The sequence below is a fragment of the Gramella sp. KN1008 genome (assembly GCF_004332155.1).
Taxonomy (GTDB): Bacteria; Bacteroidota; Bacteroidia; order Flavobacteriales; family Flavobacteriaceae; genus Christiangramia.
In genome coordinates, this window is record NZ_SJDV01000005.1 from 131,580 (window position 1) to 246,922 (window position 115,343).

Annotated in this window: 107 protein-coding genes and 2 tRNA genes (2 of these 109 cut by a window edge); 61 read left to right on the plus strand and 48 right to left on the minus strand. The window is 40.3% G+C overall.

The window, feature by feature from the left end; translation table 11 throughout:
• The 10 genes from rpsD to ctlX all read left to right on the plus strand — a co-directional run.
• A protein-coding gene (gene rpsD / locus EZJ28_RS10830; RefSeq protein WP_131397734.1) for a 30S ribosomal protein S4 crosses the window boundary here: on the plus strand, nucleotides 1–191 show its end. Its footprint begins 415 nt before the window's first position; the window shows 191 of its 606 coding nt (coding positions 416–606); the start codon falls outside the window, past its left edge; the stop codon is at nucleotides 189–191.
• Nucleotides 192–213: 22 nt separating this feature from the next.
• Nucleotides 214–1,206, plus strand: coding sequence for a DNA-directed RNA polymerase subunit alpha (locus EZJ28_RS10835; RefSeq protein ID WP_131397736.1), 993 nt, complete (start codon nucleotides 214–216; stop codon nucleotides 1,204–1,206).
• Nucleotides 1,207–1,308: 102 nt separating this feature from the next.
• Nucleotides 1,309–1,851: a 50S ribosomal protein L17 gene (gene rplQ, locus EZJ28_RS10840; protein WP_131397738.1), complete on the plus strand. Its 543-nt coding sequence runs from the start codon at nucleotides 1,309–1,311 to the stop codon at nucleotides 1,849–1,851.
• A gap of 111 nt (nucleotides 1,852–1,962) precedes the next feature.
• Nucleotides 1,963–3,075 (plus strand): glutamine-hydrolyzing carbamoyl-phosphate synthase small subunit, encoded by a 1,113-nt coding sequence (gene carA / locus EZJ28_RS10845; RefSeq protein ID WP_131397740.1) that lies wholly within the window; start codon nucleotides 1,963–1,965, stop codon nucleotides 3,073–3,075.
• Nucleotides 3,076–3,203: 128 nt separating this feature from the next.
• Complete coding sequence (locus EZJ28_RS10850) at nucleotides 3,204–3,734, plus strand: hypothetical protein (RefSeq protein ID WP_131397742.1); 531 nt, start codon at nucleotides 3,204–3,206, stop codon at nucleotides 3,732–3,734.
• A gap of 335 nt (nucleotides 3,735–4,069) precedes the next feature.
• On the plus strand, nucleotides 4,070–5,359 hold the full coding sequence (eno, locus tag EZJ28_RS10855) for a phosphopyruvate hydratase (RefSeq protein ID WP_131397744.1): 1,290 nt from the start codon (nucleotides 4,070–4,072) through the stop codon (nucleotides 5,357–5,359).
• A gap of 157 nt (nucleotides 5,360–5,516) precedes the next feature.
• Nucleotides 5,517–7,070 carry a glycogen synthase gene (locus EZJ28_RS10860; protein ID WP_131397746.1) on the plus strand — a complete coding sequence of 518 codons (1,554 nt, stop codon included), beginning with the start codon at nucleotides 5,517–5,519 and terminating at the stop codon, nucleotides 7,068–7,070.
• 255 nt (nucleotides 7,071–7,325) lie between these two features.
• Entirely contained in the window at nucleotides 7,326–8,609 is a 1,284-nt protein-coding gene (locus EZJ28_RS10865; RefSeq protein WP_131397748.1) for a citrate synthase, read from the plus strand.
• 84 nt (nucleotides 8,610–8,693) lie between these two features.
• Nucleotides 8,694–9,605, plus strand: coding sequence for a dimethylarginine dimethylaminohydrolase family protein (locus tag EZJ28_RS10870; protein ID WP_131397750.1), 912 nt, complete (start codon nucleotides 8,694–8,696; stop codon nucleotides 9,603–9,605).
• Between the two features lie 11 nt (nucleotides 9,606–9,616).
• Nucleotides 9,617–10,543 carry a citrulline utilization hydrolase CtlX gene (ctlX, locus tag EZJ28_RS10875; RefSeq protein WP_131397751.1) on the plus strand — a complete coding sequence of 309 codons (927 nt, stop codon included), beginning with the start codon at nucleotides 9,617–9,619 and terminating at the stop codon, nucleotides 10,541–10,543.
• Here the strand turns inward: ctlX and EZJ28_RS10880 are convergent.
• Both EZJ28_RS10880 and EZJ28_RS10885 read right to left on the minus strand, forming a co-directional pair.
• Nucleotides 10,540–12,033 carry a BCCT family transporter gene (locus tag EZJ28_RS10880; protein ID WP_131397753.1) on the minus strand — a complete coding sequence of 498 codons (1,494 nt, stop codon included), beginning with the start codon at nucleotides 12,031–12,033 and terminating at the stop codon, nucleotides 10,540–10,542. The genes ctlX and EZJ28_RS10880 overlap by 4 nt on opposite strands.
• A 26-nt stretch (nucleotides 12,034–12,059) precedes the next feature.
• Nucleotides 12,060–13,496 carry an SDR family oxidoreductase gene (locus tag EZJ28_RS10885; RefSeq protein WP_131397755.1) on the minus strand — a complete coding sequence of 479 codons (1,437 nt, stop codon included), beginning with the start codon at nucleotides 13,494–13,496 and terminating at the stop codon, nucleotides 12,060–12,062.
• Nucleotides 13,497–13,566: 70 nt separating this feature from the next.
• On the opposite strand from EZJ28_RS10885, the gene EZJ28_RS10890 reads away from it, so the two are divergent.
• Entirely contained in the window at nucleotides 13,567–13,770 is a 204-nt protein-coding gene (locus EZJ28_RS10890) for a hypothetical protein (protein ID WP_131397757.1), read from the plus strand.
• Between the two features lie 18 nt (nucleotides 13,771–13,788).
• Here the strand turns inward: EZJ28_RS10890 and EZJ28_RS10895 are convergent, their stop codons facing one another.
• Nucleotides 13,789–14,214 (minus strand): hypothetical protein, encoded by a 426-nt coding sequence (locus EZJ28_RS10895; RefSeq protein WP_131397759.1) that lies wholly within the window; start codon nucleotides 14,212–14,214, stop codon nucleotides 13,789–13,791.
• A 111-nt stretch (nucleotides 14,215–14,325) separates the two neighbouring features.
• Between EZJ28_RS10895 and argS the strand changes: the two genes are divergently transcribed.
• A complete protein-coding gene (gene argS, locus EZJ28_RS10900; RefSeq protein WP_131397761.1) occupies nucleotides 14,326–16,104 on the plus strand; it encodes an arginine--tRNA ligase in 1,779 nt (592 codons plus the stop codon).
• Nucleotides 16,105–16,164: 60 nt separating this feature from the next.
• Here argS and EZJ28_RS10905 read toward each other — a convergent pair whose 3' ends face one another.
• Complete coding sequence (locus EZJ28_RS10905; protein ID WP_131397763.1) at nucleotides 16,165–17,958, minus strand: hypothetical protein; 1,794 nt, start codon at nucleotides 17,956–17,958, stop codon at nucleotides 16,165–16,167.
• 221 nt (nucleotides 17,959–18,179) lie between these two features.
• On the opposite strand from EZJ28_RS10905, the gene ffh reads away from it, so the two are divergent.
• Both ffh and EZJ28_RS10915 read left to right on the plus strand, forming a co-directional pair.
• On the plus strand, nucleotides 18,180–19,508 hold the full coding sequence (gene ffh / locus EZJ28_RS10910) for a signal recognition particle protein (protein WP_131397765.1): 1,329 nt from the start codon (nucleotides 18,180–18,182) through the stop codon (nucleotides 19,506–19,508).
• A gap of 44 nt (nucleotides 19,509–19,552) precedes the next feature.
• A complete protein-coding gene (locus EZJ28_RS10915; RefSeq protein WP_131397767.1) occupies nucleotides 19,553–20,455 on the plus strand; it encodes a bifunctional 5,10-methylenetetrahydrofolate dehydrogenase/5,10-methenyltetrahydrofolate cyclohydrolase in 903 nt (300 codons plus the stop codon).
• Nucleotides 20,456–20,494: 39 nt separating this feature from the next.
• On the opposite strand, the gene EZJ28_RS10920 is transcribed toward EZJ28_RS10915, so the two are convergent.
• From EZJ28_RS10920 to rluF, 4 genes are all read right to left on the minus strand, one after another.
• The gene (locus EZJ28_RS10920; protein ID WP_131397769.1) at nucleotides 20,495–20,908 is read right to left on the minus strand and encodes a YkvA family protein; all 414 of its coding nucleotides are present in this window, start codon (nucleotides 20,906–20,908) and stop codon (nucleotides 20,495–20,497) included.
• Between the two features lie 19 nt (nucleotides 20,909–20,927).
• Complete coding sequence (locus EZJ28_RS10925; protein ID WP_131397771.1) at nucleotides 20,928–21,947, minus strand: AI-2E family transporter; 1,020 nt, start codon at nucleotides 21,945–21,947, stop codon at nucleotides 20,928–20,930.
• Between the two features lie 25 nt (nucleotides 21,948–21,972).
• The gene (locus EZJ28_RS10930; protein ID WP_131397773.1) at nucleotides 21,973–22,395 is read right to left on the minus strand and encodes a VOC family protein; all 423 of its coding nucleotides are present in this window, start codon (nucleotides 22,393–22,395) and stop codon (nucleotides 21,973–21,975) included.
• A 112-nt stretch (nucleotides 22,396–22,507) separates the two neighbouring features.
• Nucleotides 22,508–23,308 (minus strand): 23S rRNA pseudouridine(2604) synthase RluF, encoded by an 801-nt coding sequence (gene rluF, locus EZJ28_RS10935; protein ID WP_131397775.1) that lies wholly within the window; start codon nucleotides 23,306–23,308, stop codon nucleotides 22,508–22,510.
• Nucleotides 23,309–23,443: 135 nt separating this feature from the next.
• Between rluF and EZJ28_RS10940 the strand changes: the two genes are divergently transcribed.
• From EZJ28_RS10940 to dnaG, 4 genes are all read left to right on the plus strand, one after another.
• A complete protein-coding gene (locus EZJ28_RS10940) occupies nucleotides 23,444–24,010 on the plus strand; it encodes an RNA polymerase sigma factor (protein WP_131397777.1) in 567 nt (188 codons plus the stop codon).
• Nucleotides 23,997–24,764: a hypothetical protein gene (locus EZJ28_RS10945; protein ID WP_131397779.1), complete on the plus strand. Its 768-nt coding sequence runs from the start codon at nucleotides 23,997–23,999 to the stop codon at nucleotides 24,762–24,764. Before EZJ28_RS10940 ends, EZJ28_RS10945 begins: the two co-directional genes overlap by 14 nt.
• A gap of 111 nt (nucleotides 24,765–24,875) precedes the next feature.
• Nucleotides 24,876–25,907: a hypothetical protein gene (locus EZJ28_RS10950; RefSeq protein WP_131397781.1), complete on the plus strand. Its 1,032-nt coding sequence runs from the start codon at nucleotides 24,876–24,878 to the stop codon at nucleotides 25,905–25,907.
• A gap of 107 nt (nucleotides 25,908–26,014) precedes the next feature.
• Nucleotides 26,015–27,973, plus strand: coding sequence for a DNA primase (gene dnaG, locus EZJ28_RS10955; protein ID WP_131397783.1), 1,959 nt, complete (start codon nucleotides 26,015–26,017; stop codon nucleotides 27,971–27,973).
• Here dnaG and EZJ28_RS10960 read toward each other — a convergent pair.
• Entirely contained in the window at nucleotides 27,966–28,604 is a 639-nt protein-coding gene (locus EZJ28_RS10960) for a response regulator transcription factor (RefSeq protein WP_131397785.1), read from the minus strand. The two genes, dnaG and EZJ28_RS10960, sit on opposite strands and share 8 nt — an antisense overlap.
• A gap of 114 nt (nucleotides 28,605–28,718) precedes the next feature.
• Entirely contained in the window at nucleotides 28,719–29,510 is a 792-nt protein-coding gene (nadE, locus tag EZJ28_RS10965) for an NAD(+) synthase (RefSeq protein WP_131397787.1), read from the minus strand.
• 106 nt (nucleotides 29,511–29,616) lie between these two features.
• Between nadE and gldB the strand changes: the two genes are divergently transcribed.
• Genes gldB through EZJ28_RS10980 form a run of 3 tightly spaced genes read left to right on the plus strand, consistent with a single transcriptional unit; the run spans nucleotide 29,617 to nucleotide 31,283 of the window.
• Nucleotides 29,617–30,576: a gliding motility lipoprotein GldB gene (gldB, locus tag EZJ28_RS10970; RefSeq protein ID WP_131397789.1), complete on the plus strand. Its 960-nt coding sequence runs from the start codon at nucleotides 29,617–29,619 to the stop codon at nucleotides 30,574–30,576.
• On the plus strand, nucleotides 30,576–30,914 hold the full coding sequence (gene gldC, locus EZJ28_RS10975; RefSeq protein WP_131397791.1) for a gliding motility protein GldC: 339 nt from the start codon (nucleotides 30,576–30,578) through the stop codon (nucleotides 30,912–30,914). Before gldB ends, gldC begins: the two co-directional genes overlap by 1 nt.
• Complete coding sequence (locus tag EZJ28_RS10980) at nucleotides 30,915–31,283, plus strand: GTPase (RefSeq protein ID WP_131397793.1); 369 nt, start codon at nucleotides 30,915–30,917, stop codon at nucleotides 31,281–31,283.
• On the opposite strand, the gene yihA is transcribed toward EZJ28_RS10980, so the two are convergent.
• Both yihA and EZJ28_RS10990 read right to left on the minus strand, forming a co-directional pair.
• Nucleotides 31,280–31,885 (minus strand): ribosome biogenesis GTP-binding protein YihA/YsxC, encoded by a 606-nt coding sequence (gene yihA / locus EZJ28_RS10985; RefSeq protein WP_131397795.1) that lies wholly within the window; start codon nucleotides 31,883–31,885, stop codon nucleotides 31,280–31,282. The two genes, EZJ28_RS10980 and yihA, sit on opposite strands and share 4 nt — an antisense overlap.
• 11 nt (nucleotides 31,886–31,896) lie before the next feature.
• The gene (locus tag EZJ28_RS10990) at nucleotides 31,897–32,661 is read right to left on the minus strand and encodes an alpha/beta fold hydrolase (RefSeq protein WP_131397797.1); all 765 of its coding nucleotides are present in this window, start codon (nucleotides 32,659–32,661) and stop codon (nucleotides 31,897–31,899) included.
• 290 nt (nucleotides 32,662–32,951) lie between these two features.
• On the opposite strand from EZJ28_RS10990, the gene mraZ reads away from it, so the two are divergent.
• The 13 genes from mraZ (at nucleotide 32,952) to ftsZ (ending at nucleotide 48,528) form a co-directional block, all read left to right on the plus strand.
• Nucleotides 32,952–33,419: a division/cell wall cluster transcriptional repressor MraZ gene (gene mraZ, locus EZJ28_RS10995; RefSeq protein ID WP_131397799.1), complete on the plus strand. Its 468-nt coding sequence runs from the start codon at nucleotides 32,952–32,954 to the stop codon at nucleotides 33,417–33,419.
• The gene (gene rsmH / locus EZJ28_RS11000) at nucleotides 33,406–34,302 is read left to right on the plus strand and encodes a 16S rRNA (cytosine(1402)-N(4))-methyltransferase RsmH (RefSeq protein WP_131397801.1); all 897 of its coding nucleotides are present in this window, start codon (nucleotides 33,406–33,408) and stop codon (nucleotides 34,300–34,302) included. The genes mraZ and rsmH overlap by 14 nt, the downstream gene beginning before the upstream one ends.
• A 6-nt stretch (nucleotides 34,303–34,308) precedes the next feature.
• Nucleotides 34,309–34,626 (plus strand): FtsL-like putative cell division protein, encoded by a 318-nt coding sequence (locus EZJ28_RS11005; protein ID WP_131397803.1) that lies wholly within the window; start codon nucleotides 34,309–34,311, stop codon nucleotides 34,624–34,626.
• A 6-nt stretch (nucleotides 34,627–34,632) separates the two neighbouring features.
• Nucleotides 34,633–36,624 carry a penicillin-binding protein gene (locus EZJ28_RS11010; RefSeq protein WP_131397805.1) on the plus strand — a complete coding sequence of 664 codons (1,992 nt, stop codon included), beginning with the start codon at nucleotides 34,633–34,635 and terminating at the stop codon, nucleotides 36,622–36,624.
• On the plus strand, nucleotides 36,624–38,090 hold the full coding sequence (locus EZJ28_RS11015) for a UDP-N-acetylmuramoyl-L-alanyl-D-glutamate--2,6-diaminopimelate ligase (RefSeq protein WP_131397807.1): 1,467 nt from the start codon (nucleotides 36,624–36,626) through the stop codon (nucleotides 38,088–38,090). Before EZJ28_RS11010 ends, EZJ28_RS11015 begins: the two co-directional genes overlap by 1 nt.
• Nucleotides 38,090–39,322, plus strand: a complete 1,233-nt coding sequence (mraY, locus tag EZJ28_RS11020) for a phospho-N-acetylmuramoyl-pentapeptide-transferase (RefSeq protein ID WP_131397809.1) — start codon at nucleotides 38,090–38,092, stop codon at nucleotides 39,320–39,322. Before EZJ28_RS11015 ends, mraY begins: the two co-directional genes overlap by 1 nt.
• A 12-nt stretch (nucleotides 39,323–39,334) precedes the next feature.
• Nucleotides 39,335–40,672, plus strand: coding sequence for a UDP-N-acetylmuramoyl-L-alanine--D-glutamate ligase (murD, locus tag EZJ28_RS11025; protein WP_131397811.1), 1,338 nt, complete (start codon nucleotides 39,335–39,337; stop codon nucleotides 40,670–40,672).
• Nucleotides 40,673–40,766: 94 nt separating this feature from the next.
• A complete protein-coding gene (locus EZJ28_RS11030; protein ID WP_131397813.1) occupies nucleotides 40,767–41,975 on the plus strand; it encodes an FtsW/RodA/SpoVE family cell cycle protein in 1,209 nt (402 codons plus the stop codon).
• A complete protein-coding gene (gene murG / locus EZJ28_RS11035; protein ID WP_131397815.1) occupies nucleotides 41,972–43,072 on the plus strand; it encodes an undecaprenyldiphospho-muramoylpentapeptide beta-N-acetylglucosaminyltransferase in 1,101 nt (366 codons plus the stop codon). The genes EZJ28_RS11030 and murG overlap by 4 nt, the downstream gene beginning before the upstream one ends.
• On the plus strand, nucleotides 43,073–44,437 hold the full coding sequence (gene murC / locus EZJ28_RS11040; RefSeq protein ID WP_131397817.1) for a UDP-N-acetylmuramate--L-alanine ligase: 1,365 nt from the start codon (nucleotides 43,073–43,075) through the stop codon (nucleotides 44,435–44,437). It begins immediately after the preceding gene.
• On the plus strand, nucleotides 44,427–45,143 hold the full coding sequence (locus EZJ28_RS11045) for a cell division protein FtsQ/DivIB (RefSeq protein ID WP_131397819.1): 717 nt from the start codon (nucleotides 44,427–44,429) through the stop codon (nucleotides 45,141–45,143). Before murC ends, EZJ28_RS11045 begins: the two co-directional genes overlap by 11 nt.
• 3 nt (nucleotides 45,144–45,146) lie before the next feature.
• Nucleotides 45,147–46,499, plus strand: coding sequence for a cell division protein FtsA (gene ftsA / locus EZJ28_RS11050; protein WP_131397821.1), 1,353 nt, complete (start codon nucleotides 45,147–45,149; stop codon nucleotides 46,497–46,499).
• 28 nt (nucleotides 46,500–46,527) lie between these two features.
• Entirely contained in the window at nucleotides 46,528–48,528 is a 2,001-nt protein-coding gene (gene ftsZ, locus EZJ28_RS11055; RefSeq protein WP_131397823.1) for a cell division protein FtsZ, read from the plus strand.
• 64 nt (nucleotides 48,529–48,592) lie between these two features.
• Here ftsZ and EZJ28_RS11060 read toward each other — a convergent pair whose 3' ends face one another.
• The 3 genes from EZJ28_RS11060 to EZJ28_RS11070 all read right to left on the minus strand — a co-directional run bounded on the left by EZJ28_RS11060 (nucleotide 48,593) and on the right by EZJ28_RS11070 (nucleotide 51,173).
• On the minus strand, nucleotides 48,593–48,796 hold the full coding sequence (locus EZJ28_RS11060; RefSeq protein WP_131397824.1) for a hypothetical protein: 204 nt from the start codon (nucleotides 48,794–48,796) through the stop codon (nucleotides 48,593–48,595).
• A gap of 288 nt (nucleotides 48,797–49,084) precedes the next feature.
• The gene (locus tag EZJ28_RS11065; protein WP_131397825.1) at nucleotides 49,085–49,642 is read right to left on the minus strand and encodes a hypothetical protein; all 558 of its coding nucleotides are present in this window, start codon (nucleotides 49,640–49,642) and stop codon (nucleotides 49,085–49,087) included.
• 16 nt (nucleotides 49,643–49,658) lie between these two features.
• Entirely contained in the window at nucleotides 49,659–51,173 is a 1,515-nt protein-coding gene (locus EZJ28_RS11070; protein WP_131397826.1) for a helicase HerA-like domain-containing protein, read from the minus strand.
• Nucleotides 51,174–51,303: 130 nt separating this feature from the next.
• Here EZJ28_RS11070 and EZJ28_RS11075 point away from each other — a divergent pair, with 130 nt between their 5' ends.
• Nucleotides 51,304–52,446, plus strand: coding sequence for a serine hydrolase (locus EZJ28_RS11075; protein ID WP_131397827.1), 1,143 nt, complete (start codon nucleotides 51,304–51,306; stop codon nucleotides 52,444–52,446).
• A gap of 7 nt (nucleotides 52,447–52,453) precedes the next feature.
• Here EZJ28_RS11075 and EZJ28_RS11080 read toward each other — a convergent pair whose 3' ends face one another.
• The gene (locus EZJ28_RS11080) at nucleotides 52,454–53,515 is read right to left on the minus strand and encodes an LD-carboxypeptidase (RefSeq protein ID WP_131397828.1); all 1,062 of its coding nucleotides are present in this window, start codon (nucleotides 53,513–53,515) and stop codon (nucleotides 52,454–52,456) included.
• 24 nt (nucleotides 53,516–53,539) lie between these two features.
• Entirely contained in the window at nucleotides 53,540–54,754 is a 1,215-nt protein-coding gene (dacB, locus tag EZJ28_RS11085) for a D-alanyl-D-alanine carboxypeptidase/D-alanyl-D-alanine-endopeptidase (protein WP_242670109.1), read from the minus strand.
• Nucleotides 54,755–55,022: 268 nt separating this feature from the next.
• Between dacB and EZJ28_RS11090 the strand changes: the two genes are divergently transcribed.
• The 5 genes from EZJ28_RS11090 (at nucleotide 55,023) to EZJ28_RS11110 (ending at nucleotide 62,417) form a co-directional block, all read left to right on the plus strand.
• A complete protein-coding gene (locus EZJ28_RS11090) occupies nucleotides 55,023–58,106 on the plus strand; it encodes a SusC/RagA family TonB-linked outer membrane protein (protein WP_131397829.1) in 3,084 nt (1,027 codons plus the stop codon).
• Between the two features lie 13 nt (nucleotides 58,107–58,119).
• Nucleotides 58,120–59,532, plus strand: coding sequence for a SusD/RagB family nutrient-binding outer membrane lipoprotein (locus tag EZJ28_RS11095; protein WP_131397830.1), 1,413 nt, complete (start codon nucleotides 58,120–58,122; stop codon nucleotides 59,530–59,532).
• 58 nt (nucleotides 59,533–59,590) lie between these two features.
• Entirely contained in the window at nucleotides 59,591–60,238 is a 648-nt protein-coding gene (locus tag EZJ28_RS11100) for an N-acetylmuramoyl-L-alanine amidase (protein ID WP_131397831.1), read from the plus strand.
• Complete coding sequence (locus EZJ28_RS11105) at nucleotides 60,239–61,717, plus strand: M14 metallopeptidase family protein (protein ID WP_242670110.1); 1,479 nt, start codon at nucleotides 60,239–60,241, stop codon at nucleotides 61,715–61,717. It begins immediately after the preceding gene.
• 67 nt (nucleotides 61,718–61,784) lie between these two features.
• On the plus strand, nucleotides 61,785–62,417 hold the full coding sequence (locus EZJ28_RS11110; protein ID WP_131397832.1) for a 7-carboxy-7-deazaguanine synthase QueE: 633 nt from the start codon (nucleotides 61,785–61,787) through the stop codon (nucleotides 62,415–62,417).
• A 50-nt stretch (nucleotides 62,418–62,467) separates the two neighbouring features.
• On the opposite strand, the gene EZJ28_RS11115 is transcribed toward EZJ28_RS11110, so the two are convergent.
• Nucleotides 62,468–63,025, minus strand: a complete 558-nt coding sequence (locus EZJ28_RS11115) for a DUF2911 domain-containing protein (RefSeq protein ID WP_131397833.1) — start codon at nucleotides 63,023–63,025, stop codon at nucleotides 62,468–62,470.
• Nucleotides 63,026–63,285: 260 nt separating this feature from the next.
• Here EZJ28_RS11115 and asnB point away from each other — a divergent pair, with 260 nt between their 5' ends.
• The 5 genes from asnB to secDF all read left to right on the plus strand — a co-directional run bounded on the left by asnB (nucleotide 63,286) and on the right by secDF (nucleotide 72,301).
• Nucleotides 63,286–64,896, plus strand: coding sequence for an asparagine synthase B (asnB, locus tag EZJ28_RS11120; protein ID WP_131397835.1), 1,611 nt, complete (start codon nucleotides 63,286–63,288; stop codon nucleotides 64,894–64,896).
• 177 nt (nucleotides 64,897–65,073) lie between these two features.
• Nucleotides 65,074–67,014 (plus strand): DNA topoisomerase (ATP-hydrolyzing) subunit B, encoded by a 1,941-nt coding sequence (gene gyrB / locus EZJ28_RS11125; protein WP_131397837.1) that lies wholly within the window; start codon nucleotides 65,074–65,076, stop codon nucleotides 67,012–67,014.
• Nucleotides 67,015–67,133: 119 nt separating this feature from the next.
• Nucleotides 67,134–68,108, plus strand: coding sequence for a DUF6588 family protein (locus EZJ28_RS11130; RefSeq protein WP_347562593.1), 975 nt, complete (start codon nucleotides 67,134–67,136; stop codon nucleotides 68,106–68,108).
• Nucleotides 68,109–68,202: 94 nt separating this feature from the next.
• The gene (gene mdh, locus EZJ28_RS11135; RefSeq protein ID WP_131397841.1) at nucleotides 68,203–69,129 is read left to right on the plus strand and encodes a malate dehydrogenase; all 927 of its coding nucleotides are present in this window, start codon (nucleotides 68,203–68,205) and stop codon (nucleotides 69,127–69,129) included.
• 169 nt (nucleotides 69,130–69,298) lie between these two features.
• The gene (gene secDF, locus EZJ28_RS11140; protein WP_131397843.1) at nucleotides 69,299–72,301 is read left to right on the plus strand and encodes a protein translocase subunit SecDF; all 3,003 of its coding nucleotides are present in this window, start codon (nucleotides 69,299–69,301) and stop codon (nucleotides 72,299–72,301) included.
• A gap of 76 nt (nucleotides 72,302–72,377) precedes the next feature.
• Here the strand turns inward: secDF and EZJ28_RS11145 are convergent, their stop codons facing one another.
• From EZJ28_RS11145 to folE, 5 genes are read right to left on the minus strand one after another with little or no spacing between them, the layout of a single operon-like run.
• Nucleotides 72,378–72,887, minus strand: coding sequence for a DUF192 domain-containing protein (locus EZJ28_RS11145; RefSeq protein ID WP_131397845.1), 510 nt, complete (start codon nucleotides 72,885–72,887; stop codon nucleotides 72,378–72,380).
• On the minus strand, nucleotides 72,884–73,705 hold the full coding sequence (gene lgt / locus EZJ28_RS11150; protein ID WP_131397847.1) for a prolipoprotein diacylglyceryl transferase: 822 nt from the start codon (nucleotides 73,703–73,705) through the stop codon (nucleotides 72,884–72,886). The genes EZJ28_RS11145 and lgt overlap by 4 nt, the downstream gene beginning before the upstream one ends.
• A gap of 45 nt (nucleotides 73,706–73,750) precedes the next feature.
• Entirely contained in the window at nucleotides 73,751–73,999 is a 249-nt protein-coding gene (yidD, locus tag EZJ28_RS11155; RefSeq protein ID WP_131397849.1) for a membrane protein insertion efficiency factor YidD, read from the minus strand.
• 10 nt (nucleotides 74,000–74,009) lie between these two features.
• Nucleotides 74,010–75,494, minus strand: coding sequence for a cysteine--tRNA ligase (cysS, locus tag EZJ28_RS11160; RefSeq protein WP_131397851.1), 1,485 nt, complete (start codon nucleotides 75,492–75,494; stop codon nucleotides 74,010–74,012).
• Between the two features lie 22 nt (nucleotides 75,495–75,516).
• Nucleotides 75,517–76,194, minus strand: a complete 678-nt coding sequence (folE, locus tag EZJ28_RS11165) for a GTP cyclohydrolase I FolE (protein WP_131397853.1) — start codon at nucleotides 76,192–76,194, stop codon at nucleotides 75,517–75,519.
• Between the two features lie 149 nt (nucleotides 76,195–76,343).
• Between folE and EZJ28_RS11170 the strand changes: the two genes are divergently transcribed.
• Entirely contained in the window at nucleotides 76,344–78,185 is a 1,842-nt protein-coding gene (locus tag EZJ28_RS11170; protein WP_131397855.1) for a T9SS type B sorting domain-containing protein, read from the plus strand.
• A 75-nt stretch (nucleotides 78,186–78,260) separates the two neighbouring features.
• Here EZJ28_RS11170 and EZJ28_RS11175 read toward each other — a convergent pair whose 3' ends face one another.
• Nucleotides 78,261–79,766, minus strand: a complete 1,506-nt coding sequence (locus EZJ28_RS11175) for an OmpP1/FadL family transporter (RefSeq protein ID WP_131397857.1) — start codon at nucleotides 79,764–79,766, stop codon at nucleotides 78,261–78,263.
• A 75-nt stretch (nucleotides 79,767–79,841) separates the two neighbouring features.
• Complete coding sequence (locus EZJ28_RS11180) at nucleotides 79,842–80,945, minus strand: hypothetical protein (protein WP_131397859.1); 1,104 nt, start codon at nucleotides 80,943–80,945, stop codon at nucleotides 79,842–79,844.
• Between the two features lie 106 nt (nucleotides 80,946–81,051).
• Here EZJ28_RS11180 and proS point away from each other — a divergent pair, with 106 nt between their 5' ends.
• The 4 genes from proS (at nucleotide 81,052) to rpsT (ending at nucleotide 83,101) form a co-directional block, all read left to right on the plus strand.
• Nucleotides 81,052–82,530 carry a proline--tRNA ligase gene (proS, locus tag EZJ28_RS11185; protein ID WP_131397861.1) on the plus strand — a complete coding sequence of 493 codons (1,479 nt, stop codon included), beginning with the start codon at nucleotides 81,052–81,054 and terminating at the stop codon, nucleotides 82,528–82,530.
• Nucleotides 82,531–82,608: 78 nt separating this feature from the next.
• Nucleotides 82,609–82,680, plus strand: a tRNA-Glu gene (locus tag EZJ28_RS11190).
• Between the two features lie 69 nt (nucleotides 82,681–82,749).
• Nucleotides 82,750–82,821, plus strand: a tRNA-Glu gene (locus EZJ28_RS11195).
• 31 nt (nucleotides 82,822–82,852) lie between these two features.
• Entirely contained in the window at nucleotides 82,853–83,101 is a 249-nt protein-coding gene (gene rpsT, locus EZJ28_RS11200; RefSeq protein WP_131397863.1) for a 30S ribosomal protein S20, read from the plus strand.
• A 71-nt stretch (nucleotides 83,102–83,172) separates the two neighbouring features.
• Here rpsT and EZJ28_RS11205 read toward each other — a convergent pair whose 3' ends face one another.
• Nucleotides 83,173–84,087, minus strand: a complete 915-nt coding sequence (locus EZJ28_RS11205; protein WP_131397865.1) for a glutaminase — start codon at nucleotides 84,085–84,087, stop codon at nucleotides 83,173–83,175.
• A 1-nt stretch (nucleotide 84,088) separates the two neighbouring features.
• Nucleotides 84,089–84,796, minus strand: coding sequence for a dipeptidase PepE (gene pepE, locus EZJ28_RS11210; protein ID WP_131397867.1), 708 nt, complete (start codon nucleotides 84,794–84,796; stop codon nucleotides 84,089–84,091).
• Between the two features lie 114 nt (nucleotides 84,797–84,910).
• Between pepE and EZJ28_RS11215 the strand changes: the two genes are divergently transcribed.
• From EZJ28_RS11215 to EZJ28_RS11240, 6 genes are all read left to right on the plus strand, one after another.
• The gene (locus EZJ28_RS11215) at nucleotides 84,911–85,690 is read left to right on the plus strand and encodes a hypothetical protein (protein ID WP_131397869.1); all 780 of its coding nucleotides are present in this window, start codon (nucleotides 84,911–84,913) and stop codon (nucleotides 85,688–85,690) included.
• A gap of 27 nt (nucleotides 85,691–85,717) precedes the next feature.
• Nucleotides 85,718–86,542 (plus strand): carboxypeptidase-like regulatory domain-containing protein, encoded by an 825-nt coding sequence (locus EZJ28_RS11220; protein ID WP_131397871.1) that lies wholly within the window; start codon nucleotides 85,718–85,720, stop codon nucleotides 86,540–86,542.
• Between the two features lie 110 nt (nucleotides 86,543–86,652).
• A complete protein-coding gene (locus EZJ28_RS11225) occupies nucleotides 86,653–87,153 on the plus strand; it encodes a DUF6702 family protein (protein WP_131397873.1) in 501 nt (166 codons plus the stop codon).
• Between the two features lie 64 nt (nucleotides 87,154–87,217).
• Nucleotides 87,218–89,521 carry a M1 family metallopeptidase gene (locus EZJ28_RS11230; RefSeq protein ID WP_131397875.1) on the plus strand — a complete coding sequence of 768 codons (2,304 nt, stop codon included), beginning with the start codon at nucleotides 87,218–87,220 and terminating at the stop codon, nucleotides 89,519–89,521.
• Nucleotides 89,522–89,601: 80 nt separating this feature from the next.
• Nucleotides 89,602–89,883: a twin-arginine translocase TatA/TatE family subunit gene (locus EZJ28_RS11235; RefSeq protein ID WP_131397877.1), complete on the plus strand. Its 282-nt coding sequence runs from the start codon at nucleotides 89,602–89,604 to the stop codon at nucleotides 89,881–89,883.
• A gap of 11 nt (nucleotides 89,884–89,894) precedes the next feature.
• Nucleotides 89,895–90,452 (plus strand): phosphatase PAP2 family protein, encoded by a 558-nt coding sequence (locus EZJ28_RS11240; RefSeq protein WP_131397879.1) that lies wholly within the window; start codon nucleotides 89,895–89,897, stop codon nucleotides 90,450–90,452.
• A gap of 5 nt (nucleotides 90,453–90,457) precedes the next feature.
• Here the strand turns inward: EZJ28_RS11240 and EZJ28_RS11245 are convergent, their stop codons facing one another.
• A complete protein-coding gene (locus EZJ28_RS11245; RefSeq protein WP_131397881.1) occupies nucleotides 90,458–91,099 on the minus strand; it encodes an O-methyltransferase in 642 nt (213 codons plus the stop codon).
• Between the two features lie 95 nt (nucleotides 91,100–91,194).
• Between EZJ28_RS11245 and kynU the strand changes: the two genes are divergently transcribed.
• The gene (gene kynU / locus EZJ28_RS11250) at nucleotides 91,195–92,472 is read left to right on the plus strand and encodes a kynureninase (protein WP_131397883.1); all 1,278 of its coding nucleotides are present in this window, start codon (nucleotides 91,195–91,197) and stop codon (nucleotides 92,470–92,472) included.
• A 22-nt stretch (nucleotides 92,473–92,494) separates the two neighbouring features.
• Entirely contained in the window at nucleotides 92,495–93,427 is a 933-nt protein-coding gene (locus EZJ28_RS11255; RefSeq protein ID WP_131397885.1) for a serine hydrolase, read from the plus strand.
• A 71-nt stretch (nucleotides 93,428–93,498) separates the two neighbouring features.
• Here EZJ28_RS11255 and EZJ28_RS11260 read toward each other — a convergent pair whose 3' ends face one another.
• The 8 genes from EZJ28_RS11260 to EZJ28_RS11295 form a co-directional block, all read right to left on the minus strand.
• Complete coding sequence (locus EZJ28_RS11260) at nucleotides 93,499–94,167, minus strand: hypothetical protein (protein WP_131397887.1); 669 nt, start codon at nucleotides 94,165–94,167, stop codon at nucleotides 93,499–93,501.
• Between the two features lie 24 nt (nucleotides 94,168–94,191).
• Nucleotides 94,192–94,950: an SDR family oxidoreductase gene (locus tag EZJ28_RS11265; RefSeq protein ID WP_131397889.1), complete on the minus strand. Its 759-nt coding sequence runs from the start codon at nucleotides 94,948–94,950 to the stop codon at nucleotides 94,192–94,194.
• Nucleotides 94,951–95,030: 80 nt separating this feature from the next.
• On the minus strand, nucleotides 95,031–95,186 hold the full coding sequence (locus EZJ28_RS11270; protein ID WP_131397891.1) for a lmo0937 family membrane protein: 156 nt from the start codon (nucleotides 95,184–95,186) through the stop codon (nucleotides 95,031–95,033).
• 148 nt (nucleotides 95,187–95,334) lie between these two features.
• The gene (locus tag EZJ28_RS11275) at nucleotides 95,335–96,882 is read right to left on the minus strand and encodes a cryptochrome/photolyase family protein (RefSeq protein WP_131397893.1); all 1,548 of its coding nucleotides are present in this window, start codon (nucleotides 96,880–96,882) and stop codon (nucleotides 95,335–95,337) included.
• The gene (locus tag EZJ28_RS11280) at nucleotides 96,867–98,156 is read right to left on the minus strand and encodes a DASH family cryptochrome (RefSeq protein WP_131397894.1); all 1,290 of its coding nucleotides are present in this window, start codon (nucleotides 98,154–98,156) and stop codon (nucleotides 96,867–96,869) included. The genes EZJ28_RS11275 and EZJ28_RS11280 overlap by 16 nt, the downstream gene beginning before the upstream one ends.
• A gap of 6 nt (nucleotides 98,157–98,162) precedes the next feature.
• Nucleotides 98,163–98,813, minus strand: coding sequence for a flavin reductase family protein (locus EZJ28_RS11285; RefSeq protein ID WP_131397896.1), 651 nt, complete (start codon nucleotides 98,811–98,813; stop codon nucleotides 98,163–98,165).
• A 76-nt stretch (nucleotides 98,814–98,889) separates the two neighbouring features.
• A complete protein-coding gene (locus EZJ28_RS11290; RefSeq protein ID WP_131397898.1) occupies nucleotides 98,890–99,135 on the minus strand; it encodes a hypothetical protein in 246 nt (81 codons plus the stop codon).
• Nucleotides 99,136–99,224: 89 nt separating this feature from the next.
• A complete protein-coding gene (locus EZJ28_RS11295; protein ID WP_131397900.1) occupies nucleotides 99,225–100,334 on the minus strand; it encodes an alkene reductase in 1,110 nt (369 codons plus the stop codon).
• Between the two features lie 211 nt (nucleotides 100,335–100,545).
• On the opposite strand from EZJ28_RS11295, the gene EZJ28_RS11300 reads away from it, so the two are divergent.
• A complete protein-coding gene (locus EZJ28_RS11300) occupies nucleotides 100,546–101,901 on the plus strand; it encodes an NAD(P)/FAD-dependent oxidoreductase (protein ID WP_131397902.1) in 1,356 nt (451 codons plus the stop codon).
• Between the two features lie 13 nt (nucleotides 101,902–101,914).
• On the opposite strand, the gene msrA is transcribed toward EZJ28_RS11300, so the two are convergent.
• The 4 genes from msrA to EZJ28_RS11320 all read right to left on the minus strand — a co-directional run bounded on the left by msrA (nucleotide 101,915) and on the right by EZJ28_RS11320 (nucleotide 105,230).
• On the minus strand, nucleotides 101,915–102,577 hold the full coding sequence (gene msrA / locus EZJ28_RS11305; RefSeq protein ID WP_131397904.1) for a peptide-methionine (S)-S-oxide reductase MsrA: 663 nt from the start codon (nucleotides 102,575–102,577) through the stop codon (nucleotides 101,915–101,917).
• A gap of 1 nt (nucleotide 102,578) precedes the next feature.
• A complete protein-coding gene (locus tag EZJ28_RS11310; RefSeq protein WP_131397906.1) occupies nucleotides 102,579–103,166 on the minus strand; it encodes a hypothetical protein in 588 nt (195 codons plus the stop codon).
• A 188-nt stretch (nucleotides 103,167–103,354) separates the two neighbouring features.
• Complete coding sequence (locus tag EZJ28_RS11315; RefSeq protein ID WP_131397908.1) at nucleotides 103,355–104,134, minus strand: zinc ribbon domain-containing protein; 780 nt, start codon at nucleotides 104,132–104,134, stop codon at nucleotides 103,355–103,357.
• A gap of 1 nt (nucleotide 104,135) precedes the next feature.
• Nucleotides 104,136–105,230, minus strand: coding sequence for a Nif3-like dinuclear metal center hexameric protein (locus EZJ28_RS11320; protein ID WP_131397910.1), 1,095 nt, complete (start codon nucleotides 105,228–105,230; stop codon nucleotides 104,136–104,138).
• A gap of 121 nt (nucleotides 105,231–105,351) precedes the next feature.
• Here EZJ28_RS11320 and lpxK point away from each other — a divergent pair, with 121 nt between their 5' ends.
• Nucleotides 105,352–106,362, plus strand: a complete 1,011-nt coding sequence (gene lpxK / locus EZJ28_RS11325; RefSeq protein ID WP_131397912.1) for a tetraacyldisaccharide 4'-kinase — start codon at nucleotides 105,352–105,354, stop codon at nucleotides 106,360–106,362.
• Nucleotides 106,363–106,469: 107 nt separating this feature from the next.
• On the opposite strand, the gene EZJ28_RS11330 is transcribed toward lpxK, so the two are convergent.
• The 6 genes from EZJ28_RS11330 to EZJ28_RS11355 form a co-directional block, all read right to left on the minus strand.
• Nucleotides 106,470–108,698, minus strand: a complete 2,229-nt coding sequence (locus EZJ28_RS11330; protein ID WP_131397914.1) for an ATP-binding protein — start codon at nucleotides 108,696–108,698, stop codon at nucleotides 106,470–106,472.
• 42 nt (nucleotides 108,699–108,740) lie between these two features.
• The gene (gene gap, locus EZJ28_RS11335) at nucleotides 108,741–109,748 is read right to left on the minus strand and encodes a type I glyceraldehyde-3-phosphate dehydrogenase (protein WP_131397916.1); all 1,008 of its coding nucleotides are present in this window, start codon (nucleotides 109,746–109,748) and stop codon (nucleotides 108,741–108,743) included.
• 7 nt (nucleotides 109,749–109,755) lie between these two features.
• A complete protein-coding gene (lipA, locus tag EZJ28_RS11340) occupies nucleotides 109,756–110,637 on the minus strand; it encodes a lipoyl synthase (RefSeq protein ID WP_131397918.1) in 882 nt (293 codons plus the stop codon).
• A 73-nt stretch (nucleotides 110,638–110,710) separates the two neighbouring features.
• On the minus strand, nucleotides 110,711–111,283 hold the full coding sequence (locus tag EZJ28_RS11345) for an RNA polymerase sigma factor (RefSeq protein ID WP_131397920.1): 573 nt from the start codon (nucleotides 111,281–111,283) through the stop codon (nucleotides 110,711–110,713).
• Nucleotides 111,274–112,377, minus strand: coding sequence for a glycosyltransferase (locus tag EZJ28_RS11350; RefSeq protein WP_131397922.1), 1,104 nt, complete (start codon nucleotides 112,375–112,377; stop codon nucleotides 111,274–111,276). Before EZJ28_RS11350 ends, EZJ28_RS11345 begins: the two co-directional genes overlap by 10 nt.
• Nucleotides 112,378–112,382: 5 nt before the next feature.
• Nucleotides 112,383–112,589, minus strand: a complete 207-nt coding sequence (locus EZJ28_RS11355) for a membrane or secreted protein (RefSeq protein WP_131397924.1) — start codon at nucleotides 112,587–112,589, stop codon at nucleotides 112,383–112,385.
• Nucleotides 112,590–112,757: 168 nt separating this feature from the next.
• Between EZJ28_RS11355 and EZJ28_RS11360 the strand changes: the two genes are divergently transcribed.
• Complete coding sequence (locus EZJ28_RS11360) at nucleotides 112,758–113,366, plus strand: fasciclin domain-containing protein (protein WP_131397926.1); 609 nt, start codon at nucleotides 112,758–112,760, stop codon at nucleotides 113,364–113,366.
• A gap of 49 nt (nucleotides 113,367–113,415) precedes the next feature.
• Here the strand turns inward: EZJ28_RS11360 and murB are convergent, their stop codons facing one another.
• Together murB and EZJ28_RS11370 are read right to left on the minus strand one after the other, a co-directional pair.
• On the minus strand, nucleotides 113,416–114,429 hold the full coding sequence (gene murB, locus EZJ28_RS11365; RefSeq protein ID WP_131397928.1) for a UDP-N-acetylmuramate dehydrogenase: 1,014 nt from the start codon (nucleotides 114,427–114,429) through the stop codon (nucleotides 113,416–113,418).
• On the minus strand, nucleotides 114,429–115,343 hold the 3' portion of the coding sequence (locus tag EZJ28_RS11370) for a pyridoxal phosphate-dependent aminotransferase (RefSeq protein ID WP_131397930.1). It continues 282 nt past the right edge of the window; only the last 915 of its 1,197 coding nucleotides appear in the window; its start codon lies beyond the right edge, outside the window; its stop codon occupies nucleotides 114,429–114,431. Before EZJ28_RS11370 ends, murB begins: the two co-directional genes overlap by 1 nt.

Sequence of the window (115,343 nt, forward strand, 5' to 3'; positions counted from 1 at the left end):
TTGTTGGAGTTAGAGAAAAATCTAAATCACTTGCTGTGATTCAGGAATCCTTATCAAATAACAGCAGTGTTTATGAGTGGATCTCCTGGAATTCAGAAAAGAAAGAAGGAACTTTCGTTTCAGTACCTGGAAGAGTCCAGATTCCTGAAAATATTAACGAACAATTTATAGTCGAATTATATTCGAAATAATAATTCACACAGAAGTCGAAATATGGCAATACTAAATTTTCAGAAGCCCGATAAAGTTATAATGATTGATTCAACAGATTTCGAGGGGAAATTTGAATTTCGCCCCTTGGAACCTGGATATGGGTTAACCGTTGGTAACGCTTTAAGACGAGTGCTTTTATCTTCTTTAGAAGGTTTCGCGATCACTTCGGTTCGTATCGAAGGTGTAGATCACGAATTCTCTACTATTGAAGGAGTGGTGGAAGACGTAACTGAGATCATTCTTAACCTGAAACAGATCAGGTTCAAGAGACAAATCGATGAGATCGATAATGAGTCTGTTACTATTTCAGTTTCCGGAGAAGAGCAATTAACTGCCGGTCACTTCCAGAAGTTCATCTCAGGATTCCAAATCCTTAATCCAGATCAGGTGATCTGTAATATGGATAAGAAAGTGAGCCTGAATATGGAGATTACCATCGAAAAAGGTAGAGGTTATGTTCCGGCGGAAGAAAACAAGAAAGCCAATGCTCCATTAGGTACAATTTTCACCGATTCTATCTATACTCCAATTAAGAATGTGAAGTATAGCATCGAAAACTATCGTGTGGAGCAGAAGACCGACTATGAAAAACTTGTATTCGAAATCATAAGTGACGGATCTATTCATCCAAAAGATGCATTAACCGAAGCTGCCAAGACTCTTATTCATCATTTCATGTTATTCTCTGATGAGAGAATAACTCTTGAAGCCGATGAGATCGCTCAAACTGAGACCTATGATGAGGAGTCACTTCATATGAGACAGTTGCTTAAGACTAAATTGGTAGATCTTGATCTTTCAGTAAGAGCTCTTAACTGTCTTAAGGCTGCTGAAGTTGATACTTTAGGGGATCTTGTTTCTTACAATAAGAACGATTTGATGAAGTTCAGAAACTTCGGTAAAAAATCACTTACTGAACTTGAAGAGCTTGTAAGCAACAAGGGTCTTAACTTTGGAATGGATCTTTCAAAATATAAATTAGATAAAGACTAGTTCAGTAGTAAATTAGAATTTACACTGATAGTTAAAATATAAATCCCGTCATAATTTGCTCCTCAAAGTGGGTCGCAGCAAGATGACGAAATAAAAAATGTCATGAGACACGGAAAAAAAGGAAATCATTTAGGTAGAAAAACTGCACACCGCAGGGCTATGCTTGCGAACATGGCTTGTTCCCTAATTGAACATAAACGAATCAACACTACGGTTGCTAAAGCAAAAGCTCTTAAAGTATTTGTAGAACCTTTAGTTACAAAATCTAAAGAAGATACTACTCATAACAGACGTATCGTGTTTAGTAAACTTCGTAGTAAGGAAGCAGTAAGTGAACTGTTCCGTGAAGTAGCTCCTAAAGTGGGTGATCGTCCGGGTGGATATACCAGAGTTATCAAACTTGGTAGCCGTCTTGGAGATGCTGCTGAAATGGCTATGATCGAGCTTGTAGATTATAATGAAACTTATGGTGTGGATAAGCCTAAGAAGAAAAAATCTACTCGTCGTGCAGGTAAGAAGAAATCTTCAGATTCTGAGACTACCGCACAGCCGAAAGAAGCTGCAGCAAAAGAGACAAAAAAAGAAGAGCCTAAAGCTGAAGAGCCAAAGGCCGAAGAAAAAAAGGATGATAAAAAAGAAGAGTAAAAATGATTCTTTTTACGATCTAAATTTTAAAAGGATAAGCTTTAAGAGTTTATCCTTTTTTTATATCCTATTGATAATTAATTTTACAGCCACAGTAATTATAACACAACTATGAAATATCAGGCTAAACGGAAAGCGATTATTTTACTGGAAGACGGGACGATCTTCTATGGTAAGGCAGTTGGAAACAAAGAAGGCAATGCCGCCGGGGAGGTTTGTTTCAATACCGGGATGACCGGCTATCAGGAAATTTTTACTGATCCTTCTTATTATGGACAGTTAATGGTTACCACTAACGCCCATATTGGAAATTACGGAACCAACGAAGAGGAAAATGAATCTGATAAAGCAAAGATCGCCGGACTCATATGCAAGAACTTTAGTTATACCATGTCGCGGCCGGCTGCTGATAAGTCTCTCGAAGATTTTTTAGAAGAAAGCAATATTTTTGCTATTTCTGATGTGGATACCCGTGCTCTGGTAACCTATATTAGAGAAAATGGTGCTATGAACGCCATAATTTCTACAGATATTGATAATATTGAAGGTTTAAAGGAGCAGTTGGCCAAGGTGCCGGATATGAAGGGGCTGGAGCTTGCTTCTAAGGTATCTGCCAGGGAGCCGTATTATTTTGGTGATGAGAATGCTACTTATAAGATCGCTGCTCTTGATGTTGGGATAAAGAAGAACATTCTCCGTAACCTGGCTCAAAGAGATGCCTATATCAAAGTATTTCCGTATGACGCTACTTATGAGGAAATGAAAGAATGGAATCCGGACGGGTATTTCCTTTCCAATGGTCCAGGGGATCCGCAGCCGTTGGATAGTGCCATAAATGTGACAAAGACCATCATCGAGAATGATCATCCGTTATTCGGAATATGTCTGGGGCATCAGATCATCGCCATAGCTAATGGAATTAAAACATATAAAATGCATCACGGTCACAGGGGAATTAATCACCCGGTGAAGAATATGGTGACCGGAAAAGGAGAGATCACTTCCCAAAACCATGGATTCTCTGTAGATAAAGAGCAAACAGAAGCTCATCCCGATGTGGAGGTAACTCATATCTGTTTGAACGACGGTACTGTTGGTGGGCTGGCAATGAAGAACAAGAATGTATTCTCTGTACAGTATCACCCTGAAGCAAGTCCTGGACCTCATGATGCGAGCTATCTGTTCGATGAATTCATCGATAGAATTAAGTCAGCAAAGGCCTAAAACCTTGCAAAGTTATATTAGAAAGCCGGAAGATATCTTCCGGCTTTTTTTATTACTGTTAGGCCTATATATAATTTGCGGATTCTTGTTGAAAACTATAGATTTGATCTGGTATTTAACCATAATTGATGAAATATTTATTTTCCTGGGTCTGTCTTTTTTTATTGAATTTCAATTCCTTTTCCCAGGAGCTGACCACAAACAGTCAGTTATCATTAAATTTACTGGCACCATCAGTCGAATATGAACTTGCGGTTTCTCCGAATTCAAGTGTTGATATGAATCTTGGAGTTGGTTTTGCTTATCATAAATCTACCTATTCCGGAGAAGCCTATGGGTTTTTTCCCGGTTTTGAAGCTCAATACCGTTATTACTATAATTTTAATAAGCGGGCCGATAAAGGCCTGAAGACCTCAGAGAACAGTGCTAATTATATAGCTGGAGTCGCCTCTGTTACAGGTGGGGAACCTATAATCGGCGACCTTAAATATGTGAGTGATTATGGTGGATTCGTTGGTCCATCCTGGGGTTTGCAAAGAGTTTATAATAGCGGTTTCAAATTAAATCTTAATCTGGGGGTCGGAGTTGGTTTTAATGAAAGGCAGTCATATTTCACGCCTTTATTCGGATTTCAGTTAGGATGGTTGGTAGCGCAGTAATTATATTTCCTTTTGTTCTGTTGTTTTTAAAAGTTGCACGTAAAAATCATAAGGTTATATGGAGATTTTTAACCTTTGTTGAGACGTTATATCGTATGGAAATGTCTCGCTGAGATTTCATTTTTAGACCTGAGGGAGGAAGATTATAACAATGGGGCTTCGAGTATATGCAGATTTGGTTTGAATTTTCAGGAATTAGTTGAATTTATTTCAAAGCGAAAACGTTTGAATGGAAATTCCTGTTATAATTGCTTTAAAACTACCGTCTTTACTCGATTTTTAATGGGTGTCTTTGTATCTTGCAGCTTATTCAGTTAACTAACAAAAAAAAGATTATGAGTGCTATTTTAGATATTCATGCCCGACAGATTTTCGATTCAAGAGGAAACCCTACCGTAGAGGTTGATGTAATTACCGAAAATGGAATTATGGGACGGGCAGCAGTTCCTTCGGGAGCTTCCACAGGAGAACATGAAGCGGTAGAGCTTCGTGATGGTGGTGACGACTTTATGGGAAAAGGTGTGGCTAAGGCCGTGGAGAATGTCAATGGTGAAATTGCACAAAAACTAATGGGCTATTCTGTATTTGAACAGAACCTGATAGACCAGACCATGAGAGATCTTGACGGAACTCCTAATAAATCAAAACTTGGGGCCAATGCGATCCTTGGTGTTTCTCTGGCAGTTGCCAAAGCTGCCGCCAACGAGCTCAATATGCCTCTTTATAGATATGTAGGCGGGGTTAGTGCGAATACGCTTCCGGTGCCTATGATGAATATTATCAATGGAGGTTCCCACAGTGATGCGCCAATCGCTTTTCAGGAGTTTATGATCATGCCGGTTATGGCTGAAAATTTCTCTCATGCGCTTAAAATGGGAACCGAAATTTTTCATAACCTGAAGAAAGTATTACACGATCGTGGTCTAAGTACTGCAGTTGGAGATGAGGGTGGATTTGCGCCTACGCTTGACGGAACTGAAGATGCTCTGGATACTATTCTGAAAGCAATTGAAAAAGCAGGGTATAAGCCTGGAAAAGATGTGATGATCGCACTTGATTGTGCTGCGGCAGAATTTTTCGTAGATGGTAAGTATGATTACACCAAATTTGAAGGTGATAAAGGAAAAGTAAGAACGAGCCAGGAACAAGCTGAATACCTTGCAGAACTTGCTTCTAAATACCCGATTATCTCTATTGAGGATGGTATGGATGAGAATGACTGGGAAGGCTGGAAGGCTGTAACCGATAAAATAGGAGATAAAGTTCAGCTTGTAGGAGATGACCTTTTTGTGACGAACGTAGAACGTCTTGGAAGAGGTATCAAAGAAAATATCGCCAATTCAATACTTATCAAGGTGAACCAGATTGGTACTTTAACCGAAACGATCGCCGCAGTGAACATGGCTCATAACGCTGGTTATACTTCTGTGATGTCTCACCGTTCAGGAGAAACTGAGGATAATACCATTGCAGATCTTGCGGTTGCATTGAATACCGGACAGATCAAGACCGGTTCTGCTTCGCGTAGTGACCGTATGGCTAAATACAATCAGTTGATTAGAATTGAGGAAGAACTGGGAGATGTTGCTTATTATCCGCAGGATAAGGCATTTAAAATAAAATAGGTTTTTCACCATATTTTTATGAAAGCCTCTTCGAAAGAAGAGGCTTTCTTGTTTAATACTTATTTGATTATATATTATATTAACAATCATTTAATGAAATATAATATGGAAGGCGAGCCTTAATTCTTAAATTCCCGTTATTAACCAGCCATTACTTTTGAAGACCAATTTTCTATTCGTAGCAGCCGAAAATGATGCTATCCCTCGTTGTAAAGCGGGAGGTATGGGTGATGTGGTGCGCGATGTTCCCAGGCAGATAGCTGCCAAAGGTGATACCGCCTCTGTTATTACACCGGCTTATTCAAGATTGCATACAGCAGGAACAAAAATTGCTGATGTCAATTTTGTTTTTCGGGGAACACCTCAAACGGCTGAAGTCTATGAAGTGCCTGGAAAAAAAGAGATTGAAGGGATCAAACATTTCGTAATACATCATCCCGACATCAAGGCGGGTGATATAGCGCATATCTATTTCAATGATCCAGATCAGCCCTTTTATACAGATGCGAATGTTTTCTCACTTTTTTGTACTGCAGTTGCAGCTGCTGTAAGACAAAATGTCTTTCAGAAGATAGATATTATTCATCTTCATGACTGGCATACCAGTATGTTGCTGTTTTTAAGAGAATTTAATCCGAGATTTGAGATTCTTAAGGATATACGATTTGTATATTCCATTCATAACCTGGCCATTCAGGGGATTAGACCGTTTGAAAATAATTATTCATCGGTTCAGGCATTTTTTCCTGATATTGAATACGACAGGGAAAAGTTATATGACCGCAGGTATCCAGACTGTATAAATCTCATGGCTGTAGGGATTCGGCTTGCCGATGCTGTACATACTGTTTCTCCTTCTTATATGGAAGATATTCAAAAGCCCAGTGACCCACCTCATTTTATAGGAGGGGAAGGGCTCGAAGATGACCTGAAAACAGCCAGTAAGGAGGAGCGTTTATTTGGAATACTTAACGGAGCAAATTATGCCAATATCAATAAGGTTGAAAAGGGGATACTGTTTAGGCAGTGTATAAGAAGGTTGTTCAGGTGGCTCCAGGAAGAGAAAAAGGATTACAAAGCACACTATCTTGCACATACCGGCGAAAAGCTTACAAGGTTCCAGGAGCATAAGCCTGACTTTATCTGTAGCAGTGTCGCCAGGTTAACAGAACAGAAATTCTATTTTTTTAAACATAACCCGGAACTCTTACAAAAACTGATGGGGAAACTCGCATCGGTGAATGGTGTATATGTTCTATTGGGTACTGGGGCACCAGAATATGAGATAATATTCAGGGAAGCCAGTTATCATCATAAGAACCTGATTTTTATAAATGCACAGTCTGAAAGTATCATAGATATGCTGTATCAGGAGTCTCAATTGTATTTGATGCCAAGCCTGTTTGAACCTTGTGGGATCAGTCAGATGCTGGCGATGAGGAATGGGCAGCCTTGTTTGGTTCATCATACGGGAGGCTTGAAAGATACTGTAGATCATATGAAGACCGGTTTCAGTTTTGATGGTAACACAATAGAGGAGAAAGAAGCCGATTTCGTAAAGGTATTTGAAGAAACAATAGACCTGTTCTTCAACGATAAAAAAACCTGGCGAAAGATCTGCTCCACTGCCAAAAAACAGAGATTCACCTGGGAGAGATCTGTAGACCAGTATTACGAACAGTTATATCGCCTGGATAAAGCTGAAAAATAGCCATAAACCTTAAGCTGTTTTATTTCAGTTACTCAGGCAAAATGGTATAAGTTCCTTTCCATTTTTTAAGAATTCCCATCTTTCTTATTAAAACCTTTATGATATTTTGTGTGTAATCAGGTGAAAATTCCTGAAACCGAAATAAAACGGGGGCTTTTGTAGAATTTCGTTACATATGTTACAGATATTTTAGTGCTAAATTTTGTATTTTAGCTAACCTGAAAAATTAATCCAAACCAGAAGAAAAAATAAAATATGTCTAAAACAGCAACACTCGAATTTGACGGAAAAAAATTTGAGTTTCCCGTTACTGTGGGAAGCGAAAATGAAATTGGGATAGATATTAAAAAATTGCGTGGTGAAGCGGGGCTTATCACGTTAGATCCCGGATACAAAAATACTGGAAGCTGCGAGAGTGCAATCACGTTTTTAGACGGGGAAAAAGGAGTGCTTAGGTACAGAGGTTATGCTATTGAAGATCTTGCAGAAAAAGCAGATTTTCTTGAGGTAGCTTACCTGTTGATCTTTGGAGAACTTCCAAACAAGGAGCAACTCGAAAAGTTCACAAATGACATTAAGGAACAGTCACATGTAGATGAAGAGATGAAGAAGATCCTGGATGGGTTCCCGAAATCGGCTCACCCAATGGGAGTTCTTTCGTCATTAACCAGTGCGCTAATCGCTTTCAACCCGTCTTCGGTAGATGTCTCTTCAGAAGAAGATATGTATAAGGCAATCGTTAAGATACTGGGAAAATTCCCGGTTCTGGCTGCCTGGACCTTGAGAAAGAAGAACAGTCTTCCGTTAAATTATGGCGATGAAGATCTTGGTTATGTAGAGAACCTGCATAAGATGATGTTCGAGAAGCCTAACAAAACTTATAGTGTAGATAAAGCGGTTATTGATGCCTTGGATAAATTGTTAATCCTTCATGCCGATCATGAGCAAAATTGTTCTACATCAACAGTACGAATGGTAGGTTCTTCTCATGCGGGACTTTTCGCTTCTCTTTCTGCAGGTATTTCTGCACTTTGGGGGCCACTTCATGGAGGTGCAAACCAGGCGGTAATAGAAATGCTTGAAAGAATCAAGGAAGATGGTGGCGACACTCATAAATTCATGCAAAAAGCAAAGGATAAGGATGATCCTTTCCGTTTGATGGGCTTTGGTCACCGTGTTTATAAGAACTTCGATCCTCGTGCGAAGATCATCAAGAAATCTGCTGATGAAGTTCTTGGTCAGTTAGGAATTGAAGATCCTGTACTGGATATAGCCAAAGGTCTTGAAAAAGAAGCTCTGGAAGATGATTACTTCGTACAAAGAAAACTTTATCCAAATGTGGATTTCTATTCAGGGATCATTTACCGGGCACTTGGTATCCCGGTAGACATGTTTACCGTTATGTTCGCGTTAGGTAGACTTCCCGGATGGATCGCACAGTGGAGAGAGATGAGGCTAAGAAAAGAACCAATCGGTAGACCACGTCAGATATACATTGGTGAGAATCACAGAGATTTCAAACCACTTGGAAGCAGGTAGACTCCCGATTTTCTTTTAAATGAACTAGAGAAAAAGCTTCATCGCAGTATGAAGCTTTTTCTATATTTGCCAAAATTTATAGCAATGAAATTGCATATTACTAACGAGACTTCCAGGCTTAGAGCCGTGGTGCTCGGGACCGCCGAGAGCAATGGTCCCATTCCCTCACTTGAGGAGGCTTACGATCCTAAATCTAAAGAACATATCAAGGCGGGAACCTATCCTAAAGAAGGGGATATGGTAAAGGAGATCGAGGCTGTTGCCGAAGTTTTCAGAAAATATGATGTTAAAGTGTATCGCCCCGATGTGATTAAAGACTATAATCAGATCTTTACCCGGGATATAGCTTTTGTTATTGAAGATAAGTTTATAAAATCCAATATCCTGCCGGATAGGGATCGGGAAATTGAAGCCATCCATGAGGTGCTGGAGCAGATTGACCCTGAAAACATTATAAGCCTGCCCGAAGTAGCACATATAGAAGGTGGGGATGTGATGCCGATGGGAGATTATATTTTCGTAGGAACCTATAAGGGTAAGGATTACAAAGACTATATCACGGCACGCACCAACGTTCAGGCCGTTGAAGCTCTTCAAAAACTCTTTCCGGAAAAAAAAGTGATTTCTTTCAGTCTTAAAAAGTCGAATACCATTGCAAGGGACAATGCCTTGCATCTTGACTGTTGCTTTCAGCCGGTGGGGAAGGATAAGGCTATCATTTATAAGGATGGTTTCCTTATAGAGGAGGAATATGAATGGCTGGTGAATTTCTTCGGAAAGGATAATGTATATCATATAACCCGCGATGAAATGTATGATATGAACTCAAATATTTTCTCGATTTCGGGAGATGTGGTAATTTCAGAAAAGAATTTTACAAGATTGAACACCTGGTTGAGGGAACAGGGAATTACGGTAGAAGAAGTTCCTTATGCAGAAATCGCCAAGCAGGAAGGCTTATTAAGGTGCTCGACCTTACCACTTATAAGAGATTAAAAAGAAGAAAGATGAAGCAGGTTACAGATACAATATTGATGGTTAGACCCGTTGCCTTCAGAATGAATGAGCAAACCGCGGTAAATAACTATTTTCAGAAAAAGCTGGAAGGCGATGATATCAATGCACTGGCAGCTAAGGAGTTTGATGAGTTCGTGGAGAAACTGAGATCGGTGGGCGTGAATGTGATCGTAGTGGATGATGTACTTGAAGACAATACCCCAGACTCCATTTTTCCAAATAACTGGGTGTCTTTCCATCAGGATGGTCAGATTGCACTTTATCCTATGTTCGCGGAGAACAGGAGAAAAGAACGCCGATTGGAATATTTCGCCAGACTCGAGGAGGCCGGTTTTAAAATAACTGATATAGTAGATTATACTTCGGCTGAAGAAGACGATGTTTTCCTTGAAGGAACCGGTAGTCTTATCCTGGATCGTATAAATAGAAAAGCCTACTGTGCCATATCACCAAGAGCAGATGAGGATCTGCTTATAGAATTCTGTGAGGACTTTGAATACACCCCGGTGATTTTCAATGCCTATCAAACAGTGGGGGAGAAACGTCTTCCTATCTATCATACGAATGTGATGATGTGTTTTGGCGAAGACTTTACGGTGATCTGTCTTGATACCATCGATGATAAAAAAGAGCAGAAGAACCTTGTTAAACATCTTAAACAGGACGGGAAAGAGATCATTTCAATCACCGAAGAGCAAATGCATGAGTTTGCAGGAAATATGTTGCAGGTAGAAGGTATGGGTGGAAAGAAATATCTGGTAATGAGTGCTCGTGCTCATAAAAGCCTTACTGAAGATCAGATCAAACGTATAGAAAAGCATTGTGAGATCCTTAGCTCAGAGATCCAGACGATCGAAACCTGTGGCGGGGGAAGTGCAAGATGTATGATGGCTGAGGTGTTTTTACCGAAAGCTTAAGTTGTTTTCCGGAATAATTTAAAACTGAAAAGCAGTATTATTATCACGCTCAGAAATGCAAAAGGAAGTGAGGTGATAATAAGGAATTTCTGCATGGCAGTGAGAACGTTGCTATCAGGCTTCACGTTCCCTAGCACGATTATCGCTTCACAAAATAAAAGAATAAGTACCGCCCATGCCAGGCGGTATTTTCTTTTTGGTTCCTGGCGACCATGATCAGTGAACATGCTAAGTACAAAGATTGCCGAGTCTACCGAGGTCACTAGGAAACTTATCAGTAAAACTATCACAGTAAGGCTTGATAAAAGTGAAACGGGATAGGCTTCGAAAAAGACGAACATGGAAGTGAAAACATTTCCGAATTCATCATTATAACTCTTCCAGCTTTCAATAAGCTCAAACGCCGATGTTCCAAAAACACTGAACCAGAAAAAGCTTCCAACAGAAGGAATAAGCAGTACTCCGAGGATCATCTCCCGAAGCGTGCGCCCCCTGGAAATACGTGCTATGAAAATTCCCGTAAACGGAGCCCATGCCAGCCAGAATGCCCAGTAATAATAGGTCCAATCCGTTAGAAATTGAATGCCTGGATTGAATTTACCTATAGCAAGGCTTAAGGGAATAAAGTCTATTATGTAGTGATATAATGCAGTAAAGAAATTGCTTACTATATCCTCTATATTTCCGGTTAGAAGAACAAAGATCATCAGGATCAGAGCGATATAGATATTCCAGTTTGAAATTCTCTTTATTCCTTTGTGCACCCCGGCCCAGGCTGATATGAAGGCTAGTGAACAAATTAAGAAAACCAGTAGGAGATTAGTAGTAAGATCACCGGGTTCCCGGGATTCCAGATGGCTTAGACCTCCTTCTATCTGAGTGGTTCCTAATCCGATGGCTGCTACTAGTCCTATAACTGTGGTGAGGATGGTAAGTATATCAATTGTCGGAGGAAGGACCCTGTTCTTCCTGATTTCTGGAAAACCGGAGCTCAGTCTGACATCTGCTTTATCCACAAAAATGGAGTAGCCTAAGATCACTGCGAAAATGCCATAGAAGGCCCAGGCTGTAAACCCCCACTGGTAAAAGGTGTATTCCAGAGAAATAATTTCAGCTGACTCGCCACTTTTAATCGGAGGATTCAAAAGCATGAATACCGGTTCCTGTACTGCCCGTAGCAATATGCCCGCTCCCATTCCGGCACTGTAAAGCATGGCGATCCATGAAATTTTGTCAAATTCGGGGGCGGATTTTCCAAGCCTTATTTTTCCGGCTTTTGAAAAGGCTAGGATCAGCAAAAATAATACGCAGGCCAGGCCAAGCCAGAGATAAAAAGTGCCAAAATAGGAGCGTACCCACAGTGAAACCTTTTCAATAAGCTCATAGAAAAAACCGGTGAACCAGAAAATCAAGATGGAACTTATGATAAGTATAACGGCAGAGATCGAAAATACCTTGTTTTTTATAAGAATATTGAATTTTGATTTCAAGGGCCGCCTTTGTTGTTTTCTTAAAGCTACTTCTTTTTATTGCCCTTCGCAATTTTGTTGATCATTCCTTCAAAGATGAAATAGTGAAAGGGATACATGGAGTACCAGTAGGCTCGGCCCATTAATCCTTTTGGGCGAAAGGTGGCATTTTGGTGAAGAACATTATTCTCGTCTATCTTGAATTCCAGCCAGGCTTCACCCGGAACTTTCATTTCAGCAAATAGCAATAGTCTGCGTTCCTCCCTGTCTGCCAATAGAACACGCCAGAAATCGAGTGAATCTCCCGCGTTTATCTTATTGGGATGAGTTCTTCCTCTTCTAAGACCAACTCCTCCGGCCAGTTTATCAAGATAGCCCCTTACTTTCCATAGCCAGTTCCCATAATACCAGCCGGTAAGTCCACCAATAGCCCAGATGCGATCCAGAACTTCTTCGGGATTTTCGATCTGTACCGACTTCTTATCCTGTAAGCAGCCATATTTTGGGATCTGAATATATTTGTTAAGCTCCTTTCTGAATCTTCCACTACTAAGAGAGTCTTTCCAGCTTGAGATCACTTCGTTCTGCTCTATCTTGTAAAAGGCTAGTTTGATCGCCTCCTTGTAATGAATGGGTTCTATGTTCAGTATCTCCTGGAGCCTTGTGTCTTTCGTGATCACTTCTACTGACATGCTGTCTACCAGGTTCTGTGCAAGTCTGTAAGATGTTGAGGTGACGAAATACAGCCAGTAAGAACTTAATTTAGGTGACATTACCGGGACACCAATTATAAGGATCTTTAAACCGCGAATTTCGGCATACTGCTCCATCATTTCCTGATAGGTGAGTATATCGGGGCCGCCCACGTCAAAAGACTCGTTGTAGCATTCTTCCCTGCCAATTACTCCCGTAAGGTATTTGATGATATCTCTAATGGCGATGGGCTGGCATTTTGTTTTCACCCATTTTGGGGTGATCATCACCGGTAGTTTTTCACAGAGGTCTCTTATAATCTCAAAGGATGAGCTACCCGAGCCCACAATGATTGCGGCCCGAAGTACGGTTAGGTTAAAATTTCCTTTATAAAGTATCTCTTCAACCTTTTTCCGTGATTTTAAATGTTTGGAAAGTTCTTCCTGATTAATGATTCCGCTCAAGTAGATCACCTGGTTTACTGATGTTTCAGCCATCATTAAGTTGAAGTTCTCAGCAGCCTGAGCTTCCTGCTTATCAAAATCTTTGGTAGAACCGGTCATCGAGTGGATCAGGTAGTAGGCCACATCGATATTCTTTATTTTTTCAGGAGCTTTGGAATCCTCTAAAAAATCTATTTCGACGATCTCCACCTTTTTTTTGAGTTCGTCATAGGAAGTGAATCTGTTTCTGTTACGCACCGCACACACAACTTCATGGCCCTGTTCCAGTAATTGTGGTAAAAGCCTCATGCCTATATATCCATTGGCGCCGGTTAGTAAAATTCGCATTTCGGTGATTTACCCATCAAATTAGAAATTTAATTATTACTTTCACTCTGGATTAATAAAACTTTATTAAATGAATAACGTGCTTAAATTCGTACTCTTGATAATAGGGGTGGGCCTTGTAGGTTATGGAATTTATACTCTGGTTACTCCTGAATTTTCAATAGATGCAGGCCCGCTGCAGGTAGAAGCACAGGGTGATAATACCCAGTCTTATGCCATGATAATTTTTGGTATCCTTTCTCTGGTTGGAGGTCTGGCGTTTAAAAGAAGATAAACGCTTAAACAGTCTTAACTACAGGTCACCAATTTGAGTGGGAGCATTATCTGATTTATAATCGATGATCTTTTTGAAGAATTTATGTATCCCGGGTTTATCGGCCTTTACTTTAATAAAATAGTGATCTATATATATACTATATTCCTCGGCCTTTCCCTTGTAAAGGTTTAGCTTGAAATAGGGTATGACCAGGGCATAGGTTTCCAGCAGGGATCTGAACATCACAATAATTCCGTTATTTCTCATTTCTACATTGCAAACATTGGTATTGTTATCCAGGATAAGCAAGTTGTGAATATCGATACTGGCAGAGGTGATCTGTAATTTTGGTGAGCCGGTGCCTTTGAGTTTCACCCTTTCAAACAGTGTAAATGGTTTTCCTACTTTTTCATTTATCCTTTCAGATATAGCAGGACGGTTATAGGATATATTCAGTAGCATTTCTTTTTTCCTAAATATAAGGATTTGGGTATAAAGCGGGCCTTCTGAAACTTCATTTCTTTTTATCTTTGCGCACTTATTAATCGGAAATACGCTAAAAAGCATAGGAAAATGAGTATTGAACAAATTCTTGCATCAAAGGTTAAAGAAGCGGTAAAGAAACATTATGAAGTTGAACCTGAAAGTATCGAATTTCAGCCTACCCGTAAGGATTTTGAAGGGGATATCACCCTGGTGGTCTTTCCTATGCTGAAGCAGGTAAAAACCAATCCCGCGCAATTAGCTGAAAATATTGGGAAATATCTTGAAGAGGAAGTTGAAGAAGTAGCCGGATTTAATGTAATTCAGGGTTTTCTTAATATCGTGATCAGCGATGATCATTATATCAATTTCTTCAATGAAATAAAAGATCGTGAAGATTTTGGAATTCTGTTGCCCCAGACCGATGCTAGCGGGATCATGGTGGAATATTCTTCACCTAACACCAACAAGCCTTTGCATTTAGGGCATATCAGAAATAATCTTTTGGGATATTCGGTTTCTGAAATTTTAAAAGCGGCAGGTAACGAGGTGTATAAGGTTCAGGTTATCAACGATCGCGGAATCCATATCTGTAAATCCATGGTGGCCTGGCAGAAATTCGGCAACGGGGAAACTCCTGAATCTACCGGCCTGAAAGGAGATAAACTCGTTGGAAACTATTACGTAAAGTTCGATCAGGAATATAAAAAGGAAATCGCTCAGCTACAGGAAGAAGGAAAGTCAGAGGATGAAGCAAAAGCACAGGCTCCTATCTTTGTTGAAGCCCAGGAAATGCTTAGAAAATGGGAGGCTAACGATCCTGAGGTCGTAAAGCTTTGGGAAACTATGAACCGGTGGGTTTATGATGGTTTTGATAAGACCTATGATGCCCTGGGAGTTGATTTTGATAAGAACTATTATGAAAGTGAGACCTATCTTCTAGGGAAGGACAACGTGCAAAAAGGACTTGAAGATGGCGTTTTCTTTAAAAAGGAAGATGGTAGCGTTTGGATAGACCTTAGCGATGAAGGCCTTGATGAAAAGATAGTTCTTAGAAGTGATGGTACTGCCGTTTATATGACCCAGGATATAGGGACTGCGATCCAACGGTTCAAGGATTTTGACATCAATCAGATGGTTTATACCGTAGGTAATGAGCAGGATTATCATTTTAAAGTCCTTTTCCTCATTCTGAAAAAGCTCGGCTTTGACTGGGCAGATGCCCTTTATCACCTTAGTTACGGCATGGTGGATCTTCCATCAGGAAAAATGAAGAGCCGTGAAGGCACAGTGGTTGATGCCGATGATCTAATTAAAGAAATGACAGCTACAGCTAAGGATATCTCTGAAGAACTGGGAAAACTTGATGGATATTCAGATGCTGAAAAGGAGGAACTCTACCGCATTATAGGACTTGGAGCTCTTAAATATTATATTCTGAAAGTTGATCCAAGAAAACGTATTCTGTTTAATCCTGAAGAATCTGTGGATTTCCAGGGAAATACCGGGCCATTTATCCAGTATACCTATGCAAGAATTCAATCTATCTTAAGAAAGGCCGAATTTGATACTTCAGCACAACTTTCGAAGGACTTTCAATTTCACGAAAAGGAAAAGGAACTAATCAAACAGCTACAACTGTTTCCCGAGACCGTTGGTCTTGCAGCAGAAAACCTTTCTCCGGCCCTGATCGCCAACTATATCTACGAACTGGTTAAATCTTTCAATTCGTTCTATCAGAATGTTCCAATTCTGGGGATTGAAAATGAAGAAGAGAAGGTGTTCAGAGTACAGCTAGCCAGATCGGTCGCCAGTGTTATTAAATCAGGCTTCAAACTACTTGGAATAGAGGTTCCGGAAAGAATGTAAAGATCAATTTCTGCCCGGGTTACCGGGCAGAAGTTTTTTCATTAGACTCCGGTATTATTCTTATACCAGCTGTTCTTTTAGTCTGTAAATTTCTTCCTCAGAGTTTAAAAGTATCTTTCTGAACTGGTCGGAATTGGACAGATAATTCTCTACTAGCAGGTTTTTGTAGTATTCCATGCCTTCTAAAAGGTTGTTGCAAAACTTTTGATAAGATTTTTTTGTCCTGGGATCGGGAGAAATATGTTCAAGCACCTGTTTTTTGAGATGGTCAACATAGAGTGTGAGCTCTTTGGCGAACATATTGGGACGCTCCGAACGATTCATGATACTCTTCCTGCCGTAGATATGGCCTGTAATTTCCTCCAGGCTTACTTTTCTGTTGAAATTAGCAATATTGGGACCGGGACAAATAGTCACGGCTTTGAGGTTTTTCACGAATTCTTCTTCATGTTGGATCGGCGCTGAATTGCTAAGTCCCACGCATAGGCATTCTTTCTCCAGAACCTCACTTTTCTGTTTTTCATACTCGGCTTCAGGTAGCTGGGAGGCCTTCAGCTGAGCGAGTTTTAGATTTTGATACTTCTTTGAGGCAGTACAAATAGGTTTCTTTGTAAATTCGGTGTTCGATACCAAATATTTCTCCGGGCAACTGCTTCCGGGTTTACCTTGAATAATTCTTTTTAATCTTTCCTTTTCCGAACTCGTGCCTTTAAGATAATTGAAACTTACCCCTAGAGGACTGCTTCCACTAAGAACAACATCCTTATCCTTGGAGTTCTGAAGCACCATAAGAGTATCCTCATCTACTGTAGTCGCTTCCGGGCAAAGTAAAAATGGTGTTCCCCAGCCGGTGCTGTCTACTTGGTAATAATTTTGCAGGAACTGATCTTCTTCATAGGTTCCAATGCCGCCCTGGGCCGTAATTTTTATGGGATGAGGTTTTTCAAACCTTTTTAGTCCCAGTGCCTCTATTGATTTATTATAGAGCTCATATAGACTGTCCTGTAACTCTTTTTTTCGATTTTTGAATTCTTCCAGGATAGGTCCCATTAGTGAACCCTGGGTGGCAAAAGCATGTCCCCCACAGTTCAAACCTGATTCAATGCGGAATTCGCTAACCCAAAGGCCTTTTTTTGCCAGATATTTCCCCTGGATCAGGGCCGAGCGAAAATCGCTCACTTTAATAATGATCCTTTTTCGGAATTTCCCCCAGTCGTATGCATCAAATTCCCTGAAATTTTCAAGGTAATTGTACAGGCGGGGATTCATGCCGGCAGAAAAAATAACGGCAGAATTATCAAGGTTGCTTTTAGCGTAACCTTTCAGAGCGGTTAGAGCATCCGATCCATCTGGGATGGGATTCCCTTTCCTGTCGTTCACCTCCCTGTCTACTTTGGTCATTATATTAACCTCGATGGCTCCAGGCTGTATGTTGTTCCTTAACTCGTTTTCAAGAATTTTTTTATCCTCTGGTTCTGCTGTAGACAGGAATTGAAGATATCTTTTCTTGAGATCACTTGCATCCGGTAACATGTCAAAGTATTTCACAAGGTCTGAGCCTTTTTCCATGGAAGCTTTCCGAAGTTCTTCCATGCGATCTTTTACCATTCGATTAACTAGGTTCAAATAGTCTGTAACCCGTTTGGCTCTGTGATCCTTTTCCTGGTTGGTAATTGGAATATAAGGTTCGTTATTTTGCTTGTAGTAAACCTTTCGCATTACTTCAATAAGATTGTCTTCAACAATAGAAATAGCTGAAGTGATCCCGAAACTTGCAACTTTTATTGGAGTATCAATAGTATAAGCGATTCCCATTACAGGGATGTGAAAGGTATGTGGAGATAGATTTATCATAGGTCGTAAAAAATTAAGCGGGCAATATGAGATTCTAATTCGATAGGAAAAATGATATATATCATATAAGAACCCAATTATCTTTGATAAGTATAGAATTGTGGCATGTGACAGTATTATATTGAAGGGGCATCTCGAAATAAACTTTTCACTTCAACTACAAATCATTAAATTTGCAACTCGCTGCCCGGCAGCGATAGAATAAAATCACAGGAAAGAATATGTTTGATAATTTAAGTGACAAGTTAGATAATGCCTTACACGTTTTAAAAGGGCATGGCCAGATAACTGAAGTTAACGTAGCGGAAACCCTTAAGGAGGTTAGACGTGCGCTGGTAGATGCCGATGTTAACTATAAGATAGCCAAGGATTTTACCAATACGGTAAAAGAAAAGGCGCTGGGGCAGAACGTACTTACGGCCTTAAAGCCGGGGCAGATGATGGTAAAGCTTGTAAAGGATGAGCTTACCGAATTGATGGGAGGAGAAGCCGAAGGTATCGATCTTTCAGGGAATCCATCTGTGATCTTAATGTCGGGTCTTCAGGGTAGTGGTAAGACCACTTTCTCCGGAAAACTTGCTAATTTTCTGAAAAATAAAAAAACGAAAAAACCTCTTCTTGTTGCTTGTGACGTTTACCGTCCCGCGGCGATCAATCAGCTTCATGTAGTAGGAGACCAGGTTGGTGTTGAGGTATATTCGGAAGAAGGCAATCAGGACCCGGTAGCTATTTCAAAGAATGCTATCGCTCATGCTAAAGAGAATGGTCATAATGTGGTGATCATCGATACTGCGGGTAGACTCGCTGTGGATGAAGCGATGATGACCGAAATATCAAATATTCACCAGGCCATCGAACCGAATGAGACCTTGTTCGTGGTAGATTCGATGACCGGTCAGGATGCGGTGAATACAGCGAAAGCTTTTAACGACAGGCTGGATTTTGACGGAGTAATTCTTACCAAATTAGATGGTGATACTCGTGGTGGTGCGGCCATCTCAATTAAATCTGTAGTTAACAAACCAATCAAGTTCATTGGTACGGGTGAGAAAATGGATGCTATTGACATCTTTTATCCTTCCCGTATGGCGGACAGGATCCTCGGGATGGGAGATGTTGTGTCTCTTGTTGAGCGTGCCCAGGAGCAATATGATGAAGAAGAAGCGAGAAAGCTTCAGAAAAAGATCGCCAAAAATAAATTTGGTTTCGATGATTTTCTGAATCAGCTTCAGCAGATCAAGAAAATGGGGTCTATGAAAGATCTTATGGGAATGATCCCTGGTGCCGGCAAGATGCTTAAGGATGTAGATATTGATGATGATGCGTTCAAGGGGATTGAAGCGATTATCCACTCCATGACACCTGAAGAAAGAAGTGAGCCTAAGATTATCAATGCGAGCAGAAAGAAAAGGATCGCTAAAGGTTCTGGTACCTCTGTTCAGGAGGTGAATCAGCTGCTTAAGCAATTCAACCAGATGGGTAAGATGATGAAGATGATGCAAGGTGGCGGTGGCCGAAAAATGATGCAAATGATGAAGGGAATGAAATAATTCCCTTTTTTTGATTTAATATCCAATATTAACACAACTAATACATGACTATTCTCGACGGTAAAAAGGTGAGCAACGATATCAAAAATGAGATCGCTGCTGAGGTTACCAAAATAAAAAAGCGTGGTGAAAAAGTACCACACCTGGCGGCTATCATCGTTGGGAAGGACGGGGCGAGTTTAACCTATGTAAACAGTAAGGTAAAAGCCTGCCAAAGAGTAGGTTTTGAATCCTCACTTTACCGTCTTCCAAACACTGTAAGCGAACTTGAGTTGTTAGATAAGATCGCAGAGCTTAATCAGAATGATGATATTGACGGTTTTATAGTGCAGTTGCCATTACCACCGCAGATAGATACTCAGAAAGTATTGAATGCCGTGGACCCCGATAAGGATGTTGATGGCTTTCATCCAACCAACTTTGGAAAGATGGCATTGGATATGACCACATTTATTCCGGCTACTCCTTTTGGGATCCTGGAATTACTTGAGAGATATGATATTCCAACTAAAGGGAAACACACTGTTGTTATTGGAAGAAGTTATATTGTAGGAAGACCTATGAGCATTCTAATGGGAAGAAGTGGATTTCCAGGAAATTCAACGGTTACATTAACCCATGAATTCACTAAGAACATCACTCAGGTAACCTCTCAGGCTGATATCATTATTATTGCGGTTGGTATCCCGAATTTCCTGAAAGCTGAAATGATTAAGGACGATGCGGTAATCATTGATGTAGGGATCACCCGGGTACCCGATGAGAATACAGAAAAGGGTTATGTGATTAAAGGTGATGTTGATTTTGATAATGTAAGCAAAAGAGCTGCATATATTACCCCAGTGCCGGGAGGTGTGGGGCCTATGACGGTTTCCATGCTCTTGAAGAATACCTTGCTTGCAAGGGAGAGACACAAAAAAAGAGCTATGGAGGCTCAGAAGAGATAAATAAAAAGAGGTCTAATTATTTTTAGACCTCTTTTTTATTTAAGCAGCTTCTTCAGTCTCTTCATTCTCGAGCTTCCAGTCCAGATAGTTGTGAAGATCAGATTCAATGAACCTTAATCCAAAGGTTAGAACTGCGAAATCATCAATGTAGCCCAGACCCGGAATGAAATCAGGGATTATATCCAGTGGATTGAGGATATAGAGAAATGAAAATGCGATGGTAGCAATAGTGAACCAGGGTACCTGCGTATAGACTCCTTTTCGGTAGTCTTTTAGCATTCCGTACATCACTTTTCCCAGTTCAGCATATTTCCTAAGCATGTTGGAATTGATGATCTTATCGGCGATCTCCTGCTGATTTCTCATCGCCACATTTACATCATCATCATCAATTTTGGTGATCTCACCTTTTACAAACTCTTCATCGATTTCTTTTTTCTTTTTTCCGAACATATTTCCTTTGTTTAATTACTTATAATCTGTGATGGGCATTTCCGTATTCCTTCTTATATATTTTCAGGATAAGAAGAAAAAGGGAAATTAGCAAAGGCCCGAATATTAATCCTATAAAACCGAACAGTGGTACTCCAATGATCACACCAAAAAGGGTGATGAGTGGATGTACGCTGGCCAGCCTTTCGAGTACGTATAAGCGTATAATGTTATCTGTAGAACCAACTACTACAAAACCATAGATAAGCAGGGCTACGCCCTCCCAGTCACTCCCCTGTGCAAAGAGTAGGATGGAGGCGGGGATGATCCCAATGGCTGTTCCTATAAAGGGGATCATCGAGCCTATAGCGGTGATCACGAACCAGAAAAATGGATCTGGTACTCCAAAGATCAGGAATCCGATAAGGGCGATGACACCCTGAACTATTGCGACGAGGGGAATTCCCAGGGCATTCGATTTCACCAGTTCGTTGCTTTCTTCCCCAATAATGCGCAGATTGTCTTTTCCGAGAGGAATGTATGTAATCATGGATTCTCTCATGGATTGCCTGTTGGTAAGCATATAATATAACATGAAATACATGATTCCTATTGCTATAAAAGCATTGAAAGTTCCCCCAGCCAGGTTCTGAAGATTTGCGGAAACCCAGTTGGTAATGGATGAAGTATCTATCGCAGAACTTATTTCAAAGCCCAGGTATTCTTCGGTAACCAGCATTTGTTTTTTTAGAGCGCGCAGCACACGTTCTGAATTAGCCACAGCTTTACCTATCTTGGAGGTAAGCATAAAGGCTATAGTGGATACCGGGATCAGGATCCCAACAAAAGATAGGGTCATGAGCAGAGTAGCGGCTAAAGGAGCTTTCCATCCCCGGTTTAACAGGGCTTTCATCCATCTCTTTAATATTACATATAGCGTAACCGCACCCAGTACCCCGGAAAGATAGGGCAGGATCTCCTTGAAAATTAAAACCGTTAAGAAAAGAATTAGTAGCAGAACAAAGATCTGTCGTACTAAAGACGGTTTAAGTCTATCCATATTTTAGTAGTTGGTTAATATGCTTTTACTTCGCGAACAGTTGATCCATATTTTTAAATGCTTTGAACTCCAAGGCATTTCCGCACGGATCTCTAAAGAACATGGTAGCCTGTTCCCCGGGTTTCCCCTCAAATCTTATATACGGTTCTATAACGAATTCTATATTCTTGCTTTTTAGCAATTTGGCAAATTCATGAAATACGTTCCATTGTAATACTACTCCAAAGTGCGGTACAGGCACCTCTTTTCCATCTACCGGATTGGAAATAGAAGCTTTTATTTTTGTGGGATCCTGATGATGGATCACGAGTTGATGACCAAAAAAGTTAAAGTCTACCCAGTGATCACTACTCCTGCCTTCACCGCAGCCAAGGGTTTCTTTATAAAATTTACGACATTTCTCCAGGTCTGAAACCGGGATTGCCAGGTGAAAAGGTTGGATCTTCATGTTCTTGATATTAATAGTTGACTTGCCAATTTAATAAATGCCGGAAAAACCAGACATTTTAAAATTAACAAGAACTGGATATAATCCAACAAGGCCTATCGCTAATAATCTGTTAAGATTTGAATTTTCGGGGCCTTTTTCCTTTTTTGGTCTTCGTACTGCCCGAAGTTTCTATCACCGAACCTTCTTCTGTTTTAGTAGATTCTCCCAGCAGTTTGTGGATGGTATTGAGTTCTTGCTTTGTTAGATCGCGCCATTTCCCCACCGGCATATCCAATTCCACGTTCATAATTCGAATGCGCTTAAGTGAAGTAACCTCGTAACCTAAAAATTCACACATCCTCCTTATCTGTCGGTTCAATCCCTGGGTGAGTACGATGCGGAAAGTATGTTTCCCTAGTTTCTCCACTTCACATTTGCGGGTTACAGTATCAAGAATAGGAACTCCACCAGCCATTCGTTTGACGAACTCCGAGGTGATAGGTTTGTTCACCGAAACTATATACTCTTTTTCGTGATTGTTCCTGGCACGCAGGATCTTATTTACAATATCCCCGTCATTCGTCAGGAAAATTAGACCTTCGCTTGGTTTGTCCAGTCGGCCTATTGGAAATATTCTTTTAGGATAGTTTATATAATCTATAATATTGTTCTTTTCCACCCGGGTATCTGTGGTGCAAACAATACCTACGGGTTTATTGAAGGCAATGTAGACATTAGGTTCCTTGAGCTCGGCTTTTGAAACAGGCTTCCCATCCACTTTAACAATATCCCCAGCTGAAACTTTAGTTCCCATTTCGGGTACCTTGTCATTTATGGTAATGCGTCCCTGATCTATCAATTTGTCGGCTTCTCTTCTCGAGCAATAGCCTAACTGACTCAAATATTTATTAATCCTAACTTCGTCTCCCATATCGGTATTTCTTTCTTTCGCAAAGATACAAGATAAGATTTCGGGAGCCGATGATGAAAAAAATTAAAATTTTTAAAACCTCAGGCAACCTTTCGTAACTTTCCAACGTCTATATAAATAGAAGGCCTTTTGAGAATGGTAAAAGTCATACAGCTTTTTAAGAACGAAACCTCTTTAATTGACAGGGCGGCAGCGGGAAACCGGGATGCTCAGCAAAAGTTGTACGAGATACATTCGCCAAAGATGTTAAGTGTTTGCAGGCAGTATATAAAAGACCTGCACCATGCGGAGGAAGTGATGCTTAACGGTTTTTTTAAGGTCTTTACGCATCTGAAGGATTTTAAAGCTGAAGGTAGTTTTGAAGGCTGGATAAGAAGGATCATGATAAGGGAAGCTATATCTTTTTTAAGGCAGTATAAAAAACTTGATTTTCATGAAGACCTGGGTTTTGAGTCGAAAGAGGTTTTCAACAATATAAATTCTGAAATGGATGTGGCCGATATACAGAATGTGATAGACACTTTGCCTGAAGGTTATAAAATGGTATTTGTGTTGTATGCGGTGGAAGGTTACAAGCATACTGAAATAGCAAAGATGCTTGATATTACTGAGGGGACATCAAAATCCCAGTTATTTAAAGCAAGAAAAATGCTTCAGGGAAAATTAAAAAAGATTAACTCAACAAGCTATGGCACCACTTAAATTTGAAGATCATGTAAAGGAGCAGCTGGAGAAGAGGGAGATCCGGCCATCTGCCGAAAGCTGGAACAAACTCAGTGCAAGGCTGGATGAGGTTGAAAATAAACCTGGAAGAAAATGGTGGGTTTCTGCTGTAGCCGCAGTTGCCGTGATCGTGATCGCCTCTATGATTTTTATAAATCAACAAAATGAATCTGCCGATCCAATAGTTGAAAATCCGGCTGAAATTCAGGATAATGATCCGCAAAGATCTGCTGATTTCAAAGAGCCTGTGCAGGTAGCATCTGAAGAGCAAAATGATACTCAGGATAAGGAAATAGAGGAGGTGGAATCGCCTGTGGTGGAAAAGGATGTAATTGCTGAAGATGGGTCCCAGTCAGAATCAGAGACTGGCCAGCTTGCTCAGAATACAACAGAAAATAGGATCATTATCGAACCTGTATCTCTGAAGCCGCCACAACCTGAAACAGCTACACCGGTAAAATTTACTGAAAAGATAGATGAATTGCTGGCCAGGGTTGCGCAACAAGAAAGTCCGGGGGAAGATATTTCAGAAGCAGAGCTCAGCGTACTCCTTGCTGAGGCAGCCCGGGAAATAAAAGAGGGAAGAAGCGGAAGTGATGCATACCTGGACGCAGATGCACTACTGGCAGATGTAGAGTATGAAATGGAACAATCTTTCAGGCAGGAAGTCTTTGAAGTGCTTAAGGAGGGATTCCTCAAAGCCAGAACCGCTATTGCAACAAGAAACGAGTAAAATTATTCATAATTCAATATCAATAAAACCCCCGAAAGGGTCATTCATCAATCAATTTCTGATGAGGAAGACATTTGTCTGAATCGAAAGAACACTAAAAACAATTTAAACATGAAAACTATCATTATCTATTTTACTTTGGTTCTATTCACTTTTGCAACTCAGTTTGTGTATTGCCAGGAAGTTGATCAGAAAACTACTGAAGAAATAATGGAATCAAAAAAACAGGAGATCGTTCAGGATGAAAAAGGAAAGCTGAAAAGAAAGGTAGAAGAAATCAATTCAAGGCTTGAAAAAGGTGAGATCACTGCTAAGGAGGCTGAAGAACAGAAAAAAGAAGCTGCAGAACTTCATGCGAAGAACATCGAAAATCGAATTGCCATTGTAGAAAACGAAATGGAGTTGGAAAAAAGGAACAGAGGGTCGAAAACATATATTGCTCTTGGGGATGATGGCAAGGTTATTACTATTAAAATAAATGAAGATCGCGAGAAACAATATGATAAAAGAACTACCAGTGATCTGGTTATCGCGGCAGGTTTCAATAATGCACTTGAAGATGGCCAGTCCCTTAATGATTCTGACTTTAAGATAGGCGGAAGCCGTTTCTTCGAAATAGGCTGGGCATGGAAAACCAGGGTCTTTGATAAATCCAACTGGCTACGCCTTAAGTATGGCGTTTCTTTTCAGTTCAACGGGCTGAAGCCAACAGATAACCGGTACTTTGTGAGCGAAGGAGAAGATACGTTCCTTGAAGAATATGATCTTAATCTTGATAAATCAAAATTCAGAATGGATAATCTTGTGGTGCCGGTACATTTTGAATTTGGGCCATCAACCGTTAGTGAAAGCAAGAACTATGTAAGATACAATACAAGAGGAAAGTTCAAGATGGGACTGGGTGGTTATGCCGGATTCAATATTGGAGAGCGGCAAAAACTGAAATATGAACTGGATGGAGATAAACAGAAGGATAAGCTTCAGGGAGATTATAATACCAATGATTTTGTCTACGGGTTAAGCGGTTACCTTGGATGGGGATGGGCCACCTTATATGCTAAATATGACCTGAATCCCATCTTCCAGGATCCGAATCCCGAAATTCATAATATTTCAGTAGGACTTAGGTTCGACGTTGATTAGCCATAATAAATTTGTAGTTTTGCAGGGCTTTAAAAGAGGATTAATTCCTATTTTTAAAGCCTTGTCTTTTTTATTAATTTCAGGAACTCTTAATAAATCTAATCCAGTTGATCTCAAAATCTACTATAGACAATGTTTTTGAAACTGCCCGGGTGGAGGAGGTCATTGGTGACTTTGTCCAGCTGAAGAAATCTGGTAGTAATCTTAAGGGGTTAAGCCCTTTTACAGATGAGCGTACCCCCAGTTTCATGGTGTCTCCGGTAAAGCAAATCTGGAAAGATTTTAGTAGTGGAAAAGGAGGTAATGTTGTGGCTTTCCTGATGGAACATGAGCATTTCACCTATCCTGAAGCCATCAGGTATCTGGCCAAGAAATACGGGATAGAGATCGAGGAGACTCAGCAGAGTGATGAACAGAAAGAACAGGCCAACGAAAGGGAAAGCATGTATCTGGTTTCGGAATATGCTAATAAGTTCTTTCAGAAATCCCTCCATGAAACAGATGAAGGCCAGGCCATAGGTCTTAGCTATTTTAAGGAAAGAGGTTTTTCTACCGAGACCATTAAGAAATTTGATCTTGGATATTCCCCCGATGATTGGGAGGCTCTTACCAAAAGTGCTCTCGATGAAGGTTATAAACTGGAATATCTGGAGAAGACCGGTCTTAGTATAGTAAAGGAAAATAAGAAATTTGACAGGTTTAAGGGGCGGGTAATGTTCCCTATTCACTCCATGTCTGGCAGGGTGCTGGGCTTTGGAGGAAGAATTTTATCCAATACCAAGAAGGCGGCAAAATACCTCAATTCTCCCGAAAGCGATATTTATCATAAAAGTAAGGTTCTATATGGGATCTATTATGCCAAACAAGCCATCTCCAGAGAGGATAACTGCTATCTTGTTGAAGGGTATACTGATGTAATTCAGTTTTTTCAAAGCGGAATAGAGAATACGGTTTCTTCTTCAGGAACAGCCCTTACTCCCGAGCAGATCAGGCTTATAAACAGGCTTACAAAAAATATCACGGTGCTCTTTGATGGTGATGCTGCCGGAACAAGGGCTTCGTTAAGAGGGATAGACCTTATCCTGGAGCAGGGAATGAATGTGAAGGTGTGTCCCTTCCCGGAAGGAGAGGACCCCGACAGTTTCGCCAGGAATAATTCTGAAGAAGAATTAAGGGAGTTCCTCGCCGAAAATTCTTATGATTTTATCACTTACAAGGCTTCCCTGCTTATGGATGAAGCCAAGAATGACCCGGTTAAAAAAGCCGGACTCATTCGTGATATGGTGAACAGTATTTCTAAAATCCCTGATAATATCCAGCAGGAAGTTTACTTGCAGGAGTGTTCGAGGATCATGGATATATCTGAAGATGTATTGTATGCCACTCTTGCGCAGATACAGAACAAGGGTGAAAAAGCTTCAGGAAAGCCACGGAAGCAGAATATGGAAGTGGTTAAGGAGGAAACGACTCCTAAGGCCAGGGTGGACCATATGTATGTTCTGGAGAGAAGCATTATAAAGATCCTTATTCTTTATGGTAAAAAAGAGGAAGACTTTGAAGATCTTTTACTCAAACAAAATGAAGATACTGGCGAGCTTGTTTTAGAACCCGAAGTACAGCGAGCCAGGGTTTTTGAGAAGGTTTTCCTGGATCTGCAGGAAGATGAGATCGCCTTCTCGAATGAGGATTTTAGAAACCTGTATACTATTCTCATCAATAAATTGAATGGGGAGAATGATTTTGTGGTGGGAAATATCATTAATGATCTTGAGCCCACGCAGGCAAAAGAGATCACAGATATTTTAATGCAGGAGGAACAGTACGAGCTGCATAGCTGGGACCGTCATGATATTCCTGTAAAAGAAAAGGAACAGACCGTAAAGCAATTTGTGAGCCAGACTATCCTCAATCTTCGAAGACACCTTATAGACTGTAAGCTAAGTGAGCTTTTGGAAGATATCAGAATAGCCCAGACCGAAGAGGAAAGGACTGATATTAAAAACGAAGTGATGGGTTTCAATAAACTTCGTACCCTGCTGGCCGAAAGATTAGGCCGGGTTATGTAGTATTTAGCTGGAGTAACCTTGACTGCGTAATAAGATCAGCCACATTATCAACCTTGAGTTTTTTAAGCAAACGTGTTTTATAGGTGCTTACTGTTTTCTCATTAATATCCAGGGCCTCCGCAATATCCTTATTCCTTTTCCCTGAAGAAAGAAGATTTAGTACTTCAGATTCCCGTGTAGACAGCTTTTTAAACTTTGTAATTAAACTCTTACCCCTGGAGATGCCAGAGTTCAGTTTCTCAGTGATCTTGCGGTTCAGGTAAATTCCGCCCCGAGCCACCTGGTAGATCGCCTTTTCAAGAGTTTCATTATCAGTGTGTTTGGAAATGTATCCAGCCGCACCGGCCTTTATAGCGCTTAAAGCGTACATTTCTTCCGGGTGTGAACTAAAAATCAGGGTTTTTACTTCCGGAAATTCCTGTTTAATACGTCTAATGGCATTGATCCCATTAATTTGGGGGAGGTCCAGTTCTATGATTAGAACATCCGGCGCATCTTTCTCCAACTGATTAAATAGCTGGGTTCCACTGCTCACTCTTCCTGTTACCTGTAATGCCGGATTGTTTTGTAAAACGCATTTAACACCTTCTAAAATTATGGGGTGATGGTCTGCAATTAATACTCGATACATGATTTTAAGTTAAAAACAAGTCCGGGGGTAACTCGTTGATTTTGGTTTTCTTAACCTAAAATAATGCTTTGTGAAATTAAATAGGAAAACTTGTTAACATATTCGATAAGTGGTTTATTTCTTAAGATGAACGGGTATTTCGCAGACTGGAATCGGTACCATTTTGTGTTTGTTGGCAGAATTCAACCGACTGTAGATTTCGAATACTTCTCGCTTTCTCCCGGTTAAATCTGCGCCCGTTTTTCCGTCTTCTTTAAGCTTCATTGCCCATTCAAGTTCATCATAAGAAGCGCCCAACTGGTCTTCATCGCTGCGGCTGTCTCCAAAAAGTCCATCGGTAGGAGCCGCCTTCATAATTTCATCTATAATATTAAGATATTCACCCAGTTCATAAACCTCGCTTTTCATTAGATCTGCAATCGGACTTATATCCACTCCGCCGTCTCCGTACTTGGTGTAAAACCCAACTCCAAAGTCTTCCACCTTATTTCCGGTTCCCGCCACAAGGTATTTATGAAGTCCCGCAAAATAATATAAGGTGGTCATTCTTAATCTAGCCCGTGAATTTGCCAGGGCGAGGTCCAGTGAGTCTGTTTCGCGATGCTGTGGCATTCCTTTTCTGAACTCTTCAAAAACCGGTGTAAGATTTACCTCCAGGCTGCTCACATTTGCAAAATTATGGGAAAGCTCTTCGATATGTTTCCTGGCACGGGTTGTTTGTCCTATTTCCTGATGTATAGGCATTTCAAGGCAAAGTGTGGGCATTCCTGTTTTCGCACAAAGGGTTGAGGTCACCGCAGAATCAATGCCGCCGCTCACGCCAATTACGAATCCATTCATATTAGCTTTGGTAGTGTAATCTTTTAGCCAGTTAATGATGTGGTCAGCCACTTTTTCGGTCTGCATAATGTTGGGTGATTAATTTTGTATGTGATACCTTTGCCCGCAAATCTAACACTTAAACCCAATTTTTAAAAAAGGACGGGCGTTAAAGCCTTCATAATAAGAAACTATGCTGAAGAAATTCTGGTTCTTAGTACTCATTATTGGTCTTTTTTCCTGCGATAAGAAGTCGGAAACTGAAGCTAAGATTGAAAAGATCAACGCTGATTTTGAGGTGATCAGGTTTGATGAAAAGTTTGCTGAAGCGACCAAAGAGAGTCTGCCTAATCTTAAAAAAGAATATCCTTTTCTTTTTCCTGAACAATATCCGGATAGTGTTTGGGTGAACAAGCTCAACGACAGTATTCAGCAGGAAATTGAAACTGAAGTAGCAGAGTCTTTTCCCGAATTTTCTAAAGAGACCGATGAGCTTCACAGTCTTTTTCAGCATGTTAAGTATTATTTTCCCCAATTTAATGTACCTGATGTGATCACGGTCACTTCAGAAGTAGATTATAAGAATAAGGTCATTTACACCGGGGATTATCTTTTTGTTTCACTTGACACTTATCTGGGTAAGGATCACAAGTTCTATATAGGAATCCAGGAATATCTGAAAAAGAATTTCAGGAAGGACCAGATCGTTGTGGATGCTGCCGCTGAGATCGCTCAAAAACATGTTCCTAAAGCTGAATCCCGGACATTTCTCTCACATATGCTTTATTACGGAAAGATCCTTTATCTGAAAGATCTTTTTATTCCGTTCAAAAGCGATGCGGAGAAAATTGGATACACTCAGGAGGAAATTGACTGGGCTGAGGCTAATGAAGACCAGATCTGGAGGTACTTCATCGAAAATGAACTGATCTTTGATACCGATTCCCAGCTTTACACCAGGTTTTTGTATCCCGCTCCTTTTTCAAAATTCTATCTGCAACTTGATGCGGAATCACCGGCCAGACTTGGCCAGTATATAGGCAGGAATATCATAAGATCCTATATGAGTAAAAATGATGTTTCTATACAGAAAATGCTGAACACATCAGCTGAAGAAATTTTTAATAAAGCGAACTATAAACCCAAGAAATAATGTCTCAATTCAAGAAGTCTGAAATAAATATCGAAGTGGTTACCGATGAGAATCACGTGCCTGAAAGTATTACCTGGAGTGCCGAAGATGGGAATGTATATAAGGAAGAGGCGAAAGCCATGATGCTTTCTGTATGGGATAGTAAAGAGCAGGAAACACTTCGCATAGATCTGTGGACCAAGGAAATGCCTGTTGACGAGATGAAGAAATTCTTTCACCAGACCCTTGTTTCAATGAGCGACACATACTTTCGTGCTACGCAGGATGATAAGATGCGCGATACCATGAAGGATTTCTGTGATTATTTTGCAGAAAAAACCGAGATCAAAAAACAGTAAGTGGAAAAACTGATTTTTGTTTATAATGCTGACTCGGGTAAGTTGAATGCATTTCTGGATTCGCTTCATAAGACCATAAAACCATCTGCTCATAACTGTAAGTTATGCAGTCTTACGTATGGTGTCTTTGATGAAAAAAGGAGCTGGAAAATATTCAGGAAAAATATGGATATCGAAACCGAGTTCCTTCATAAAGACGAATTTCAGAAGCTTTATGCTTCGAAATTTGGGTATAAGTTCGAATTTCCCTTGGTCCTGATTCAGAATACTAAAGGGCTGGAAGTTTTTATTTCGAAAGATGAGTTTTCGAAAATCAGCTCCCTGGAAGACCTGATTGCAATTATTAAGGCTAGGCTGGAGAAGTCTTAAGAAGCTCGTAACTGCTGATTGATATTTTCGATATACTCTAGAACGTCGTCTTTTCCCATCCCTGAGGAAGCTGAGGTGATAAAGAATTCCGGCATTTCTTCCCAGACCTCAAGCATCGCTGCCTGGTAATTATTGATATTCTTTTCCAGTTCTTTTGGCTTTAGTTTGTCAGCTTTTGTGAATATGATGCAAAACGGGATCGCATGTTCACCGAGCCATTGCATGAATTCCATATCAATAGCCTGGGGTTTATGCCTGGAATCGATAAGAACAAACGCGCAAACCATTTGTTTCCGCTTTTCAAAATATGCCGTAATGAATTTTTGAAATACCTTTTTAGTGGATTTTGATACCTGTGCATATCCGTAGCCCGGAAGGTCAACAAGGTGCCAGTTCTTATTGATCAGGAAATGATTGATTAGCTGTGTCTTTCCCGGTTTGGCCGAAGTCTTTGCCAGGGCTTTTCTTCCCGTTAGCATATTGATAAGAGATGACTTTCCAACATTACTTCTGCCAATAAAAGCGTATTCTGGTAAGCTGCTTTTTGGGCACTGGTCAACTTTGGAATTGCTTATCACAAATTCGGCCGACTTGATCTTCATGGAAACAGGTTTTAAATATCTCGTTCCGTAAGCCACTCGTGAAGGAGCTCGTTGAATTCTTCAGGATGTTCCATCATTGCCGCATGGCCACATTTATCAATCCAGTAAAGGTCTGCATCGGGCAAAAGCCGTTTAAAATCTTCGGCAACCTCGGGAGGCGTAACATTATCGTTCCTACCCCAGATGATGCAGGTAGGGGTTCCCATTTTTGGAAGATCCTTGGCCATGTTGTGGCGTATCGCACTTTTGGCAATTGCCAGTGTCTTTACCAGTTTATTCCGGTCGCTTACTGTTTCATAGACTTCATCTACGATCTCTTTGGTGGCAACTTCAGGATCATAAAAAACGGCTTCAGCCTTTTTCTTTATGAATTCGTAATCTCCACGTCTGGGATAGCTTTCTCCCATGGCGTTCTCATAAAGACCTGAACTGCCGGTTATCACCAGGGCCTTCACTACTTCGGGGAACATTTTGGTTGCTAATAATGCGATATGTCCACCAAGGGAATTGCCCAAAAGTATCACGTTTTCATACCCTTTGTAGTCAATAAACTCTTTAAGATACCGGGCAAATGTGCCTACGCTTGTCTTTAAAAGTGACATTGAATACAATGGTAATTCCGGAATAAGAACTTTGTAGCCTTTTTCCGGAAAATAATCAACCACGCCGTCAAAATTGCTCAGGCCTCCCATTAATCCGTGGAGGATAACAATTGGAGTGCCTTCGCCTTTTTCAAGATATGTGAATTTTCCCTCTTGCCTTAAGTGCTCTTTCATTAATTGCCTTTGCGGTTAGCAATCGCAAATATAGCGATTTCGATACAAGTATAATCATTTTTGAAGAACTGCAAAGGCTTTTCTGGGAAGTGGGAAAATTGGATTTGAAATGTTTTCTGACGATTGTTTTCCACATTTCACCACCAATTTTCAAAATACTGAATCCTAAGTGAATAGGGCTATTTCAAAGGTTTTCAAATACATACAGGGGTAAAACTTATCAACATTGTGGTAAAAAGTGGTAAATTGTGGTAATATTTTCAATATATTTGGCTCTATAAAGTTATATAGTGGTAAACCTCATAGGAACATACGAATGTAAAGTCGATGCTAAAGGCCGGTTGATGGTGCCTTCGGCATTGAAAAAGCAATTGGCTCCTATGCTACAGGAAGGTTTCGTAATAAAACGCGCGGTTTTTCAAAATTGCCTGGAGCTTTACCCTATGAGCGAGTGGAATGTTCTTATGAACAAAATTAACGGGCTTAACAGGTTCAAAAAAAAGAATAATGATTTCATAAGAAGGTTTACTGCCGGGGTGAAGATGGTGGAAGTAGATTCTAACGGCAGGTTGCTTATTCCAAAAGATCTTACTGCTTTTGCCGGAATCGAGAAAGAGATCGTGCTTTCTTCGGCGATTAATATTATCGAGATCTGGGATAAAGATAAATATGAGAATACCATCGAGGCTTCTTCTGAAGACTTTGCGGATCTGGCGGAAGAGGTGATGGGAAATGACGAAATGGATGGAATATCATAATCCTGTTCTGTTAAAAGAATCGGTTGATGGTCTTGATATTAAACCTGACGGGATTTACGTGGATGTCACTTTTGGAGGTGGCGGACACTCCAGGGAAATATTGAAAAGACTTGGACCTGAGGGAAAGCTGTTTGCTTTCGATCAGGATAAGGACGCTCTTGAAAATAAGATTGATGATAAGCGCTTTACGCTGATCAATGAGAACTTCAGGTTTCTTAAACGCTTTTTGAGGTTTTACGGTGTGAAGCAGGTTGATGGTATACTCGGAGATTTTGGTGTTTCCTCACATCAGTTCAATGAAGCAGAAAGAGGTTTTTCAACCAGATTCGATGCTAAGCTGGATATGAGGATGAACCAGGGGAGCAGTTTAAGTGCTTATGAGGTGATTAATGAATATGACGAGGAGCAGTTGAAAAAGCTGTTCTATGAATATGCTGATCTCAAGAACGCTCCGAAACTTGCAAGAGTGATAGTTGGCGAAAGAAGGAATGGGCCTATTGAAACCAGCGAGCAATTAAACGAACTATTACGGCCGCTGCTTTTTAAAGGAAAGGAAAATAAGATTCTGGCGCAGATCTATCAGGCGATACGGATAGAGGTAAACCAGGAAATAGAAGTTCTTAAGGAGTTCTTGCTACAAACTGAAGAGGTGATTAAACCGGGAGGCAGATTGAGTCTCATTTCCTATCACTCGCTTGAAGACAGACTGGCGAAAAGATATATAAGGAGCGGTTTGTTTGAAGGAGAGCCAGAAAAGGACATGTTTGGAAATGTATCGGTTCCTTTTAAGAAAGTAGGAGGGCTTATAGTTCCCGCAAAAGAGGAAATAGAAAAAAATAGCAGGGCACGAAGTGCCAAATTAAGAATAGCCAGAAAGCTATAAATATTGATGAAGAAGGGTTTTTATAACATACTGAAGGCGAATTTTCTGATAAGTGAGGATGCTTATAAAAACTGGCGGTTTATTGTTTTCTGCACCGTTCTGGCAATAATAATGATCGCCAGTTCGCATAATGCAGAGAAAAAGGTACATCAAATTGCCAGGCTGAACGACGAGGTTCGAGAATTGCGAAGTGAATTTGTGGAGAGGCGTTCAGATCTAATGAAAATAAAGATGGAGTCTACCATTACCCAGAAGATGGTAGAAAAAGGGATAGGGCCTTCAGACACCCCGCCCAACAAGATAAGAGTGATAATAAAAGACTAACCTGCAATGGCGACAACCGAAAAAAGCATTCTGAATCGTATGTATTTGGTGGCTGCCTGTCTCTTTTTATTTGCGGTAGCTGTGGGAGTCAAGTTGGTCAATATCCAGTTTGTTCATGGTGATTACTATAAGGAGCTTGCTGAAGAACGTACTTTCAAAAACTTTAAAATACCTGCCAATCGTGGAAATCTTTATGATGTAAACGGAAATCTTTTAGCGACATCGGTTCCTAAATATGATATCCGGTTTGACGCGGTAACAGTATCAGACAAGAACTTCGAAGAGAATATCGGTCCGCTTGCAAATAAACTGGCTAAAATGTTAGGTAGTACGCCTTCCTATTATTCTCAGAAATTAAGGGCCGCCAGAGCCAATAATCAGCGTTATGTACTCATTGCCCGAAACCTGGGGTATTCGGATTACATGAAGATCAGGGAGTTTCCAATGTTCAATTTGGGACCATATAAGGGAGGTATGATCACCGAGCAGAGTACGGTTCGCGAACATCCTTTGGGTAAGATGGGGGAGAGAACTGTTGGTTATGAAAGAAGGGATGAGAATGGCTATTTCACCAGGGTAGGTCTGGAAGGTGCATTCAGTAACTATCTGCGTGGAACTGACGGAAGAAGACTGAAACAGAAGATTGCCAAGGGGCAGTGGAAGCCAATTAGTGATAATAATGAACTGGAACCAAAAGATGGTTATGATGTGGTTTCTACCATTGATGTTAATATTCAGGATATAGCACATCATTCATTGCTCCGTCAGCTCGAATACTTTGAGGCAGACCACGGCACCGTTGTGGTGATGGAAACCAAGACCGGAGAGATCAAGGCAATGTCTAACCTTGGGCGCACTGAGGAAGGTACTTATTTCGAAAAAAGGAATTACGCCGTGTATGAATCCCATGAGCCGGGTTCAACTTTCAAATTGATGGCTATGGTTGCTGCTCTTGAAGACAAGGTGGTAGATACAAGTCAGGTAATAGATACCGAAAAAGGCGTGGTAAGATTTTACGGAAGACCCGTAAGGGATTCCCGTCATGGCGGTTACGGAAAAATATCGGCAGCGAAGGCATTTGAGGTGTCTTCTAACACAGCATTTACAAAGATGATTACTGAAGGATATAAGAACAATCCTTCAAAATTTGTAGACAGATTATATTCAATGCAACTTAACCGAAAGATTGGTCTTGAAATTAAAGGTGAGGGATCCCCCCGAATCCCTCACCCTCAAGACAAATCATGGAATGGTTTGAGTTTGCCATGGATGGCATTTGGTTATGGTGTTTCCTTAACACCCCTTCAAACACTTACATTCTATAATGCGATCGCCAACGATGGTGAGATGATCAAACCTCGTTTTATCAAGGAGGTGAAAGACCGTGATAAACCTATTCTTGTTAAGGAGAAAGAAGTGATTAATCCTTCTATCTGTACTCCTGAAACTGCGAGAAAGGTTCGTGAGATGATGAAGAATACCGTGATACGTGGTACGGCTTCTAATATCCATACCGAAAATTTTTCCATGGCCGGTAAAACAGGCACCTGCCAAACAGAATACTGGATAGAACCAGGGCGATATATCGCATCTTTTGCGGGTTATTTCCCAGCTGAAAATCCGAAATATTCCTGTATAGTGGTGATTCATAAACCAAACAGAAGAAAGGGTTATTACGGGAATATCGTTGCGGCTCCTGTCTTTAAGGATATTGCCAGAAAGATCTATACCGATACTCCTGTAATGGATGAACTGGAGTCTCTTGAAGTGGAGGATAAAAAAGTTAAGACCGATTTTGAAAAATATTATACCAGAATTCAGGATGAGAAGCCATTGATGCCCGATGTAACCGGGATGCCGGCAATGGATGCTATTTCAATCCTTGAGAATCTTGGCCTTGAAGTTAGAATAAATGGTAGGGGAGTGGTAAAAAGACAATCTGTGTCTGCAGGACAAAAAATAAAAAGTAATCAAAGAGTAAATCTGGAGTTGAGTTAATGAAGGTACTGAAGGACATACTTTACAGGGTAAACATGAAGGCGGTGACCGGGGATACCGGTGTGACCATCAATAAAATTCATTTCGATTCCAGAAGGGTGAAGCTCAATGATGTTTTTGTGGCTATAAGAGGAACAATCTCAGATGGCCATGATTTTATAAAAAATGCTGAGGATCAGGGAGCGCTGGCCATTATTTGTGAGGAGCTTCCCGAAAATAAGATCAACGGGGTTACTTATGTTGAGGTTGAAGACACCAAAAAGGCCCTGGCCTATATTTCGGCGAATTACTTTGATAATCCTTCGGAAAAACTGAAGCTTGTCGGGGTTACAGGGACCAATGGTAAGACAACCATAGCGACGCTTCTATATGATCTTTTTACGAAGGCTGGTTTCAAATGCGGACTTCTTTCTACTGTAAAAGTGATGGTGGGCAACGAAGAGCATACCGCTATCAGGACCACACCAGATTCTATTACCATCAATTCATATTTGAAAGATATGAACGATACGGGAGTAGAATTCTGCTTTATGGAAGTGAGTTCCCATGGGATAGACCAACACCGGACAACCGCTTTGAAATTTGCAGGTGGAATCTTTACCAATCTTTCTCATGATCATCTGGATTACCATAGGGATTTTGCAGAATATCGTGATGTTAAGAAGCGATTCTTTGATGAATTGCCTTCATCAGCCTTTGCTCTTACGAATGCAGATGACAAGAATGGTCCGGTGATGCTGCAGAACACCAAAGCGAAAAAATATACCTACGCCTTAAAATCCTACGCCGATTACAAGGCGCAGATCCTGGAAAATCAATTTACAGGATTGTTGCTGAAGATCGATGATCAGGAATTATGGACCCGACTAATTGGGAATTTCAATGCGTACAATGTGCTGGCCATCTATGCCGCTGCCGATCTTCTTGGACTGAAAACCATTGAGATCTTAAGGATCATCAGTGAGCTTAATTCGGTAAGTGGAAGATTTCAGTATGTGGTTTCCGAAAAAGATAAGATCACGGCTATCGTTGATTATGCTCATACGCCTGATGCACTTAAGAATGTACTGGAAACCATCAATAGCATCCGTACAAAAAATGAAGAGCTCATCACTGTTGTTGGTTGCGGTGGAGATCGGGATAAGACGAAAAGACCAAAGATGGGGCATATAGCCTCGGCTCTTAGTAGTAAGGTGATCTTTACCAGTGATAATCCGCGTACCGAAGATCCCGATAAGATCATAGAAGATGTGGAGGCCGGAGTGGAACCTCAGAATTTCAAAAAAACAATGAGTGTTACCAATAGAAAGCAGGCCATTAAGACAGCTTGCCAGATTGCCGGTAAGAACGATATAATTCTTATTGCCGGAAAAGGGCATGAGACCTATCAGGAAGTGAATGGAAAAAGATCAGATTTTGATGATTTTAAGATCGTGAACGAATTTTTAAAACAACTGGATAAATAATGCTGTATTACTTATTTCAATTTTTAGAAGAACAGTATCAGTTGCCTGGAGCGCAGTTGTTTGAATTCCTTTCTTTCAGATCGGCAATGGCGATCATTCTGTCACTGGCAATTTCCACTATTTATGGTAGAAGGATAATTAACTATCTAAGAGCAAAACAAATTGGCGAGAGCGTACGGGATCTTGGGTTAAAAGGTCAGACCGAAAAAGCCGGAACTCCTACCATGGGAGGAGTGATTATCATTATTTCAACACTTATTCCTGTCCTTCTTTTTGCAAAACTTGAAAATATTTATGTAATCCTTTTGATAGTGACCACACTTTGGATGGGGACTATAGGATTTATAGACGATTATATCAAGACCTTCAAAAAAGATAAGGAAGGTCTAAAAGGAATTTTTAAGGTTATTGGTCAGATTGGCCTTGGTCTAATAGTAGGTGGGACAATGTATTTCCATCCCCAGATCACAACCAAGGAAGTGATCACCGAAACCCGGCCTACTCAAAATGTCATCGCCAGGGCAGAGGTGGTTGATATGGGGCCGGAAGAGAAAAACACTACGACTACTATTCCTTTTGTGAAGAATAATGAATTTGACTATTCAAAACTAATCAGCTGGATAAATCCTTCGCTGGCGCAATATGCCTGGATCATCTTTATCCCAATTGTAATATTCATCGTAACCGCAGTGTCCAATGGAGCGAATTTAACTGATGGGATAGACGGACTCGCAGCGGGTTCTTCAGCCATAATTGTGCTCACTCTGGGCCTTTTTGCATGGGTTTCGGGTAACATCATTTTTTCAGATTACCTGAATATCATGTATATCCCAAGATCGGGTGAAATGACCATTTTCATAACAGCATTTGCCGGGGCACTGGTAGGATTCCTTTGGTACAACACCTTCCCCGCCCAGGTATTTATGGGGGACACCGGTAGTTTGACCATTGGAGGGATAATCGCGGTGCTGGCAATTGCAACAAGAAAAGAATTACTGATCCCTCTTTTATGCGGAATCTTTTTAATAGAGAACCTATCAGTAGTCATGCAGGTAGGTTGGTTTAAATATACCAAGAAGAAATATGGTGAAGGAAGGAGAATATTTTTAATGTCACCTCTGCATCATCATTATCAGAAAAAGGGAAAGCATGAGAGTAAGATCGTAGTGAGGTTCTGGATCGTAGGAATTATACTCGCGATCCTGACCATCGTAACCCTGAAGGTTCGATAAAACTGAAGGATTGTGGGAAAGAAGATCACAATACTGGGTGGTGGAGAAAGCGGAATAGGAACGGCTATTCTGGCAAAGAAAAACGGATATGAAATCTTTCTTTCCGATAAGGGAAAGATCAAGGATAAATACAAGGAAGTTCTTAGACATATTGAGATCGAATGGGAAGATGAAAAGCACACCGAGTCGAAGATTTTCGATACCGATGTGGTGATGAAGAGTCCTGGTATTCCTGATACGGTTCCGATGATCGTTGAACTACGTAAAAAAGGAATTCCTGTGGTTTCTGAGATAGAATTTGCATCCTGGTTTTCTAAAGTTCCTGTAATAGGTATTACGGGAAGCAATGGGAAGACCACTGTCACCAATCTTGTTCAACATTTACTGAAAGAGGGCGGTGTGGATTCAGGAATGGGAGGGAACGTTGGGAACAGTTATGCAAAACTGGTCGCCGAAGAAACTCATGACTGGTTTGTGCTGGAGCTAAGCAGTTTTCAGCTGGATGGAATAGATAAGTTCAGACCACATATAGCGATACTGACTAATATCACACCAGATCATCTGGACAGATATGATTATAAACTGGATAATTATATAGAATCAAAATTCAGAATTACAAAGAATCAGACAGAAGAGGATTATTTCATCTACGATGCCGATGATAAAAATATAACAGACTGGCTTGCGAAGCATCCTGTAAGATCTCAAAAGCTGCCATTTTCAATCGAGAGAAAGATCGAAAATGGTGCCTATATAGAAAATGAAAACATTGTTGTAAAAATTAATAATACCAAATTTACTATGCCAACATCAGAGCTTGCCCTTCAAGGCAAACACAATGCTAAAAATGCCATGGCTGCTGCGACTGTAGCCCAGCTGCTCCGAATTAGAAAACAAACCATACGTGAGAGTATGGCTAATTTTCAGGGAGTAGAACACCGCCTTGAAAAAGTGCTGAAGATCAATAATGTGCTTTATATCAATGATTCCAAAGCGACCAACGTGAATGCAACATTCTATGCACTTGAGAGCATGGAGACTGAAACCGTATGGATTGTAGGGGGAGTTGATAAAGGGAATGTTTATGATGATCTGCTCCCGTTAGTGAATGAAAAGGTAAAGGCGATCATTTGTCTTGGGGTTGATAATGACAAGATCGTGAATGCATTTGGAAATATCGTGGAAACCATGGTAGAGACCACTTCGATGAATGACGCTGTACAAATAGCATACAGGCTGGCCGATAAAGGTGATGCAGTTTTACTTTCACCTGCATGTGCAAGTTTTGATCTGTTTGAGAATTATGAAGATAGAGGTAGACAGTTTAAAGAAGCTGTAAGGAATTTATAAAAAATATGTCATCCTGAACTCGTTTCAGGATCTAACTTAAAGAAGCTGAAACAAGTTTAGCTTGACGAAATTAGGAAGAGTTAGAAAAAGAATAATGAGCAATATTTTTAGAAATCTTAAAGGAGACAAGGTGATCTGGGCGGTAGCCGGCCTGTTGGCAATATTTTCTTTTTTGCCGGTTTACAGTGCCAGTAGTAACCTTGCGTATCTTCATGGAGATGGAAGCACGTCAGGCTATCTGGTGGTGCATTTCTTTCATCTTCTTTTAGGATTTTGCGTGCTCTTCGCGGTGCATAAGATACCCTATCATTATTTCCGTGGAATTTCGATTCTGCTGCTGCCTGTGGTCATAGTTCTGCTGATCTTTACCATTGCTCAGGGAACTACGATTGAAGGGGCCTATGCCAGTAGATGGATACAGATCCCGGTCCTTAATGTATCTTTTCAATCCTCTACTCTTGCCGCGGTGGTACTCATGGTATACGTAGCCAGATACTTATCCAAGATTACCGAAAAAACGGTCACCTTTAAGGAAACAATTCTTCCACTTTGGCTGCCTGTTTTCGTTGTTTTAGTATTAATTTTGCCGGCCAATTTTTCCACTACGGCCATTATTTTTGCAATGACCCTGGTGCTGATGTTCTTAGGTGGATATCCCATAAAATACCTTGCCGCGATAGTGGGCGCAGGACTGGTAATGTTAAGTCTGTTTGTGCTAACCGCGAAAGCTTTTCCCGGTTTGATGCCTAACAGGGTGGATACCTGGGGAAGCCGAATAGAGACATTTTTTGATGATGAAGAAGGGCAGGAGCAATATCAGGTTGAAAAGGCCAAGATCGCGATCGCTCAGGGAGGAATTACAGGAACAGGAATTGGAAAGAGCGTTCAGAGAAATTTTTTACCTCAGTCATCTTCAGATTTTATCTATGCTATAATCGTTGAAGAAATGGGGTTGATAGGAGCTTTTGGAGTAATGCTTGCATACCTGTTGTTACTTTTCCGGATTGTAATTGTAGCCACAAAGGCCAATACTGTCTTCGGAAAACTCGTTGTAATGGGTGTGGGGCTACCGGTAGTTTTCCAGGCTCTCATCAATATGGGGGTCGCTGTGGAATTATTCCCGGTAACGGGGCAAACCCTGCCACTGGTTAGTAGTGGTGGAACATCCATCTGGATGACCTGCATTGCATTGGGAATCATCCTAAGTGTTAGTGCTAAAAGAGAAGAAATTAAGGAATCTGAAAATAAAGAACTGGAAGGCGAGGAGGAAAATCCTCTGGACATTTTAAGTGAAGCCATATGAAAGAAGGTCTACGTGTAATATTATCTGGTGGAGGAACAGGAGGTCATATCTATCCTGCCATCGCAATTGCCGATGAGATAAAAAGAAGATATCCTTCGGCCGAGATCCTTTTTGTGGGGGCGCAGGACCGAATGGAAATGGAAAAGGTTCCCCAGGCCGGTTATAAAATAGAAGGTCTTTGGATAAGTGGTGTGGACAGGTCTTTTAACCTGAAGAATTTCCTGTTCCCATTCAAACTTATGAGCAGCCTTTCAAAATCCAGAAAAATCATTAAAAAGTTCAGGCCAGATGTTGTTATTGGTACAGGAGGATTTGCAAGTGGACCACTTTTAAGAGTAGCAATCTCGAAAGGAATTCCCACACTTATTCAGGAGCAGAATTCCCTGCCAGGTATTACAAATCGTATTCTGGCCAAATATGCCAATACAATTTGTGCGGCCTATGAAAAGGTAAAGGAATTCTTTCCTTCAGAAAAGACTGTGATTACGGGGAACCCTGTAAGACAGGATTTATTGGATGTGAACGACCTTAGGGAGGAAGCAATAGAGTACTTTAAGCTTTCCAGGAATAGGAAAACGGTTCTTGTTCTCGGGGGAAGTTTAGGTGCTAAAAGAATCAATAAACTTGTAGAGACCTACCTGAAGAAATTTCAGGAAGAAGGTGTCCAGCTTATCTGGCAGATTGGTAAGCTTTATTTTGATGACTATAAGAAATATGAATCTGCAAACGTGCGGACCAGGGAGTTCATCAATAGGATGGATCTGGCATATGCGGCTGCAGATGTGATCATTTCAAGAGCGGGAGCCGGTAGTGTTTCTGAATTATGCATCGTAGGAAAACCGGTAGTGTTTATCCCCTCTCCAAATGTTGCAGAAAACCATCAGGCAAAAAATGCCAGTGCGGTTACCGAACATGATGCTGCTTTGATGATAGAGGAAGATGAACTAACGGAAAGATTTGATGCTTGTTTTTTCAGTCTTTTAGAGGATGAAAGAAGGCTTCAGCGGTTTGGTGTAAACATTAAGAAACTGGCGCTCCCCAATGCTACTTCAGCCATTGTAGACGAGGTGGAGAAATTAATAGAAAATAAAAATTAAGTGAAGGACCTTAATCACATACAGAATTTTTATTTCATCGGTATCGGTGGAATTGGAATGAGTGCGCTTGCCAGGTATTTCCGGGCAAAAGACGTGTATGTGGCCGGTTACGACAGGACTCCTTCACAACTTACAAAAGAACTGGAGCAGGAAGGAATCGAGGTGAACTATGAGGATAAAGAAGATATTATTCCTTCGAAGGTTCTTGAAGATAAGGATAACACTTTAGTGGTTTATACGCCCGCCATTCCAAAAGATCATAAACAATTCAATCATCTTAAAACAAAAGGTTTCGAAATAACCAAAAGAGCACAGTTGCTTGGAATGGTCACTGATAAAAAATATACTCTTGCGGTAGCCGGAACTCATGGTAAGACGACAACCACAGCTATCCTGGGTCATTTGCTTAAGGACACCGGTACGAAGGTTACGGCCTTTCTCGGTGGCATAAGTGAAGATATTCAGTCAAATCTTATCATGCAGGGGGATGATGTAGTGGTAGTGGAAGCTGATGAATTTGATCGCTCGTTCCTGAACCTTTCCCCGAATATCGCGGCGATTACTTCCATGGATGCCGATCACCTGGATATCTATGGTGAAAAGGAAGAGTTGGAAAGATCTTTCAAAGAATTTGCATCGAAGATCCCGGAAGACGGGAAGCTCTTTGTAAGAAACGGTCTGCCTCTGGAAGGCATGACACTTGGTCTGGAAGACCACGCCGATTATTCGGCCAGAAATATAAAAATTGAGGACGGTAGCTATGTTTTTGATCTGAAAACTCCCTCCGGACTCATTGAAAATTTAAAATTCAATCTACCCGGTCAGCATAATTTGCTCAATGCTATAACAGCCCTGGCAATGGCCATCGAATACGGCTCCCCAACCGAGAACGATGATCTTGCCAGGGCTTTATATAGCTTCAAAGGCGTGAAGCGTAGATTCAGTTATAAAATAAAGACGGATAACCTGGTACTTATAGATGATTATGCACACCATCCTACCGAGATATCGGCAGTGCACCAGGCAGTTCGTGAAATGTATCCAGATAAACGAATACTTGCGGTTTTTCAGCCCCACCTGTTTAGCCGTACCCGTGACTTCGCTGAAGATTTTGCCTCAAGCCTGTCTCAATTTGACGAGGTTATTCTACTGGAAATTTATCCTGCCAGAGAACTTCCTATTGAAGGCATATCTTCAGCCTGGTTGCTGGATAAGGTTTCAAATCCTGAAAAGCAACTGGTCAAAAAAGAAGATTTGAACGAAAAGATAAGATCTTCAAAAGCTGAAGTTATAGTAATGATGGGGGCTGGGGATATAGGAGTGGAAGTTGAAAAAGTAAAAAAAGCACTCTTGAATGAAGCGTAGTGTAGGTTACATAAAGGCTTTTGTTCTCGTAGCAGTGATTTGTTTTTTATATGGCTTTGCTGAAAAGCGGCATAAAGGTCGGGAAATTACTGAAGTAAAGGTGCGATTTACCGATAGTGAAAACCTCTATGTGACTGAGGAAGTGGTTAATAAATTGTTAATACAAAATAAAGCCTCTGTCTCGAGCATAGATAAAGAAACTTTAGATTTGAATAGGGTGGAATCCCTTTTAAATAAACACGATATGATTGAAAATGCAGAAGTTTATCTCACTTTGGATGGGAAACTTAAGGCAGAAGTAAGTCAGCGAAAACCAATTGGAAGAGTGATAGGAAGTTCATCGTTTTATCTGGACAGAAAGGGAGAAGTGATGCCTCTTTCTCCATTTTATTCGGCAAGGGTGCCGTTGATGTTCGGTTTTAATGAAGCCAGTATTATAAAAGCCTATCCAATTGTTCAGTATATAAAAAATGATGAGTTTTTGACCAGGCATATCACCGGAATACAAAGGCTCAAGGGAGATAAATATAAACTTGAACTCAGGGAGATGGATTTTGATGTCTTTTTTGGTGATTCAAGTAATGTGGCTTTGAAATTCAACAATTTCAAAGCCTTCTATAAAAAAGCACAGATAGATAAAAAATTAGATACCTACAAAAGAGTGAACTTACAATTTGGAGATCAGGTTGTGTGCACTAAAAAATAGTTTATGGAACAAAATGATATTGCAGTAGGATTAGATATTGGAACAACCAAGATTGTGGCGATGATAGGCCGCAAGAATGAGTATGGCAAGGTCGAGATCATCGGGATCGGAAAATCAAAATCACTTGGCGTACACAGGGGAGTGGTGAATAATATCACCCAGACCATCCAGTCTATCCAGCAGGCAATACAGGAAGCAGAAGCCGATAGTGGGCTTAAGATAAGTGAAGTGGTGGTTGGTATTGCGGGGCAGCATATAAGAAGCCTTCAGCATAGCGATTATATCACCCGTCAGAATCCGGAAGAAGTGATAGATGCTGATGATATTCATACCCTTTGCAATCAGGTTCACAAACTGGTAATGCTTCCGGGTGAGGAAATTATACATGTTCTACCACAGGAATTCAAAGTAGACGGTCAGGCTGAAATAAAAGAGCCTATCGGAATGTACGGCGGAAGGCTGGAAGCCAATTTCCATGTAGTGGTTGGACAGGTTTCTTCAATTAGAAATATCGGAAGATGTGTGAAAAGTGCCGGGCTTGAACTTTCGGCGGTGACACTGGAGCCTTTAGCTTCAGCAAATGCTGTTCTAAGCCAGGAAGAAAAAGAAGCAGGGGTAGCGCTTATCGATATTGGTGGTGGTACTACAGATCTTGCAATCTTCAAGGATGGAATTATTCGTCATACGGCAGTGATTCCTTTCGGTGGAAATGTGATTACTGAAGATATTAAGGAAGGTTGCTCCATCATTGAAAAACAGGCCGAGTTACTTAAGATAAAATTTGGTTCGGCATGGCCGGGGGAAAATAAGGATAACGAGATCGTATCCATTCCTGGTTTACGTGGAAGGGAGCCAAAAGAGATCACTCTAAAGAACCTTTCAAAAATAATTCACGCCCGGGTGGTTGAGATCATCGAGCAGGTTTACCTGGAGATCAAGAACTATGGGCATGACGAGCAGAAGAAAAAACTTATTGCCGGATTGGTCCTCACAGGTGGTGGTGCGCAGTTGAAACATTTGAAACAACTTGCAGAGTACATCACCGGAATGGATACCAGAATTGGATATCCAAATGAGCACCTGGCAGGCACTAATGATGCTGAAACAACCAGTCCTGTCTATGCAACAGCGGTTGGTTTGGTGATGAATAGCCTGGAGAAAGGCAAAACACGTTTTCAGGAAGAAGCGGTTCTTTCAGATAAAAGTCCGGTGGAAGGCGCCAACCCTAAAGAAGAAGCAATTGAAATGACCGGAGAAGCTGAACAGGAGGAATCTACTTCCAAGAAAGTCGCCCGAAAGAGCATTTTTGACAAGTGGGCAGAGAAATTCAAAGATTTTTTAGATAACGCAGAGTAATAAAGATACAACCAGTAAAACAGAGTTTATGAGCAGTACAGAATTTGGAGACATCTCATTCGATTTACCGAAGAATCAATCGAACGTCATCAAAGTGATTGGAGTTGGCGGTGGAGGAAGCAATGCCATCAACCACATGTTCCAGTTAGGGATCAAAGGGGTAGATTTTGTGATCTGTAATACCGATGCACAGGCCCTTGAAAACAGTCCGGTTCCCAACAAGATACAGTTAGGGGTTACCCTTACTGAAGGACTTGGCGCAGGAGCGAATCCTGAGATTGGTGAGAAAGCCGCAGTTGAAAGTTTTGAAGAGATCAAGCAGATGCTCGATTCCAACACAAAAATGGTATTTATTACTGCCGGTATGGGTGGTGGTACAGGTACCGGAGCCGCGCCTATCATTGCCAAACAGGCCAAGGAACTCGATATTCTAACTGTGGGGATCGTTACGATTCCTTTCCAGTTTGAAGGTCGAAACCGTAATGAACAGGCACAAATTGGGGTTGAAAGGCTTAGAAGCCATGTAGACTCATTAATCGTAATAAATAACAATAAACTTCGGGAGGTTTACGGGAACCTTGGATTCAAAGCTGGTTTCTCCAAGGCCGATGAGGTTCTTGCAACCGCCTCACGTGGTATTGCTGAAGTTATAACACATCACTATACTCAGAACATTGACTTGCGCGATGCTAAGACTGTATTGAGTAATAGCGGAACTGCTATCATGGGGTCTGCTCATGCCTCAGGAGCCAGCAGGGCCACCGATGCTATCATGAAAGCTCTTGACTCTCCTTTATTGAACGATAATAAGATCACCGGCGCCAAAAATGTTTTACTGTTAATTGTATCTGGTAACGAGGAGATCACTATTGATGAAATTGGAGAAATAAACGACCATATTCAGGCAGAAGCCGGTCATAGTGCTAATATCATTATGGGTGTGGGCGAGGACGAATCTCTTGAAGATGCCATTGCCGTTACTATCATTGCCACGGGGTTTGATGTGGAACAGCAGAATGAGATCACCAATACCGAAACTAAAAAGATAATACATACGCTTGAAGATGAACAAAAGGCCGAGCAGGATCTGATGCCAAAAAAATCAGCACCGATTTCTCAGGTGACCAATGCTCCGGTAAATCCATCTTCTGTTAAAAATGAATTGCCTTTTGATGAAGAGGAAACCGATAAAAAGATAGTCCATACTCTTGATGAAACCGAAGAGGAAGTAGATGAGGTTGGTAATATCCACAAGAAGGTGGATGATATGCTTAAAACACCGGATTTTGCCCGTAAACTTGAAGTGACCTACGAAGAGGTGGATCCCGAGGAATTCATTATCAATAACACCGGTGATGAGGCAAATAACATGGAGGTTCACGAACCGGAAGAGGTTAAGACCGAAAGTGAAGAGCAGTTCATGTTTACATTCGATATGCCTGCAAATGAAAAAAAAGAAGATAAGTCCACTTCAAAAGAACAGCCTAAAGCTGAAAATGTGAAGAGGCATGAACTTCATGAAGAGGAAGAAGATGCGAAGAATATTAAGGTGAATGAGGCGATCGAGATCGTTCCCGTGACCGAAAGCTCAGCCCAGGGAGTCAAAAGATATAGTCTTGACGATTATATGGAAATGGAGGAAAGGCTTCAGAATTCAAAACCTCAGAAGAAAGAGGAAGAGAAAGACGAGACCGTGGCCTTTGAAAAGAAAACAGTAGCTCCAAAACCTGATACCGATAAGGGGGGGAATGATGACAACCCATTTGATAATCCCATATCTTCTGAAGTGGTTAGAAAAAGAACCGCTGAAAGAAAGGCAAAAATGAAGGAATTCAATTATAAGTTCAGAACCGGTTCTGCTCAGATCGATGAGATAGAAAAGCAGCCTGCATATAAAAGAGCCGGAATAGAACTGGATAGTAACAGGCCCGGTGAAGGTAAATTATCGCGAACCAGTATTGAACAGGGAGATGATAACGAACTGCATTTCAGGAAGAATAATTCTTTTCTACATGATAATGTAGATTAATTTCAACCTAGCCAAGAAAAAAGGTGCCTACAGGCACCTTTTTTTATTCGTAAAAGAAAAAGAATTAGCTCTGGCTTTCTGCCTGAACCTCATCTGTATCTTTTCTGTATTTAAGCATACTAATCCCGGCAACAAAGAATATAAAACCAAGAATACTAAGTGCCCAGGGGCTAAGCATCAGGGCAACGCTGCCAAAGATTCCCAAAACTCCCATTACAAGAGCGATCGCTCCCCCAACGGTCATTATAATTGCTAAGATTTTGATCATAACATTAATTATTGGTTATGGATTAAAATTAGTTAAACAATTTAATGTGAGGAGAATATTAACAAATTTTACGATTCTACAGCTCTTATTTTTATTTTCCGGAATATTCCTTACCGGCTCGATAGCCCAGGGATTACAGTTATTAGCCCTTTGATCGTTGTAGGTGTCTGAATGAGAAATACTTTTTAACTGGGAAGTGTTTTTTAACGAATTGTTTAAGGTTTCTGCCCTGGAATGGTAAAAAATAGGAAATTTTAAAGCCTTAATATTCCACGCCAGGGCGGTATTTTAATTCCAGTAGATCATGAAATACTTGATCGTGGCGTCATCAGGAATCTGCGAAGCCATGATCTTACTATCGGTGTCGTATCTTAAGCTAGTAGGAAGCTGACTCTTGTCTATAGTTACGTACGCATTGATTTCATCTAGGAAAACTACTGCAGAATTAATGGTATTTTCAATCCTGGAGATATTATAGTTTTCCACAACGTCCTTAAAAGTACTTTTTACATTGAGGCCGTTCTTGGTTTCGTAGCGGGAGTCTAGTATCCTGATATATCCAATAGTGCTTGTGGAATCGAATTCCTGTAGAGGTTCCAGGCTCATCAGGGCATTGCCGTCTTTATCAAAAATCTTGATCTCGTCAGTAGATCTTAGTTGCTCGGGACCGCTGGTTTGTCTTACTATACTGTCTCCTTCAAAGATGGAATCGAGTTGATGGATCCTGACTTCCTTTTTTAGTGGACCAACCTGGGTTGGAGTTATAAGAAACGGGTCTTCTTCATCGCTTGTACATGATGAAACAGATACACATAAACCAAGAATTAGTAGAGCTCTTTTGTACATTTTAATTTGGATAGTTTTATTTTAAAATCTTATTCAATATTCCCAATACTCCCCGAATAAAGGTAGCGCTTGTAAGAACCTTTATTACTGCGCTTTCCGTTTTTGATTTAGGGGAACCGGATTTAATTACTTCTTTTCTCTCTTTTTTAGCCTTTTCTTTTGCTACTTCCTTTTCGGCAATCTCTATTTTCTTCGTCAGTATCTCATGAGCGCTTTCTCGGTCAATTTCTTCATTATATTTCGGCAGAATTTCAGACTGTTTTATAAGTTTTTCAAGTTCAATATCCGAAAGTATGTTCATTCTGCTCATAGGCGCCCTAAGCATAGTAGCCACTAGTGGTGATGGCCTTCCCTTCTCATCAAGTGCCGAAACCAGGGCTTCACCTATACCTAACGAGGTAAGCATATTTTTGGTATCGTAAAATTCTGAAATGGGATAATTTTCTGCAGCAAGTTTTATGGCTTTCCTGTCTTTGGCGGTAAACGCCCTTAAGGCATGCTGTATCTTCAGGCCCAGCTGACCTAATACTTCTTCCGGAATATCTGCCGGATTCTGGGTGACAAAATAAATTCCAATCCCTTTGGATCGAATCAGTTTTATAATGCTTTCTATCTGATCCAGCAATGCATCTGAAGCCTCTTCAAAAATAAGATGGGCTTCGTCTATGAACATTACAAGTTCTGGTTTGTCCATATCTCCTTTTTCAGGAAATGTTGAGTATATCTCTGCGAGCAGGCTAAGCATAAAAGTTGAAAATAACTTGGGTCTGTCCTGAATATCGGTGAGCCTCAAAATATTTACATAAGCTTTTCCCTCTGAGTTTTTTCGCATCAGATCGTTTACTTCAAAGGATCTTTCTCCAAAAAAACGATGAGCACCCTGTTGTTCCAGAGCTACTATCTTTCTTAAGATGGCTCCCGTTGACGCCGTGGAGATCCTTCCATACTCTTTTTCAAATTCTTCTTTTCCATCTTCCGTTGAATACTGAATGATCTTTTTCAGATCCTTTAGGTCCAGGAGCGGAAGATGTTTGTCATCACAATATTTGAAAATGATAGCAATTATGCCGGTTTGAGTGTCTGAGAGATCTAGTATCCTTGAAAGAAGAACCGGTCCAAATTCGCTAACCGTAGCTCTTAAACGTATGCCCGGCTCATCTGAAAGGCTCAGGATCTCCACCGGAGAAGCCTGAGGCTGAAATGGAAAATCCAGTAATTTATGTCTTGCATCAATGAATTCAGCTCCATCAGATGGTTTTGCCAGTCCGCTTAGATCTCCCTTTACATCCATAAGAAGAACGGGGACACCTTTTTCAGAAAGATTCTCCGCGATGATCTGCAGGGTTTTGGATTTGCCGGTACCTGTGGCTCCGGCTATCAAACCGTGTCTGTTCATGGTTTTTAATGGAAGACGTACCGCTGCCTGAGAAATAACTTCACCTTCATACATCCCGGCACCAAGATAGATGCTGTCTCCTTTAGGTTTATAACCTTCCTGAATGGAGGTGATGAATTTCTGCTTCTTTTCCATTAAAAGCTAATTTATCATAAAATTGGTAAAACAGTGGAACTGTAGGAAAAGAATAATTTAGAAAATATGCTAAATACCGGAAGCTCACCTCGTTTAAATTAATAATATATTTGAAGGAAAGCCTAACAATATGAAAGTTGTAAAATATCTGTTTCTGGTATTCCTATGTAATTGGGGGTATAGCCAGACTCGAATTTTTGAGACACTGGAAGTATCGAATAAACCTGAACTTAAAAATATTTTCGATAATGCAGATAAATATGAACTTCAGGTCCTGTATTCTTCGGTAGTAAGAGCCTCTAATGATGGGGTTTTGTTCAAAAATTCAAATTTCAGGGTAGATGACAGTACTTATTTTTACCCGGCCAGCACCGTGAAACTGCCTGTGGCAATACTTTCCCTTGAGAAAATAAAAGAGCTTCAGAATTCGGGCGTTCAGATTACCAAAGAAACTGAATATCATATCCTGAACGATAGTATTTCTCATACGATAGCCGACGATATCCGATCCGTATTCGCAGTAAGCGATAATGATGCGTATAACCGCTTATTTGAATTCCTGGGCCAGGATTATATAAATAAAAAACTGAGAGAGAAAGGACTTCAACCCGTTAGAATATCTCATCGGTTTTCCGGGGAGACTTCCCTGGATACGGTTACAAAACAGATAATTTTTCGGCTTAAGGGGAATAAAACTTACGAACTACCTTTTACTAATAATAAAAAAGCCGCCATTCTGAAACTTAGGGGTATAGAAAAAGGTGCCGGCTATTTTGAAAATGACTCCTTGAAACAGGGAGCTTTCAGTTTTGGACTTAAGAATTATTTTCCGTTAAGAGTTCAGCATCAGTTGATGAAACAATTGTTCTTTCCGGAAGAATTTAAGGAAGAAAAAAGATTCAATTTAAACGAAAAGGACAGAGTGTTTTTGCTGGAGGCAATGTCTGCCTATCCCCGGGAAGCAGGATATGATAAAAGCGAATATTACGATAGTTATGGTAAGTTCTTTATATATGGTGATTCTAAAGAACCAATAACTTCAAATGTCAGGATCTATAATAAGGTAGGTTATGCCTACGGCACCCTGACCGAAACGGCTTATATCCATGATCCTGATAATGATGTGGAGTTCATATTATCTGCCACCATTCTCGTGAATGAGAATGAGATCTTCAATGATAACGAATATGAATTCGAAAGCATTGGTATACCTTTTCTGGCCAAACTTGGCAGGCAGATCTATCAATATGAATTGAAGATGCGAAATAATTAGTTAACGCCTATCTGGTAGCCGGGCTAAGAAGTTGTATAGTTCCCATAGCCGCATCTATTTCGGCTTCGATCCCATTTGGGATAGTGGCATTATCATCAATATGGCCGATCATTGCACCAGAATATGCCGGAATATTTAGCGGTTTGATATAATGATCTATCACCTCTTCCAAAGTGAGAGAACCATATCCGCTGCCTCCGGGATCACAGTCTGTACATTTCCCAAAGACGAATCCGCTGATCTGTTCAAAGACTCCTGCCAGGTATAGCTGCGACATCATCCTGTCTACTGCATAGATCTTTTCTCCAACATCTTCCAGGTATAATATTTTTCCTTTCCAATCTTCAGGAAAAAATCCGGAACCCATAATTCCTGTAAGGACTGAAAGATTTCCACCAAGTAGGTTTCCCTTTACGGTTCCGGGGGTGATGGTCCTTATCCTGTTCTTTGTCTGAGCAAGCTGGTCTCCTTTGGAATCCGGGTTCTTATAGGTGATTGCCTCTTCTTCAAAAAGGAGTTTTTTGAAATAATCATAGCTGAAGGAATTCCAGGTTGAAACCGCTACCGGGCTATGGAAGGTTACAAGTTTTGTTTTTTTATAAATCGCCAGGTGAAGAGCGGTAATATCGCTGTAGCCAGCAAAGATCTTTGGGTTTTTTCTGATAGCTTCGTAGTCCAGTTTGTCCAGTATTCTGGCTGAACCTGAGCCTCCACGAAGAGCAATAATCGCCTTGATGTTTTTATCCCGGAACATCTCATTTAGTTCTTCGGCTCTTTCTTCATCGGTTCCGGCTAGGTGGCCATAACGATTCGAAGTAAACTTGCCGAATTTCACCTTTAGCCCCATAGCTTCAAAAGTTTCTTTCGCAATATCATATGGCTCCGTTTCGAAAATAGCACTGGCGGGACTCACAATCCCTATGGTGTCACCCTCTTTTAAAGCCTCCGGAATTAGAAGATCTGAATGGGAATCAATATAATTAAAGCTATTGTCACCGGTTGCAAATGAACTTAAAGGAATGACAAGACTGCCAACTCCGATATTTTGAATGAACTTTCTTCTTTCCATTTCTTTGATTTTGTGAGCTTGAAATTAATAATTATCCCTGATGTTTTCGAGGATAATCTCCATTCCTTCCTTTAATTTAGAGGTGGGTATGGTATAGTTGCTATTCATAAAGCTAAATATGAGGATTTTTCCCGAGCGTGTTTTAAGGAATCCACTTAAACTATGATTGTTGCTTAGGGTTCCCGTTTTAGCAAAGATATAAGGGGTGTCGGCTTTATAGTAATTTTTAAGTGTGCCCGATTTTCCGCCTGTGGCCAGCATATTGAATAATCTTTCCTGTGGTAGTTCTTCGCTGATCTTTTCAATTAATTTAACCATAGTGTGGGGAGTGAAAAGATTGTATCGGGAGAGTCCTGATCCGTCTACCCACACCGGTTCATCAGGCAGATCTTTAAGGTAGTTCTCCTTCATATAATCTATAGCTATCTCCGCTTTTAAAGTGTCAGAAATCTTATCTGCCGTCATGAGCAGAATCTGTTCTGCGATAAAATTATCACTCTCTTCCATCATTCGTTTGTATATACTATCAGTAGGAATGCTGTAGAGGGTTTTTTCAAATTCGGCGCCATCAGGTATTTCATGAATAATTTCGATCTTTTTATTTAAAGTGTCCTGCAGAATTGCCACCATTGTGCGATCGGAATATTTGAAAGGAACTTCTCTTATGTATTCTTCTTTTCCTTTGTAAATCTTAAAGGAATTGGACGAGATATGCCTCGTTATACCAGGTCTGCGTTCATAGTCGTTATAGATTGAAATTGAATCCTTAAATATTGCAGGCCTCAGATGGAGAGCATTCTTGTTATCGATTTCGAATATCACCCTGTTAGCATAGACGGGCATGACTGAACGTTCTACGGAATAAGCATAATTATAATCGTCCCACGACCAGCCCGGACCGAAATACTTTTCAGTAAAAAGGGGAGGATAATAATATAGGTCTGCCTTGGTGTCGCTAAGAAATTTTAAGACTTCCGATTCCGGCAGGTCAGGATTCAAAAGAGACGGGTCTCCTGTTCCTTTGAAAATTAAAGAATCATTTTTCTTCAAATATTTAAGAGCAGGAACTGAGTCTCCCAGTATTTTAAGGCCGGTATAAAAAGTAAATAGTTTTGTATTGGAAGCGGGGGTGAAGTATTTATGGGCATTATACTGATAGAGCATTTTGTCTTCCTGGGGGTCGTAAATTGCGAGTCCGGAAAAGCTCTGTTTAAAGATGGAGGAGGTCTCCAGGTCCATTTGGATCTTTTTATTTACGCTTCTCAGCGGCGAACATGAACCCAATAACACTAAAAGAATAAGAAATAAAAGGGAATATTTAATCAATAAGAATATAGGTAGCCTCATAAAATCGAAAACTCTAATGGTTAAATCAAAACGTTTATAAATGTACCTCATTCTCAAAATAATTTAATAAAAGCTTATGTATTTATTATATAAATTAGGTGTTTAATTAACAAAATAGGTATATTTAAAATCTAATTCACAAAAAATTAACACCTATCTAATGAGAAACAAATTTATTTTATTAGCCCTTTTTGCTGTTTTTCAGGCAGCAAATCTGTTGGCTCAGGAACGTACTGTTCGCGGAACTGTGACTTCTGCGGAAGATGGAACGCCCCTGCTTGGTGTGAATGTAATCATTCAGGGAACCAATTCGGGGACGGTTACCGACATTGATGGTAATTATTCTATTGATGTAGGTGAGAATGCATCTCTTATTTTTTCCTCTATTGGTTTTGAGAGCCAGGAGGTTCAAGTTGGAAACCAGACCGTTATAAATATTCAGATGCTCCAGGATCTCGAAAGCCTTGACGAGGTCGTTGTGACTTCATTTGGTATTGAAAGGGAAAAAAAGGCTCTTGGATATTCTGTACAGGAAGTGAGTGGAGAGGAAATCACTCGTACGAAACAGCCTAATATTGTAGCTGCTTTACAAGGCCAGGCAGCAGGTGTTCAAATTACCAATTCTGGTGGTGCTCCAGGGCAAAGTGCAAGGATAATTATTAGAGGAATAAATTCTCTGGATCCAGGTGCAGATAACCAGCCCCTGTTCGTAATAGATGGGGTGCCGATGGATAACTCTACTACAGAAAGTGGTGGTACACCAAGAGGATTATCTAATAGAGCTGCAGACCTTAATCCAAACGATATTGAATCTATCAACGTACTTAAGGGTGCTGCTGCTACCGCACTTTATGGAGTTCGTGCTGCAAACGGCGCTGTGATAATAACTACTAAAAAGGGTGAAGAGGGCGATGTGAGAATCAATTTCACTTCAAGTGTTGGATTTGAAGACATTAACCAATATCCAAATATTCAGGAAACTTATGGACAGGGCTTTGCAGGTGTCTATGATCCAACCTCATTCTGGCCTAACTGGGGTCCTTCGATTGATGAAATTAGAGAGATAGATCCTGATGCTGAGATTCGTGATATCTGGAGAGAGGCTATGAGGACAGGAGTGCAATTTGATAATGCTTTCAATATTTCAGGAGGAAATGAAAAAGCGAATTTCTATGCTTCTTTAGGACATCTTACTCAAGAAGGAATAATTCCCTTTAGTGAATGGTCCCGAACTTCCGCTCGTCTTAATGGGGAGCTTAAATTCAATGAAAAATTCAGAGTTGGAGCAAATATTAGTTATGTGATATCCGGTGGTAACCGCGTGCCTCATGACCGGTTTATGGAAAGGCTTGTTTATAACACGCCGATGCAGGATATTAATGACTACATTAATGAGGATGGCACGATGAAAAGTATTGGAGGCAATACTAATCCAATTTATGACGCAAGATTTAGCACTTTTGAAGATGAAGTTAATCGTGTTACTGGCAATTTGAAATTTACCTATGAGCCTTTTAAATGGATGGATATTAATTACATAGCCGGGACCGACTATTTTACCGATTCAAGAACCGAAATTACTCCCGGTCCTCTTGGAATTGAAGGTGAGCGGCCCCTAAGTTCAACAGGTTACATTACGGAAACACGTATAGAAAGCCGGGATTTGAACTCAAACCTTTTTTTCACATTTAAAAATAACTGGACAGATAAACTTACTACTTCACTTAGAATAGGTAATGATGTCTTTCAAAGAGATTATGAAAGAGTTGATGCCACCGGTGTGGATTTTGTAATTCCCCGCTTCTATCATCTTAATTATGCTAGCCAGATTTCCAATGATCAATATTTAAGAAAACGTAGATTGGTGGGACTATATGGTGATTTAAGTATAGATTATAACGATATGCTATTTCTGAATATTACAGCCCGGAATGACTGGACTTCTACCTTGCCTATAGGAAATAATTCTTTTTTCTATCCTTCGATAAATCTGGGGTATGTATTCACTGAATCCTTGGAGTCAGACCTTTTAAGTTTTGGAAAACTTCGCGCATCTTACGCCGAAGTAGGAAAGGATACTGATCCATACAGAATTGGACAAACCTATAATTCGGTTGGTGTTCCATTGAATGGCCAACTCAGATTTTCCAGAAATGATCAGTTTGGTGATTTAAACTTACTTCCGGAAAGTACTGTTTCAATTGAATTTGGTACAGATCTTAGATTCTTTGATAATAAATTAGGTCTAGATTTAACATGGTATAAAACTAATTCTAAAGATCAGATCATCCCAGTCCCGGTTTCAGAGACTTCAGGGTTCTCTACATTTATTACAAATGCCGGGGAGATTGAGAATAAAGGTCTTGAATTTATTATCAATGCAAAACCGGTTACTTCTGAAGACTTTTCATGGGAAATCTCTTTCAACGCGGCCTATAACCAAAATGAAGTAGTTAGTATTAGAGAAGGGATTGAGCAAATCCAACTTGGAAGTCAATTTGGATATGTTGGAAGTAGGGTTTATTCTATACTTACCGAAGGAGAGCCTTACGGAAATTTATGGGGAAGTAGTTATGCAAGATATGGAGCAAATGATGATGATATTTATCTAAACAAAGATCTTCCGATTATTATTGGTGAAAACGGATTTCCTGAGCTTAATTTCGATCTGAAAGTGCTTGGTAATTCTACTCCAAAATGGATTGGTGGTCTAAGGAATAGTTTTGATTATAAGAATTTTGACCTTTCCTTTCTCATCGACTTTAGAGCAGGTATAGATCAATATAGTCAGTATGATAACTTCTTTGCAGCATTTGGTATTGCAGAATATACTCTGGACAGAAATGAAACCCGGGTTTTTGATGGTGTGCTTGCAGACGGCACACCTAATACACAGGAAGTATGGCTTGGACAGGGAGAAGGTCCTGATGGGCGCGATTATGGAGCAGGTTTTTACAGGAATACTTATCGCAGGATGAGTGAAAATTTTGTTCATGATGCTTCATTTATTAAATTGAGAAATATCACTCTGGGCTATAATTTTGGAGATAATATTTTGAATGCTTTTCCTATCGAAACTGCAAGGATTTCTGTGGCGGCAAATAATATCATCCTTTATACGCCATGGGACGGATTCGATCCTGAATCATTTAGCGCAGGAGCCGGAGGAAACGCTACTGGGTTTACTGGTCTTGGTTACCCTGGTGTCCAAAGTTTTTTCTTTACTCTTAATGTAGGCCTTTAAAAAAATACTGATTATGAAGAATTTTAATAGAATATTTAAATTTTTAATGCTGGGCTTCTGTTTTATAGCGGCTGGCTGCGATGACTATCTGGATATTAATTATAATCCAAATAACCCAACCGATGCGCCACTGGCAGGTCTTATGTCAAATGTGACATATGAAACTTCACAAAACGTTTTTAGAATAGGAAGTTCAACCTCATACTACGTACAGTATTTAGCTTCTCCTAATCCGGCCAGTGGAACAGATGTTATGGATCCGCTAAGCTTCGATGGAACATGGGGGAGTTTATATGCGGTCATGACCGATCTTAATGATCTTATTTTAGCTGCCGATGAAAACAATGCGCCACATTACGAAGGTGCTGCAGAGGTGTTAATGGCCCTTAATCTTGCTATGACGGTAGATTTGTTTGGCGATGTTCCCTTTAGCCAAAGTTTCAACTTTGAAACTGTAACGCCTTCTTATGATGATGACGAGGCTCTATATTCTCGGATATTTGATTTACTAGATTCAGGTATTTCAAATCTTTCAATAGATAGTGATGCATCCATGGGTTCTGACGATTTTATATATGGTGGCGATACAAACCAATGGATAAAATTTGCATATATGCTTAAGGCTCGTTATTTGAATCATTTAAGCGAAACTGGGGCATATAGTCCAACTGAAGTCCTAACTGCTTTAGATTCTGGATTTGACTCTAATGGCGACGATGCTCAGGTAGAGTATTTTGAAGAGGCAAATAATCCATGGTTTCAGGTTGCCAGAAGTAATGCTAACCTTGTTTTAGGTGGTTGGATCTCTGAACAATTTGTAGAGGCGACTGATGGAACTACATTCGGGGTTATGGATCCGAGAATTTCATACATGATTGGTACAACAGATGAAGGGGAATATGTAGGTACGGTGAATGGCGCAGGTCGTGGAAGTGCTTCAGAGCAGGGTGAGCGCTCAACACTTGTTGAAGGTGATTTTTATACAAACCCAACTTCGCCGGTCCTAATTGCTACTTATGCTGAGCAAAAGTTTATAGAAGCTGAAGCTGCCTTCGGGATAGATAAAGCACGTTCTTATCAGGCTTATTTAGACGGTATTCGTGCACACATGACCAAACTTGGTGTTCCTGATTCAGAAATCAATGCCTATTTAAGCAATCCTGAAGTTGCTATGGGAGTGGATGCATTTACTATGGCTGATATATTTAAGGAAAAATGGATAGCTCTATTCCTTCATCCTGAAGCCTGGAATGATGCAAGAAGATATGATTATGCTTATGAAGATTTTGATCTACCAGAAAATTTAAATCCGGATCTTAATGGTCAATTTATTCGCAGACTCCGTTATCCCGATTCAGAAGTTAGCAGAAATGGAAGTAATGTTCCTGATGTAACCTTACTGGATCCTATTTTCTGGGACGAATAGAATTTGAATAATATTCAGGGGCCCCGTTAAAAGCGGGGCCTTTTTTAATTGAAATAATATGAAAAAGCTTTTGATCTGCCTTCTGCTATGTTGTAGCTGTGCTGGCCCGAAAATCATCGATAAGCCTATCGTTTTTGATGAAAATCGAAAACAGTTAAGCCTTCAATATCTAGAGGAAAGATATGATCTTGAACAGGAGGAACCTAAGATCGATCCGAAGATGATAGTCCTGCATTGGACGGCCATCCCAGATTTAGAAAGATCATTCAATGCATTTAAAGATCCTGAGTTGCCGGGTCACCGAAGTGAGATTTCAGGTGCCGGTAGTTTGAATGTTTCCGCACATTTTCTTATAGATCGTGATGGTAGTATCTACAGGTTGATGCCAGAGACAACTATGGCCAGGCATGTAATAGGGCTCAATCATGTGGCTATTGGTGTTGAGAATGTGGGAGGGACAGCAGACACACCTTTAACCGAAGCTCAGCTAAAAGCAAATATTAAGCTGGTGAAATATCTTAAGAAGAAATACGATATTGAATATCTTTTAGGACATTACGAATACACCAATTTTGAAGACCACGAGCTCTGGCTGGAAGTCGATGAAGGATACAGGACTCAAAAAACTGATCCGGGAAATGATTTTATGGCTGAGATTCGAAAAGCGGTCAAAAACCTTAACTTTAAACCTGTGCCTAAAAATTAAATGATGAAACAAAATAGGATAAGTGCCCTCTTTCTTGTAATGCTTTTCTTCTTTTTTGGGAATACAGAAGCACAAACTTCCCAATTCGCTAAGAGGATTGGCGAAGAATATGATCAGTTCAAAAATGAAAATATCAGCACAAGAAGATTCAAACATTCAGATCTTCAGCCCCTGATTGAAAAGTACAGGGAGAAGTCCGGTTTTGAGATTAATAAGGTAGGAGAATCCATTGAGGGTAGAAGTCTGAATCTAATTAGCCTCGGAAATGGGGATACAGATGTTTTTCTCTGGTCTCAGATGCATGGAGATGAATCTACCGCTACTATGGCAATTCTTGACATTCTAAACTTTTTTGAATCTGAAGAATTTATGCAGGAAAAAGCATTGATGCTGGAGAATTTGAAAATCCATTTTCTGCCGATGTTGAACCCTGATGGAGCCGAGGTCTTCACCCGCCGCAATGCTCTGGGGGTAGATATAAACAGGGATGCACTTCGATTACAGTCTCCTGAAAGCCGTACGCTTAAAAGTGTACGGGATAGCCTGGATGCAGATTTTGGATTTAATCTGCACGATCAGAGCCGATATTATAATGCGGAACGAACTGAGGAGCCGGCCAGCATCTCATTTTTAGCTCCGGCATTTAACTATGAAAAGGATATCAATGAAGTGAGGTCCAATGCCATGAAACTTATAGTTGTAATGGATCAAATCCTTCAGGAATATGCACCTGGACAGGTGGGAAGGTATAATGACGACTTCGAACCCAGAGCCTTTGGGGATAATATTCAAAAATGGGGCACCAGTACTATTCTTATTGAGTCAGGAGGATATCCGGAAGACCGGGAAAAGCAAGAAATAAGGAAATTGAATTTCGTAGCTATTCTCTCAGCATTGCATTCCATAGCTGCAGGGGATTTTAAAAAGGCAAATCTGGAAGACTATGAAAAGATTCCAAATAACGATCGGATGCTTTTCGATCTTAAGCTTAAGGAGGTGACCTATGAATTGGAAGGGGAAGAGTACATTCTTGATATTGGGATCAACAAAAATGAACTGGATATAAAAGACAATACCGATTTTTATTATTCCTCACAGGTGGTGGATCAGGGAGATCTTTCTACCAGTTATGCTTATGAGACTTTTGATGCGAAAGGCTATTCCATGCATTTAGGGGAGGTTTATTCTGAAACACTGACAGATACTGCTTCTTTAAAGGATTTGGACTTTTCAAACCTTCTGAGTCAGGGCATAGGCTATATCAAGCTGAAAAAATTACCTGAAAACATAGATCATACTGTCTATCCTGTAAATCTTGTTTCAGAGAACTTTCAGTTGAATACCAGTTTAAGGCCGGGAAGAAACGCAAGTTTTTTTCTAAAGAAAGACGGAATTATAGAATTTGCTGTAATTAATGGTTTTCTTCTAAAACCGGAGGAAGCATCAGGAAAGGTTGAGAATGCCCTTATTTTCGATTAAATAGGCTCCTGATAATCATTCGTCCTGAAGGGATATAAAACTTAGATATTCTGTATCTTTGCAGGCTATGATTTCAGAAGAGACAAGGCAGTTGGTAGATAAAGGGATCATGCTCCCTTTGATGGAGGAATTCTATACAATTCAGGGAGAAGGATTCCATAAAGGAACCGCTGCGTATTTTATAAGGATTGGTGGTTGTGACGTTGGTTGTCACTGGTGCGATGTAAAGGAAAGCTGGGATGCTGAATTACATCCTCCAACACACGTAGGTCAGATAATTGAAAATGCTGTTAAGTACAGCAAGACTATTGTGGTGACTGGAGGAGAGCCGCTTACGTGGGATATGACAGAGTTAACAGAGGGGCTTAAGAATAAAGGTTGCAGTATCCATATAGAGACTTCCGGGGCTTATGATCTTACCGGAGCCTGGGATTGGATCTGCCTATCTCCCAAAAAGATAAAGTTACCGAAGCCGGGGATCTATCCTTTGGCAAATGAACTGAAAGTTATCATCTTCAATAAACACGATTTCAAATTCGCTGAAGAGCAGGCAGCACAGGTTAGTGAAGATTGTATTCTTTATTTGCAGCCGGAATGGAGTAATCGTGAAAAGATGATGCCTCTTATCGTGGAATATGTTATGGAGAATCCAAAGTGGAAGGTTTCTCTTCAAACTCATAAATATCTCAATATACCATAAAAAAAACGCCCTTTTAGAAGAGCGTTTTAATTTATATAGGGAATAATAGCCTATTTCATATTTTTGAAAGGTACTTTTACGTAACTGTCATCCCAGCCTATAAGTAAATTGGTTCCATCGGGAGCTTCTTCAAAAGCCATAGATAATGCTTCAATGGTATTAGGGGACTGTCTTACAGGTACTGTTATCCTTACCATATCATCCTCATCGGTGTATTCATAAGCGCCCCAGGTATTAGTATTCTTATTGAGTATAACCGTCCATTCTTTTTCTTTCGGGATGGTATATAAAGAATAAGTTCCTGCTTCAACAGTAACGTCCGCTACCTTCATGTCCTTATAGAATGTAAGTTCAGTAGCTTCGTTAGCTCCTGTTCTCCATACCTCTCCGTAGGGAACTAATTTCCCAAAGATCTCTCTTTCTCTTTTTTGGGGTCTACTATAAATTACCCGGGCGATAGGTTCATCGTTCTGGTTTCTGAACAATACAAGGTCCATTGGGCTTGCGTCCAGTTTGGCAAAGTTAGGTGAGTCTTTGTCCTGGGCCATAGCCGGATTGGAGACTAACATACATACTATACCGAATACTCCTAGAAATAGTCTTTTCATTGTGGTGATTTTTAGAATTAATAATGAATGATTAAATATAGCTTAAGCGCTTTGGCTTAATTGTTAAAAAAGTGCTTACAAGCTGTTAAATTTATTTAGGTTTTACATATGAAAGAATTATGCCGAATATGATCGGCTTTTGGTTTCTTTTTGTATAAAATTAAAATTAATTGATTAATAAATGAAACCAATAACAAATATATGCTTTTCTGATAATAACTATAGACCCATATTTGCCTTGTAATTATAAATTAAATGTCATGTGTGGAATTTTAGCAGTTATCGGAAAAGATCTTGAAAAGGCAAAAATCAGAAGCCTTTCCAAAAGAATGTCTCACAGGGGACCCGATGAAAGCGGATTAAAAATTACTGAAAAGGGTTATGTGCTTGCGCACGAACGCCTTTCAATCGTAGACCTTACTACCGGGATTCAGCCAATCCAGGGAACCAGCTCAGCATGGATGGTTCATAATGGTGAGATCTATAACCACATGGATTTAAGAAATAATGAACTAAAGGATCATACATTCAGAACTACAGGAGATTCAGAGGTGATCGTTCATCTTTATGAGAAATACGGTTATGATTTTGTGGATATGCTGGACGGTGTTTTTTCATTTGTAGTTGTGGATGGTGATGATTTTATTGCGGGCAGGGATCCTATTGGGGTGAAGCCACTATATTATGGGACCGATGAAACCGGAGCGCTCTGGTTTGCAAGCGAAATGAAAGCTCTGGCAGATCATTGTACAGAATTTGCAGCATTTCCTCCTGGACACTATTATACTCCTGAAACTGGTTTTGTTAGATATTACAAGCCTGATTGGTTTGAATCTGAAAAAGCGGTTCAGCCGGCCGATCTTACAAAACTAAGAGAAAGTCTTATCGAGGCAACTCGTAAAAGATTGATGGCAGATGTTCCTTTAGGAGTACTTTTAAGTGGCGGACTTGATTCATCCCTGACTTCATCTATTGCGGCTCGTTTGATCGAAGGTAGCGGGCAGAAATTACATTCTTTTTCTATAGGATTAGATCCGGAAGCTCCGGATCTGATAGCAGCAAAAAAGGTAGCTGACTTTTTAGATACAGAGCACCATGAAATTCATTTTACGGTAGAGGAAGGGATTGATATTCTTAGTCAGTTAGTCTGGCATCTTGAGACCTATGACGTGACGTCGATAAGAGCAAGTACGCCAATGTACTTCCTGTCTAAAGCTATTGCTGAGAAGGGGATCAAAGTAGTGCTTTCAGGTGAAGGTTCAGATGAAATATTTGGAGGTTACCTATACTTCAAGAACGCTCCTTCAGCAGAAGAATTTCAAAAGGAAACAATTAGAAGAGTTCAGAGACTGGCAACAGCCGATTGTTTAAGAGCTGATAAATCTACTATGGCCCATGGACTTGAAGCTAGAGTCCCATTCCTGGATAAAGCCTTCCTGAAAACGGCAATGGAAATGGTTCCGGAGTCAAAGATGCCGGTAACTTACGATGGGGTGGAAAAGTATGTGCTTAGAAAAGCTTTTGATACTCCGGAGCGACCATTCCTGCCAGATGAGGTTCTATGGAGGCAAAAAGAGCAGTTTAGCGATGGTGTTGGGTATAACTGGATAGATCAGCTTATTGAGTATGCATCTAGGCAGGTTACCGATACTCAAATGGCTATGGCCGAATCTAAGTACCCTGTGAATACTCCTGCTACAAAGGAAGCTTATTTTTACAGAGAATTGTTTCATAAGCATTTCCCGCAGGATGCAGCGGCGAGTACTGTAAAAAGATGGGTGCCGAAATGGCAAAAGGATCTCGATCCAAGTGGAAGAGCGAACGAAACCCATGTTGCTCCTGGTATGAAAAAGGAAGCTGTGAAAGTGTAATTTCTTCACTATTTATATAGCCAACCCGAACCGATAAGGAAATCTTTAACGGTTCGGGTTTTTCCACATAATTTGTTGATAACTTCAGGGCTTATAAGGTTGCCGCAACCTGTTAAAAATATGCGAATTATTATATTTGTTCGTTATCCAAAAGAGACGAATTAATTAGCATATTATATGAGCGAAGAAGCTAAGAAACATAATTATTCAGCCGACAGTATTCAGGCGCTGGAGGGGATGGAACATGTGCGCATGAGACCCTCCATGTATATTGGTGATACGGGCGTGAGAGGTTTGCATCACCTGGTGTATGAAGTTGTTGATAACTCTATCGATGAAGCCCTTGCAGGACATTGTGATTCTATAAAAGTTACTATTAATGAAGATAACTCCATTACCGTAGAGGATAATGGTAGGGGAATTCCTATAGACCTTCATAAAAAGGAAGGTGTTTCTGCCCTGGAAGTAGTAATGACGAAAATTGGTGCGGGAGGTAAATTTGATAAGGATTCCTATAAGGTTTCAGGAGGTCTCCATGGTGTTGGTGTGAGCTGTGTGAATGCGCTTTCTACACATCTGAAGGCTACGGTTTACCGTGATAATCAGATATGGGAGCAGGAATATGAGATAGGGAAACCTTTATACCCTGTTAAGCCGGTTGGAGAGACCGATCTAAGTGGTACAGTAGTTACTTTTAAGCCTGATCCGAGTATCTTCCAGCAAACCCTGGAATATAGTTATGATACTCTTGCGAGCAGGATGCGGGAACTGGCATTTTTGAACAGGGGTATTTCAATTTACTTAACCGATAAGAGAAGAACTGAGGATGACGGTGAGTTTGTGCATGAGAAATTCTATTCTGAAGAAGGTTTAAAGGAATTTATAAGATTCCTTGATGGAAACAGGGAGCCTATCATCGCTGATGTTATCTCGATGGAAGGTGAGAAAAATGATATTCCTGTTGAGGTGGCAATGGTTTATAATACTTCTTTTAATGAGAACCTTCACTCTTATGTGAACAATATCAATACCCATGAAGGAGGTACTCATCTTTCAGGGTTCAGAAGAGGTCTTACCACCACCCTTAAGAAATATGCGGATGCTTCAGGATTACTTGATAAGGTGAAATTTGAGATTACCGGAGATGATTTCCGGGAAGGACTTACGGCAATTATTTCAGTAAAGGTTGCTGAACCTCAATTTGAAGGTCAGACCAAAACAAAACTTGGTAACAGGGAAGTGACTTCCGCAGTTTCTCAGGCAGTTTCTGAGATGCTGGAGAATTATCTTGAAGAGAATCCGAACGATGCCAAGACCATCGTTCAAAAAGTTATACTCGCTGCGCAGGCTAGAAATGCTGCGAAAAAAGCCCGTGAAATGGTTCAGCGTAAAACCGCCATGAGTGTTGGTGGCCTTCCTGGGAAATTATCAGATTGCTCCGAGCAGGATCCTACTCAATGTGAGGTCTTCCTTGTAGAGGGGGACTCGGCAGGCGGAACTGCCAAACAGGGGCGTGATCGTAAATTTCAGGCTATCCTTCCGTTGAGAGGTAAGATCCTGAACGTTGAAAAGGCGATGTCGCACAAGGTGTTTGATAATGAAGAGATCAAGAATATCTATACTGCTCTTGGGGTTACCATTGGTACCGAAGAGGATAGTAAAGCTCTGAATCTTGAAAAATTACGTTACCATAAGATTGTGATTATGTGTGATGCCGATGTGGATGGTAGTCATATTGAAACTCTTATTTTGACGTTCTTCTTCCGTTATATGAGGGAATTGATCGAGAATGGTCATATTTATATCGCAACTCCACCTCTTTATCTTGTTAAGAAAGGAAGTAAGAAGCGTTATGCCTGGAATGAAAAAGAGCGCGATGAAATCGCGGCCGAATATAGCGGAGGTGTTCAGATACAGCGTTATAAAGGTCTTGGGGAGATGAATGCTGAGCAATTATGGGATACGACCATGGATCCTGAATATCGTAAATTAAGACAGGTGAATATTGATAATGGTGGAGAAGCTGATAGGATCTTCTCTATGCTGATGGGAGATGAGGTTCCTCCAAGAAGGGAGTTCATCGAGAAGAATGCGAAATATGCCAATATCGATGCATAATTAAAAGCAACATAATTATTAGAAAAAGACCCACACCAAATAAGTGTGGGTTTTTTACGTTCCAATAAATACTGAGAATTTTATTTTAGTATTTTTATCTCAACTAAATCCAAATCATTGTGAAGAACTTCAAAATTTTTATTTTACCTGCCTTTATATTTTCTGTGTCAAATATGTTAGGGCAAGTACCCCCAGAGGGTCAGGAAATAGTGGATGATTTATTGCATATTGCGAAGGGATTTGCAACTCCGGCGTCAGAAAGTACAGCGTATCAGGGCACAGCAGGCTGGTTTACCTCAGCAAGAGCTCTTGATGAATGGGATGTAGATGTGTCAGTTCATGGCAACGGTCTGTTCGTTCCAAGTAGTAAAAAGGAGTTCACAATTAATGCTGGAGTCTTTAAAAATTTGAGTATAAATGAAGGGGTGGCTTCAGCTGTTGTACCTACTGCCTTTGGAGGTGATTCGGAAGTGGTGTTTAATGGAAGTTTTCAGGGAAATGATTTTTCTTTTGAAGCTATTCAGGGTGTTGATAAAGGAGCTTTGATATATCCGTTTGCTCAGGTTTCCGTAGGACTGCCTTTTGATACTGAGATCGGTGTCCGGCTTTTGCCTGAATTGGAGGTTGATGGATCTAAGTTCAGTACATATGGAATAGGCTTAAAACATAATTTTAGTCAGTATTTTAGATTTAATAATGAAGAAGATCTTCAGTTAGCTGGTATACTATCCTATAATATATTTGATGTTAAATATGAGTTTGAGCAGATCAGCGTTCCGAATCTCGTGAATCTGAATCTTATTGATGTGAGTGCCGGGGTATGGATGGCTGAAGTTATGGCATCGAAAAAATATGAGAATTTCGAGATTTTTGGAGCTTTAGGAGTTGCTCAGTCAGATTTTGAATATGAATTTGGAGGTACCGGGGTGGCCTTACCTTTTGTTAATTCTCAAATGGCTACTCTAAACGATAAAGAGGCGCAATTCAAAGGAGATATAGGTTTTAATCTTTATTTCGATAGATTTAAGATCAGCACTATGGCTACTGCGGGAAAATTTGTAAACCTGAATTTGGGGCTTCATTTCATTCTTTAGAGAAGAGCCTATTTAATCCTTACTTATTATTATTACTGCCTCATTATTTGTAATTTCGCAATCAGTACTAATAGAAATTAAATAATAATCTAATATGAAAGTTACCATAGTAGGAGCGGGTGCCGTTGGTGCCAGCTGCGCTGAATATGTTGCCATCAAAAATTTTGCCTCTGAAGTAGTTCTTCTTGATATCAAGGAAGGTTACGCTGAAGGTAAAGCCATGGATCTTATGCAAACGGCTACTCTTAACGGCTTCGATACCAAAATTACAGGAAGTACGAATGATTACTCTAAAACTGCAAATTCTGATATCGCGGTTATTACAAGTGGTATTCCGCGTAAACCTGGGATGACCCGTGAGGAACTCATTGGGATTAATGCCGGGATCGTAAAGGAGGTTTCTTCAAACCTTATCAAGCATTCTCCTAACGTTACTCTCATAGTAGTGAGTAACCCTATGGATACCATGACCTATTTAGTGCATAAAACTACCGGTCTTCCTAAGAATAAGATTATCGGAATGGGTGGTGCTTTGGATAGTGCCCGTTTTAAATACAGACTGAGTGAGGCTCTTGAATGCCCTCCTTCAGATGTAGATGGGATGGTTATCGGCGGCCATAGTGATACCGGAATGGTGCCACTAACCAGATTAGCCACAAGAAACAGTGTTCCTGTGAAAGCATTCCTTTCGGAAGAAAGACTGAACCAGGTTTCAGAAGACACAAAAGTTGGTGGAGCAACGCTTACCAAGCTTCTTGGAACCAGTGCGTGGTATGCTCCGGGTGCTGCGGTATCTGGATTAGTTCAGGCTATTGCATGTGACCAGAAAAAGATGTTCCCTTGTTCAGCTCTTTTAGAAGGTGAATATGGATTGAACGATATCTGTATTGGAGTGCCGGCCATTCTTGGAAAGGACGGCCTTGAGAAAATTGTGGAATTACAACTGGATGATGCAGAGAAAGCTAAGATGAAAGAGAGTGCCGAAGGTGTGAAAAAAACCAACGGTTTGCTTGACGTTTAGTTTTTTTAAAAAATACCAGTCATCATACATTGAAAAGCCACAGTTTTTGTGGCTTTTTTAATGTAGTTAAAAGTTAAAATTATCCAAAAAAAAATATTGGGATTTGAATTATGAAGTCCTATATTTGTCCGTTTTTAAAATAGACCTATAATCAATAATTTGAGGAATAATGCAGAATAAAGGACTGATTAAAGTTTTTGCAATTTTATTTGGGCTGGTATGTCTTTATCAGCTGTCTTTCACGTTTATAACCAATAATGTTGAAGATGAAGCTGAGGAATTTGCGGTTCAGAGAATAGGGGAAGATGTAGAAGATTATTCGAGACTGCGTGATGAGGCCGAGGCCAGGTACCTGGATTCTATCGGGAATGAAGAGGTGATCGCAGGGATAACCTATAATAATGCAAAAGATAAAGAGCTGAATAAAGGTCTTGATCTTAAAGGAGGAATTAATGTGATTCTCCAGATATCGGTCAAGGATATCTTAAGCGGTCTTGCGAATGATTCTAAAGATCCGGCTTTTAGAAAGGCTATAGCTGAAGCCGATGCCGCCCAGACTGATAGTCAGGAAAACTATGTAGATCTTTTCTTTGAAGCCTTCAATAATATCCCGAATGCTCAACTGGCATCTCCCGATATTTTTGCAAATAAGACACTAAGTGACGAGATCAACTTCAACATGACAAATGAAGAGGTTGAACCGATCATTAGAAGAAAGATTGATGAGTCTATTACTTCTGCTTTTGAAGTATTAAGAAAACGTATCGATAAGTTTGGGGTTACTCAACCAAATATTCAACGTTTAGGAAATTCAGGAAGAATTCTTGTTGAACTTCCTGGAGCTAAAGATATCAGTAGGGTTAAGAACCTTTTACAGAGTACGGCTCAGTTGGAATTCTGGCACGTTTATAAGAGTAATGAATTAGGAAACTTCCTTGTTCAGGCTAATAACAGACTTGCCGAAATGCAACGTTCAGAAGAAGCTGCTTCAGAAGAAGAGGTAGACACAACCGAAACTTCCGGAGATAGTGAAATTGATGAGCTTTTAGCAGATGCAGAAGATACTACACAGGTAGAGACAGGAAATAATCCTATTTTCGATCTAATCGTCTCTCCGGGTTATCAGGGAGGTCCTGTACTGGCTACTTTTAAAGTTCAGGATACTGCAAAGGTGATGGATTACATTACCAGACCTCAGATCCGTTCTTTACTTCCTTCAGAATTAAGATATGCCAAATTCGTTTGGGGTGTTCCGGATGAAGATACACAAACTTCTGCATTATATGCTTTGAAAGGTAACCGTAATATGGAGCCTCCACTTAGCGGAAGTGTGATTACAGATGCTCAGCAAACCTATGATCAGCTTGGGCGTATTGCTGTGAGCATGCAGATGGATGGAACCGGAGCGAAGATCTGGGAAGATATGACAGAGAAGGCGTATAATGAACAAAGCCAGATCGCGATCGTTCTTGATAATATCGTTTATTCTGCACCAGGAGTATCCAGTGGTCCTATCTCGGGAGGTAGAAGCGAGATTACAGGAGATTTCAGTATTACTGAAGGTCAGGATTTGGCCAATGTTTTAAGAGCAGGTAAGCTTCCTGCTTCCGCAGATATTATTCAGAGTGAAGTAGTTGGACCTTCTCTAGGTCAGGAAGCTATCGATAGCGGTATCAATTCTTTCGTTATAGCTCTTATACTGGTACTTATCTGGATGATATTCTATTATGGTAAGGCGGGTATCTTTGCAGATATCGCCCTTGTTGTAAATATTCTTTTCATCTTCGGAATTCTTGCCGGACTTGGTGCAGTACTTACGCTGCCTGGTATTGCGGGTATCGTGCTTACCATAGGTATGTCCGTTGATGCGAACGTTCTTATCTTTGAAAGGATCAAGGAAGAACTTGCGAAAGGCAAGATTCAAAGAGACGCGATTAAAGATGGTTTCAATAATGCATTATCGTCAATTCTTGATGCGAATATCACTACCGGGCTTACAGGTCTTATACTTTTTGTTCTTGGTACAGGTCCTATTAAAGGATTTGCCACTACATTATTGATTGGTATTGCTACCTCTCTATTTACAGCAATATTTATAACCAGATTGTTTATTGACGGGTACGGAAAGAAAGGTAAATCACTTGATTTCTCTACATCAATCACGAAGAACCTGTTCACAAATATGAATATCGACTTCCTGAAGAAAAGGAAAGTTGCTTATATAGTTTCAGGATTATTTATCGTGATCAGCCTTGGATCCTTGTTTACTCAAGGTCTTAACGAAGGTGTTGACTTCGTTGGAGGTAGAACTTATACTGTTAGATTTGCCGATGATGTTAATCCAACAGATGTTCAGAGCGATCTTGTTGCTACATTTGGTAGTGCTGAAGCTAAGACTTTTGGGCCTGATAATCAGCTAAAGATCACTACTAAATATAAAGTAGATGAAGAAGGAGCTGAAGTTGATGAAGAGATTCAGCAGTCGCTTTTCGAATCCCTTAAACCTTATTTGCCTGCGGAAATTACGTATAACGAATTTGTTGATGGTTCAGATGATAAAACTGTAGGAATCATGCAGTCTATGAAAGTAGGTGCTACTATCGCAGATGATATTAAGAATGCTTCTTTCTGGGCAGTTCTTGGATCATTGATCGTGGTATTCCTTTATATCCTGTTGCGTTTCCGTAAATGGCAATTTAGTTTAGGTGCTGTTGCCGCGGTATTCCATGATGTTCTTGTAGTGCTTGGAATCTTCTCACTGCTTTATAAAGTAATGCCATTTAACATGGAGATAGATCAGGCATTTATTGCGGCTATCCTAACGGTGATTGGTTACTCACTGAACGATACGGTGGTTGTATTTGACCGTATCAGGGAATATGTGAATGAACATACCTCATGGTCGTTTGATAAGATTGTAAATTCTGCACTTAACAGTACAATAAGCAGAACAGTGAACACCTCGCTTACTACGCTTGTGGTTTTGCTTGCTATCTTCATCTTTGGAGGGGAGAGCATCAGAGGATTCATGTTTGCACTTATAGTAGGTGTGATTGTAGGTACTTATTCTTCCTTATTCATCGCTACCCCGGTAATGTTTGATAGTGTGAAGAAGAAATCTTCAATCGAAAAGAAAAAGAAACCTCAGACTGAAGAAGCTGCTACGGCTTAATCTCAGTTAGATAATTATAATTGAAAAAGGCTTTCCAGATGGAAAGCCTTTTTTATTTTTCGATAGATAAAGAAATTTATTCTTCGGACTCCGTTCGGTAAAAACTAAACTTATCACCTTTCTCTAAAGTCCACTCATTAGAAAGTCCTGCATTTACCTCAAGTACAAATTGGGCAGGAAGTTCAGAAGAGAGTGTATTTTCACTTCTGGGGGTCGCATTAGCCTGTATACTTACCAGACTGCTATCTGCATCATAATAGATGATATCCAGAGGGAAATAGGTGTTTTTCATGTAGAAATTTCTCACTTTCTCGTCCCGGTAGATAAAAAGCATGCCCTGGGAATTTTCCATTGCTTCGCGGTACATAAGACCTGTCTCATGCTCATAATCACTTTCAGCCAATTCTATATCCAGTTTATTAATTGTGTCTCCTGTAGATCTTATTAGATAAAGCTCACCTTCCTTTTTAAAAGATATAGGTTCTGTTTCAATTGACTTTACCTTGTCCTCTTCTTCTTTGCAAGCGGTAAAAGAAATGCATAGAAGGAGGGACAATGATGCTAGACTTATGATCTGCCTTTTCATACGGTTCTCCTTTTGGAAGGTCTGTACATAAAATAAAGTCCGGCCAGAACAAAAGGTACGCTTAACCATTGTCCGGTATTTAATAACCAGGTGGCTCTTTCTTCAACCTGTGGTTCTTTGATGAACTCAACGAAAAACCGAACTGTCCATAACAGGACTAAAAACAGACCGAATATATAGCCCAATTTGAAGCGTTTTTCTGTCTTCCAGTAAATGAACCATAATATGAGGAATATAGCCAGATAACAGGCCGATTCATATAACTGGGCAGGGTGACGAGGGAAGTCCTCTCCAAGCTTTTCGAAAATAACCCCATAGTCGGAACCAGTTGGTTTTCCTATGATCTCGGAATTGATAAAATTCCCGATCCTTACAAAGATAGCGCCACTGGCCACAGGTATAACTATGCGGTCCAGGATCCATAGTACGGGTTTATTTAGGATGCGTTTTGAATAAAGATACATGGCTACAATAATACCTATTGCAGCCCCGTGACTGGCAAGTCCTCTGAATCCTGTGAATTCGAATTCGGGTTCAAATCTTACCGGCAGGAAAATCTCAAGAAGGTGATTTTGAAAATACTCCCAGTCATAGAAAATCACATGACCTAGTCGTGCTCCTACAAGAGTCGCGATGACGGTATAAATAAATAAGGAATCCAGCTTTTCGATCTCTATTCCTTCCCGTGTATAAATACTTTTCATAATATACCAGCCAAGACCAAAGGCGATTAAGAACATGAGGCTGTAATAGTGTATGGTGAGAATTCCCAGATCCAGTCCTTCCGACGGATTCCAGCGAATGGCATTTATAAGCATGTTGAATGTTTTGTTTAGGCGTAAATATACATATTTGCCTATTCTTTAGGCAGATTTGGTATCCGATTTTCCCGGTACCGGGTCATAACCGCATCCTCCCCATGGATTGCACCGGGCTATTCTTTTTATACCCAGCCATGTCCCTTTGAATGGGCCATGAATTTTTATGGCTTCGATCATATAAGTGGAACAGGTGGGCTCATACCTGCATGAAGCAGGCGTGAGGGGGGAAATGAACTTCTTGTAGAACTGAACTGTGCCGGTTAATATTTTACTTAAGCTTCGGTTCAGCATAACAGAATTGTCATTTAACGGAGTAGGTGGTTCCTTCTTTCCCGTCCTTCAATTGAATACCCAGATCTAGCAACTGGTCTCTTATCTGATCGCTTAAAGCAAAGTTTTTATTGTTCCGGGCTTCAGTCCTCAGTTTTATTAGTAGCTCTATCGTTCCGGCAAGTTTGTTCTCATCATTTTCATTTTCTGAGGCAGCGTCAGCCAGACCAAGGATGTCAAACATAAAAGAATTCATACTTTCCTTAAGTTCCTCTTTGTCTTTTTCTGAAATATGAAGAGTGCCTTCCTTGATGTTATTGATTGTTTTAACAGCATCGAAGAGTTTCGCTATGAGGATAGGACTGTTAAAATCATCGTTCATTGCATCATAGCAGGACTGTTTCCATTCATTCAGATCAAAACCGGTTTTTTCGGAAACAGGTAGTTCATCAATGGAATGATAAGCGTCCATAAGTCGATTGAATCCTTTTTCACTTCCAAGTAAGGCTTCGCTCGAAAAATCAAGGATACTACGGTAATGTGCCTGCAGAATAAAGAATCTAACCACATTGGGAGAAAAGGCTTTTGTAAGTATATCATTCTCGCCGGTGAAGATCTGTTCTGGAAGGATAAAATTACCGGTGCTTTTAGCCATTTTCTTACCATTAAGGGTAAGCATGTTAGCATGGAGCCAGTAGTTTACAGGAGATTTGCCTGTAGCAGCTTCTCCCTGGGCAATTTCACATTCATGATGTGGAAATTTGAGGTCCATACCTCCTCCGTGAATATCGAATTCTTCTCCAAGATATTTTGTGCTCATCACCGTACATTCCAGGTGCCATCCCGGAAAACCGTCACTCCATGGTGAAGGCCAGCGCATAATATGTTGCGGTTCCGCTTTCTTCCAGAGGGCAAAATCCTGAGGGTTTCGTTTGTCACTCTGGGCTGTAAGCTCCCGGGTGTTTGCTATCATGTCCTCAATAGCCCTTCCGCTAAGCTTTCCATAAGAGTGGTCCTTGTTAAACTTCAATACATCAAAATATACCGATCCGTTAGCTTCATAGGCATATCCATTTTCCAGAATGGTTTTGATGATCTCTATTTGCTCAACGATATGACCGGTGGCAGTGGGTTCAATGCTTGGAGGAAGGTTGTTGAATTTCTGAAGTATATTATGGAAATCTACCGTGTATTTTTGCACAACTTCCATGGGTTCTATCTGTTCCAGCCTCGCTTTCTTCGCGATCCTGTCCTCCCCGCTGTCGGCATCATTTTCCAGGTGTCCGGCATCGGTAATATTTCTTACATAACGAACTTTATATCCAAGGTGTTTAAGGTACCTGAAAACCAGGTCAAATGAAATGAATGTACGGCAGTTTCCCAGATGTACATTGCTGTATACGGTTGGGCCGCAGACATACATTCCCACATGTCCTTCATTGATCGGGGTGAAAACTTCTTTTTCACCCGTCATGGAATTATAAAGTTTCAGGCTTTGTTCCTGGTATAGCGCCATGTAAGTAAAGTATTTTGAATTATTAGAACGAAGTGTCTAATTTAATATAATCGAGAAATTCTCTTCTAATTTCTTTTTGTTTAAAGGCTCCGCCAAATTCACTGGTAACCGTGCTGCTCTCAATATCGCGAATTCCACGACTGTTCACGCATAGATGTTTCGCGTCTATCACACAGGCAACATCCAGGGTGCCCAGTACGTTCTGAAGTTCGTGCACTATTTGCATGGTCATCCTTTCCTGTACCTGGGGCCTTTTTGCATAATAATCTACGATCCTGTTCATCTTGGAAAGACCTACAACGGTCCCATTGGAAATATAGGCTACATGGGCTTTTCCCACTATTGGGAGTAAGTGGTGCTCACAGGTGGAGTAAACAGTGATATTCTTCTCTACCAGCATCTCCCCGTATTTATATTTGTTTTCAAAGGTGGAGGCTTTTGGCTTTCTTTTTGGATGAAGACCTGAAAATACCTCGCTTACAAACATTTTGGCGACCCTTTGGGGAGTGCCTTTCAAGCTATCGTCAGTAAGGTCGAGTCCGAGAGTTTCCATTATATGTCTCACATCTTCCTTAATAAGATCAATCTTCTCACTGTCGCTAAGTTCGAAAGCATCTTCTCTTAATGGTGTCTTGGCACTGCTAGCGGCATGGGCATCACCCATCTCTTCTATTTCATTCAATATCTTATCTACTTTCATGCTTTTTTGCAATAATAGTCGGTTTAAACCGTATTGGCTTGCAAAGATACATATTTATAAGGTTTTAGCAGAACCTAAAATCAATATGGCAATAAGCCAGATATGTTTTATATTTCATAATTTGCATAGATTTATCTAGGAAAATCTTAATGAAGGTACTTCACACGCTAATTATGAGCCTGCTTTTAAGTTGGTTTACCATAAATTCAATTTATGGACAGGGAGCATTTTGTGCAGATATTGAACCTTTTTGTGCTGGAACCGAAAGACTTACCTTTCCTAATTCCAATGAGACTAACAGTAACCAAATAAGTGGAGAAGAAGGCCCTGATTATGGTTGTCTGGAAGAGCAGTTCTATCCATCATGGTTCTTTTTACAGGTAGAGGAGGATGGTGATCTTATTTTCAGGATCTCCCAGTTTCAAAATGAAGATGGAAGTGGTGCTGCTCTGGATGTAGATTTCGTTGTTTGGGGTCCATTTGAGCGGGGGGAAGAGTTTTGTAATGCGAACTCTTTGAGTGCAGCAAATCGGGTAGACTGTAGTTATCTCGCGAATGCCGTAGAGACTATGACCATTCCCGGTGCGTTGGCTAATGATATATATGTGGTGGTCATCACAAATTTTCAGATGAAACCAGGCTTTATAAGTCTGGAGCAGACGAATACCAATGGTGGTTCAACAGATTGTTCAATCCTGGATAGTGACCTGGGCGATTTTATAGCTGTTTGTGGAGAGGATGAATATATTCTGGATGGAACCACAGATGAAGCTGAGATCTATGAGTGGTATGTTTTTGATGAGAATGCTTCGCAATATGAACAAATCCCGGGAGAAGATGGGCCATTTTTAACTGTGACGGAGTCTGGTGATTACCGATTAGTGGTAAAAGACCTGGTTGGGGAGAGTAGCGATCAGGATGATGTTACGATAACTTTTTATGAGGAGACCAAAATCGGGGAGGTGTCAGGGCTTTCTCTCTGTACCGAAGACACGCAGGTTATAGATCTTACCGAAACTGCACAGCAATTAATAGCTCCTAATGGGAATCCAGCCGATTATAGAGTTCTTTATTTTAAGAGTGCAGAGGATGCTGAGAATAATGAGCCTGTCGTTCAGCCTTCTACATATCCCTTTCAAGTTGGTGCATTGGTATATGCCAGGGTAGAACATATAGAAAGCGGGTGCCTGTCTGATATTGAGGATTTTGAGCTTAAAACTTTTGATTTTCCTGAATACCAGCTGCCTGAAACTACCATTTTTTGTATAGAAGGAAATGCTGATCTTACTGGTCCAGTTAGCCTGGGTATTGATCTTGGTCCTGATTACACCTACGAATGGAGTGATGGAACTAATGTGATTGGTACAGATGCCATTCTTAGTCTGAATAATTTTCCTATAACAGGATTAATCAGTCTAAAAGTAAGTCACCCTTCTTCTGGCTGTGAAAGGGATTTTAACACCATTCCCGTCCAAGTTTCAAGTGCGGAATCTGTGTCTATTTCAATTTCCGGCTCCGATTTTGGAGAGGGGTATAGGGTTACAGCAAATACTGAGGGTGTGATCGGGGAAGAATATGCTGGTTTTGAATACAGGCTGGACAATGCTAACTGGCAGGAAGCGAGTGTGTTTGATCAGGTTCCTCCCGGAAGCCATACGATTACGGTGCGCGAGATCAATGGTTGTGGTGAAACTACTAGTGAAAGTTTTTTTCTGGTGGGATATCCTCGGTTTTTTACTCCTAATTCCGATGGGTATAACGACACATGGAATCTGATAAGCAATAATGAAATTAGAATACAAAAACTGTATGTTTTTGATCGCTATGGCAAGCTTATTAGTCAGTTGGATCCGCGCACAGGAAAAGGATGGGACGGAACCTATAATGGGAAAGATCTACCGTCTGATGACTACTGGTTTAAAGTGGAGTTTATAGATCAAAAGACAGGTGAAAATCAGGTGTACATGTCAAATTTCACCCTGAAAAGATAAGACTGTCTAAAAAGAGATCCGGATGGCTATCGAGACAAATCTTCGATTTTTTAGACAGTCTTAAGTTTATTAATCCTATAATCCGAAACTTACTGAAAGTACCACCCGGGAAAGGTCGCGGTCAAAATTTATTGGGTCGGTAAGTCCGGTGTTTAAAATTGGCATATTTTCTTCGTAGTTCGCCATGCTGTAGGCCAGATCAATATTCACACTTCCAAAATTATAGCCTAAACCACCGGTATATCCAGTAAGGTCGCCTCCACGGCTACTGTTTTCAAACGGGCTTTCCTCAAATCTATAGCCAGCTCTAAGACTGAAATTGGAAATTCTGTATTCTCCCCCGATCTTATAGGTGGAGGCGGCCTTCATATTCTCAGAGATGCTGGCGTTTAAATTTTGAAAATCCGGATCACTTTCTGGCTTGAATTTCATGTTTGAGTAATACTTTCTGCCGTAATCAAAACTTATTAGTCCTTGTTTTCCGAAGAGATAAGCAATACTTCCTGTTAATTTAGAAGGGGTTTGAAGTCGGTATTCTGGATAAACATTTATAATGTTAGGAACAACGCTCACGAACTCGTCCAAAGAGCTGTTCGTTTCAAGATATTGTGTGGTTTCTTCTCTGATGTCGTACCATACAGGAGAATCATAGGTGAGTCCAAGACGGAGATTTTCATTTATTTTCGCTATTCCTCCCAGTTGGAAAGAGAATCCATCTCCATTCGTGCTTAGGTTATTTCCAAAGTAAACCTCAGTGGTTTCGCTGCCAGCGTTATTGTTAAATTCGCTAAGTTCAGTTGAATTCTCGTAATTGATGAAATGTGTATTTAGATTTAATCCCAGGTAGAGGAAATCCTTGTACTGGGTAGCTACATTAAAAGTAAGCTTACCATTGAGTCCTGTAGCCGCATAGTTATATCGCTGGTCAAAATTTCCGGGTCCAATGAGAGAAAAATAATCGGTATTTGCAGGGTCATCAGTTTCTGCTTCTATAATATATCCCTGGTAACCCAGGAATGCCTGCTGCACAGGGAATCCGTAATTTTCTCCTAAAAAAGAATATAGGTCCGAGATACTTTCATCATCTCTAAGTTGCAGAAGATCCAGATCAATGCCGTTGGCATAATCAAGGAAATACTGGTCTATAGAATTTGACGAGGTCCCTCTTACAACATAATTTTCATCATAAATAGAAGTGGAATTGTAGTTAATTCCCAGGGAAAATTTTTTCCAGTCACTATCTCCATTGCTTGTGAAAACAAAAACTCCTCCAATATTACCCAGGTCGAATTCGGAGTTTTCGCTTACTGAAGTTCCATTGTGGTACCTTATATTATTATCCATACTTCTGTATCCTAAACTGATAGAAGCATTGCTGGAAAGAAAAACAGCCGAAGAGGCGGGGTTAAGTGATATAGCAGAAAGATCTCCACCCAGAGCGCCAAATGCCCCACTCATCCCTACGAATCTCGCGGTTCCTGATAGTTCACCCGAAGAATACCGGTAGGCGTCCTTGAGGTCCTGTGCGTGAATAGAACCTATAGCCGTAAAAATTACTAATAGTGATAATATTCTTTTCATGTTCAATTGATTTTCGTTTATAAAAAAACCTTACAGGATTTCCCCTGTAAGGTTAATTGTTGACTGTATTCTATATTATAGACCGCCACGGCCATTACCTCTTGTGGAGCTTCCTGAACTACGGGTGGTTCCAGAGCCCCTACTTGAGCTGCTTGAACTTCGAATAGTTGAAGATCTCGTGGATGAGCTACTTCTTCTTGAAGTTGGGGTAGATGATCTATACGTCCTGTTGTTGCTTTGAGAAGAACGTTGATAGACCGGAGAACTGCTTCTGCTTCTATTTGGCTCGTAAGACCTTGAAGATTCAGTTCTGCGACTTGTTCTTGTATAAACTCTCTGCTCGGTATTGTTATTTGCAGAACTTCTTACCCTCGAAGTTCCGTAATCTGAAGAACGGGAATTTCTTATTTCTCTTATACTCCTTGAGTAAGAACTTCTGGCGGAAGTATTTCTGCGGGAATCACCATCACTATAATAAGGACTTGAATTTCTTCTTCCCTGGTTGTAAGCTATACGATCATTATAGCGATATGGGTAATGATGGTTGCCATAGTAATGACGGTAATACGGGCTATAATATCCTCCGTAATAAGGGTGGCCAAAACCAAAGCCTATGCTCCAGTAAGATCCATATCCATATCCATATGCTACAGGACCTCCCCAATATCCGTGACGCCAGTACGGTCCGTACCAGTATGGATTGTACCATGGGTCATACCAGCCACCATAATAGGAGTATGGATAACCATAGGCCCATCCATAACGCCATGGAGAATAAAATCCATCGTTATATATATTTATCGTATAGGTGTCCGGATCATCTCCCCACGGAGCATTTCCGCCAACATAAGCCACGTCACCTCCAACATCATTGTAATTTTCATAACCATCATTGGAAGTGTAGCTCTCTACGTCAGTAAATACATCGCTTTCCAATATCTCACCGTACATTTCTGACTGCTGAGCGAAAAGATTTTTATAGTAACTGTTATTATTATTTGGTCTGACCTCTGTGGTTTGTGGTTCTTCCTTTTCCCAGATACCTGGTCGGGACTCACCATAGATTCCGTCAGCTTCATAACCAGAATACTGGTAAGAACCACAGGAAACCATAGCGAAGAGAACCACCGGTATAAACAGGAGGTTCAGATTATTTCGTAAGTAATAATAAAATCTCATTGGTAATTCTTTTTATTGTTGGGCATGCTAAAAATAGTTAGTTTTGCCCGAACGGTTAGTACGAATACGTATTATAAGTTACAAGTTTTATGCCAAATAACAAGAAATGGGTAAGAATCTAACGAAGCGAAGCGACGATTATTCTAGGTGGTACAATGAGTTGGTAGTCAGGGCTGATCTGGCTGAAAACTCTGCTGTAAGAGGCTGTATGGTGATTAAGCCTTATGGGTTTGCTATCTGGGAAAAAATGCAGGCCGAACTGGACAGAATGTTCAAAGAAACTGGTCACGAAAATGCCTATTTTCCGTTATTCGTTCCTAAAAGTCTATTTGAGGCTGAAGAGAAGAATGCGGAAGGCTTTGCCAAGGAATGTGCTGTGGTAACTCATTATCGTCTGAAAAATGATCCCGATAAGGAGGGTAAGCTGATGGTAGACCCTGAGGCCAAGCTTGAAGAGGAACTTGTGGTAAGGCCTACTTCTGAAGCTATTATCTGGAATACTTATAAAAATTGGATTCAGTCGTACCGGGATCTTCCAATAAAGATAAACCAGTGGGCCAATGTGGTAAGATGGGAGATGAGGACCCGATTGTTCCTTAGAACTGCCGAATTTCTCTGGCAGGAAGGGCATACGGCGCATGCTACAAAAGAGGAGGCGATGCAGGAAACCGAACTTATGAATGATATCTATGCTGAATTTGCAGAAACATTCATGGCAATTCCTGTTGTAAAAGGGAGCAAGACCGAGAATGAACGTTTTGCAGGTGCTCTTGAAACTTATTGTATAGAGGCTCTGATGCAGGATGGTAAGGCTTTGCAGGCCGGAACCTCACATTTTCTAGGGCAAAATTTTGCCAAAGCTTTTGATGTGAAATTTGCTACTAAAGAAGGCGGCCTGGAACATGTTTGGGCTACTTCCTGGGGTGTTTCAACTCGATTGATGGGTGCTCTAATTATGACTCATAGCGACGATAATGGTTTGGTTTTGCCACCAAAATTGGCGCCAATACAGGTGGTTATCGTGCCTATCTACAAGGAAGAGGAGCAGTTGGCGCAGATTTCGGAAGTTGCCAATAAACTGGTTAACGATCTTAGAGCGGTTGGAATATCTGTGAAATATGATGACCGTGATACGCAGAAGCCTGGATGGAAATTTGCAGAATATGAACTGAAAGGTGTGCCGGTGAGATTAGCATTGGGTCCAAAAGATCTTGAAAAAGGAACGGTTGAGCTTGCAAGAAGAGATACTCTGACCAAGGAATTCGTAAAAAGGGAAGAAGTTGTGGGTAAAGTTCAGGGCTTGATGACCGAGATACAGGAAACTCTTTTTAACAAAGCAAAATCATTCAGGGACGAGCATATTACTGAAGTTGATTCTTTTGATGAATTTAAAAAAGTATTGAAAGAAAAAGGAGGTTTCATTTCAGCACATTGGGATGGGACTCCGGAGACTGAAAATAAGATAAAGGAACTTACCAAAGCTACCATAAGATGTATTCCTTTTAACAGGAAGGAAGAGGCGGGAGCCTGTGTGCTTACTGGGGAACCTTCCGAGGGAAGGGTCCTTTTTGCAAAGGCCTATTAAAAATTTTAAAAAATTTTGGTCAACATTTGCGGCATTGAAAAATAGTTGTATTTTTGCATCCGCATTTGAAACAAAAATGGTCCGTTCGTCTAGGGGTTAGGACGCCAGGTTTTCATCCTGGTAACAGGGGTTCGATTCCCCTACGGACTACGAAGAGAAACACTGAGAAAAAGTGTTCGTTTAAAGCAACAGTTTGAGTTGCATTTTGAAATAGATTATGGTCCGTTCGTCTAGGGGTTAGGACGCCAGGTTTTCATCCTGGTAACAGGGGTTCGATTCCCCTACGGACTACTTTTAAAGAACTTTTTAAATAACAATTGAAATGGCAAATCATAAGTCAGCGTTGAAGAGGATTCGTAGCAATGAGACTAAACGTCTAAGAAATCGCTACCAGCACAAAACTACAAGAAACGCGATCAAAAAATTGCGTGAAGCCGACAAGAAAGAGGCTGAGGGAATGTTGCCTTCTGTGATTTCTATGATCGACAAATTGGCTAAGAATAATATTATTCACGATAATAAAGCTGCTAACCTAAAGTCAAATTTGACTAAGCACGTCGCAGCACTTTAATTTTAGCAGTGTTCAATTTATAAAAGAATGCTTTCCGTTGAACGGAAGGCATTTTTTTGTTTCTAACCATATCAGAATACCGATACTCCCGTAAGGGTAGTAAATCTTTCCAGGGCTTTCATTCCCAGTTCAGAATTTCCCTTTTCATTTAAGATGGGACTCCATACGGCCACCGAATAGTTGTCGGGATGTATGGCTACAATTCCACCGCCAACACCACTTTTTCCTGGTAATCCAACCTGAAAGCTGAATTCTCCCGCTTCATCATAAAAACCGCAGGTTTGCATTAGAGCATTGATCCTTTTCACCGTCTTCGGTTTCAATATTTCTTCTCCGGTCTTTAGTATCTTTCCTTTATTGGCAAATATCATGAAAGCCTTTGCCAGGTCTTTACAGTTCATAGCAAGGGAACACTGGTAAAAATAGAAATCCACAATAGGTTCAACATCGCATTTAATATTGCCAAGGGCTTTAATGTAATTTACAAGGGCTACATTCCGGTAGCCAGTAGCTTTTTCAGAAGCCGCAACCTTTTCATCGTATTTAATGTCTGGCTCACCGGTTATCTTCCTTACAAAATCTAAAAGCTCCTGTTTTGGATCATTAAGTTGATCTACAAGAATGTCAGAGATCACCAGGGCGCCAGCATTAATAAAAGGATTTCTTGGGATGCCGTGCTCGTATTCCAGCTGGGTAAGGCTGTTGAAAGGGTCACCGGAGGGTTCCACCGAAACACGGTCCCAAAGATCTTCCCCCATCAATCTCATGGCCATGGCCAGGGTGAATACTTTGGAAATACTCTGTATGGAAAAATTCTCGTTGCTGTCGCCAAAGCAAAAGTGTTGCCGATCCCCGCAATACACATGCATTCCGAATTTTTTACGGTCTATTTTGGCCAGTTCAGGGATGTAAGAGGCAACCTTACCATTTACGTCCCTGTAACTCATTTCTTCATAAATGGTATTGAGAATTTTCTTATAGTCCATATTAATTCAAATCGCTTAGATCGGCTCCTGTTTCTAATTCGTAAGGTACTTTATCCTTTTTAAAAATTCTCGCCTGTAGCTCCCCTTTTAACGTAACTTTATTATCCTTTAATTCAAGCCAGCTACCCTCGCGCAGGCCGATGACCGGTTGCGAATTGAGACCATGAAATTCCTTTATCCTTGTCTCCCTTGTCTCTCCCTTGTGTTGGGAATCGGGATCGGGATCCAGGTAGTGTGGATTTATATTAAAAGGAATCAAGCCAAGGGTTTTAAAAGAGGGCGGGTACACGATAGGCATATCGTTGGTCGTTTGCATGCTTAAACCACCAATATTGGTGCCTGCGCTTGTTCCCATATAAGGAGTGCTATTCTGTACCACTTCCTTCAATACATTCATCACCTTATTCCTGTATAATTCCGAAACCAGAAGAAAGGTATTTCCGCCTCCTGTAAATATTCCTTTAGCATCCTTAACTGCCTGGGCATGATCTTTAAATTCATGAATTCCTTTTACTTTTATTCCGGCTTTTAAAAACGCTTCAGAAGCCTTTGCGGTATATTCCTCATGGCTTATACCTCCCGGTCTCGCATAGGGAATAAACAGTATTTCATCTATTCCTTTATAAAGTTCAGGAAGATGTGGGATCAAATATTCCAGGTAATCCTGTGCGTATAAGGTTGAAGTACTTGCAAGTATCGCGTGCATCATGATCTTTTTTGGTAAATTTATGGAAACCGCTGCGTAAAGGAAAGTCTGCAGTGTGTAAAGACGCGAAATCTTAAATTCTTTCGTTAGTAATATACCGATACCAACCCGATTCTATTGATTAAAGACCATTATCCCGGCTCGCTGCTTTTATGCTTTGTTTTCCTGTTCATCCACTTTTCTGTGGCTTCCCAGGAATTAAAGGTTCTTCAAGGCCATATTATTACAGATAGTATTCCGGCATCCAATATTCATATAGTTAACCTTAATCTTAAAGAGGGGACGACCAGTAATGAAACTGGGAGATTTTATATCCGTGTTCAGCCGAATGACAGTATTTTGTTTTCATCGGTTCAGTTTCAGAATAGAATAATCAGGGTTAAACAAGAACATTTTGATGTAGGTGAGATTCAAATCAGGTTGTTTTTAGCCACAAATGAACTTGACGAGGTAAGAATTAGCGACCTGAAACTAAGTGGTGTTCTGGATAAGGATGTTGCCAGAATTGACATTTTTGATCGTACGGAATTTGGTATTCCATATGCTAAAAAAGGCCTGACACAAACTGAAAGAAAATTATACACTGCCACCACATCGCCGGGAGGAATCCCTTTAGATCTTTTGTTGAATACTTTCAACGGGAAAATAAAAATGCTGAAAAAGGTCAAAGCCAATGATGAATTATCGGCATCTGTGAATAATGTTTTAGATAGGTTTGGAAGAGATTTTTTTGAGTCGGAACTTGAGATTCCTGGAACAGAGGTTGTAAATTTTCTGTTTTATTGTGCCGGGGACCGGAATTTCTCTATATTACTGGCTTCTGAAAGCAATCTGGAAATGATCGATCTTTTTAAATCTAAAGTAGAATCGTTCATGAAATGGCGGGGAATAAATTAGTAATATCATCTATTTAAAACTTTCTTAGTGAAATTATCTTTTAAACATCAATTGAAATTAGTTTCCAGTACTGTGTGTATTTTCTTATTCGGATTTCAATTAATGGCCCAGCAAACAACGGTACTGGAAGGAAAAGTGGAAGCCATGAATGGAGATCTGGAAAAGATCCATGTGATAAACTTAAATCTGGAAAAAGGTTCGGTAACGGATGCAGAAGGGAATTTTCAGATCATGGCCAGGGAAAATGACAGCCTGTATATCTCTTCAGTGCAATTCGAAAACAGCACCACAGTGGTTACACGGGAAATGATGGAAGCTGGAAATATTACCATAGTCCTTTATGATAAGATAAACGAACTGGCAGAAGTGATCGTTGACGATATTAAACTTTCAGGCTACCTGGCAAATGATATCGGAAAGATCTCAACAACAGAATTTGAACGCAAATATAAGCTCCAAACCGATCTTAATACGATCATTGCCAAAGACAGAGAACAGAATCCATATGTGAAACCTGTCGCAAATGGAGGAGTGCGTCTGGATAAGATTGCCGGTGCCGTGATCGATAAACTGGCGAATGATAAAAAGCCCGTTCCTTTCTATACTCCGCGGCAGATCGCTAATAAGAGCATACAGATCGTAGGTCATAGATTCTTCAGGGAAGATCTTGGACTGGCCGAAAATGAGATCTGTAATTTTGTTTATTTCTGTACTGAAGATGCTCCTCGTTTTAAAAATCTTGTGATCAACAGTAATGCTCTTGTTTTGATCGAATATTTTCAGGATAAGATAGACGAATTCAAAAAGAGAAGAGGCGAACTTCTGAATGGTAAAAACCAGATTCCCGGATAAATTCTTCAGAGAATTTTTAAACCTTTAGAAATTTTACAAGTCTAACGACCAATAATCGGCTTGTAAGCCTTCTTTGGTTTAATATTTGTTCCAAAGTATTAAAAATGAATATGAAAAAGACCCTTGCTCTTTTATTTGCTTTTATATTTTTAACATCTTTTTCAGCCGGCGAACACGAAACTTATCTAAGTGTGACCGAGGTGGAATATGACCGGGAAGATAAAGCCCTTCAGATTGTTGCTCGTGTATTTATTGATGATTTCGAGAATGTTCTAAGTAAACGCTATGGGCAGGCCATCAGTCTGTCTTATGAAAACGATCTGAAAACCCATAAGGATATTATGGCTCGTTATGTAAGCCAGAAGCTACAAATATCAGTAGATGGGAAATCTACAGAACTGGATTTTGTAGGAAGTAAATTTGATGCAGATCAGATCGTCCTTTTCATTGAAGCTCCAGAGGTGGAGGATTTCAAAAAGATAAGGGTTGAAAATCTCATCCTTACTGACCTTTTTGATGCACAAAAGAATATCGTACATGTAAAGAAAGACGATGTTATTGAAAGCATGCTGTTGATGAAAGCTAATGGGAGTAAAACCATATCTTTTTAAAAAGCCACTTTGTAGGCAGGAGAAAATATTTATTTTTAGCAATTCTTAAATTAAAACTATATAAATGAAGAGATTAAATTTGTTATGCTCTGTGTTCTTAATGTTCGTTTTTGCAGGCTTATCGGCCCAGGAAACTGAACAAAAGGAAACACGGCAGGAAGGACACACAAACCAAAACAAATTCAGGCAGATGTATATGGAGTTTGCCACTCCAAACCAATACCGAACCGCTTCGGGAGCACCCGGACCGGCCTACTACCAGAACGAAGCCGATTATAAGATGGATATAGTTCTGGATGATAAGAATTCAGTACTAACCGGAGAGGAAAGCATTACCTACCATAATAATTCTCCTCAGGATCTTGAGTATCTATGGGTTCAGTTAGATCAAAACATTCGTAAAAAGGATTCTCCATCTCTTCAAAAAGATGGCGATGGAATGGCACCTGTGGCTACACCAGGAGGTTTTGCAAGCCAGTACCTTGAAGAACCTTTTGATGGAGGCTTCAATATTAAGGAAGTTTCTAAAGAGGGATCTCCTTTAAAGTATACCATTCATCAAACCATGATGCGTATACATTTAGCTCAACCACTGAAATCTGGTGAGAGCTTTACCTTCGATATAAAATGGTCCTACAATATCAACAACCATGTGACCAACAGAGCGCGCTCAGGTTATGAATTCTTTCCTGAAGATGGGAATAAAGCTTACGTAATTGCCCAGTTCTTTCCAAGAATGGCCGTTTACAATGATGTGGAAGGATGGCAAAATATGCAATTCTGGGGCAGTGGAGAGTTTGCTTTACCATTTGGTGACTATGAGGTGAATATTACGGTTCCTGCAGACCATGTTATGGAAGCTACCGGGGAACTTCAGAACAGAAAAGACGTTTATACCAAAGAAATGATGAAGCGTTATGAAAAAGCGCAGAAATCTTTTGATGCTCCTGTTGTGATTAGAACTCAGGAAGAAGCTGAAGAAGCCGAAAAAGGTTTCTCTAATAAAACGAAAACGTGGAAGTATAAAGCTGAAATGGTTCGTGATTTTGCTTTTTCAACCTCAAGAAAATTCATTCTTGATATGATGGCTACCGATGTTATGGGTAAAAATGTAATGTCGGTCTCATTGTATCCAAAAGAAGGTAATCCTCTTTGGGAGCAGTGGTCAACCAGAGCTGTAGCCAGTACTTTAAAGAGTTACTCAAATCATACATTCCAGTATCCTTATCATAAAGCAGTTTCGGTTCATGCCAAGAACCAGGGGATGGAATATCCTATGATCTGCTGGAATTATGGTCGTCCAGACGAAAACGGGCAGTATAGTGATCGTGTGAAATTTGGGATGATCAGCGTTATCATTCATGAGGTCGGACACAATTTCTTCCCTATGATCGTTAACTCGGACGAACGCCAGTGGGGATGGATGGACGAAGGTATAAATACCTTTGTTCAGTATGTTGCGGAGCAGAAGTTTGGAGAAGAGTATCCTGAAGCAATCCGTCCTAACGACAAGTACCCTTCAAGAAGGGGAGAGCCTCATAAGATTGTTCCTTATATGAAGGGAAATCAGGAATATATTGCGCCTATCATGTCAAATCCTGAAGAGGTCTATCAGCTTGGGAATAATGCATACGGAAAACCGGCTACTGCACTTAATATTCTCAGGGAGACTGTAATGGGACGTGAATTATTTGATCATGCGTTCAAAACATATTCGCAAAGGTGGATGTTCAAACATCCAACTCCCGAGGATTTCTTCCGTACCATGGAAGATGCTTCCAGTGTGGACCTTGACTGGTTCTGGAGAGGCTGGTTCTATACTACAGATAATGTAGATATTGGAATTAAGGAAGTAAACAAATATTATGTAACCGATACTCCTACAGAAAAGGGAAGGGAATTCCTTAAACGTTACGGAGCATCACCGGAAGATATTGACGCTTTGTACGTGGTCTCAGAAGAGGATGAGGAATTTAGTGAAGATATGAAAGAAAAGTCTCTACTTGAAAATTCTCAGACCCTTCAGGCATATATAATGGATAACTTCAGCGAAGAGGAAAGAAAAAACCTTAAGGCTCCTAAATACTTTTATCAGGTTGTATTTGAAAAGCCAGGCGGACTCGTAATGCCTTTGATCATAGAGGTTACCTATGCTGATGGTACTTCAGAAAAGATCACGTATCCTGTTCAGATCTGGAGAAAGAACGACGCGGTAGTTAGCAAGGTGATTCCTTCTAATAAAGAGATTAAGAGTATTGTTGTAGATCCTGATCTGGAAACAGCCGATGTAGATGTGAATAACAACAGCTGGCCAAAGGCTGAAGATAAGAACGAATTTGAAGAGTTTAAGGATAACTCTGAAGACTAGTTAATAAGCAAGAATTATTTAAGCCGACTTTAACGAGTCGGCTTTTTTTATACTTAGATTTGTATTTATATTTGCGTGCTATGACAATGTTACCTTTATTCATTAGTGGAGCTGAAATTGCCTTTATCATGTTTATTCTGGTAATGGTATTTGGTGCTGATAAGATCCCGGAGATAGCTAAAGGCTTGGGGAAAGGGATGAAGGCTATTAGAAATGCCTCTAACGATATCAAGAATGAGATCCAGAAGAGTGCGGAGAAGCAGGGTATAGATACCGATTTCACTAAGGATGTTAGGGGCGAGATAGATAAGGTTAAGGAAGATATTGAAGAGATTACTGGTTCAGTTAAACGTAGACCCTAAGTGCTTAAGGAATGTGGGAACAAATCGAACAATGGGACAGGGAGTTGTTTGTATATCTCAATAATCTGGGGATAGAGCAATATGATTCATTCTGGATCTTTGTAACTAATCCCACCCATTGGTTACCTCTTTATTTTATATTCTTTCTATTTTTCTTTCTTGCTTTTCATTGGAAAAAAGCGGCCTTTTCAACCTTGTTTTTGCTTGCGGCCGTATTCACGACTTGGAGTTTTACTAATCTCGTAAAAGGGATAGCGTTAAGGTTAAGGCCTAATAATAATCCAGATCTTACCGATCTGATTAGGATTCTTCAGGAACCCACTAACTATAGTTTTTTTTCGGGTCATGCCTCCACATCATTCGTAGCGACCACCTTTGTAGTACTCGTTCTTACAAATAAGACAAAATGGATATATCTTGCTTATCTATGGCCCATTCTGTTTGTAATGAGCCGGATTTATGTAGGAGTGCACTATCCAGGGGATATCTTGGTGGGGATGATCGTAGGGATCATTTTCGCAATTATTTTCTACCAGCTCTATCTTAAGTCGGGCAGAAGGCTGTATTGATCAGATTATTTTACCCTGCTTAAGGTTAGTCCATCCCGTATTGGTAAAATTACCGTTTCTACCCTGGGGTCTTCGGCGATCATTTTATTATATTTTAATAGCGCCCGGGTAGATTCATCATCATCCTTTACCTCTTCAATAACTTTACCTGACCATAAAACATTGTCTGAAAGTATAAGGCCGCCGGGATTCATTTTTTCAATGATTATTTCAAAATATCTTGGATAGTTAGGCTTATCAGCGTCTATAAAAACAAGGTCGAACCTGGAGTCAATTGAAGGAATGATTTCGGTTGCATCTCCCAGGTATTGCTTTATCTGGTTTGAATATGCAGATCTATCGAAATATTTCTTCTGGAAATCATAAAGTTCCTCATTAACATCTATGGTGTGAAGGATCCCGTTACTGCACAGACCTTCAGCTAAACAAAGAGCCGAATATCCGGTATAAGTCCCTATTTCCAGGATGCTTTCCGGCATTTTGATCTTGGAAAGCATACTCAAAACCCTTCCCTGATAATGCCCGCTCAACATTCGGGGTTGCATCACCTTTTGGTTTGTCTCCCGGTTAAGTTTGGCCAGAAGCTCAGGTTCCTTCTGAGAATGCGCTACGATATATTCATCTATTTCCTCCGGTAAAAAATGCATTTGTTCAATTTTTTTACAAAATTAAAGATTTTATGCCTCGATTATTGATTATGTTGTTTAAAACGAAATCGTATTTTTACGAAAAATTGAAAAATATGCAATTTGAGAACTCCAGGGAATTCGCCAGGGATCTAGATAAACAGGATAAACTTGCCAAATATCGTGATGAATTCATTTTCCCAAAGGTAAAGGGGAAGGATGTGATCTATTTTGTAGGGAATTCTTTGGGACTTCAGCCAAAACGAGCCCGAAAGTATGTGGATGAGGTGATGAAGGATTGGGCAGAACTTGGAGTAGAAGGGCATTTTCATGCTGAAAAAGCCTGGTGGGATTACCATGAACGATTTTCAGAAAAACTTTCAAAAATAGTAGGGGCACAGCCTTCAGAAGTAACCGTGATGAATACGCTCACGGTCAATTTACATTTACTGATGGTTTCTTTTTACCGCCCCACGGAGAACCGCTATAAAATTATCTGTGAAGAAAAGGCCTTTCCCAGCGATCAGTATATGATCTCAAGTCAGGTTCGTTTTCATGGATATGATCCTTCCGAAGCTATTGTGGAGATCAAAAAAAGGGAGGGTGAGCAAAATTTCAGAACCGAAGATATACTGGCTAAGATAGAGGAAGTAGGTGAGGAGTGCGCCCTTGTTCTTATTGGAGGAGTGAATTATTATACCGGTCAGGTCTTTGATATGGAAAAGGTCACCAAAAAGGGTCATGAGGTTGGAGCATTCGTAGGTTGGGACCTGGCCCATGCTGCGGGAAATATCGAACTTAAATTAAGCGAATGGAATGTGGATTTTGCTGCCTGGTGCAGCTATAAGTATATGAATTCCGGCCCTGGAAATGCTTCCGGATGTTTTATCAATAAGAGATATCATAATAAAAAAGATATTCCCAGGTTCGAAGGCTGGTGGGGACATAATAAGGCAAGACGTTTTCTTATGGAACCTGAATTTCAGCCGGAACCCTCGGCTAACGCATGGCAGGTAAGTAATGCTCCTATTTTAGCTTTGGCTCCATATCTCGCTTCTTTAGAGATGTTTGATGAGGTGGGAATGCCTGCTCTCGTTGAGAAAAGGAATAAAATTGTCGCTTACCTTGAATTTATTCTGCATGAGATAGACAAGGAGGTGGAAAGTACTTTTGAAATAATAACTCCTGCCAATCAACGGGAAAGAGCCACGCAATTATCTGTCTTTCTGCACGGAGAAGGTAAAGAGCTGTTTAAATATTTAATGGACAACGGGGTGATAACCGACTGGCGGGAGCCGAATGTTATAAGACTTGCACCGGCGCCGTTCTACTGTTCTTTTGAAGATATGTATGAATTCGGACAGATACTTAAAAAAGGTATCCTTAAGCATTAACCCATCAATAAAATCTTTCAGTATGAGAACGGGAATATTCTCCTTCCTTTTTATTTTTTTAGTGGCAGGCAGTGCTCTTGCTCAAAAACCCAGGACAGATGTAGAACTGGATAGATCACTGGAACAATTAACAAGAGATTTTAACGGTACTGTGGGAGTGTATGTTTATAACCTTGAAACCAGGCAGGAAGCTGGGATTAACTCAGACAGTATTTTTCCGACCGCCAGTATTGTAAAAGTGCCTATTCTGGCTGGTTTATTCGACAAGATAGCCAAAGGTGAATTTACATTGAACGATACTTTGGTTTATGAAGCAAAGCGGGCTTATGGGGGGTCCGGATTAATGCAGTTCTACAAAGACAGCACAGTGACTGATTTACGTACTTTAGCCGCTCTCATGATCACATATAGTGATAATACCACGGCACTCTGGTGCCAGGAACTGGCCGGCGGTGGGGAAGATATCAATGAAGTCATGAAGGAACTTGGATTTAGATATACCCGGGTGAATTCCCGTACGAAAGGTCGTGAGGAAGACTGGAAAAAATATGGCTGGGGGCAAACCACACCAAGAGAAATGGCATCCCTGCTATTCAAAATTTATGACCGTCAGGTCGTAAATCCGGCCTCAAGTGATGAAATGTACAGGATGCTGACCAATTCTTTCTATACAGATTATGCACTTTCCCAAATTCCTCCGTATGTACAGACCGCTGCAAAGCAGGGAATGGTAGACAGGTCAAGATCGGAGCTGGTCATGGTAAATGCTCCTAATGGAGATTATGTTTTTTATATAGCTACTAAAGGGAATAAAGATAATTCCTGGGATTTTGATAATGAAGCCTGGAAATTGCATCGCAAAATTTCAGCTTTTCTCTGGAATTATTTTGAGCCGGATTCAGACTGGAAACCGGCGTCCGGATCTTCAGATCTGGTGAGAGGATTACGTTATTAGTTTGCTAAAAATAGTAGAGGGAATTTTTTCAAATTCCCTCTACTATTTATTCCGGATGTTAACTCTCAAATCTATTCTACCGAAATATCCGTAAAATACAGTTCAAAACTTCCATCTTTTGATTTATGCATGGTGGCGATCTTCATTCCTTTAAACTCTTTGTAATCTTCCCATGTAGAGGGAGATTCCCTTTGTCCGTTTGCAGATTTATAGACCCATTCCCGTATCATATAATCCTCGTCAAAATAAATATCATAACTGTCTCCGGGTGTGTAACCGCCTTCAGAAGGATAGCTAACCGTGAGCATTTGCATTTCTTTTTCGCTTATAGGTGCTTCACTGGTTTTTGGTTCACTAAACTCAGCATCAGACCATTTTAGCTGATACGGAAAAAGCAACCAGTATGAATCATTCACAAAACGGCGGTCAATGGATTTTTTGTCCTCCGCAAGGCTATCCTTTTTAGTATAGCTCATCGTGCTGTCTTTCTCGGTAAGGCTTATTTTATCGCTTTTTACGTTCCATGCCCATTTTCTTTCTGCCCGCAGAGTATCATTTACTTTTACGTTGAACGTGAAATTTATCTTTTCTATACTGTCAAAATTTTCAAATCCGCTGGCCATGGCTATTTTTTCATGGACTTCAGGCTCATGATCTTCATTTATTTCTTCTGTTTGTTTTTTTTGATTATTACAGGCACTTATTAAAACCAGTAATAGTAAGGGAAAGTACTTTTTCATGTTTATTTGGTGTTTAGTTGGAAATCATAATGCAGTTATGCTCATGCCACCATCGGCAATGATATTCTGACCGGTTATAAAAGAGGATTTTTCCATCGCTAAAAAGGAAATGATGGCAGAAATCTCTTCCGCCTCAGCAACTCTCTGAAGTGGAGTGCGGCCTAATATTTTTTTCATTTTTTCTTCCTGTTCAAGATAATCTTTAGTAAGTGGAGTTTTGGTGAACCATGGGGAAACCGCATTTACCCTTATCCCGTCTAAGGCCCATTCCACCGCCAGGCTCCTGGTTTGCTGAAGTAAGCCTGATTTTGACATGGCATAAGGAACGCCGGTGCCTACATCCTGGATAGCAGCCGAAGAGGCTACGTTTACAATTGAAGCTTTTCCGGTTTTCTTGAGAAAAGGATACAGAACCCTGCTTAGCTCAAAAGGCGAAATAAGGTTGATCTCAACGACTTTCCTGAATTCTTCTTCCGCGTAATCGTTTGCCTTTTTCCTTATGTTGATTCCAGCATTATGAACCAGAATGTTCAGTTCTTTCCAGTTTTCGGCAATCCATTCTTTTATTTTTACACGGTCTTCATTCTTTGATGAATCTGCCACTAGACCGGAAGCCTTAAATCCTTTATCTCTGAGCTCTTCCTCAAACTTCAATACATCATTTTCGCTTCGTGAAGTAAAAAGAACTTCGGCTCCCAGTTCAAGAAATTCAAGGACGGTAGCCCGCCCAATTCCTTTAGTTCCTCCGGTAATGAGTGCTTTCCTGTCGTTAAGATTCCACATAGAAATTTGATTAGCCGTACTAATTTAAGAAATAAAAAAACCCTTTGATCGCTCAAAGGGTTTTTGTTAATTCCAATTTCCTAAAGTCGTCTTCCGGTTAATAACTTATAAAGTACTAAAATAACCGCCAGAACTATCAGGATGTGAATAATGCTTCCCAGGTCGGGGAAGGCAAAGTATCCTACAAGCCATCCAATTATCAGTAAAACGATAATAAGCCAAATTAAATCTCTCATATCAGATTGATTTTAGAACACCCTATCAAAAGGCTGTTGTTGGTTAATATTAAATATTAGTCAGTTAAAATGTTGGTTAATTCTCATACTAATTTAGAGAATCACATCCCCCGTAACACCGCATTTAACCTTGATTTAACGTTAGCTGCTAAAAATCAGAAGGCTTGCTAATTATTTGGGCCGCTCTTTTTCTGATTTTTTCCATTTCTTCCGGATCCCGCTTATTCAGTAGGCTCATCATCATATTCATTCTTTGGTTCCCGCTAAATTCCTTCCGGTTCGTATCGAGAAAATTCCAGTATAGACTGTTAAAAGGACAGGCATTATCTTCGGTCTTCTTATTTACGTTATAATGGCAGTTCTTGCAATAATTACTCATTTTATTGATGTAATTGCCACTGGAAACATAGGGTTTAGTAGCCACAATTCCACCATCCGCAAACTGACTCATTCCGCGGGTATTTGTAATCTCTACCCATTCAATTGCGTCAATATAGATCCCCAGGTACCATTTGTCCACTTCATCAGGATGGGTTTGAGTTAGCAGCGCATAGTTTCCGGTGATCATCAATCTTTGAATATGATGCGCATAGGCGTTATCGAGACTGTGCTTTATTGAGTGATGCAGGCAATTCATTTTTGTGTTGGCGTTCCAGTAAAAAGGAGGAAGGTCATTCTGATTTCTTAATTTGTTGGATTTCCGGTAACCCGGCATTTCTTTCCAGTATATCCCTCTCATATATTCCCGCCAGCCCAAGATTTGCCTTACGAATCCCTCTACCTGGGAAATATCGATCTCGTCCTTATGGTCATAATAACAGCCTGCCACCGTATCGATCACTTCTTTTGGGCTTATCATCTTTGTATTCAGACTAAAGGAAAGCCTGGAATGGAACAGGTAGTCTTCATCAGTATGCATGGCGTCCTGAAAATCTCCAAAATGTCTCAGTAGATGCTTGCAGAAATAATTAAGGACCGAAAGAGAATCTTCCCGGGAAGTGGGCCAGTTAAAACTCTTTTGATTCACGCTTCCAATGGTTTTAATTCCTGCGGTTTCTATCTCCTGAAAGATCCCTGATACATCTTTTCTAAAACCTCTTTCATGTGGGATTTCAGGTTTTCCATTCCATTTCTTTCGGTTAGATTTATCAAAGTTCCATTTTTCGCCTTCCGGATCTTTTGAGCTGGCCATTAGGATATCATATTTTTTACGCATATCGCGGTAGAAATATTCCATGGTAAGCTGTTTCTTCCCTTTGAAGAATTTTTCAAGATCCCCTCTTTTGGTTAGAAAATGTTCGGTATCGAAGGCTTCGGTCTCAATGTTCAGCTTTTTGCAGAACGTTTTTAACTGTTCATCAAGACGGAATTCGTCTGGAAGCTGGTATTCCAATTTTTCAAACTTCTTTTCTGAAATCAGCTTTTTTAAATTCTTTTCCAGGTCCTGCTCATTGGCCTTATCGTTTATTTTAAAGTAAAGTACTTTATGGTTTCTTTCCTGAAGATATTTTGCAAAATTTCGCATCGCGGCAAAAAAACCTATGACCTTTTGAATATGGTGAACCACATAGTCGGTTTCCTGCCTCATTTCCATCATAATATAGGTTGTATCTTCAGGTGCTGATTGGAACCAGCTGTGCTGATGGTTGAGCTGATCTCCCAAAATGAGTCGAAGTGTTTTTAATGCTTTAGCCATAGGTTCTGATAATCATTATCTGGATCATACCTTTCTGCCTGGCTTCGAATATTAAACTTGCGGTCCCGGGGATCGTTACCAACTCCACTGTTATACATCCAGTTCCCCCAGTTGCTGTGTACATCATAATCTATGAGAAGACTTTCAAAGTAGGCAGCCCCAATACGCCAGTCCTGTTTTAGTACCTTAGCCCAGTAACTATTTACATTCTGCCGGCCACGATTGCTCATAAACCCAGTGGCGGCAATTTCCTTCATATTTGCATTTATAAAGGCCTCCGGGGTATTTCCATTTATCCAGTCATCTAATATTTTTTTATCCTTTTTCCACGGAAGGTCTTTATGGAGAATTCTGCCAATCTTAAAAATATCGTTCCCGTGTTTCAGCGACATATATTTGAAGAAATCCCGCCAGAAAAGTTCCAATATCAGCCAGTAGGTACTTTGGTTGCTCTTAACCTCTTTTTCAAATCTTTTTACTTCGTGATAAATGTACCTGGGAGAAATACATCCGTTTGCCAGCCAGGGTGACAGTTTTGAGCTGTAATCCTCACCTATGAGGCCGTTCCGGGTTTCTTTATAGCTTAACAGGTTCTGGTTTTTCCAGATATAATCACTTAACCTCCTTTTCGCCTGCTCCTCTCCACCTTTAAAAGGAAAGGCTGTTCTGGGATCGGTTTTGAAATCCTCGAATCCGAGATCAGTTAATTCAGGAATCGGAAGATCCTCCTGCAAGAGGTTGGAACGGTCTTTTCCCTGGGGCATGGGTATTAGATCTCTTACTTCAGCTTTCTTTTCAAGTGATTTTCGAAAATCAGTAAATACCTTCGGGATGTCTTTAAAGGAGCGGAAAGGAATGTCATCGGGATGAAAGAGAAATTGCTGAAAGAAGGAGTGGAATTTTACATTTTCGGCCTTTTTCCTTGCCATTTTTTCAACTTTAATCTCTTCTGAAGTCCATTCTTTCTGAAAATAGATATGAGAGATTCCATAATCAGAAATTAATTGCGGGATGGTATCTTCAGGTATGGCCTGAAATACCAGCAGGGATATATTCAGGCTTTGTAGATTCTTTTTAAGTTCCAGAAGGCTTTCGAGAAGAAATTTAGCCCTGTATTTACCAGTCTTTTTAAAACCAAAACCGGTTATTTCAAAGTGCCTTGGATCCAGAAAATAAACCGCTGTAAGCTCTTCATGATTATTGCATGCCGTGCTAAGGCATTGGTTGTCCAATGTGCGAAGGTCATTTCTAAACCATACCAGAGCCTTTCCCATTCGTTGCTAACTGGTTTCCTTGCTAAAGAAGGACTTTACTTCCTGTCCCGGCCGGGCGTAATGAAACCTGTCCAGTAATGCTGGCAGGGAATATCCATCCAGGCCGTTTACTGCAACGGTGCCCGCGTCATCCAGGCGCAACCAGCCATCAGGCATTTGAATACCTTCGTCAAAATAAATATGCTCAATAGAAGCTACTATCAATAAGGTGTCGTTTTCTTTTATTTTGTATTCATTAAGGTACTTACAGCCTAATTTTATTTCCGATTGTTTGACATAAGGAGCATAAAAGCCATCCAGATATTCTTCTTCCAGTCCAGTTTGATGGAATTCGGAAACATCTTCCTCATACTTGGCTGCTGTTTGATGCGCCTTTTCTATCATTTTCTCATGAATGTGATTTACAGTAAAGAATGAGGTTTCTTTTATATTATTATAAGTGTTGCGCGCTACACTAAGGGGCCGGGTTACAAAACCCAGCATTGCAGGCTCACTACCTATATGTGTAACTGAACTGAAGACCGCAACATTTGGGTTTCCCGATTTTGATTTGGTGGCGATAAGGTTGGCAGATTTATACCCGGTACAACTATTAATCAGATTCATCCGGTAGATCTTTTCCATTTCCTTAATGTCATTGGCGCTGATATGTTTCATAAAAAAAGGCCAGTTTTATTAGACTGACCTCAATTTAGAAATTGCTCGTTTAAAAGCCTGTTAACAGATTTTTAAATTAATCCTGATTTTCCATTTTATTAATAGACATCTCATAATCTTCCATCGCTTCCCGTATTGAATCAATATTATCTGAAGCTTTTTGATGGGCATCTTCCATGATCTTTTCCAGATCTTTATCGGGATGCTGAAATAAATCGGTGATCACATGATTTATCTTGTCTATGAGACTTTCCTGAGTGTTCTTGATATCCTCAAGTTTATTCAGTACCGATCGCATGTGATCTAATTTTGCCTGATCCATAATTATATGATTTTGTTGATACTAAGTTAATTTTTCATTCATCTCAATGGCAAATCCTTAACAGCTTTTATAACAGGTTTATTAAAATATTAGGATTTGTCTTCTTCATAAGGGGGGTAATCGGTGTAACCTTTGGCTCCCTGGGAGTAAAAGGTTTCTTCATCCCACTCGGCTAAAGGCCAGTTCTTTCTGAATCTTTCCGGGAGGTCGGGGTTGGAGACGAACAATCTTGCAAAAGAAACAAGATCGGCGTATCCCTCTTTAAGTATCTTATTGCCCTTTTCCTGTGTAAACCCTTTATTTGCCATTATTGTGCCTGTATAAATGGGCCTGTAATGTTTACACACTTCATCCAAGAGGTAATCTATCCCGCTTACATCGTTCATCGGTTCTGTTAAATGAACATAGGCAAGATCATAAGCATTCAGCTTATCGATCAGATAATCGAATATTGCGATACTTTCTTCGGTCGCCGTTATTCCAAAAGCTCCGTTTAATGAAGGATTAAAACGGCAGGCGATCCTGTTTTCCGGCCATATTTCACCTACAGCCTCCAGGACATCAAAAAAGAATCTGGCACGGTTTGGAATACTGCCCCCATAATCATCTGTCCTTAAATTTGATTTTTCATTAAAGAATTGATGAAAGAGATATCCGTTGGAGGAGTGTAATTCCACACCGTCAAATCCAGCTTTTTTAGCCATCTCAGCAGCATGGCGAAATTCCTGGATGGTTTCGTGGATCTCCTGGATGCTCATCTCTTTTGGTTCTGTAGTGGATTCGAATCCCTCATCGGTATAAACCTGAGTTTGTGGATTTACTGCACTCGGTGCAAGAGGCCTTTCCCCATCATGGAATTTGGGGTGGGAGAGACGGCCGCAATGCCACAATTGTATAAATATCTTTCCGTCTTTTTCGTGTACTGCTTCGGTTACTTTTTTCCATCCTGCCACCTGCTCGTCTGTATATATACCTGGAGTATGGATATACCCTACGGCACGGGCAGAGACCTGAGCTCCTTCAGTAATTATCAACCCTGCACCAGCTCTCTGGGAGTAGTATTTTATGTGAAGATCGGTTGGTGCGTTATGTTTGTTATCTGCCCTGTTCCGGGTCATCGGGGCCATGACAATCCTGTTCTTTAAAGGGAGATCGCCCATTGTATAAGGTTCGAGAAGGGGTTGGTTAGTCTGAGACATGATCCTCATTTTTCAGTTCGTACTATAAAATTACCAGTTATAAAGCTTTAGCTCTGTTAATTAAATGATAAATGCCCAAAAGGCTATACCCGGTTCATGGACTTCCAGGCAATGTGGTTTCATTTTAATTAAGTACTTTCGTATTTGAAATTTTTGAAATCCGATTGGCACCGCTTAAACCTCTGCCTAAAAATATTTTTCAAACCAGTACATGCAAACAAAAAAGAATGTAGCCATTGTAGGATCGGGACTTGTGGGCTCGTTGCTTGCCATTTACCTAAGGAAACAGGGCCATAGCGTGACAGTATTTGATCGCCGACCCGATGTGAGAAAAGTTGAATTTTCGGGGAGATCCATTAACCTTGCAATGTCTAATAGAGGATGGAAGGCATTAAGAGAAGCGGGGGTAGAAGATGAGATCAGAAAGCTGGCATTGCCCCTGGAGAAAAGAGCCATGCATGTAAAGGGAGAGCCTGTCTACTATCAGAAATATGGCGAGGAAGGTGAGGCTATTTATTCAATTTCACGGGGAGTCCTTAATCGGAAAATGATAGATCTGGCAGAAGAAGCAGGAGCCACATTCAAATTTGAGGAAAAAGTTTGGGAAGTAGATATGCCAACTGCTCGACTTTACACTGGAGAAACCGAAAAAAGTAACTGGGAAGAATATCAGTTCGACCTGATTTTTGGTGCCGATGGTGCTTTTTCCCGGGTACGTCATAAAATGCAACGGCAAAGCCGGTTCAATTATTCACAGCACTTTATAGATGTTGGATATAAGGAATTAACAATTCTCGCAAATAATGACGGTTCCCATAAGCTGGATAATTCTTCTTTTCACATCTGGCCACGAGGTAATTTCATGCTTATTGCCATGCCTAATCTGGACGGAACATTTACCTGCACCTTGTTTCTGCCCTTTGAAGGAGAGGTTTCTTTTGAGAGTATCACCACAGAGCAGGATGCGGATGTTTTCTTTGAAACGCATTTTCCTGATATAAAGGACGAAATATCCAATTTAAAGAAAGACTTTTTTAAGAATCCTACTAGTGCGATGGTGACCATAAAATGTTTCCCCTGGTCTTATTTTGATAAGATAACCCTGGTGGGTGATTCGGCTCATGCGATCGTTCCTTTTTATGGTCAGGGAATGAATGCCGGCTTTGAGGATATTTCTGTACTTAATAAAAAAATGAATAAATATGGGGATGACTGGCAGCAGATCTTCGAAGAATATCAGACCGAAAGAAAGCCAAATTCCGATGCAATTGCCGAACTGAGTTACAGGAATTTTATGGAGATGAGCAGTAAGACAGCCGATCCTAAGTTTCTGCTTCGAAAGAAAATTGAAAAGAAATTTGCCCAGGCTCATCCAGATCTTTGGTCTCCTTTGTATTCCAGGGTTACTTTTTCAGACAAGGCCTATTCCGAGGCTCTGCAAATCGGAGATTACCAACGAGCAATAATGGATGAGGTGATGGAGATCCCGAATATTGAAGAAAAATGGGATTCCAAAGAGGTGGAAGAGAAGATCATCAGCCTGATTAAAAATAAAACAAGCCGCTGATTGTCAGTTTTTATTAATGAGCGTCTTCCTTCAGGATATCCGGAAATTTGGCTTTGAATCTGTTTAGTCTCGGTATTGAAACCTTTTGTATATAGGGATTGTTAGGATTGTTCTTCTCATAATCCTGATGATAATCTTCAGCTTTCCAGAATTTTTGAAAGGGTAAAATCTCCGCGGCAATAGGCTTATCATAATTTTTGGCCACTGCGGTTTTTACATCTTCAATGATCTTCTTCTGCTCTGCATTCTGATAAAAAATGATTGACCGATATTGAGATCCGCGATCCGGTCCCTGTCCGTTTACCTGGGTTGGGTCCTGTGATCCAAAATATACTTCTACAAGAGTTCTAAAACTAACTACTTCGGGATCATAGATCACTTCAACTGCTTCGGCATGCCCCGTTTTTCCTGTATTGCTGGATTCATAGGTGGGGTTTTTAGTATGACCGCCCGAATAGCCCGAAACAGCCTCTTCAACTCCTTCTATACTTTCATAAATAGCCTCTACGCACCAGAAACAGCCGCTCGCAAAGTAAGCTTTATGCAAACCATTCTGAGCAGGGACTTCAATAGGTTCTGCATTTGCTATTTCCGGTTTTGTAACGGTATTTTTTTTTGTTTGATCTCCGCAAGCCAGGATTACCAGGCTAATAAGGTTAATTAATAAGATCTTCATTCTATTTTCTCTTATAAGTTCCTTCAAGTGTTTTCTTTCCATACAGAGCATAATCAATAGCGATCTCGCCATTAATGGTAAATCCTTTCCAGTCCAGATCAAAACCATTGGCAGAAGGACTTAAAACCGCGATGGGAGTATTTTTTTCGAACTTATCCCAGGGGAGGTCTGAATCTCCCGTTTTTGATGATTTGCCGGAATAGTATATATCTATATTGTTCCCGTTTTGTTCGAAGCGTCCGTTTATATATAATTTATCTTTTGAAAGGCACAGCTCTGAGGTGCCGGTCATAGTTACTTCAATGCAGAAACAACTGCAATTCCAGTCTTCGGGATGATCATTCCTGATATAGGTTCCGGAAAGACTCTTGCTGCTGGTTTCATCGGTTTTTTCACTCGAATCAGTAGTGTCCGGATCTGGAGTGGTCTCCATTTGATCTATCGGTGCATAGTCTGGCGATTCCGGATTTTCATTATCTCTATCTATGGATTCTGTTTGATTTGTCTCTGAATCTATATCTTGTTCGTTGTTGTTTTTGCACGAAAACAAACATATGATCATGCAAAAAAGGATTAGTTTAGTTCTCATCTTTAACGAATTGGGTTAGTTAAAGGTAGCTTTTTATAGACCGATAAATGTGAAATACATGTTAATCCCAAATGAGTAGTATTGAGTTGGGATCAGGACATAAAAAAACTGCCTGAAAAACTTTTACTTCAGATCCCGATGATCTTACTGTTATTCTTCAGGCAGTTTGTATGATAAATTTAAAAAGCCTAGAACTTCTTAAACATACTTGACATTTTTTCCTGTTCTTCTTTTGCAAGTTCCTCATCTACAAGAATTCTACCGCTATGTTCATCGGTAATGATCTTCTTGCGACCTGCGATCTCCATAATCACCTGTGGAGGAATGGTAAAGAAGGAACCTCCAGATGCACCACGTTCTACAGGAACTACTGCAAGACCATTCTTTACATTACTTCTTATTCTTTTATAAGCGGTAACCAGTCTTTCCTCGATGTTCTTTTCGTACTCCTTGGATTTCTCAATAAGAGCCTGCTCTTCCTTTTCGGTTTCCTTTAAGATCTCGTCAAGTTCACCTTTTTTATGTTTAAGGTGTGCTTCTCTTTCAGAAAGCTTTTCTTTGGTTTGAGCAATGACCTCTTTCTTCTGCTCGATCTTTGCCTTATACTCTTTGATATGCTTTTCAGAAAGTTCTATCTCAAGCTCCTGGAACTCTATTTCCTTGCTCAGAGCGTTGAATTCCCTGTTGTTACGAACATTTTTCTGCTGATCAGAATATTTTTTAATCGTAGACTTAGACTCCTCAATCTGGTTCTTCTTGTTCTTGATGTCATTTTCAATGACTTCTATATCGGCATCCAGTTTTTCCAGGCGTCTGTTTAAACCTGCTACTTCATCTTCCAGATCTTCAACTTCAAGGGGAAGCTCACCACGTACGTTTCTAATTTCATCGATTCTCGAATCTACCAACTGAAGATCGTACAGTGATCTTAACTTCTCTTCTACAGTAACATCGTTTTTTTTCGCCATATTATAAATAGTTGATTGGATTGGTGTTTGTATCTGCTAAAATAAGTGCAAAACTACTAATTTTTTTGCTAAGAAAAGAATATAGTAAATTTTTTGTAAACTGCTCGCTTTCATAGTGTCCAATGTCGGCTAACACGAGCTTTTCCCCGGCTTTATAAAAATCGTGATATTTAAGATCTGCCGTAATAAATATATCGGCACCGGCAGCTATCGCATTATCTATTGCAAAAGCACCGCTGCCACCCAGCACGGCAACCTTTTTTACCGGTTTATGCAATAGTTTTGAATGTCTTATGCATCCGCAGCCAAAAACTTCCTTTACATTTTTCAGGAAATCTTTTTCATCGATTGCTTCCTCCAGTTCCCCCACCATTCCCATACCTAGATGTTGATTTTTGTTCTCCAGGCTATGGATCTCATATGCAACTTCTTCATAGGGATGAGATGTAAAAAGATTTTTAAGGATTCTTGCTTCCAGATGCACAGGATATGTTATCCCTATCTGTACTTCTTCTTCAAAGTGAACCTCACCCTTTTCTCCAATCACGGGATTCGACTCCTCATTACCTTTAAAAGAACCTTTTCCAGTTGTATTGAAACTGCAATTATCATAATTGCCGATGCTTCCGCCACCGGCATCAAATAAAGCCTTTCTTACTTCGTCAGCGTTTTTTATCGGAACAAATGTGGTGAGTTTTTTTATGGAATCTTTTCGTGGAATGAGGATTTGCCTGTTCTTTAAGCCAAGCTTTTCAGAAATCATATCATTTACTCCCTTATACTGGTTGTCCAGAGCAGTGTGAATGGCGTAGATGGCGATATCATTTTTAATGGCTTTTAATACTGTCCTTTCAACATAATTCTTACCGGTGAGCTTTTTTAAACCTGAAAAGATAATAGGATGAAAACTGATAATAAGGTTACAGTCTTTTTTGATGGCTTCATCTACGGTCGCTTCCAGGGTGTCCAGAGTAATCAGAGCCCCAGTGACATGAGCAGATTTATCGCCCACCAGCAGCCCTACATTGTCAAAATCTTCGGCATAGCTTAAAGGTGCAAAATCTTCTATAAGATCAATTACTTCCTGTATGGTCATAATTTAATATTTTAGCTTTTGTTTTAAGGCTGAAGAACAAGTGAAAATTGTAGAAAAATTATCCATTTTTTTAATTTTAGAGCTTCAGCCGTTCAAATATAAATATTATAGATAGCCTTTCATGCCGAAACTGCGAAAATTGCTCTTCCCTTTTTCCGTCCTTTACCATGTTATTACTGGCATTAGGAATCAGCTATATGACAATAATATTTTAAAATCTTCATCTTATGATCTTCCGGTGATAGGTGTGGGGAATCTCAACATGGGAGGTACAGGAAAGTCGCCAATGATCGAATACCTTCTGAAATTACTTTCTTCAGAATATAAACTGGCGACTCTAAGTCGCGGATATAAGCGAGAAAGCGCCGGGTTTCAGCTGGTTGAGAGCGATGTTGCTGCCAGCAGGGTGGGGGATGAGCCTTTGCAGTTCAAGAATAAATTTCCTGAGGCAATTGTAGCTGTAGATGCCAATAGAAAAAAAGGTATCGCAGAATTACAAATTTTTACGCCTGATGTCATCCTTTTAGATGATGCTTTTCAGCACCGGCAGGTAAAGGCTGGTTTCTATATATTGTTAACGGGTTACGGAGACCTGTATGTAGACGATCTTTTGTTGCCAGGGGGAAATTTAAGGGAATCTTCTACGGGTGCTGAAAGAGCAGATGTAATAGTAGTGACCAAATGTCCGGCCGATCTCTCTCATGAGGAAATGGACCGAATAAGGGGAAAGATCAGACCTAACCCACAGCAGGGCCTTTATTTTTCATATATAAAATACTCCGATACAATAATTTCAAAAACAGATGAAAGACCTCTGAAAGATGTTTCAGCTTCAGAATTCTTTTTGGTCACCGGAATAGCCAATCCCAAACATTTTCTGGAGTTTTTAGCTTCTAAAGATATACGTCTTGATCATCTCAGGTTTCCGGATCATCATAGTTTTTCAGCCAAGGAGATAAAAGAACTTAAAAACAATCCAAAGAAAATTCTGACTACAGAAAAGGATTATATGAGATTAAAAGACAGGTTGCCGGAGAAGCAGATATATTACTTACCCATTAAAACGAAATTCCTTAATAACGGGGAGACAGGTTTCAATAAAATGATTTTTGATTTTATAAATAAAAAATGAGGTGCGGGGAGCACCTCATTTTATTTTGGCTAATTCAAACTATATAAGATAAGTCTTCTCTATATAATTTTACTGGCCTTATATTAAACAAAGCACGTGCCAAAGAATTAAACAGTTGTTTCTCTGGGTGCTAGATATTTATTGATTTTATGGAAGAATTCCTCTGTTTTATAAGGTTTTGGGATGATGTCGTTAAAACCGTTGAGGTAAAATTCATCAAGGTTTTCATCAAGGGTAACCGCCGTTAGAGCAATAATAGGAATCTCTGCATTGAACTTTCTTATTTCTATGGTAGCCTCAATTCCGCTTATCCCTGGCATATGTATATCCATGAGGATGAGGTCAAAATGATTATTTTGTACTTTTTCTATTGCCGTGGTTCCGTTATCGGCAACATCACAGATCACTTTATTCTTTTCCAGAATCTTTCGGGTGATCATCTGGTTGATTTTATTGTCTTCCACTACAAGGATACGCTTATCCTCCATGATATCGTTAGAGATCTTTGGATCATCAATCTTTTCCGGAACAGGAGTTTTTTGAACTTCTGCTTCAGCTGTTTCAAATTGAAGTTCGAAACTGAATTTTGAACCCTGTCCTAATTCACTTTCAAGTTCAATTTCACTGTTAAGCAGGCTCAAAAGATTCTTTACGATTGAAAGCCCCAATCCCGTACCACCAAATTTCCGGTTGATCTGAGTGGAGCCCTGGGTAAAGTTTTCGAATATTGCCTTTTGTTTTTCTTTGCTAATGCCTTCACCATTATCCCGAATGTCGAATTGAAGAAAGATATTCTTTCCCTCCTGCCTATTTTTCTTGACAGAAATCCAGATATCACCATCTTCAGTGAATTTGATGGAATTCCCTATCAGATTAATTAAGATCTGGGAGATTTTAAGTGGATCCCCGATCAATTCCTTAGGGATGCTTTCGTCAAAATCAAAATGAAGTTTGGTTTTCTTTTCATCTGCAGAATTCTTCAGGGCAATCAGCACATCAGACATTCTTTTCTTAAGATTGAAAGTAGATTTGACAATCTCTACTTTGTTTGCCTCAAGCTTATTAAGGTCTAAAATATTATTGATTAGTGATAACAGATATTCACCCGAAAACTTGAGGGAATTAAGATGTTCTTTCTGACTTTCAGTAGGGCTTTCCTCCATAAGCAGGTGGGTAAGGCCTGTTACGGCATAAAGAGGAGTTCTTAGCTCATGGGTAATGGTAGAAAGGAACTGCGCTTTGGCCATAGAAGCTTTTTCAGCATTTTCCTTTGCGAGTATCAATTCAGAATTTTTCTTCTGTAAGAGCTCATTTGCTCTTGCTCTTAGATTATTGTTCTTGTACAATGAAAGGGTAAGAAGCGAAAGGATTGTTATGAGCGCCACACTTAAGATAGTGGTTAGCTTATTTACCTTCAGAGTTTTTTCCTGTTCCGCATTTTGCAGCGTGAGTTCATTTACGGTAGACTTTAAAGATTCCATCCCAAAGCGCTCATTTGTTTCGCTGGCCAGTGCTTCCTTGTTCATATTGAACACAGCTTCCTGGATTTCAATAGCTTTTTTCAGGTACTCAAGAGCTTTACCCGGATCGTTTTGTAATTCGGCTATCTGGCTTAGCAAGCTGTAGGAATACATTTTCATTCCTATAAAATCTCCCGAATCGGCGAGGTTAAAGGCGCCTAAAGCGGATTGCTCAGCCTTTTCAAGATCATTTTCCCGTATTAGGTATCGGGCCCGGTAATAATGTAGCCTGGAAAGTTCATAATTATTCTCACTTTCCTTTAAATAGATTTCTGCATTATTTAAAAAAGAACTGGCCTTGTCTTTCGTGTTCTTATCTCTCAGGAAGACCACCGCCTTATTTAAGGCAATTATCCCTAATTGTTCGGCATTTTCTTCTTTTTCATAATATTGTTCTGAAAGGTCGAAATATTTCAGGGCGCGGTCGGTCTCACCCTTGGACAAGAAGAGTTTACCGTAGAGGATGTAGGAATAGGCCAGACCCGATTCGTCATTTATTTCTCTTTGTATTTTAATGGCACGTTGAAGCTGGGTTATACCTTGATCGTATTCATGTCGCACATGATACATCCTCGCAAGTATGCCGCTGGCCAGGGCAATGTAGCGTTTATGGTCTATGCGCTTTGCCAGTTCCAGGGATTTGTTAAGTTGCATCTGAGCCTTATCAAACTCCATTATATCAATGGACTTCTCAGCTTCATTTAATAATTGTTTTATTTGGGCAGGGCGAGGTTGAGCTTCATCTATCTTTGAATCCTGAAAACTCAAGGTTAGAAAACAACAAAATAATAAAAAGGTTAGCTTCAAGTTCTTCATTCGGGAAAAATAGCAAGCTGCTGTTACTGTGGTTAAATATAGCTATTTATCGTTAATGAGTGAAATTAAATCGATAAGACGTCTGGAGTAGCCATATTCATTATCATACCAGCCTATTATTTTTATAAGTGTTCCGTCAATTACCGACGTCATTTGCGCATCAAAAACGCAACTATGCTCATTGTCAAGGATATCCACGCTGACAATAGGATCTTCGGTGTATTGAATTATTCCTTTCATGGAATTTACCGATGCCTCCCTAAAAAGCTGATTTACTTCAGATATATCTGTCTTTTTTTCAACGTTAAGGGTCATATCTGTTAGCGAGCCATTTGGTACCGGAACCCGGATACCGCATCCGCCAATCACATTGCTTAGATCAGGGAAAATATGAGTTAAGGCTTTGGCTGCTCCTGTTGTTGTGGGTATAATTGACTGTGCGGCAGCCCTGCTTCTCCTAAGATCCTTATGAGGTTTATCATGCAGGCTCTGGTCTGAAGTATAAGAATGCACCGTGGTTATATAGGCCTGATTTACCTTCAGATTATCATTGATCACTTTGAGCATTGGTGCTGCATTGTTCGTGGTACAGGATGCATTTGAGATAATTTTTTCGGTACCGTCTAAAATATGTTCATTGACGCCCAGTACAACCATTTTTATATTTTCATCCTGTGGTGGAACCGATAGGATTATTTTTTTAACACCTGCCTTGAGATGTGGCTTTAAAGATGCTTCGGTTTTGAACTGTCCAGAGCATTCTACCACGTAATCCACTTCATAATCATTCCAGGGGATATCCCCGGGATTTCTGTAACGAAGTAAAGGAATAAGCCTGCCGTCTACAATTATACCTTCCTCTTTGAAACTTACTTCAGCTTTTAAGGTTCTGTGAACACTGTCGTATTTTAAAAGATGAGCGAGACTTTGCGAATCGTGAATATCATTAATTGCAACCACCTGAATGGACGGGTGGCTTAACAATAAACGAAAAAGACTTCTTCCTATTCTGCCAAAACCATTAATGGCAATATTAATAGTTGGGGCCATTAGCTGACTAGTTTATATGTTTTTGAGCTTTATATGAAGATCTAACCAGTGCACTGCTTTCCACATGTCTAAAGCCCAGATCGAGCCCGATAGCTTCATATTTTTTGAACTGGTCTGGAGTAACGAACTGTTTCACTGGCAGGTGTTTTTTACTTGGTTGTAAATACTGGCCTATGGTAACAATATCAACTCCTGCCTCTTTAAGATCGTGCAGTGTCTGGATCACTTCATCTTCCTGCTCTCCAAGGCCCAGCATGATACCGGATTTGGTCCTGCGTATACCACTTTCCTTTAAATATTTTAATACACCGAGGCTTCGTTCATATTTTGCCTGAATCCTCACCTCCCGGGTAAGTCGTTTTACGGTTTCCATATTATGAGAAACCACTTCAGGCATCACTTCCACGATTCGGTCTATATTCCTTTCATTTCCCTGAAAATCAGGAATGAGGGTCTCCAGTGTGGTCTCGGGATTCATTCTTCTTATAGCCTTGACTGTTTCAGCCCACATGATAGATCCCATATCCTTAAGATCATCGCGATCCACACTTGTAATAACAGCATGCTTGATCTTCATGAGCTTGATAGATCGGGCTACTTTTTCAGGTTCATCCCAGTCTACGGTCTCCGGTCTTCCTGTTTTCACGCCGCAAAAACCACATGATCGGGTACAAATATTACCCAGGATCATAAAGGTAGCGGTCCCTTCGCTCCAGCATTCTCCCATGTTAGGACAACTTCCTGAAGTACAGATAGTATGAAGGTCATACTTGTCTACAAGGTTTCTTAATTCGGTATATTTCTTTCCGGTAGGGAGTTTAACACGAAGCCACTTAGGTTTTGGCTTTCTTTCGGTTTTAGATTCTACGGGTGCAACGTCTGTATTCATAGCAAAAAACTGAGCGTCAAAGATACAATAATAAGCTGAACTGCATAAATTAGACCGGACAGCTTTTGCTTCCTTACTTAAGTTTTCTATTCTCTATTATTTCGGCTAAAAGTTTCTTGGCCCTCAGTAGTTTAACCTTCACATTATTCATAGGTTCATTAAGGCTGTTCGCGATCTCTTTATAGCTTTTTTCCTGAAAGAACCGCAGATTTATCACTTCCTGATAATGGGGCTTTAACTGCTTGATATCTGCCAGGAGTTGTTCAAGATGCTGCTCCTTGATGAGTTTGTCTTCTATGGTTGGAGTTTCATCTGCGATTTCGTAAAGGCGGTTCTCATCCTGCACACTGGTCTTTGAACTTATTGAAGCACTTTTCTTTCTTATCTGGTCTATGTGAATATTCTTGGAGATCGCTATAAGCCAGGTGGTGAAGGAGTAATTTTCGTCAAAGGTATCAATCTTGTTAAAGGCTTTGGAGAAGGTTTGGATGGTAATATCCTCAGCTTCGTATTCGTTCTTGGTCTTTTTGAGCTGAAAGCCATATACATCGTTCCAGTACTTGTCCAGCAGGTAATTGAAAGCTGCCTGGCTACCTTCCTTAGCCTCTTTGATCTTTTCCAGGAGTGGGTCCGGATTTATTTCCAATGTTTTGGTTTTGAAATGAGGTTAGATATAAAGATAGCCATTTGCATAAAGATGAGAAAGAGATCGAAGAACGGAAATAACCATGCAACGTCCGTTTCATTCAGTTTTTTTGCCGATTTGAAATAAACGAAAGCTTCTACAAGCAGTTTGAAACCTAAAATCCCCAGGACAATTTCCGGATATACCTGAAGCGCCAGGAGCACTGCCAGCAAGATCCAGAAAATAAATCTCACTATATAAAAGGCACCCAGTAAGAATTTGTGTGTTGTTTTATAATGGCTGGCCACTGAAACATGTCTGCGTTTCTGATTGAACCATTCTGAAAACTTATTCTTGGGCACACTACGGGTTATCGAGTCCTGACTGAAACAAATAGCCGTATTTTTTGAGGTAGAGGCTTCGTTAACAAAAAGATCATCATCGCCAGATCTCAGGTGCAAATGATTAGCAAAACCTTTTAACTCATAGAACTGTGTAGAAGTATAGGCCAGGTTGCGTCCAACTCCCATATAAGGGGAGCCCAGGCGGGCATATGAAAAATACTGAATAGCGGTGAGAAGCGTTTCAAAACGTATGAGCTTGTTGAGCAAAGACCCGGTGTGGTGAAAATATCCTCCATAACCAAGAACTATGGAAGTGCCAGGTTGAAATTTCGAGGACATTTCTCTTATCCAGTTCCGGCTCTGAGGAGCACAGTCAGCATCAGTAAATAGTAGATGTTTATTCCGGGCTTTCTTAATGCCCAGGGTCAGGGCATACTTCTTATTGGCCCAAAAGGCTTCATTGTTCTGAACGTCAACGATCTGTATCCTTGGATCGTTCTTCTGAAATTCCTCAATGATCTCCAGGGTATTGTCTGAAGAAGCATCGTTTATAATAATGACTTCAAAATCGGGATAATCCTGTTCTAGGATAGAGGGGAGGAAGTTCGCGATATTTTCTGCTTCATTCTTTGCGCAAATGATTACTGATATCGGGACTTGAGGGTGGAGCTGCGTTTTACTTCCGGCAGTTGCGAAAGAAAAAAACGAGAAAAAATAAATAAGACTAATAAGGGTAACAACAATAAATGCTCCTAGTAGAATTGCTCCCATCCAGTTTAGTTGATCTTAGGAGTTTCTGAACAATTTTCTCTTTCCTCGGGCATTTTTCCACAATAACTACAGGCTTCTCCAGATTTATTCAAATATGGGTTCTGGCTGGCACAGGTGCCGGCAAACTTTCCATCTTTCTTGCCCCAGATCTTAATGGCGATACCAGCAAATGCGAGGGCTAGTAATACAATACTTATAATTAATAGTTTCATGTCTGTTCTTTATTCTGTTGCAAAAATAACAATAAAAAGAAGCATGGGAAAATCCAATAAGGCATTAGTATAACCTTTACATTATTTAACTAAAATTTAATCGAATTGTTCGCTGTAAGTGCCTTTTGCACAATATCTTGCGCTGTTAATCAAAAAAAAACTACGATTATGAAAATGAAAATTTTATTTATGGGCTTTGCTCTTTCGGGATTGATATTAACGTCCTGTGGAGATGGCAGTAAAAAAGAAGAAGATAAAGAGCGCATGGAGCAGATGGAGGCTGAAAGAGAAGCTGAAATGCAGGCCGAAAAGGAGAGAATGGAAATGGAATCCAATAGTATTGCTGCCAAAGCACAGGAAACCGATACTCTTAGTACCCTTGTTAGTGCTCTTCAAACCGCTGAAATGGTTGATCTTTTAACAGTTAGCGAAGGGCCTTATACAGTATTCGCACCTGATAATGCTGCGTTCGAGAAAGTTGATAAGGCAACACTTGATACTTTGATGCAAAACCAGGAAGAGCTGAGTGGTCTTCTTGAATATCACGTGGTAGAAGATGAGATCACCTCCCAGGAACTGATAGAAATGATCAATGATAATGAGGGTGTATTCACTATTACCACCCTTGGAGGAGGCGAGCTTAAAGCAAGCCTTGAAGGGGAGAAGGTAATCTTAACCGATGAAGCAGGAAATAAAGCTACAGTGGTTCAGGCAGATATAGATGCTTCCAACGGTATTGTGCATATTATTGATGGCGTGGTAATGAAAAAGTCATAAATATTATGACTATAATGATATAAAGGGACTCTTTTTCGAGTCCCTTTTTTTATATGATATTTACTTCAGGTTCCAGGCGGATGTCAAATTTCTCATGAACCTCTTCTCTTATCTTTTCAGCCAGAGCCCAGATTTCCTGCCCTGTGGCTTCACCATAGTTAACAAGTACAAGCGCCTGGTTGCGATGCACTCCGGCGTCGCCTTCACGATAACCTTTTAAGCCGGCTTTTTCTATAAGCCATCCTGCGGGAACCTTGATCAATTCATCAGAAACATGATAAGAGGGTACACCTGGATATTCTTGCTTGATCTTTTCAAATTGTTCTGCTGAAATAAGAGGATTCTTAAAGAAACTTCCACTATTCCCAAGGTGTTTAGGGTCGGGCAATTTAGACTGTCTTATCGCGATTACTGCGTCTGAAATATCTTTTATGGTTGGAGACTGGATTTTCCTGCTTTCGAGTTCTGTTCTTATTGAACCATATTCCGTATGCAGTGAATGATCCCTTTTTGTTAGCCTGAAATTAACGGCAGTTATTATATACTGGCCTTTCAGTTGATTCTTGAAGATCGAATTTCGGTATCCAAATTCACATTCTGCCAGATTGAATTCACGCTCCTCCAAGGTCTGGATGTTCATGGTATGACAACTCACAAAAGAATCCTTCAGCTCTACACCATAAGCCCCGATATTCTGAATTGGTGCCGTACCCACATTTCCAGGAATTAGGGACAGGTTCTCAAGCCCACCATAATCCTGTTCCAGCGTCCACATTACAAAATTGTGCCAGTTCTCTCCGGCGGCAGCCCTAACCAGTACATCATCTTCGGTTTTAGAAATAATCTCTTTTCCCTTTATCCCGATATGAACCACGGTTTTATGAATATCACCGGTTAAGAGCATATTACTTCCCCCGCCCAGAATGAATAATTCCGACGCATAGGTCTTACGAAGGATAACTCGCAGGTCTTCCAGATTCCTAACAGAAATAAATCTGTCAGCTTTTACATCAATGCCAAAGCTATTGTAGTTTTTAAGAGAAAAATCTTGCGATATCTGCATTAATTCAGTGACTTATATTCTTTAAGAGCCTTGTCCAGTATATTGATGGAGCGCTCAAGATTTTCCTTTTTTAATACATAGGCTATTCGTACCTGATTCTTTCCAGTGTTCGGAGTTGAATAGAAACCGGCCGCAGGCGCTACCATAACCGTTTCGTTATTGTCCTCAAAGCTTTCAAGAAGCCATCGGGCAAAATCATCGGCATCTTCAATAGGAAGCTCCGCTATACAATAAAATGCTCCTTTTGGTTTGGCTACCCTTACTCCTTCTATCTTTTCAAGGCCATCAACAAGAAGGTTCCTTCTATAGGTGTATTGTTCTATAACTTCATCAAAGTATTCCTGGGGAGTATCCAGGGCTGCTTCACTGGCAATTTGAGCAAAAGTTGGGGGGCTAAGTCTTGCCTGGGCAAATTTCATGGCAGTGGCGATCACTTCTTTGTTCTTGGATACCAAACATCCAATTCTTGCTCCGCACATACTGTATCGTTTGGATACAGAGTCTATCATAATAGCGTTTTCAGATAACTCCGGAATACTCATAATGGAATGGTGCTGAGCCCCTTCGTATGCAAATTCTCTGTACACTTCATCTGAAACTATAAAAAGGTCATGTTTCAGGGCCAGATCGGCCAGCTGCTTAACTTCTTCCCGGGTATAAAGGTATCCGGTGGGATTACCGGGATTACATATGAGAATCGCTTTTGTTTTCTCTGTGATAAGCTTTTCAAATTCTGAAATAGGGGGGAGGGCGAAACCATCCTCTATACTTGCCTGTATAGGTCTTATTTTAACTCCCGATGCGGTTGCAAAGCCGTTATAATTTGCATAAAACGGTTCAGGAATTATTACCTCATCTCCGGGATCGGTAATGCTTCCCATTGCAAAAAGCAATGCTTCTGAACCACCCGTAGT

Bases quoted from the DNA above. Each gene is read 5' to 3' on its own strand.
- EZJ28_RS10835 (WP_131397736.1), top strand. From the start codon at position 214: ATGGCAATACTAAATTTTCAGAAGCCCGATAAAGTTATAATGATTGAT.
- rplQ (WP_131397738.1), top strand. From the start codon at position 1,309: ATGAGACACGGAAAAAAAGGAAATCATTTAGGTAGAAAAACTGCACAC.
- carA (WP_131397740.1), top strand. From the start codon at position 1,963: ATGAAATATCAGGCTAAACGGAAAGCGATTATTTTACTGGAAGACGGG.
- EZJ28_RS10850 (WP_131397742.1), top strand. From the start codon at position 3,204: ATGAAATATTTATTTTCCTGGGTCTGTCTTTTTTTATTGAATTTCAAT.
- eno (WP_131397744.1), top strand. From the start codon at position 4,070: ATGAGTGCTATTTTAGATATTCATGCCCGACAGATTTTCGATTCAAGA.
- EZJ28_RS10865 (WP_131397748.1), top strand. From the start codon at position 7,326: ATGTCTAAAACAGCAACACTCGAATTTGACGGAAAAAAATTTGAGTTT.
- EZJ28_RS10870 (WP_131397750.1), top strand. From the start codon at position 8,694: ATGAAATTGCATATTACTAACGAGACTTCCAGGCTTAGAGCCGTGGTG.
- ctlX (WP_131397751.1), top strand. From the start codon at position 9,617: ATGAAGCAGGTTACAGATACAATATTGATGGTTAGACCCGTTGCCTTC.
- EZJ28_RS10885 (WP_131397755.1), bottom strand. From the start codon at position 13,496: ATGCGAATTTTACTAACCGGCGCCAATGGATATATAGGCATGAGGCTT.
- EZJ28_RS10890 (WP_131397757.1), top strand. From the start codon at position 13,567: ATGAATAACGTGCTTAAATTCGTACTCTTGATAATAGGGGTGGGCCTT.
- EZJ28_RS10895 (WP_131397759.1), bottom strand. From the start codon at position 14,214: ATGCTACTGAATATATCCTATAACCGTCCTGCTATATCTGAAAGGATA.
- argS (WP_131397761.1), top strand. From the start codon at position 14,326: ATGAGTATTGAACAAATTCTTGCATCAAAGGTTAAAGAAGCGGTAAAG.
- EZJ28_RS10905 (WP_131397763.1), bottom strand. From the start codon at position 17,958: ATGATAAATCTATCTCCACATACCTTTCACATCCCTGTAATGGGAATC.
- ffh (WP_131397765.1), top strand. From the start codon at position 18,180: ATGTTTGATAATTTAAGTGACAAGTTAGATAATGCCTTACACGTTTTA.
- EZJ28_RS10915 (WP_131397767.1), top strand. From the start codon at position 19,553: ATGACTATTCTCGACGGTAAAAAGGTGAGCAACGATATCAAAAATGAG.
- EZJ28_RS10920 (WP_131397769.1), bottom strand. From the start codon at position 20,908: ATGTTCGGAAAAAAGAAAAAAGAAATCGATGAAGAGTTTGTAAAAGGT.
- EZJ28_RS10925 (WP_131397771.1), bottom strand. From the start codon at position 21,947: ATGGATAGACTTAAACCGTCTTTAGTACGACAGATCTTTGTTCTGCTA.
- EZJ28_RS10930 (WP_131397773.1), bottom strand. From the start codon at position 22,395: ATGAAGATCCAACCTTTTCACCTGGCAATCCCGGTTTCAGACCTGGAG.
- rluF (WP_131397775.1), bottom strand. From the start codon at position 23,308: ATGGGAGACGAAGTTAGGATTAATAAATATTTGAGTCAGTTAGGCTAT.
- EZJ28_RS10940 (WP_131397777.1), top strand. From the start codon at position 23,444: ATGGTAAAAGTCATACAGCTTTTTAAGAACGAAACCTCTTTAATTGAC.
- EZJ28_RS10945 (WP_131397779.1), top strand. From the start codon at position 23,997: ATGGCACCACTTAAATTTGAAGATCATGTAAAGGAGCAGCTGGAGAAG.
- EZJ28_RS10950 (WP_131397781.1), top strand. From the start codon at position 24,876: ATGAAAACTATCATTATCTATTTTACTTTGGTTCTATTCACTTTTGCA.
- EZJ28_RS10960 (WP_131397785.1), bottom strand. From the start codon at position 28,604: ATGTATCGAGTATTAATTGCAGACCATCACCCCATAATTTTAGAAGGT.
- nadE (WP_131397787.1), bottom strand. From the start codon at position 29,510: ATGCAGACCGAAAAAGTGGCTGACCACATCATTAACTGGCTAAAAGAT.
- gldB (WP_131397789.1), top strand. From the start codon at position 29,617: ATGCTGAAGAAATTCTGGTTCTTAGTACTCATTATTGGTCTTTTTTCC.
- gldC (WP_131397791.1), top strand. From the start codon at position 30,576: ATGTCTCAATTCAAGAAGTCTGAAATAAATATCGAAGTGGTTACCGAT.
- yihA (WP_131397795.1), bottom strand. From the start codon at position 31,885: ATGAAGATCAAGTCGGCCGAATTTGTGATAAGCAATTCCAAAGTTGAC.
- EZJ28_RS10990 (WP_131397797.1), bottom strand. From the start codon at position 32,661: ATGAAAGAGCACTTAAGGCAAGAGGGAAAATTCACATATCTTGAAAAA.
- rsmH (WP_131397801.1), top strand. From the start codon at position 33,406: ATGGAATATCATAATCCTGTTCTGTTAAAAGAATCGGTTGATGGTCTT.
- EZJ28_RS11005 (WP_131397803.1), top strand. From the start codon at position 34,309: ATGAAGAAGGGTTTTTATAACATACTGAAGGCGAATTTTCTGATAAGT.
- EZJ28_RS11010 (WP_131397805.1), top strand. From the start codon at position 34,633: ATGGCGACAACCGAAAAAAGCATTCTGAATCGTATGTATTTGGTGGCT.
- EZJ28_RS11015 (WP_131397807.1), top strand. From the start codon at position 36,624: ATGAAGGTACTGAAGGACATACTTTACAGGGTAAACATGAAGGCGGTG.
- mraY (WP_131397809.1), top strand. From the start codon at position 38,090: ATGCTGTATTACTTATTTCAATTTTTAGAAGAACAGTATCAGTTGCCT.
- EZJ28_RS11030 (WP_131397813.1), top strand. From the start codon at position 40,767: ATGAGCAATATTTTTAGAAATCTTAAAGGAGACAAGGTGATCTGGGCG.
- murG (WP_131397815.1), top strand. From the start codon at position 41,972: ATGAAAGAAGGTCTACGTGTAATATTATCTGGTGGAGGAACAGGAGGT.
- EZJ28_RS11045 (WP_131397819.1), top strand. From the start codon at position 44,427: ATGAAGCGTAGTGTAGGTTACATAAAGGCTTTTGTTCTCGTAGCAGTG.
- ftsA (WP_131397821.1), top strand. From the start codon at position 45,147: ATGGAACAAAATGATATTGCAGTAGGATTAGATATTGGAACAACCAAG.
- ftsZ (WP_131397823.1), top strand. From the start codon at position 46,528: ATGAGCAGTACAGAATTTGGAGACATCTCATTCGATTTACCGAAGAAT.
- EZJ28_RS11060 (WP_131397824.1), bottom strand. From the start codon at position 48,796: ATGATCAAAATCTTAGCAATTATAATGACCGTTGGGGGAGCGATCGCT.
- EZJ28_RS11065 (WP_131397825.1), bottom strand. From the start codon at position 49,642: ATGTACAAAAGAGCTCTACTAATTCTTGGTTTATGTGTATCTGTTTCA.
- EZJ28_RS11070 (WP_131397826.1), bottom strand. From the start codon at position 51,173: ATGGAAAAGAAGCAGAAATTCATCACCTCCATTCAGGAAGGTTATAAA.
- EZJ28_RS11075 (WP_131397827.1), top strand. From the start codon at position 51,304: ATGAAAGTTGTAAAATATCTGTTTCTGGTATTCCTATGTAATTGGGGG.
- EZJ28_RS11080 (WP_131397828.1), bottom strand. From the start codon at position 53,515: ATGGAAAGAAGAAAGTTCATTCAAAATATCGGAGTTGGCAGTCTTGTC.
- dacB (WP_242670109.1), bottom strand. From the start codon at position 54,754: ATGGACCTGGAGACCTCCTCCATCTTTAAACAGAGCTTTTCCGGACTC.
- EZJ28_RS11090 (WP_131397829.1), top strand. From the start codon at position 55,023: ATGAGAAACAAATTTATTTTATTAGCCCTTTTTGCTGTTTTTCAGGCA.
- EZJ28_RS11095 (WP_131397830.1), top strand. From the start codon at position 58,120: ATGAAGAATTTTAATAGAATATTTAAATTTTTAATGCTGGGCTTCTGT.
- EZJ28_RS11100 (WP_131397831.1), top strand. From the start codon at position 59,591: ATGAAAAAGCTTTTGATCTGCCTTCTGCTATGTTGTAGCTGTGCTGGC.
- EZJ28_RS11105 (WP_242670110.1), top strand. From the start codon at position 60,239: ATGATGAAACAAAATAGGATAAGTGCCCTCTTTCTTGTAATGCTTTTC.
- EZJ28_RS11110 (WP_131397832.1), top strand. From the start codon at position 61,785: ATGATTTCAGAAGAGACAAGGCAGTTGGTAGATAAAGGGATCATGCTC.
- EZJ28_RS11115 (WP_131397833.1), bottom strand. From the start codon at position 63,025: ATGAAAAGACTATTTCTAGGAGTATTCGGTATAGTATGTATGTTAGTC.
- asnB (WP_131397835.1), top strand. From the start codon at position 63,286: ATGTGTGGAATTTTAGCAGTTATCGGAAAAGATCTTGAAAAGGCAAAA.
- gyrB (WP_131397837.1), top strand. From the start codon at position 65,074: ATGAGCGAAGAAGCTAAGAAACATAATTATTCAGCCGACAGTATTCAG.
- mdh (WP_131397841.1), top strand. From the start codon at position 68,203: ATGAAAGTTACCATAGTAGGAGCGGGTGCCGTTGGTGCCAGCTGCGCT.
- secDF (WP_131397843.1), top strand. From the start codon at position 69,299: ATGCAGAATAAAGGACTGATTAAAGTTTTTGCAATTTTATTTGGGCTG.
- EZJ28_RS11145 (WP_131397845.1), bottom strand. From the start codon at position 72,887: ATGAAAAGGCAGATCATAAGTCTAGCATCATTGTCCCTCCTTCTATGC.
- lgt (WP_131397847.1), bottom strand. From the start codon at position 73,705: ATGCTTATAAATGCCATTCGCTGGAATCCGTCGGAAGGACTGGATCTG.
- yidD (WP_131397849.1), bottom strand. From the start codon at position 73,999: ATGCTGAACCGAAGCTTAAGTAAAATATTAACCGGCACAGTTCAGTTC.
- cysS (WP_131397851.1), bottom strand. From the start codon at position 75,494: ATGGCGCTATACCAGGAACAAAGCCTGAAACTTTATAATTCCATGACG.
- folE (WP_131397853.1), bottom strand. From the start codon at position 76,194: ATGAAAGTAGATAAGATATTGAATGAAATAGAAGAGATGGGTGATGCC.
- EZJ28_RS11170 (WP_131397855.1), top strand. From the start codon at position 76,344: ATGAAGGTACTTCACACGCTAATTATGAGCCTGCTTTTAAGTTGGTTT.
- EZJ28_RS11175 (WP_131397857.1), bottom strand. From the start codon at position 79,766: ATGAAAAGAATATTATCACTATTAGTAATTTTTACGGCTATAGGTTCT.
- EZJ28_RS11180 (WP_131397859.1), bottom strand. From the start codon at position 80,945: ATGAGATTTTATTATTACTTACGAAATAATCTGAACCTCCTGTTTATA.
- proS (WP_131397861.1), top strand. From the start codon at position 81,052: ATGGGTAAGAATCTAACGAAGCGAAGCGACGATTATTCTAGGTGGTAC.
- rpsT (WP_131397863.1), top strand. From the start codon at position 82,853: ATGGCAAATCATAAGTCAGCGTTGAAGAGGATTCGTAGCAATGAGACT.
- EZJ28_RS11205 (WP_131397865.1), bottom strand. From the start codon at position 84,087: ATGGACTATAAGAAAATTCTCAATACCATTTATGAAGAAATGAGTTAC.
- pepE (WP_131397867.1), bottom strand. From the start codon at position 84,796: ATGATGCACGCGATACTTGCAAGTACTTCAACCTTATACGCACAGGAT.
- EZJ28_RS11225 (WP_131397873.1), top strand. From the start codon at position 86,653: ATGAAAAAGACCCTTGCTCTTTTATTTGCTTTTATATTTTTAACATCT.
- EZJ28_RS11230 (WP_131397875.1), top strand. From the start codon at position 87,218: ATGAAGAGATTAAATTTGTTATGCTCTGTGTTCTTAATGTTCGTTTTT.
- EZJ28_RS11235 (WP_131397877.1), top strand. From the start codon at position 89,602: ATGACAATGTTACCTTTATTCATTAGTGGAGCTGAAATTGCCTTTATC.
- EZJ28_RS11240 (WP_131397879.1), top strand. From the start codon at position 89,895: ATGTGGGAACAAATCGAACAATGGGACAGGGAGTTGTTTGTATATCTC.
- EZJ28_RS11245 (WP_131397881.1), bottom strand. From the start codon at position 91,099: ATGCATTTTTTACCGGAGGAAATAGATGAATATATCGTAGCGCATTCT.
- kynU (WP_131397883.1), top strand. From the start codon at position 91,195: ATGCAATTTGAGAACTCCAGGGAATTCGCCAGGGATCTAGATAAACAG.
- EZJ28_RS11255 (WP_131397885.1), top strand. From the start codon at position 92,495: ATGAGAACGGGAATATTCTCCTTCCTTTTTATTTTTTTAGTGGCAGGC.
- EZJ28_RS11260 (WP_131397887.1), bottom strand. From the start codon at position 94,167: ATGAAAAAGTACTTTCCCTTACTATTACTGGTTTTAATAAGTGCCTGT.
- EZJ28_RS11265 (WP_131397889.1), bottom strand. From the start codon at position 94,950: ATGTGGAATCTTAACGACAGGAAAGCACTCATTACCGGAGGAACTAAA.
- EZJ28_RS11270 (WP_131397891.1), bottom strand. From the start codon at position 95,186: ATGAGAGATTTAATTTGGCTTATTATCGTTTTACTGATAATTGGATGG.
- EZJ28_RS11275 (WP_131397893.1), bottom strand. From the start codon at position 96,882: ATGGCTAAAGCATTAAAAACACTTCGACTCATTTTGGGAGATCAGCTC.
- EZJ28_RS11280 (WP_131397894.1), bottom strand. From the start codon at position 98,156: ATGGGAAAGGCTCTGGTATGGTTTAGAAATGACCTTCGCACATTGGAC.
- EZJ28_RS11285 (WP_131397896.1), bottom strand. From the start codon at position 98,813: ATGAAACATATCAGCGCCAATGACATTAAGGAAATGGAAAAGATCTAC.
- EZJ28_RS11290 (WP_131397898.1), bottom strand. From the start codon at position 99,135: ATGGATCAGGCAAAATTAGATCACATGCGATCGGTACTGAATAAACTT.
- EZJ28_RS11295 (WP_131397900.1), bottom strand. From the start codon at position 100,334: ATGTCTCAGACTAACCAACCCCTTCTCGAACCTTATACAATGGGCGAT.
- EZJ28_RS11300 (WP_131397902.1), top strand. From the start codon at position 100,546: ATGCAAACAAAAAAGAATGTAGCCATTGTAGGATCGGGACTTGTGGGC.
- msrA (WP_131397904.1), bottom strand. From the start codon at position 102,577: ATGAAGATCTTATTAATTAACCTTATTAGCCTGGTAATCCTGGCTTGC.
- EZJ28_RS11310 (WP_131397906.1), bottom strand. From the start codon at position 103,166: ATGAGAACTAAACTAATCCTTTTTTGCATGATCATATGTTTGTTTTCG.
- EZJ28_RS11315 (WP_131397908.1), bottom strand. From the start codon at position 104,134: ATGGCGAAAAAAAACGATGTTACTGTAGAAGAGAAGTTAAGATCACTG.
- EZJ28_RS11320 (WP_131397910.1), bottom strand. From the start codon at position 105,230: ATGACCATACAGGAAGTAATTGATCTTATAGAAGATTTTGCACCTTTA.
- lpxK (WP_131397912.1), top strand. From the start codon at position 105,352: ATGCCGAAACTGCGAAAATTGCTCTTCCCTTTTTCCGTCCTTTACCAT.
- EZJ28_RS11330 (WP_131397914.1), bottom strand. From the start codon at position 108,698: ATGAAGAACTTGAAGCTAACCTTTTTATTATTTTGTTGTTTTCTAACC.
- gap (WP_131397916.1), bottom strand. From the start codon at position 109,748: ATGGCCCCAACTATTAATATTGCCATTAATGGTTTTGGCAGAATAGGA.
- lipA (WP_131397918.1), bottom strand. From the start codon at position 110,637: ATGAATACAGACGTTGCACCCGTAGAATCTAAAACCGAAAGAAAGCCA.
- EZJ28_RS11350 (WP_131397922.1), bottom strand. From the start codon at position 112,377: ATGGGAGCAATTCTACTAGGAGCATTTATTGTTGTTACCCTTATTAGT.
- EZJ28_RS11355 (WP_131397924.1), bottom strand. From the start codon at position 112,589: ATGAAACTATTAATTATAAGTATTGTATTACTAGCCCTCGCATTTGCT.
- EZJ28_RS11360 (WP_131397926.1), top strand. From the start codon at position 112,758: ATGAAAATGAAAATTTTATTTATGGGCTTTGCTCTTTCGGGATTGATA.
- murB (WP_131397928.1), bottom strand. From the start codon at position 114,429: ATGCAGATATCGCAAGATTTTTCTCTTAAAAACTACAATAGCTTTGGC.